We start from the raw sequence: 115,343 nt of genomic DNA, 5'->3' as shown, positions 1-115,343 counted from the left end.
GCAGGAAGAACCGCCAGGCCAGTGCGAGCATCCAGAGCCCCATGGGTCCGGCGGGCGTGCCGGCGACGACGAGGCCGGCTTCGGTGGAGTCCTCCGTGCCGGCGGCCGCCAGGACGATCAGGGCCGCCCAGCCGAGCACCAGCGCCGTGACGCGGGACGCGCGTGTGGACGGCACGGGCAGTCGGAGCGGCCGGGGGCGGGTGGTGATCAGCGCCTGTCCGTCCGGCACCGGTGTGACTCCGTCCAGCGCCCGCCCCAGCACCTCGGTGAATGCCCGCACGGCGGCGGTGTTGCCGGTGCGGACGGTGAACGCGGGCTCCGGGCCGCCGCCGGTGATCCGCAGTCCGACGGACCGCCAGTCCGCGCCCCGCTCCACCGCCTCGACGGCCCGCAGGGGGATCTCCCGAACGGTGCGTCCGCGCACCACCGTTATCGTCCGGCCGTCCAGCCGAAAGGTTCCCCCGCGCCCTTTGAGCACAACCTGTGTCTCCGGCCCCATGACCGCGGATCCTAGAGCAGGTGTTCGCGCCGGTAGCGGACTCCGGGGCGCTCGTCGATGGTGAGGTGGCCGACGGTGGTGAAGCCGTTGCGTTCGAGCACGGTCCTGGAGGCCGCGTTGTCGAGCGTGGTGACCGCGGTGAGCGCGCGGAGTCCGTACGCCGTGGCCGCCCTCTCGCACACCAGGCGCACCGCCTCCGTGGCGACGCCCCGGCCCGCCGCGCGGGCGCCCACGCGGTAGCCGAGTTCGGCCGTGCCGTCCTCGACGTCGACCAGGTTGACCCGGCCGACCAGCCGCCCGTCCTCGTCCAGTACGACGTGGAAGTGGCAGACTCCGGCGTCCTGTTCGGCGAGCAGCGCGCGGTGGCGGGCGGGGAACTCGGCGAAGTACGCGTCCCCGCGATCGGGCACCGCGCGGGCGAAGTACGCGCGGTTCTCCCGCTCGAAGGCCAGCAGGGCCTCCGCGTGGTCGGATCGCAGCCGCTCCAAGGTCACCATGAGGGCCAGAGTAGGACCGGGGCGTCCCTGGAGGCGCCCCCTTTTTCGCGGCGGCGGCTCACCTGTCCTCGCTTCTCCTCACGTCTCCGCGAGGACCGGGAACCGTCGCGGGGCCAGCACCAGCAGCGCCAGGAACGCCAGCGCCGCCGCCCCCGCCGCGCCCAGGTACACCGCGTGCACCGCGTCCGCGACCGCCCGGCGGGTCGCCTCGGAGGCGGCGCCGGTGTCCAGGCCCCGCGCGACGGAGTCGAGGTCGCCGGCACCGCCCAGGCGGGCGGCCAGCACGCCGTTGGCGATCGCGCCGAAGAGGGTCGCGCCGATCGTCTGACCGGTCTGCCGGCAGAACAGCACCGACGCGGTGGTCGTGCCGCGCTCCGCCCAGCCGACCGTCGACTGCACACCGATGATCAGCGGCAGCTGGAACAGGCCCAGGGCGGCCCCGAGCAGCAGCATCAGCAGCGTCGGCTGCCAGGCCTCGCCCGGGTACGGCAGCAGCGGGAACGCGGCCAGGATCAGCGTGGCCGTGCCGATGCCCAGCATCGCCGTGTCGCGGAAGCCGATCCTGCGGTAGACGTGCTGGCTGAGCGCCGCCGACACCGGCCAGCTGAGCGTCCACACGGAGAGCACGAACCCGGCGGCGACGGGGCCGAGGCCGAGCACCGACTGGGCGTACGTCGGCAGGAACACCGCGGGGGCCACCATGAGCAGGCCCAGGGCGCCCAGCGCCAGGTTGACGGCCGCGATCGTACGGCGCCGCCAGACCCAGCCGGGGATGATCGGCTCGGCCGCCCGGCGCTCCACCAGCACCACGACCGCCACCAGCGCGAGCCCGGTCCCGAACAGCGCCAGCGACGGCGCCGACAGCCACGGCCAGGCCACCCCGCCCTGCACCAGCGCGGTCAGCAGCACCCCGCCGCAGGCGAACACGGCCAGGGCACCCGCCCAGTCGACACGCGCGTGCGTGCCCGCCTTCTTCCGCCGCGGCTCGTGCAGATGACGGACGATCAGCCAGAGGGCGAGTCCGCCGATCGGCAGGTTGACGAGGAAGATCCAGCGCCAGTCGGCGTACGCGGCGAGCAGGCCACCCACGCCGGGGCCGGCCACCGCCGAGACGGCCCACACGGTGGACAGCTTGGACTGGATCTTCGGGCGTTCGTCGAGCGGGTAGAGGTCGGCGGCGAGGGTCTGGACCGTGCCCTGGAGGGCGCCGCCGCCCAGGCCCTGGACGACGCGGAAGGCGATGAGCGCGCCCATGTTCCAGGCCAGCGCGCACAGCAGCGAGCCGAGCAGGAAGACGGACGCGCCGACGATCAGCACCGGTTTGCGGCCGAAGGTGTCGGACAGCTTGCCGTAGACCGGGAGGCTGACCGTGACGGCGAGCAGATAGCCGGAGAACAGCCAGGAGAAGACGGAGAAGCCGCCGAGGTCGCCGACGATCTGCGGGACGGCGGTGGCGACGATGGTGGAGTCCAGCGCGGCGAGCGCCATGGAGAGCATCAGCGCGGCGACGACGGCACCGCGGCCCCGGGTGTCCCGTGGCCGGCCGGCGGTGGCCTCGCGTATGCCGGTGTCGCCCTGGCTCATCGGCTCGGTGTCCCCCTGGCCCACGAAATTCCTTCCCCTTGCACCTATCTGCCGCAGGACAGCTTCGCACTTGTCCCTGACGCAGCGGGAGGGTGCAGTCTGGGTGGGCCGAAGGGCGGACCGTGACCCCGAGAGCGGATCCGCCTGTCGGTGGACGGCCCCTAGGGGTTCCTCCGTACAACGGCTCGGGGAGGGTTCGTCCGGGCGGAGGACGAGACGGGGCGGGGCCGTCCTTAACCTGGCTTTACGCCGCTGAGGGCGCCGCGGCCACGGCGTACCTCAGCTTCGGGGGTGGGGTTTTCCCCCGCACAGGAGGGGGCCGAGCACCATCGAACCGGACCCCCTGCGCCCGCGAGACTCATCCACGTGACCACTCGGTGCGAGCCTCACCGGCTCGCCACGGACCACCTGTTGACCGACATAGGAGACATACCGTGACATCGGCTGTGACCATTCCCAGGCACGGGGGCACTGGAGGGCGTACGGCCGTTGCCGCGCGGGCGCGGCAGGTCGTCAAGGCCTACGGGGCCGGGGAGACCCGCGTCGTCGCCCTCGACCATGTCGACGTGGACATCGCCCGCGGCCAGTTCACCGCGATCATGGGCCCTTCCGGGTCCGGCAAGTCCACCCTGATGCACTGCCTCGCCGGGCTCGACACCGTGACGAGCGGTCAGATCTACCTGGACGAGACCGAGATCACCGGGCTGAAGGACAAAAAGCTCACCCAGTTGCGGCGAGACCGGATCGGGTTCATCTTCCAGGCGTTCAACCTGCTGCCGACGCTGAACGCCCTCGAGAACATCACGCTGCCCATGGACATCGCCGGCCGCAAGCCCGACAAGGAGTGGCTCGCGCGCGTGGTGGACACCGTCGGGCTCGCCGGGCGGCTCAAGCACCGGCCGACCCAGCTCTCCGGCGGCCAGCAGCAGCGCGTGGCCGTGGCCCGGGCGCTGGCCGCGCGGCCCGAGATCATCTTCGGTGACGAGCCGACCGGAAACCTCGACTCCCGCGCGGGCGCCGAAGTCCTCGGCTTCCTGCGCCGCTCGGTGGACGACCTGGGGCAGACCATCGTGATGGTCACGCACGACCCGGTGGCCGCCTCGTACGCGGACCGCGTGCTCTACCTCGCCGACGGCCGGATCGTCGACGAGATGTACAACCCGACCGCCGAGCAGGTCCTGGACCGCATGAAGGACTTCGACGCCCGGGGGCGTACGTCATGACCGTCCTGAAGACCTCGATGCGCAACTTCCTCGCGCACAAGGGGCGGATGGCCCTGTCGGCCGTGGCGGTGCTGCTGTCGGTGGCGTTCGTGTGCGGGACGCTGGTGTTCACGGACACCATGAACACGACGTTCGACAAGCTGTTCGCCGCCACCGCCTCCGACGTCACGGTCAGCGCGAAGAACTCCTCGGACACCGGCGAGACCACCTCCGGCAACGGCAAGCCGCCCGTGATGCCCGCCTCCGTCCTCGACGAGGTACGCGGCGCCGAAGGCGTGAAGTCGGCGGAGGGGACCGTCTTCTCGACCTCCGTGACCGTCGTCGACGCCGACAAGGACAACCTCTCGCCGACCAGCGGCGCGCCGACCATCGTCGGCAACTGGAACGCCAACGACGCCCGCACCATGGAGATCACCTCCGGGTCCGCCCCGGAGGGCGCCGGCCAGGTGATGGTCGACGCGGACACCGCCGACAAGCACGGGCTGAAGCTCGGCGACGAGATCGGTGTCATCACGGCCGTCGGCACGCACCAGGCGAAGATCTCCGGCATCGCGGACTTCACCGTCACCAACCCCGGTGCCGCGATGTTCTACCTGGACACCAGGACCGCCCAGCAGGCCCTGGTCGGCGAGACCGGCGTCTACACCAACGTCAACGTCACCGCCGCGACCGGTGTCACCGACGCGCAGCTGAAGAAGAACGTCTCGGCCGCGCTCGACGGCGGCTACAAGGTGCAGACCGCCAAGGAGGTCGCCGACGCCAACGCCGAGGAACTCGGCGACTTCATGGGCGTCATGAAGTACGCGATGCTCGGCTTCGCCGGGATCGCCTTCCTGGTCGGCGTCTTCCTGATCATCAACACCTTCTCGATGCTGGTCGCCCAGCGCACCCGCGAGATCGGCCTGATGCGGGCCATCGGCTCGAGCCGTACGCAGGTCAACCGGTCCGTGCTGGTCGAGGCGCTGCTGCTGGGCGTCGTCGGCTCGGTGCTCGGCGTCGGCGCCGGTGTGGGGCTGGCGATCGGGCTCATGGAACTCATGGGCCTGATGGGCATGGAGCTGTCCACGAACGACCTGACGATCGCCTGGACGACCCCGGTGCTCGGCCTGGTCCTCGGTGTCGTCGTCACCGTCCTGGCCGCCGGCCTCCCGGCCCGCCGCGCGGGCAGGGTGTCGCCGATGGCCGCCCTGCGCGAGGTGGGCGCCCCGGCCGACGCCAAGGCCGGTGCCGTACGGGCCGTGATCGGCCTGCTGCTGACCGGCGCGGGCGGCTACGCCCTCTACCTGGCCGGCTCCGCCGACAAGGCGAGCGACGGCTCGCTGTGGCTGGGCGTGGGCGTGGTGGCCACGCTGATCGGCTTCGTGGTCGTCGGACCGGTGCTCGCGAGCGGTGTCGTACGGGTGCTGGGCGTCGTCCTGCTGCGGGTCTTCGGGCCGGTCGGGCGCATGGCCGAGCGCAACGCGCTGCGCAACCCGCGCCGTACGGGTGCCACGGGCGCCGCGCTGATGATCGGGCTCGCGCTGGTGGCGTGCCTGTCGGTGGTCGGCTCCTCGATGGTCGCCTCGGCGACCGACCAGCTCGACAAGACCGTCGGCACCGACTTCATCGTCCAGCACGACCAGGGACAGCTGATCACGCCGCAGGCCGTGCAGGCCGTGAAGGCGGTGGACGGGCTGGAGCGGGTCACCGAGTACAAGGTGCTCGACGCCGATCTGATCACCCCCGACGGCAAGCGGGTGAAGAACGAGACGATCAACGCCGCCGACCCGTCGTACGCGCAGGACGTGCGGACCAAGACGGTGGCCGGCGATCTCGCCGACGCCTACCGGCCCGACTCGATGTCCGTCTTCGAGGGCTTCGCCGAGGAGCACGGCATCAGCCTCGGCTCCACGGTGAAGGTCGACTTCAGGGACGGCACGACGGCGGCCCTCACGGTCCGCGCGATCACCAGCGACGAGGTCGTCGTCGACAAGGGCGCGATGTACGCGTCCATCACGACGGTGGGCAAGTACGTGCCGGCCGACCGGATGCCGCTCGACGTGCTCGTCTTCGCCACGGCGAAGGACGGCCAGGAAGCGGCCGCCTACCAGGCCCTCAAGGACGCGCTGCACGACTACCCGCAGTTCCAGGTCCGCGACCAGACCGACTACAAGGAGGCCCTGAAGGACCAGATCGGGCAGCTCCTGAACATGATCTACGGCCTGCTGGCCCTCGCGATCATCGTCGCGATCCTGGGTGTGGTGAACACCCTGGCGCTGTCGGTGGTGGAGCGGACCCGGGAGATCGGCCTGATGCGGGCGATCGGCCTCTCGCGCCGCCAGCTGCGCCGCATGATCCGCCTGGAGTCGGTGGTGATCGCCCTGTTCGGCGCGCTGCTCGGGCTCGGGCTGGGGATCGGCTGGGGCGCCACCGCGCAGCAGCTGCTCGCCCTGGAGGGCCTGAAGGTCCTCGACATCCCGTGGCCGACGATCGGCGGGGTGTTCCTCGGCTCGGCCTTCGTGGGCCTGTTCGCGGCGCTGATCCCGGCGTTCCGCGCGGGCCGGATGAACGTCCTGAACGCCATCGCCACGGATTAGCCACCGCATACGGGGGTTGCGGAGGAGGCCCGGCGCCGGGAGTCCAAGGGGACTCTTCGGCGCCGGGCCTTTTTTCCGGCGGCCCCCTGGTACGCGACAGCAGCGCCGGACACCGGGAAGCGGACGTTATCCACAGGTCCGGCGCCGCCCAGCGCAGCGTCGTACGCTGGAGACCCCCCGGCCGTATCACGCGTCGGGCGATTCGCGTTGCCCATCACCGGAACGGATAGCCCCTCCATGAGCCTGCACGGTCTGCTCGACGCCGTCGTCAAGGACGCCGCCCTCGCGGAAGCGATCAACGCGGCCGCTGACGGCAACCGGATGCACGTCGACCTGGTCGGCCCCCCGGCGGCCCGCCCCTTCGCGATCGCCGCGCTGGCCCGTGAGTCCGGCCGCCCGGTCCTCGCGGTCACGGCGACGGGCCGCGAGGCCGAGGACCTGGCGGCGGCGCTGCGCTCGCTGCTGCCGCCGGACGGCGTGGTGGAGTACCCCTCCTGGGAGACCCTGCCGCACGAGCGGCTCTCCCCGCGCAGCGACACCGTGGGCCGCCGGCTCGCCGTGCTGCGCCGCCTGGCCCACCCCAGCCCCGACGACCCCGAGACCGGCCCGGTCTCGGTCGTCGTCGCGCCCGTACGGTCCGTGCTCCAGCCGCAGGTCAAGGGCCTCGGCGACCTGGAGCCCGTGTCCCTGAAGTCGGGCCGGACGGCCGATCTGAACGAGGTCGTGGACGCCCTCGCCGCCGCCGCGTACGCGCGCGTGGAGCTGGTCGAGAAGCGCGGCGAGTTCGCGGTCCGCGGCGGCATCCTCGACGTGTTCCCGCCCACCGAGGAACACCCCCTGCGCATCGAGTTCTGGGGTGACGACGTCGAGGAGATCCGCTACTTCAAGGTCGCCGACCAGCGCTCCCTGGAGGTCGCCGAGCACGGCCTGTGGGCCCCGCCCTGCCGCGAGCTGCTGCTCACGGAGGACGTCCGCACGCGCGCGGCCGCCCTCGCCGAACAGCACCCGGAGCTGGGCGAACTCCTCGGCAAGATCGCCGAGGGCATCGCCGTCGAGGGCATGGAGTCGCTGGCCCCGGTCCTCGTCGACGACATGGAGCTGCTGCTCGACGTGCTGCCCAAGGGCGCCATGGCCGTCGTCTGCGACCCGGAGCGGGTGCGCACGCGCGCGTCGGACCTCGTCGCCACCTCGCAGGAGTTCCTCCAGGCCTCCTGGGCGGCCACCGCCGGCGGCGGCGAGGCGCCCATCGACGTGGGCGCGGCCTCCCTGTGGTCCATCGCCGACGTCCGCGACCGCGCGCGCGAGCTGGACATGATGTGGTGGTCGGTGTCGCCGTTCGCCGCGGACGAAGAGCTGGACGCGGATACGTTGAAGCTCGGCATGCACGCCCCGGAGACCTACCGCGGCGACACCGCCAAGGCGCTCGCCGACACCAAGGGCTGGCTCGCCGACGGCTGGCGCACGGTCTACGTCACCGAGGCCCACGGCCCGGCCGCCCGTACCGTCGAGGTGCTCGGCGGCGAGGGCATCGCGGCCCGTCTGGAGGCCGACCTCGCCGAGATCTCCCCGTCGGTCGTGCACGTGGCGTGCGGCTCCATCGACAACGGCTTCGTCGACCCGCACCTCAAGCTGGCGGTGCTCACCGAGACCGACCTGTCCGGGCAGAAGGCGGCCGGCCGGGAGGGCGCCCGCATGCCCGCGCGGCGCCGTAAGACGATCGACCCGCTCACCCTGGAGCCGGGCGACTACATCGTCCACGAGCAGCACGGCGTCGGCCGCTACATCGAGATGGTGCAGCGCACCGTGCAGGGCGCCACCCGCGAGTACCTGGTGGTGGAGTACGCCCCCGCCAAGCGCGGCCAGCCCGGCGACCGGCTGTACATCCCGACCGACCAGCTGGAGCAGATCACCAAGTACGTCGGAGGCGAGGCGCCCACCCTGCACCGGCTGGGCGGCGCCGACTGGACCAAGACAAAGGCGCGCGCCAAGAAGGCGGTCAAGGAGATCGCCGCAGACCTGATCAAGCTCTACAGCGCCCGTATGGCGGCTCCTGGGCACTCCTTCGCGCCGGACACCCCGTGGCAGCGTGAGCTCGAGGACGCCTTCCCGTACGCGGAGACCCCGGACCAGCTCACGACCATCGCCGAGGTCAAGGAGGACATGGAGAAATCGGTCCCCATGGACCGCCTGATCTGCGGCGACGTCGGCTACGGCAAGACGGAGATCGCCGTCCGCGCCGCCTTCAAGGCCGTCCAGGACGGCAAGCAGGTCGCGGTGCTGGTGCCGACCACGCTGCTGGTGCAGCAGCACTTCGGGACGTTCAGCGAGCGGTACGCGCAGTTCCCGGTGAACGTGCGGGCGCTCTCCCGCTTCCAGACCGACACCGAGGCCAAGGCGGTCCTGGAGGGGCTGCGCGAAGGCTCGGTGGACGTGGTCATCGGCACGCACCGCCTCTTCTCCTCCGAGACCAAGTTCAAGGACCTCGGTCTGGTCATCGTCGACGAGGAGCAGCGCTTCGGCGTCGAGCACAAGGAGCAGCTGAAGAAGCTGCGGGCCAATGTGGACGTGCTGACGATGTCGGCGACGCCGATCCCGCGCACCCTGGAGATGGCCGTGACCGGCATCCGCGAGATGTCGACGATCACGACCCCGCCGGAGGAGCGGCACCCGGTGCTCACCTTCGTCGGTCCGTACGAGGAGAAGCAGATCGGCGCGGCGATCCGCCGTGAGCTGCTGCGCGAGGGCCAGGTCTTCTACATCCACAACCGGGTCGAGTCGATCGACCGCGCGGCGGCCCGGCTGCGGGACATCGTGCCCGAGGCGCGCATCGCGACCGCCCACGGCCAGATGTCGGAGACGGCTCTGGAACAGGTCGTCGTCGACTTCTGGGAGAAGAAGTTCGACGTACTGGTGTCGACGACGATCGTCGAGTCCGGCATCGACATCTCCAACGCGAACACGCTGATCGTGGAGCGCGGCGACACCTTCGGCCTCAGCCAGCTGCACCAGCTGCGCGGCCGCGTCGGCCGTGGCCGCGAGCGCGGCTACGCGTACTTCCTGTACCCGCCGGAGAAGCCGCTGACGGAGACCGCGCACGAGCGGCTCGCGACCATCGCCCAGCACACCGAGATGGGCGCGGGCATGTACGTGGCGATGAAGGACCTGGAGATCCGCGGCGCGGGCAACCTGCTCGGCGGCGAGCAGTCCGGCCACATCGCGGGCGTCGGCTTCGACCTGTACGTGCGGATGGTCGGCGAGGCGGTCGCGGACTACCGGCGGCAGCTGGAGACCGGGGAGATCGAGGAGGAGGCGCCGCTCGAGGTCAAGATCGAGCTGCCCGTCGACGCGCACGTCCCGCACGACTACGCGCCGGGCGAGCGGCTGCGCCTCCAGGCGTACCGCGCCATCGCCTCCGCCAACACGGAGGAGGACATCAAGGCCGTACGGGAGGAACTCGTCGACCGGTACGGCAAGTTGCCGGAGCCGGTGGAGAACCTGCTGCTGGTGGCCGGGCTGCGGATGCTCGCGCGCGCGTGCGGCGTCGGCGAGATCGTCCTCCAGGGCACCAACATCCGCTTCGCGCCGGTGGAGTTGCGCGAGTCGCAGGAGCTGCGGCTCAAGCGGCTGTACCCGGGTACGGTCATCAAGCCGGCGGTGCATCAGGTCCTGGTGCCGCGCCCCAAGACCGCGAAGGTCGGCGGGAAGCCGCTGGTCGGGCGGGAACTGCTGGCCTGGGTCGGGGAGTTCCTGACGTCGGTGCTGGGGTCGTAGCGACATGGCGCGAGCCGCCCGTGTACCCCGCGGGCGGCTCGCGGTGCCAGGGGGACGGCGGCCCTACTGCTGTTCGTCGGGCCTCTTGCGGTCCATGCCGAGCCGGCCTTCGACCTGCTGCTGGGCGTCGTCGACCTGCTGCTCGTACTTGTTGCCCGTCCTCTCGTTGACCTTGCGTTCCGCGGCGTCGGAGGCCTGCTTGGCCTTGTCCCGCGCGGCGTGGCTCTTGAACCTGTCGAAGATGCCCATCCAGAGCTCCTTCCGGGGATGACTCAAAACCGACGATACGCCCGAGATGTCCGGGATGCCGAGTTGAATAAGGGGAGGAACGCCACGTGAGGCGTCTGAGGGGCGGGACGGCGGCCGTCGCCGTGACGCTGCTGTGCACGGTGACCGGCTGCACCGGGTCGACCACGGGAGCCGGCGGCCCGGAGGAGGCCACCGGCGGGGGAGCGGCCCTCGCGGCCGCGGAGGCGCTGCCCGTCAAGGGCCGCGCACCGAAGACCGGCTACGACCGGGACCGGTTCGGCAGCCCCTGGGCCGACACCGACTCCAACCGCTGCGGCACCCGCGACGACATCCTCCGCCGGGACCTCACCGACGTCCGGTTCGGCGACGGCCGCTGCGAGGTGGCCTCCGGCACGCTGGACCCCGACCCCTACACCGGCCGGGACGTCACCTTCGTCCGCGGTCGCAGTAGGGTCGACATCGACCATGTCGTCGCCCTCTCCGACGCCTGGCAGAAGGGCGCCGGCCAGTGGGACCCGAGCAAGCGCATCGCCTTCGCCAACGACCCGCTCAACCTCCTCGCCGTCGACGCCGGCACCAACCGCGCCAAGGGCGACGGCGACACGGCGACCTGGCTGCCGCCGAACAAGGCGTACCGGTGCACGTACGTCGCCGCGCAGGTCGCGGTGAAGAAGAAGTACGGCCTGTGGGTGACCTCCGCCGAGAAGGCCGCGATGCGGCGCGTGCTCTCCCGTTGCCCGGACCAGGAGCTGCCGTCGGGCGGCAGCCCGACGAAGGCACCGCCGCGGTTCCACGCCGACTGAGCGAAAACCGGTTTTCGGTGTCCCGTGTCCGGCCTACGGTGACCCCCATGGAATGGAAGGTGTCGAGCCTGGCCGAGCGTCCCGACATGCTGCAGCGCGTCGTCGGAATGGCGGACAGCTGGCCGGAGTTCGTGCTCGAGGACCCGGTGGGCTGGGCCCACTTCCCGCGGATAGCCACCGAACTCCCGCAGTACGTGCTGTTCGCCGAGGACGAGCGGGGCGAGGTCGTCGCGAACGCCTACAGCGTGCCGTTCGCCCTCGCCGCCGACGGCCGCGGTGAACTGCCCGCCCGTGGCTGGGACGCGGTCCTCGTGTGGGCCTTCTCCGATCTGCGCCGAGGAGTCCGTCCGGACACCGTGAGCGCGATCTCCGTCTCCGTCGCCCCGCACGCCCAGGGCCGCGGCCTGTCCGCGGTGATGCTCGCGGCGATGCGCGACAACGCCCGCGCCCTCGGCTTCCGCGAGGTCGTCGCCCCCGTGCGCCCCAACGCCAAGCACCTGGAGCCGCGTACCCCCATGGAGGAGTACGCCCGCCGGGTGCGCCCCGACGGGCTTCCGCACGACCCCTGGCTGCGCGTGCACGCCCGGGCCGGTGCCACCGTCCATTCCGTGGCACCGGCCTCGATGACCGTCTCCGGCTCACTGGAGCAGTGGCGCCGGTGGACCGGGCTGCCCTTCGACACCGCGGGCGACATCGAGGTGCCCGGCGCGCTGGTGCCGGTGCGGTGCGAGCCGGAGCAGGGGTACGCGGTCTACGTGGAGCCCAATGTGTGGATGCGGCACGCCCTGTAGGCGCGCCGCATCACGGGAGCGGGATCAGCCGGCGAGCGCGTCCAGGTCGATGATCTCGCCGGCGGGCTTCTTCGCCGGGACCGGCTTGCCGTAGTCGCTGAAGAACAGCGAGTCCCGCTCACCGGCGCTCTTGCTGTCCAGCCGCAGCAGGTACGGCTTGCCCTCGGTGGCGACGTACAGCGTGTAGCGGTCCTTGCCGTCCTTCTCGTGCAGGACGATCGCCGGGGTGCCGTCGACGGTCGTGGTCTTGCCGCGCGTGGCGTCCGACTTCACGTCGTCGGTGTCGCCGAGCAGTTCGTCCAGGTCGCAGAATTCCGGCACGTCCTCGGCGTCGGCGCCCGTCACGGCCGTCTTGGTCCACTTCCCGGCCATCATGTCCACGACCGCGTCGGTCTCCGCCTCGGGCGCGCCCTTGCCCTGGGCGCGCAGGAAGGCCTCGTCGTAGCGCATGTACATCGTGTCGCCGGTCTGGATGAGGTCGACCTTGCCGCCGCCCGTGCCGAAGGTTCCGGCGCACTCGCCCTTGTCGTTCACCGCCACGTCGAAGCTGATCGTGCCCATCTCCTCGTCGGGCACCTGGCCGGCCAGCCGCAGCGACGAGGCGCCGGTCGTGGCCTTGACGGCGCGGTCGGCGATCTCGCCACCGGTCAGCCCGGCGAACGGTCCCTTCGGCTTGTCGTCCGCCGAGTCCTGGCCCGGCAGACAGCCGGTGAGGCCGACGGTGGTCGCGGCGGCGAGGCAGAGAGCGGCGAGGGTGGTACGGCGCATGGGAGTTCCTTGGTGGTGAGATGCGGTGGTGCGGGGGGGTGGGCGGCCGGCGGGGGAGGCCGGCCGCCCGGTGAGCCGCCGGCTCAGGCGGTCTTCTTCCAGTCCTGGCAGCCGGACGTCTTGAAGTAGGCGTCCGAGGCGCTGATGGTGACGACGGCCGTGCCGGACACGTTGTTGTTCGCGATGATCGAGTCGAGGGAGTGCTCGGCGTCCTTGGCGCGCTCCCAGTAGCACATGTCGTCCGTGTTGCCGGTCGACTTGTACGTGCCCGGGGCGATGTCCACACCGACTCTGAACATGCCGCCGCTGCCGGCCATCGTGTCGGCCGGGGAGCCGCCCCTGGCCTTGGTGTCGACGGCCTCCCAGTCGTTGCAGCCGCTCGACTTGAAGATCTTGTCGGTGGCCTTGATGACGACGTAACCCGTACCGCTGACGTTGTCGTTGGCCAGCAGGGAGTCCATCTCGCCGGAGGCGTCCTTGGCGCGCTCCCAATAGCACATGTCGTCGGTGTTGCCGGTGGTGCGGTAGGTGCCGGGCTTGATGTCCGAGCCGACCTGGAAGTCGCCGTCTCCCTCGAAGGCGACCTCCTTCTCGGCCTTCTCGGCGGCGGCCTCGGCACCGGAGTCCTTGCCGGCGCCGGGCTCGCGGCCCGCGGACGCCGAAGAGCCCTTGTCGCCGCCGGACGCCTCGCCGCTGCCGTCGTCGCCGCCGTTCGCCGACACGGCGCCGATGACGACGACCCCCACGACGGCACCCAGCGCGACCTTGGCCTTCATGCCCATGACTGTTCCCCTCCCCGACGTGACGACCCCCTCCGTCCGGCGGCCGCTCGTTCGCTGGGTCAATAAGAGCATGAGCTGTGAACCGAGTCAACACGATTCACAGAGTCGGCTGTGTACACGCCCGTGAATCGATGGATCTCGCGTACGTCGGTATGCTCGACGCACACACGGAACGCGGCGAGGGGAGCGGGCGGGGTGCAGGACAACGCGACAGAGGTGACCGCCGCCGGGATCGCCCGGCTCGCCGGCGTCGGCCGGGCCGCCGTGAGCAACTGGCGCCGCCGGCACGCCGACTTCCCCAAGCCGGTCGGCGGCACGGAGACCAGCCCCTCCTTCGCCCTCGCCGAGGTCGAGGCATGGCTGCGCCGCCAGGGCAAACTCGCCGAGGTCCCGCTGCGCGAACGCGTCTGGCAGCAGCTCGCCGGGCACCCGGAGGGGCCGGTCACCGCGCTCGCGCACGCGGGGTGTGTGCTGCTGCTCATCCACGACCGGCCGACGGTGTGGCTGGAGGTGAGCGCCGGGTCCGACGAGCGGCTCGCGGAGCTGCTGCCCGGGGCGCTGGAGCAGGTGATCGTGGCGCGGTTCGGCGAGGGCGCCGCTGTGAACACCCCGGGCCCTGTGAACACTCAACAGCCTGTGAAGACCCCGGGCCCTGTGAACTCTCCACAGCCTGTGAACCCGCGGCCTGTGAACCCGCGGCCTGTGAACCCGCAGCCCGTGAACCCGCGGCCCGTGAACAGCGCGCTCGCCGTTCACCTCCCCACCGGCCCGGGCCTCCTCCCCTCCGCCCCCCTCCTGCGCGGCGCCGCCGAACTGGCCGCCGAGCTGGGCGCACGGCAGACCTTCGAGTTCCTGCTCGGCCGGCACCTCGACGCCAACCCGCGCCAGTACACGCTCACCCCCGCCGAGCTGGCCCGCCTCATGGCCGACCTCGCCGGTCCCGCCCGCACCGTCCTCGACCCTGCCTGTGGCACCGGCGCCCTGCTGCGCGCCGCCGCCCGGCCCGACCGGGAGCTGTACGCCCAGGACAGCGCGGCCGACCTCGCCGCGCTCACCGCGTTCCGGCTCGCCCTGCACAGCCCGTCCACCGTCCGCGCGGCCGCCGGCGACACCCTGCGCGCGGACGCCTACCCGGAGCTGCGCGCCGACGCCGTCCTGTGCCATCCGCCGTTCAACGAGCGCAACTGGGGCCACGACGAACTGGCCTACGACCCGCGCTGGGAGTACGGCTTCCCGGCCCGCACCGAGTCCGAGCTGGCCTGGGTGCAGCACGCGCTGGCCCGCCTGCGGGACGGCGGCACGGCCGTGCTGCTCATGCCGCCCGCCGCCGCCTCCCGCCGCTCCGGCCGCCGCATCCGCGCCGACCTGCTGCGCCGCGGCGCGCTGCGGGCCGTCGTCGCGCTGCCGGTCGGCGCGGCACCGCCGTACAACATCCCCCTGCACCTGTGGGTGCTGCGGCGGCCCGGCACGACGCCCGCGCGGCCCGAGGTGCTGCTCGCGGACGCCGGGCAGTTCGCCACGGAGGGGCGTGGCGGACCCGACTGGCAGGCCGTGCGGGACGCCGTCCTCGACGCCTGGCAGGCCTTCGACCGCGTCGGCACCCTCCAGGAACGGCCGGGCCTGGCGCGCTCCGTACCGGTCATCGAACTCCTCGACGACGACGTGGACTTCGCCCCGGCCCGTCATCTCCCGCCCCCGACGGCGGCCGACGGCGCCGAACAGCTGACGGCGGTGCGCACCCGCCTCGGCGAGACCCTGCGGCTGACCGCCGACCTCACCCCGTCGCCCGCGCCGTCCGCGCAGCCCGCGCGCTGGCCGCTCACCACCGTGGGCGAACTCGCGCGCGGGGGCGCCCTGGTGATGCGGACGGGCGGACACGGCGGCCCCACGCGCGTGCCCGTCCTCACCGACCATGACGTCCTCGCCGGGACGGCACCCTCCGGGAGCCTGCCCGAGAGCGAGGAGGAGGCGGTGCTGACGGAGCCCGGCGACGTCGTCGTGCCGGTGCTCGGCGGCGGCGCAGTGGCGCGCGTGATCGACGACGCGACCGGGGGCGCCGCCCTGGGGCGCAACCTGGTGCTGCTGCGGCCCGATCCCACCGCGCTCGACCCCTGGTTCCTCGCCGGCTTCCTGCGCGGCACCGCCAACAACCGCCAGGCCAGCAGCTACGCCTCCACCGCCACCCGGCTCGACGTGCGCCGCCTGCAGCTGCCCCGGCTCCCGCTCGACGAACAACGGCGCTACGGCGCGCGTTTCCGCGCCCTCGACGAGTTCGAGCGGGCGCTGCGCCACGCGAGCCGGCTCGGGGAGCAGCTCGTGCGCGGCATGTACGACGGCTTGACGGACGGCACGGTCACGCCGGACTGAACCGGGAAGTGATCAGCGCGACAACGGTTCGGTACAACCCGGGACCGGTTGTCCGAGTCGGCCTATACGCTCGGACTCCGATATCGAACCCCCGGCCCAGGAGCAGTCATGTACGGCCACGGCGCGGCGCCGCCCACCCGCAGCGCGGGTACCGTCATCACCCTGCGCGTGCTGTTCGCGGCGGCCGGATTCCTCTCGTGCGGGATCCTCGCGTGCGTGCCGCTGTTCCGGATCGCGATTCTGCGCGGGCGGTGGTTCGACTGGGCGGCGGCCTGGCTCAGTCTGCCCCTGACCATCACCTGCTTCGCCGTCGTCGGCACGGTGAAGGAAACCGACGTCAGGGGCGACATCGCGCTGGCCGTGGTCCTGATCTTCGGCGTCGCCGCCACCGCCTGGTTCCTGGTCGCCGACATGATGTTCCACAACGCGGCGCGCCTGACCGCGGGTTACGCGCCGCCTCACGCCCAGACGGTCCCGACGCCGTACGGCTACCCGCAGCCGGCGTCGCCGTACCCGAGCGCGCCCGTGCCGCAGCCGCCGCTGCCCCAGCCCCACCCCATGACGCAGACGTACACCCCGAGCACCCCGCCGCCCCAGTCCCCGCCGCCGCAGCGCCCCGCGCCCGCCCGGATCGACCAGGTGCGCGCCGAACTCGACGAACTCAGCGAGCTCCTGCGCAGACAGGACGGCGACCACGAGGGCGGAAGGTGACCGTGGCGACAGGACGCGTCGTCGCCGGCCGGTACGAACTGGCCACGCTCATCGGGCAGGGCGGCATGGGCCAGGTCTGGACGGCCTACGACCGGCGCCTCGACCGCCGTGTGGCGGTGAAGCTGCTGCGCCCCGACAAGGTGGCCGGTCAGGAGGCCGACGAGCTGCGCCGCCGTTTCGTGCGCGAGTGCCGGGTGACCGCCCAGGTCGACCACCCCGGCCTGGTGACCGTGCACGACGCGGGCAGCGAGGGCGAGGAGCTGTTCCTCGTCATGCAGTACGTGGACGGCGCCGACCTCTCCGACCACCTCGCCGAGCACGACCCGTACCCGTGGCAGTGGGCGGTGGCGGTCGCGGCCCAACTGTGCGCCGTGCTGAGCGCCGTGCACGCCGTGCCGATCGTGCACCGCGACCTCAAGCCGCGCAACGTGATGGTCAAGCAGGACGGCACGGTCACCGTGCTCGACCTGGGCGTCGCCTCCGTCATGGACAGCGACACCACGCGGCTGACGCACACCGGCTCACCGATCGGCTCGCCCGCCTACATGGCGCCCGAGCAGGCGATGGGCGGCGCGGTCGGCCCGTACACCGACCTGTACGCGCTCGGCGTCCTGCTGCACGAACTGCTCAGCGGCGACGTGCCGTTCGCGGGCTCCACGGCGCTCGGCGTCCTGCACCGCCACCTCTACGAGCCGCCGCTGCCCGTGCGCCGGATCCGCCCCGAGGTGCCCGAGGCGCTGGAGAGCCTGGTCCTGCGGCTGCTCGCCAAGGACCCGCAGCACCGGCCCGCGTCCGCGCAGGAGGTGTACGAGGAGCTGGCGCTGCTGCTCCCCGCGCGCGGGACACCCACCGGGGCGCCCCTCGACCCCACGCGCCCCTTCGTACGCCCGCACGCGCCGTGGCCGGACCGCCCCCGCACGCCCGCGCCGCAGCCCGCCCCCGTCACGCCGGTTCCGAGCGTCGCCGAGAAGCCCGATGTCGCGGGCGCCGTCGACGAGGTCAAGCGGCTGCTCGGCGAGGGCCGCATCACCCAGGCCGTGGACATCCTCGGCGCGATCCTGCCCGCCGCCGCCGAACAGCACGGCGAGCACTCCCCGGTCGTGCGCACCCTGCGCAAGCAGTACGCCGCGACGCTCATGGACGACGGCCAGTACCGGCGCGCGCTGCCCGAACTGCGCCGGCTCGCCGAAGAACGCGCCGCCGAGGCCGGCCAGGCCGACCCGCAGTCGCTCCGCTTCCGCCACGACGCCGCGCAGTGCCTGGAGCAGCTCGGCGAACCGGCGGCGGCGCTCGCCGAGTACCGGGCGCTGCTGCCGTACTACGAGAACCAGTACGTCTCCGGCGACCCGGAACTGGCCCACGACGTCCGCCGCCGCATCGGCCACCTCCTCCTCGCCCTCGGCGACCGGGCGGCCGCCCACGACACCCTCGTCCGCCTGCTGCACGACGTCGAACGCTTCGGCGGTCCCGGACACCCGCTGGCGGCGGAGGTGCGGCGGACGTTGCAGTGGCTGGGGCAGGTGCGCTAGCCACCGGCCGCAGGCGGCGCGGCGCGGCGGTGCCGGAAGTGGCGGTGAATCGTTGGTCGAATGGGTTGGCCAGAGCCGGTCCCCTGCCTACCATCGATCACCGCAAGACTTTGTGCACCGTCGCACAATCTCCTCGGGAGGTTTCCTTGCACCGCCGCCGTCGCACCGCGCTCCTCCTGTCCGCCGCGATCGCCGCGGCACCCCTGCTCACCGCCTGCGGAAACGATGCGCATCCCGGCGCGGCGGCCGTCGTCGGGGACCAGCGGATCACCGTCGCCCAGCTGGAGAACCGGGTCGACGAGGTGCGCGCGGCCCAGCGCGCCGCGGTGGCCGACGAGGCGCAGTACGCGCAGGCCATCGCCAAGACCGGCAGCCTCACCCGCGACACCCTGCACGGCATGGTCCTCGACCGGGTGCTGCACCAGGCGGCCCAGGACGCCGGCATCACCGTGACCCGCAAGGAGGTCCAGGAGATGCGCTCCGGCCTGGAGCAGCAGGTCGGCGGGTCCAAGGCGCTGGAGACCGCCTGGCTCCAGCAGTACAGCGTGGCGCCGGAGCGGCTGGACGAGAACCTGCGCCTCCAGCTGGAGGCCCAGAAGCTCGCCTCCAAGCTCGGCACCGACACCAGCCAGCCCGCCTTCTGGAAGGCCCTCTCGGAGGCCTCCGCGAAGCTCGGCGTCGACCTCAACCCGCGCTACGGCACCTGGGACGTGGAGAAGAGCAGCCGCGTCGACGCGAAGACGCCGTGGGTGCGGGAGGTCACGACGGCGCAGACGCAGCAGACGGCGTGAGGCGGCCCGCGGCGCGGCCTGATCGCTGAGCAGGAACGGTCCGGCACCGCCGGGGAACGGCATGGCACCGCCGGCGAGTGAGGCGGATCGCCGATGATCCGATGATCGCACCGGTCCTGTGGATAACTTCTGAGGTCCGTCGGTCGGGTGGGTTACGTTCGGATCGTGAACGCAACCAGCCTCGAAGGCGCCCCGGACCCCACCGCCCCCGGCCGCGTCGTCCTGCTCACCACCAGCCACCGCGTCGCCCCCGGTCTGCTCTCCTGGCCCGCGTGGCAGGCGCTGCACACCGCCGACCGCGTCCTGTGCGCGGACGGTGCTCACCCGCAGCTGCCCTACCTGCGGGAGGCGGGCATAGCGGTCGACGAGGCCGCCCCGACCGCCGAGGAGCTGGTCGACGCGTGCGCCGGCGGACACACCGTGGTCGTGGTCGCCACCGGCGAGGGCGAGCCCGCCCTGACGGACGGCCTGGCCCGGCTCGCCGGCTCCGGCCGGGTCCGGATGCCCGAGCTGGAGCTGCTGCCCGCCTCCTACGACCTGCCCGGTGCCCGGCTCCTCGACCTCGTGCAGGTGATGGACCGCATCCGCGCGGAGTGCCCGTGGTCGTCCCAGCGGACCCACAAGGGTCTGGCGAAGTACGCCATCGAGGAGGCGTACGAACTCGTCGAGGCCATCGAGGACGGCGACCGCGACGAGCTCCGCGAGGAACTCGGCGACGTCCTGCTCCAGGTCGTCTTCCACGCCCGCATCGCCGAGGAGGACCCGGAGGCGCCGTTCTCCATCGACGACGTGGCCGGCGGCATCGTCGCCAAGCTGATCCACCGGCATCCGCACGTCTTCGGGGACGAGACGGCCTCCACCCCGGAGGAGGTCAAGGAGCACTGGATGCGCACCAAGGCCGAGGAGAAGCGGCGCACCTCGGTGACCGAGGGCGTCCCCCTGCACCAGCCCGGCCTCGCCCTCGCCGCGAAGCTGGCCTCCCGGGTGCGCACGGCGGGGCTCGACGTCCCCCTGCCGGCGTCCGAGGGCATCGGCTACGAGCTGCTGGCCCTGGCGGCACGCGCCGAGGCCGAGGGCACCGACCCGGAGGCGGCCCTGCGCGCGGCGGCGCGGGCGTACCGGGACGCGATCATCGCCCACGAGGAGCGGATACGGTCGACGACGTGACCGACCAGCCCCACCCCCAGCCCCACCCCGCGGCCCCGGCGACCCCCGCCCCCGAACTCTTCACCTGGGAGTTCGCCACCGACCCCTACCCCGCCTACGCCTGGCTCCGCGAGCACGCCCCGGTGCACCGGACACGGCTGCCCAGCGGGGTGGAGGCCTGGCTGGTCACCCGGTACGCCGACGCCAAGCAGGCGCTCGCCGACCAGCGGCTGTCGAAGAACCCCGCGCACCACGACGAGCCCGCGCACGCCAAGGGCAAGACGGGCATCCCCGGGGAGCGCAAGGCGGAGCTGATGACGCATCTGCTCAACATCGACCCGCCGGACCACACCCGGCTGCGCCGCCTGGTCTCCAAGGCGTTCACGCCGCGGCGCGTGGCGGAGTTCGCGCCGCGCGTGCAGGAGCTGACCGACCGGCTCATCGACGGGTTCGCCGCCAAGGGCTCCGCCGACCTCATCCACGAGTTCGCCTTCCCGCTGCCCATCTACGCCATCTGCGACATGCTCGGCGTACCGCGCGAGGACCAGGACGACTTCCGGGACTGGGCGGGCATGATGATCCGGCACGGCGGGGGTCCGCGCGGGGGTGTGGCGCGCTCGGTGAAGAAGATGCGCGGCTATCTCGCCGACCTCATCCACCGCAAGCGGGAGGCCCTGCCCGCCGAGCCCGCGCCCGGCGAGGACCTGATCTCGGGCCTGATCCGCGCCTCGGACCACGGTGAGCACCTGACCGAGAACGAGGCCGCGGCGATGGCGTTCATCCTGCTGTTCGCCGGTTTCGAGACCACCGTCAATCTCATCGGCAACGGCACCTATGCCCTGCTCACCCACCCGGAACAGCGCGAGCGCCTCCAGCGCTCCCTGGCGGCCGGCGAGCGCGGCCTGCTGGAGACGGGGGTCGAGGAACTCCTGCGCTACGACGGCCCGGTGGAGCTGGCCACCTGGCGCTTCGCCACCCGGCCGCTCACCATCGGCGGACAGGACATCGCCCCCGGCGACCCGGTCCTCGTCGTGCTCGCCGCCGCCGACCGCGACCCGGCCCGGTTCGCCGACCCCGACACCCTGGACCTCGCCCGCCGCGACAACCAGCACCTCGGGTACGGCCATGGCATCCACTACTGCCTGGGCGCCCCGCTCGCCCGGCTGGAGGGCCAGACCGCGCTCGCCACGCTCCTCACCCGCCTCCCGGACCTCCGCCTCGGCGCGGACCCCGCGGACCTGCGCTGGCGCGGCGGCCTCATCATGCGCGGACTGCGCACCCTGCCCGTGGAGTTCACACCCGAGCGGTGACGCGCGCGGGGGCTCGTGTGCGACGAGCGAGCCTTCCCCGCCGCAAACATGACACACCCTCACCTCTGTGATCTTCACGTGATCTGCGCGGCATTAACTTGTGACAAGTGATCGTCTGCCGATACGTTCACCCATCAGCGCGACGCCCGAGCTTCAACCGCCGCGCCGTCACTGCTGTCTCGCGAAAGGTCCCCGCATGCTCTCCGGGAACGGTCGTCACCGTCGCCCCCGCCAGGCCCCGGCCCTCATCGTCGCGGCCGGAGTGACCGGTTCCGCCATCGCCATCCCGCTCCTCGGCGCGACCAGCGCGAGCGCCGCCAGCGGGGTGACCTGGGACAGGGTCGCGGAGTGCGAGAGCGGCGGCTCCTGGAGCGCGAACAACGGCAACGGCTACTACGGCGGCCTGCAGATCTCCCAGGAGAACTGGGTGAAGTACGGCGGTCTGGACTACGCCGAGAGCCCCGACGTGGCCAGCCGTTCGCAGCAGATAGCCGTCGCCGAGAGAATCCTCGCCGCCGAGGGTGTGGCGGCCTGGCCCACCTGCGGTCTGCTCGCCGGCCTCGACGGTGACTCCGCGCCGGCCGGCGTCGACACCGGTCTGGCGGCTGACGCGGCGTCGGGTGCGGCGGCCACCCCCGAGGCGACGCCCGAGACGCCCGAGTCCGGCTTGTCCGACTCGCCGGAATCATCTCCTTCCTCGGAATCCTCCGATAGCGCCGGTTCCTCCGAAACCTCGGAAGGTGCCGAATCGTCCGGTTCTGCCACGACTTCGCCCTCTCCCGACACCTCCAACGGTGCGTCGTCGGGCGAGTCCCAGGGGGCTGAGAGCTCTCCCGCGGCCACCACCAAGAACGACGACTCGGACAAGTCGGGCCAGAACGCCCCGTCTTCGGGCGCCACCGACACCGGCTCCACCGGCACCGGCCGCCACCGCGGCGACAGCGCCGAGGAGGACGCCGCGGACAGCCGTACGGCCGAATCCTCCGGCCGTCACGCCTCCCGTGACGCCGCCGCCGCGCGCGACGCGGCCGACGGCACGTACACGGTGCGCGCCGGCGACAGCCTCTGGGGCATCGCCGACTCCCTTGAGCTGCAGGGCGGATGGTCCGCGCTCTATGCCGAGAACAAGGCGACCGTCGGCGCCGACCCCGACCTCATCATCCCCGGTCAGACCCTTGAGGTAGGGGTCGAACCGGTCGAAAAGTAGCGGGAGTTCGCGTCACGGTTCGGGCTAAATGTCCGTTATAAACGCGGTGAGAGATAGGTCTCAGAAGACCTGATCGTCTTTGAAATTCCGCGGATCGCGTGGCTACGGTCAAGGCCGCTCGTCACCGCGAGCCCCGGCTGCCGCAACGCCGAATCCTGCCAGCGGCCGCCCGGGAACAGTCGTCGCGTCAAGCGCCGCAGGCAGGAGCGGGGGACCCAAGGTAAGTGCCGGGCCCGGCAGTTGAGGAGACTCGACGCCGGAACCGGCTTGGGGTGAAGCCGCAGCCCGCGAGGGCCGCGGCCGGGCAACTCAACCGGCCCGAACCCGACAGCTCACCTCGCAGGCGTCGGTGAGGGGATCGATCCATGCTGTTTTCCGGCAAGGGCAAGCACCGTCGTCCGTCCAAGACCGCTCGCGTCATCGCCGCCGTCGGCGTCACCGGTGCCGCCGCCGTCGCCGCCCCGCTGATGGCGGCCGGCAACGCCTCCGCCGCCACCGCCTCCGAGTGGGACACCGTCGCCCAGTGCGAGTCCGGCGGCAACTGGTCCATCAACACCGGCAACGGCTACTACGGCGGTCTGCAGTTCTCCGCCTCCACCTGGGCCGCGTACGGCGGCACGCAGTACGCCGCCACCGCCGACCAGGCCACCAAGGAGCAGCAGATAGCCATCGCCGAGAAGGTCCTCGCGGGCCAGGGCAAGGGCGCCTGGCCGCACTGCGGCACCGGCCTGTCGAACACCCCGTACAACGGCGGCACCGCCTCCACCGGCGACAGCGGCAGCGCCACCGCCGACCGTGAGACCGAGGAGCAGGCCGCCTCCCGCTCCGCCGAGCGCCCGGCCGCCACCCAGAAGGCCGAGAAGACCGTCACCACCCCGACCGGCGAGAAGGTCGAGAAGGGCGACGGCGAGTACAAGGTGGTCGAGGGCGACAGCCTCAGCTCCATCGCCGAGGAGCACGGCGTCGAGGGCGGCTGGCAGAAGCTGTTCGAGCTGAACAAGGACATCGTCGACGACGCCGACGTCATCTACCCCGGCCAGCAGCTGCACCTGAAGTAAGCCGCGGAGCCCCGCAGACTCCCCGCCCCGGCGCGTGTCCCCCGTACGCGCCGGGGCGGGGGCTTTTCCGACGGCGTTTTTCCGGAACCGTCTTTGTTCCGTTCGGAAACAATTTACTCTCGGTTCCGTCCACGGGGTGGGCGTCCGGCTGGCCGATCGGCGGGAGCCGGTTAGGCTCATCTCGCAGAGCCACACCCGCGGCCTGCCAACCGCGTCACATCCACGAAGGAGATGCTCGTGCCGTCCATCGACGTCGTCGTAGCCCGGGAAATCCTGGACTCCCGAGGCAACCCCACGGTCGAGGTCGAGGTCGGCCTCGACGACGGCAGCACGGGTCGTGCCGCCGTCCCGTCCGGCGCCTCCACCGGCGCCTTCGAGGCCATCGAGCTCCGCGACGGCGACTCGAACCGCTACCTCGGCAAGGGTGTCGAGAAGGCCGTCCTGGCCGTCATCGAGCAGATCGGCCCGGAGCTGGTCGGCTACGACGCCACCGAGCAGCGCCTGATCGACCAGGCCATGTTCGACCTGGACGCCACCGACAACAAGGGCTCCCTGGGCGCCAACGCCATCCTCGGCGTCTCGCTCGCCGTCGCGCACGCCGCCTCCGAGGCCAGCGACCTGCCGCTCTTCCGCTACCTGGGCGGCCCCAACGCGCACCTGCTGCCGGTGCCGATGATGAACATCCTGAACGGCGGCTCGCACGCCGACTCCAACGTGGACATCCAGGAGTTCATGATCGCCCCGATCGGCGCGGAGTCCTTCTCCGAGGCCCTGCGCTGGGGCGCCGAGGTCTACCACACCCTCAAGAAGGTTCTGAAGAGCAAGGGTCTGGCCACCGGCCTCGGCGACGAGGGCGGCTTCGCCCCGAACCTGGGCTCCAACCGCGAGGCCCTCGACCTCATCCTCGAGGCCATCAAGGAGGCCGGCTACGCCCCCGGCGAGCAGATCGCCCTGGCGCTCGACGTCGCCGCGTCCGAGTTCTACAAGGACGGCGTGTACGTCTTCGAGGGCAAGGAGCGCTCCGCCGCCGAGATGACGGAGTACTACGCCGAGCTGGTCGACGCGTACCCGCTGGTCTCCATCGAGGACCCGCTGTTCGAGGACGACTGGGACGGCTGGAAGACCATCACCGAGAAGCTCGGTGACAAGGTCCAGCTCGTCGGCGACGACCTGTTCGTCACCAACCCGGAGCGCCTGGCCCGCGGTATCGAGGAGGGCGCCGCCAACGCCCTGCTCGTGAAGGTGAACCAGATCGGCTCGCTCACCGAGACCCTGGACGCCGTCGAGCTGGCCCAGCGCAACGGCTTCAAGTGCATGATGTCCCACCGCTCCGGCGAGACCGAGGACGTCACCATCGCCGACCTGGCCGTCGCCACCAACTGCGGCCAGATCAAGACCGGCGCCCCGGCCCGCTCCGAGCGCGTCGCCAAGTACAACCAGCTGCTGCGCATCGAGGAGATCCTCGACGACGCGGCGGTGTACGCCGGCCGCAGCGCCTTCCCGCGCTTCAAGGGCTGAGCCTCACCCCAGGTCAGCCAGTCGTACGTACGTCCCCGTACTCGGTCCCGTACCGTGTGCGGGGACGTACGCGCGTGAACGGGAGGCGGGCAACATGGCCGTGAAGGACCGGGACCGGTTCTCCACCGCGACCAGGATCAGACTGCTCGGCGAGCAGACCGCCGCCCGTGTCTACCGCTCGCAGACCCGGCGGCAGGCGCGCCGCTCCCGGCTCACCGGCCGGGCCGCGCTGCTCGTGCTGGTGGTCTGCTCGCTGATCGTGGCGCTCGCCTACCCCATAAGGCAGTACGTCGCCCAGCGCGCCGAGATCGCCGATCTGGAGCGGCAGAAGCAGCAGGCACGGCAGCGCGTCGAACAGCTGCGCGACCAGAAGGCGCGGTGGCAGGACGACGCGTACGCCGAGCAGCAGATCCGGCAGCGCCTGCACTATGTGATGCCCGGCGAGACCGGGTACGTGGTGATCGACCCGGACGCGGCCAAGCAGTCCCGCACCGACACGGGCGGGGCCGACCGCCCCTGGTACTCGAACGTCTGGGACGGCGTCGACAAGGCCGACGCCGCGGACGGCTAGCCGCCCGGCCGGCCGCCCGACCTCTCGGACAGTTGAACGGACACAGAAAGACAGGCATGGAAACGCCCCCGCCGCCCACCCCGCGCACCGAGCCCACCGACGCGGACGTCGAGGCCTTCAAGCAGCAGCTGGGCCGTCCGCCGCGCGGGCTGCGCGCGATCGCGCACCGCTGTCCCTGCGGGCAGCCGGACGTCGTGGAGACGGCCCCGCGGCTGCCCGACGGCACGCCCTTCCCGACGCTGTACTACCTGACGTGCCCCAAGGCCAACTCGGCCATCGGCACGCTGGAGGCGAACGGCGTGATGAAGGAGATGACGGCCCGGCTGGAGAGCGACCCGGACCTGGCCGCCGCCTACCGTGCCGCGCACGAGGACTACATCCGGCGCCGCGACGAGATCGAGGAGCTGAAGGGCTTCCCCAGCGCCGGCGGCATGCCGGACCGGGTCAAGTGCCTGCACGTCCTGGTCGCCCACTCGCTGGCCGCCGGTCCCGGCGTGAACCCGCTGGGCGACGAGGCCCTCGCCATGCTGCCGGAGTGGTGGCGCAAGGGCTCCTGCGTGACCCTGCCCGAGACGTCCGAGGAGGGCGAGCAGTGACCCGGGTCGCCGCCATCGACTGCGGTACGAACTCCATCCGCCTCCTGGTCGCCGACTGCGACCCGGAGACCGGCGAACTCGCCGAGCTGGACCGCCGTATGACGATCGTGCGGCTCGGCCAGGGCGTCGACCGCACCGGACGGCTGGCCCCCGAGGCGCTGGAGCGGACCTTCGCGGCCTGCCGCGAGTACGCCGCCGTCATCAAGGAGTACGGCGCCGAGCGGCTGCGCTTCGTGGCCACCTCCGCCTCCCGGGACGCCGAGAACCGGGACGAGTTCGTGCGCGGGGTCATGGACATCCTCGGCGTCGAGCCGGAGGTCATCACCGGTGACCAGGAGGCGGAGTTCTCCTTCACCGGCGCGACCAGGGAGCTGGCCGAGCACGACCACCTCGAGCGGCCCTTCCTGGTCGTGGACATCGGCGGCGGGTCGACGGAGTTCGTCGTCGGCGAGGAGCATGTGCGCGCCGCGCGCTCGGTCGACGTCGGCTGCGTCCGGATGACCGAGCGGCACCTGGTGCGCGACGGCGCGGTCACCGACTCGCCCACCGAGGAGCAGATCGCGGCGATGCGGGCCGACATCCAGGCCGCCCTCGACCTGGCGGAGCGGACGGTGCCGCTGCGCGAGGCGCGCACGCTGGTGGGGCTGGCCGGATCGGTCACGACGGTCTCGGCGATCGCCCAGGAACTGCCGGAGTACGACTCCACGGCCATCCACCACTCGCGCGTCTCCCGCGACAAGGTCCGGGAGATCACCGACTGGCTGCTGCACTCCACCCACGCGGAGCGCGCGGCCGTGCCGTCCATGCACCCGGGCCGGGTGGACGTGATCGCCGCCGGGGCCCTCGTCCTGCTGTCGATCATGGAGCGGATCGGCGCGGAGGAGGTCGTGGTGAGCGAGCACGACATCCTCGACGGCATCGCCTGGTCGGTGGCGTAGCTCTCTTTTGTTACTCGCCGGTAGTATCCGGTTGAGCAGCTTGGATACCGTATGAGCGACACCCGAGGGGCCCTCCGTGGGCCCCTCGTTGACATGCCGTCGGGAAAGTTCGTGAAGTTCTTCACAAGGAAAACGGCCCTCCCGGGGCACCGAAAGGGGCCGGTAGGCCCTTTCGGGGGTCGGAAGGCTCGTTGAACATGTTCAGAAGAACTGTTTGAAGGACCTTCGGATCACGTGCCCGCGAGGGTGTTTCGGAGGCCTCACGCCTCGGCTCACCGCCGAGAGAGGCAGCTCACGCGGCATTGACAACGGACTTGGCCGGAAGACGGTTCCCGTACTTGGACATGATCTAAGTCACGCGAGCCGGGGAGTGTAGCACAGGGCCTGTCGGAGCTTGTGAAGGGGCGCACGAGCCACCCCCTCCAACCGGGTGGATACTCGATGGCATGAGCACCACGGAGCGTCCCAGGATCCTCGTAGTAGGCGGTGGGTACGTAGGCCTGTACGCAGCTCGGCGCATCCTCAAGAAGATGCGCTACGGCGAGGCGACCGTCACGGTCGTCGACCCCCGGTCGTACATGACCTACCAGCCCTTCCTCCCCGAAACCGCCGCCGGCAACATCTCCCCGCGTCACGTCGTCGTCCCGCTGCGACGCGTGCTGCCCAAGGCGGAGGTCCTCACCGGCCGGGTCACCACCATCGACCAGGACCGCAAGGTCGCCACGATCGCCCCGCTGGTCGGCGAGGCGTACGAGCTGCCCTTCGACTACCTGGTGATCGCCCTCGGCGCCGTCTCCCGCACCTTCCCGATCCCCGGCCTCGCCGAGCAGGGCATCGGTATGAAGGGCATCGAGGAGGCCATCGGCCTGCGCAACCACGTGCTGGAGCAGCTGGACAAGGCCGACTCCACCACCGACGAGGAGATCCGCCGCAAGGCGCTCACCTTCGTCTTCATCGGCGGTGGCTTCGCCGGCGCCGAGACCATCGGCGAGGTCGAGGACATGGCCCGCGACGCGGCCAAGTACTACAAGAACGTGTCCCGTGAGGACATGCGCTTCATCCTCGTCGACGCGGCGGACAAGATCCTTCCCGAGGTGGGCCCGAAGCTGGGCGCCTACGGCAAGGAGCACCTGGAGAGCCGCGGCGTGGAGATCTACCTCTCCACCTCGATGGACTCCTGCGTCGACGGCCACGTGGTGCTGAAGAACGGCCTCGAGGTCGACTCCAACACCATCGTCTGGACGGCCGGCGTCAAGCCGAACCCGGCTCTCGCCCGCTTCGGCCTCCCCCTCGGCCCCCGCGGCCACGTCGACACCGAGGCCACCCTCCAGGTCAAGGGCACCGACTACATCTGGGCCGCGGGCGACAACGCCCAGGTCCCGGACCTCGTCGGCCGCAAGGCGGGCAACGAGAACGCCTGGTGCCCGCCGAACGCCCAGCACGCGCTGCGCCAGGCCAAGGTCCTCGGCGACAACGTGGTCTCCGGCATGCGGGGCTTCCCGCAGAAGGAGTACAGCCACGCCAACAAGGGCGCGGTCGCGGGCCTCGGCCTGCACAAGGGCGTCGCGATGATCGTCATGGGCAAGATGAAGATCAAGCTCAAGGGACGTCTCGCCTGGTACATGCACCGCGGCTACCACGGTCTGGCCATGCCGACCTGGAACCGCAAGATCCGCGTCTTCGCGGACTGGACGCTCGGCATGTTCCTCAAGCGCGAGGTCGTCGCCCTCGGCGCCCTGGAGTCCCCGCGCGAGGAGTTCTACGAGGCCGCCAAGCCGGCCCCGGCCCCCGCGGCCGCCGCGCCGAAGACGGAGGAGAAGGCGAAGGCCTCCTGACCCCCGGTCACCTCTGAACAGCCCTGAAGGGGCCGCCCGCCATCCGTGGTGCGGGCGGCCCCTTCGGCGTGTGCGCCGTCGGCGGCGCGCGCTCAGGTGGACGCGGCGTCGCCGTCCGGCAGTCGGATGCTGTCGACGAGCTGGTCGTGGTCCGCCTCCATGGTGTCCTCCGCGTCCCTGGAGCCCAGCGCCACCGTCATGATCAGGTGGTCGCCGAGATCGACCAGGCGGGTCTGCCCCACGTAGCCCTTCTCGGAGTCGAGGTCCGCTTCGAGGACAGGCCGGTCGTCGGCCGTGGTGTCCTCCCGGACGTGAGTGCTGCGGATCTTGTCGTCGGGGGAGTGGACGTCCTCATTGGCCCCGTCCACGAAGTCACGGAGCGTGCCCTTCATGTCCCACGGCAGGTCCTCGGTCCCCGCCGGGGAGTCGGAGACCATGAGGCCGACGACCCCGTAATCGGTCGGCACCATGTAGAGGCGACCGTCGAAACCGTCCTCGGCCTCGGTGAACTCCTTGATTCCGGGCTGACCGGGGAGCTTGACCTCGATACCGCTCGGGGCATCGGTGGTCACCTTCCAGTCGGCCAGGGAGGCGGCGCCGTCGGCGTCCGTGACGGAGACGACGCCCGGGTGCGGAGCCTGGGGGGCGGCGAACGCCGTGCCGGGCAGCAGCACACCTCCGGTGATCACGGTGGTCGAAGCGGCGAGCAGGGCGAGGCGATGGAAACGGGAGGGTCGGGTCATGGCGATGTCACATCCAGAGTGCGTGGGGGAAAGCGAACGAGATGTTCTGTCTCCATTACGGCCCACCCCCCTGCACGGCGTCATGGCCCGGACATTCGTGACACGGAAGCTCGGGACTTGACCGGTGGGCGCCCCTGGCTCACACTTCGCGCCCGCGACCCGGGTCCGCCGATCGGATGACATGCGGGCAACGTGTCGGCAGCGGCGTGTGGAGGGGAATCGTGCGGAGGGGAATGACGTCCCCGTGCGCGATCGTTTCCCGGGGTGACCGGACGGAGACGGATCGTGTGGGCCGATTCCTTTGACGGAGGTGTGCGCCATGGCCGACGCCGCGCAGCGGCTGAGGAGTCTTGCCGAGCAGCTGCTGGGAGCCCCGCTCCCGGTACGCCTGAAGGCCTGGGACGGATCGCAGGCGGGACCGCCGGACGCACCGGCGCTCGTCGTGCGCAACCGCCGCGCCCTGCGCCGGATGCTGTTCAAACCGGGCGAACTGGGCCTCGCCCGCGCTTGGGTCGCCGGGGATCTGGAGATCGAGGGTGATCTGTATGCCGTGCTCGAGCTGATGGCGGGGCTGGTGTGGGAGCGGGGGGAGGGCGCCCGGACGCTCCGGGAGGCGTTGCGGGATCCGGAGGTGCGGGGCGCCGTGCGGGGGCTGGTGCGGATGGCCGGGCTCGCGCTGCCGCCCGCCCCGCCGCGCGAGGAGGTCCGCCGGCGGCGCGGGCATCTGCACACCCGGCACCGGGACAAGCGCGCCATCAGCCATCACTACGACGTCGGGAACGACTTCTACGAGCTGGTTCTCGGGCCCTCCATGGTCTACTCGTGTGCCTACTGGGAGGCACCCGAGGGAGAAGGGGGGACTCTGGAGGGGGCTCAGCGGGACAAGCTCGAACTCGTCTGCAGAAAGCTGGGGCTGAGGCCGGGTCAGCGGATGCTCGACGTCGGGTGCGGGTGGGGGTCCATGGCCATGCACGCCGCCCGAGAGCACGGGGTGAGCGTCGTCGGCATCACGCTCTCGCAGGAGCAGGCCGCGTACGCCCGCAAGCGGGTCGCCGACGAGGGGCTGACCGACCGTGTGGAGATCCGGGTGCAGGACTACCGGGATGTCGCTGACGGGCCGTTCGACGCCATTTCGTCCATCGGGATGGCCGAGCACGTGGGGTCCGAGCGGTATCTGGAGTACGCCCGGACTCTGTACACCCTGCTCAAGCCGGGCGGGCGGCTGCTCAACCACCAGATCGCGCGGCGGCCGCAGCGGGATGAAACCACCTACAGCGTGGATGAGTTCATCGACTCCTACGTCTTTCCCGACGGGGAGTTGGCTCCCATCGGCACCACCGTCGGCCAGCTGGAGCGGGCCGGGTTCGAGGTGCGGGACGTGGAGTCGATCCGCGAGCACTACGCGCTCACCCTGCGCCGCTGGGTCGCCAACCTGGAGGCCGGCTGGGGGCAGGCCGTGCGGCTGACCAGTCCGGGCCGGGCGCGTGTGTGGCGGCTGTACATGGCCGCCTCCGCGCTGGCCTTCGAGCGGAACCGGATCGGTGTCAATCAGGTGCTCGCCGTCCGTACGCCCGATTCAGGGGACTCCGGGATGCCGTTGCGGGCCCGTACCTGGAACGTGTGATCGCATCACCGCGCCAGGGCCCGGCTCCCCTCGGGAACCGGGCCCTGTGCCCTCGTGGCCGCTACTCCGACTTGATCGCCGCCAGCATGTTCAGCCGGGCCGCGCGGCGGGCGGGCCACAGGGCCGCCAGGATGCCCACCGTGGCCGCCAGCAGCAGGAACACCGCCATGCGGGTCCAGGGCAGGACGAGTTCGTACGTCGCCATGCTGCTCGCCAGGAGCTCTCCGGCCGCCCAGCCGAAGAACACGCCGAGGCCGATGCCGAGCACACCGCCGAAGAGGGAGATGACCAGGGACTCCAGGCGGACCATCCGCTTGATGCCGGTGCGGTCCAGGCCGATCGCGCGGAGCATGCCGATCTCCTGGGAGCGCTCGAACACCGACATGGCCAGGGTGTTGATGACGCCGAGGACGGCCACGATCACCGCCATGGCCAGCAGGCCGTAGAGCATGTTCAGCATCATCGTGAACATCTGTGCGATCTCGTTGGAGATGTCCTTCTTGTCCTGGACCTTGATCGCCGGGTTGGAGCCGAGGGCCTTCTCCAGCTTGTCCTTCGTCGCCTCGGACGCGCCGTCGGCGGTCTTCACCATGACCTGCATGTCGGCCGGGTCGGTCTGGTGCGGGGCGAGGGTGGGCAGGTCGAGCAGGATGCCGCGCATCATGTCGTTGGGCTGGTAGACGCCGGCGACGGTCAGCTTCTCCTTCTTGCCGTCCTCGAACGACGCGGTGAAGGTGGAGCCCGCCGTCCAGCCGTGCGACGTCGCGGTGTCCTCGTCCACGACCACCCGGTCCCCGGCGACCTTGAAGGCGCCGTCCTCGACCGGCAGTTCGGTCAGGTCGCCGATGGTGGCGCCGGTGACTCCGGTCAGGAACTCGGTCTCGCCGTCGATGCGCGCGGCGGCGTTGCGCCACGGGCTGGTGGCGGTGACGCCCTCGGTCTCCTTGAGCTTCTTGTCGACCTCCGGGGAGAGGGCCCCGTTCGCCATCGAGACGACGTAGTCCGCGCGGATCGCGTCCGAGGCCATCTTGTCGATCGACTTCTGCAGGCTGCCCGCCATCACCGTCATCCCGGTGATCAGGGTCAGGCCGATCATCAGCGCGGAGGCGGTGGCGGCCGTACGGCGCGGGTTGCGCACCGAGTTCTGGCGGGCCAGCTTGCCGGAGATCCCGAAGATCCGCAGGACCGGCGCCGCGGCGGCGATCAGCGGGCGGGACAGCAGCGGCGTCAGCACGAACACGCCGATGATCAGCAGGCAGGCGCCCAGACCCATCGGCGCCTGGCCGTCCGAGCCGCTCATCGTGGTCGCCGCGAGGACGACCGCGACGCCCGCGCCGGCGAACAGCGCGCCGATCGTGTTGCGCAGCACCAGCGACTTCACCGTCGCCTTGGCGTGCACGCTGCTCATCGCGGCCACCGGCGGGATCTTCGCGGCGCGGCGGCCGGGCAGCCAGGCGGCGAGCATGGTGACGAGGACGCCGACGGCGAGCGCGGCGGCGATCGTGCCGGGGGAGACCACCAGCGGCCCGTCCGGCACCGTCTCGCCGAGCGAGCCCATCAGGGAGCGCAGACCGGCCCCGATGCCGACGCCCGCGACCAGGCCGGTCACCGCCGCGACCGTGCCCACCACGAACGCCTCGATCAGCACCGACCGGGTGACCTGGCGACGGGAGGCGCCGACCGCGCGGAGCAGCGCCAGCTCCTTGGTGCGCTGGGCGACCAGCATGGTGAAGGTGTTGGCGATGATGAAGGTGCCGACGAACAGCGCGATCCCGGCGAACACCAGCAGGCCCTGCTTCAGGCCGCTCATCTGGGAGGCGATCATTTCCGCCTGGTCGTCGGCGAGCTGCTTGCCGGTGGTGGTCTCGACGCGGTCCGCGGGCAGCGCCTTGTCCAGCTCGGCCTTGAGCGCGCTCTGAGTGACGCCCGGCTTCGCCTTGACGGCGATCTGGTCGTACGCGCCCTTCTTGCCGAACAGCTGCTGTGCGGTCGCCGTGTCGAACAGGGCGAGGCTGCCGCCGGCGGCGACATTGCCGTCGTCGGTGGTGAAGATGCCGGCGATCTTCGGCGAGAGGACCGGGCCGTCGACCGACAGGCGCAGCGTGTCACCGACCCGGTAGCCGGTGCGCTCGGCAGTCCTGGCGTCGATCAGGACTTCGCCGCGGCCCTTGGGGGCGTGGCCCTCGGTCAGCGGGTAGCGCGGGTCGTCGGTGCCCCAGTAGTTGCCGCCCTGCGACTGGAAGCCGTTGCCGACCAGCTTGCCGTCCTGATCGGCGAGGGCGGTGAAGCCGGTGACCACGCCGATGGCCGAGGCGGCGCCGGGCACCCGCGCGCTCTTGTCGAGGATCGCCTGGGTCAGCTCCGGGGTCTTGCCGAGGGTGTCGCCCTTGTCCTCCTGGTACTCGGGGTCCACGGCGACGTCGACCTGGTCGAAGCCCTTGGCGGAGCTCTTCTGGTAGGCGTCCGAGATGGTGTTGGTGAAGACCAGGGTCCCCGACACGAAGGCCACGCCGAGCATCACGGCGAGCACGGTCATCAGGAGCCGGGCCTTGTGCGCGAGCACATTGCGCAAGGCGGTACGGAACATCGTTTCTTCTCAGTCCAGAGGGGCGGGCGGGGATCGGTGTCGGTGGGTCAGCTGGTGCGGCCCTTGCCGTCGAACTGCTTCATGCGGTCCAGCACCGACTCCGCCGTCGGCCCGTACACCTCGTCCACGATCCGGCCGTCCGCCAGGAACACCACGCGGTCCGCGTACGCCGCCGCCACCGGGTCGTGGGTCACCATCACCACCGTCTGCCCCAGTTCGCGCACCGAGTTGCGCAGGAAGCCCAGCACCTCGGCGCCGGAGCGCGAGTCGAGGTTTCCGGTCGGCTCGTCGCCGAAGATGATGTCCGGCTTGGAGGCGAGCGCCCGGGCGACCGCGACGCGCTGCTGCTGGCCGCCGGAGAGCTGGGCGGGGCGGTGGCCGAGCCGCCCGGACAGGCCGACCATCTGGATCACCGTGTCGAGCCACCGCTTGTCCGGCTTGCGGCCCGCGATGTCCATCGGAAGGGTGATGTTCTCCAGCGCGGTCAGCGTCGGCAGCAGGTTGAACGCCTGGAAGATGAAGCCGATCTTGTCCCGGCGGAGCTTGGTGAGCTGCTTGTCCTTGAGCGAGCCCAGCTCCGTGTCACCGATGCGCACGGACCCGGAGGAGAAGGTGTCGAGGCCGGCCACGCAGTGCATCAGCGTGGACTTGCCGGACCCGGAGGGACCCATGATCGCGGTGAACTCGGCCTGGCGGAACTCGACGGAGACCCGGTCGAGGGCGACCACCTGGGTCTCGCCCTGTCCGTAGATCTTCGACAGCTCCGTGGCGCGGGCGGCCACCGCGGTGGTCCGGTCGGCGAGGGGAGTCGTGGTCACGGGAAGGCGCTCCTGTCGGAAGGGGATCGAGGTACTGATCCATCGTTCCGGCGGTATGGCGCCGTGTAGTCAGCCGCTGTTCCGGTTCCGGGGGGCGACTGCGGTCGGACGGGCCGGGCCCGTGTCATACCTGGGAATGACGGGCGACCCTGAGACCCGGCCAGGGGGGAGGCGGCAGGGACGCCCGAGCGGGTGATCGTGTCGAGAACAGGTGGAGTGCCCTCGTTCGGACGGTGAAATTCCGTCATTCCGCATGCGCGCGCGGGCGCCGCACGCAAGGCTATTGGCAAGTGCGGATGGCGCGTTCCGAGTGCTGATGCACCCTCAGACGTCAATAAAATAAGACAACATCGGTCCGCCCTTCCGCTGTTCGGGGGACGTGTCCCGATAGGCTCGGAATCTCGACGCGGAGCCCATGGCCTGCCCGGATGGTGGAATGCAGACACGGCGAGCTTAAACCTCGCTGCCCCTCGCGGGCGTACCGGTTCGAGTCCGGTTCCGGGCACCTCCGACGCCTTCGGAATGCGTGCAGCGTGCACCGAAGTATGCACCGAGCCGTCACCGCTCCGGCCCCACGGTGACGAGATCGTCACCGTGGGGCCACGGTTCGGTCCCTCACGTGCCGGGAATCACCCGGCCGCGTAGCGTGTTGCGCAGACGTGGGGGGAAAGATCCTCCCCAAGCACTAGGGTCATTCCTTTGCCTGTCTATTACTCTTGAGCCAAGGCTACGCAGGGTGGCCATGGAGGAGTGAAATGAGGAGCAGCAACCCGGTCTTCTCGCGACGGGGGTTCAGCCGCGACAACGGCTACGCGGGCTTCAACACCGCGCCGCAGGCCGGGGGCGCAGCTGTAGGCACGCAGGGCAACCCGTACGCCACGGGTAACCCGTACGCGCAGCCCGGCGCCGGCGGCAACCCGTACGCGCAGAACCCTTACGCCCAGAACCCGTACGCGCAGGACGTGCAGTACGGCGCCCCGCCGCAGGCCCCGGCCACCGGCAACCGGATGACGATGGACGACGTCGTCATGCGCTCGGCCATGACGCTCGGCACCGTCGTCGTCGGCGCCGTCCTCGCCTGGGCGCTGCTGCCGGTCTCGTCGTCCAGCTACGGCCTGGCGATCGGCGCCGCGCTGATCGCCTTCGTCCTGGCGATGGTCCAGTCGTTCAAGCGCACCGCGTCCCCCGCGCTGATCCTGGCGTACGCCGCCTTCGAGGGCGTCTTCCTCGGCGTGATCAGCGAGATGTTCAACAGCCGGTGGTCCGGCGCGCCCTTCCAGGCGGTGCTCGGCACCATGGCGGTCTCCGCCGCCACCCTGCTGATCTACAAGGCCGGCTGGGTCCGCGTGACCGCCCGCTACGCCCGTATCGGCATGGCGATCGCCCTGGCGTTCATCCTGGTCATGGCCGTCAACCTGCTGCTGGTCGTCTTCGGTGTCGCCGAGGACGGCGGTCTGCGCAGCATGGGCCCGCTCGGTGCCATCGTCGGCATCATCGCGATCGTGCTCGGCGCGTTCTTCCTGACCCTCGACTTCAAGCAGATCCAGGACGGCATCGCCTACGGCGCGCCGCGCGAGGAGTCCTGGCTGGCCGCCTTCGGTCTGACCATGACCCTGGTCTGGATCTACATCGAGATGCTGCGGCTGGTCGCCATCTTCTCGGGTGACGACTGATCGGTCGACGACTGATCGGCCGTAGCCGGCAGGCAGTGACATGACGAAGGGCCCCGGGTTCTCCCGGGGCCCTTGCGTCTTCGCGCTCAGAACCGGCGCGCGGCCCTCCTCAGGTCGTACTCGTGGATGAGTGCCTTGGCGTGGCCATACGCGAGGTCGTACTCGTGGCGCAGCCAGCTGACCTTCTCCTCGAAGCGGAGCGCGGGGCCTTCTTCTACGGTGCGCAGCCAGTCGGAGACTTCACGACCGGTGCAGTGGGGGATGCGGGCGAGCAGATTGCGGTGGGTCTCCTCGGAGAAGACTTGGGACATCGGCGCCTCCATACGCAAGGGGATGTAAGCCGGTCCTTCAGGTCACCGTGCCTGAGCGTTCGCCCGTTGGCAACAGTCCCGGTGCGGGGCGTAGGGTCGCGGCGTGGTTGATACGACACCTTTGACCCGTGCGGTGGATCACTTCGCCGATCGATTGAGGGCTGCGCCGCAGAGCCGTTTGCAGCGGGGCGCTGCCGCGGAGGCGCTGGCGCTGGCCAGGGAGTTGGCTCGGTGGGCGCAGGTTCTCGAGGCGCCGGGGGAGGAGCCTCGGGTGATGCCGGACGCGGGGATGTTCGCGGCGGCGGATCAGGTGAGTGTCGCCGCGCATGACCTGGCGGTCGTGTTGCGGAGTGACGCTGAGGTCGCTGAGGCGGTGCGGTTGGTGGAGGAGGCGCAGAAGAAGGCGGGGGTCTGAGGTTCGGTGGCGGGTGCGGGTCCGGGGTGGTTCTCGCGCAGTTCCCCGCGCCCCTTTTGGGAGTCACCCGCGCTGTTCCTTTGTATGGACCCAAGAGCCCTTACAGGCTCGCTATGACCCTGTCCGCCAGGATGTAGACGTTCTCCTCGCCGCACTCGAACGTGAGGGTGTACGCGCCGGAGATGCCGGAGCCGCCGAGGAGGATCGGGGTCTCGCCGGCCTGGAGGGCGGCGGCGAGGCGTTCGGCCGTCTCGCGGTGGCCCGGGGTCATGCAGAGGGTGGTGCCGTCGGCGAAGACGTAGACGTCGAGGGTGCCGAGCGGGCCCGGGCGGACGTCGGTGAGTTCCGTGCGGGCGGCGGCCAGTTCCTCCAGGGTCGCGACGGTGCGCTCGTGGTCGTTCACGACGGGTGACGCGACGGGGACGAAGTCCGGGTGGGAGGGGTGGCGGCGGCGGGCGGCGGCCAGCTCGGGGGAGTCGCCGGGGTACTCGTCGGGCTCGGCGACCGGCTCCAGGCCCACGAAATCGGCCTGGCGCGGCAGGAAGAGGTCGCTGTCGGCGAGAGAGAGCAGCGAGGGCGCGTCGGAGACGTCACGGGCCTCCTGGGCGGCCCAGAAGGCGCGGGCCTCGGCCAGCTCCCGCTCGCGCTCCTCGGCCAGGGCGTCGGCCACCGCGGCGCGTATCTCGTCCGTGTCCGCGGTGGTGCGCGCGGCGGGGACGTGGACGCGGGCCGCGCGGGCCTCGGCCAGTTCGGTGTGCAGGGCCGCGACCTGGCGGCGCAGCTGCAGGAGGGTGCGCAGGACGGCGACGCCCACGGCACCGGTGGCGGCCGTGGTGACCAGCAGGGCGATCGGCATGGCGCTCACTGACGTACTCCCGGTTCAAAGTCGACCCCCGACTTCCTACATCAGCTTGATGGGTGAACTAACCAGCTGTCAGTGCGTAACGTCACGAAACGGACAGGACTTTGGGTTCGGGGAGTCTGATGGTGCTGCTCTGACCTGCGAAGTTCCCTGTGTCGAGGGAGATAGGTCACATCCTGGGGGAGATTGGATCACAAAACGGCCCAGAACCCTGGTGGTTCTCGGGTTCCGGGCCGTCAGGTGACAGCGGGTGTCCGGGTGGTCACCCAGGGCGGGTCAGCTCAGGCGCTCGATGACCATCGCCATGCCCTGGCCGCCGCCGACGCACATGGTCTCCAGGCCGAACTGCTTGTCGTGCCACTGGAGGGAGTTGATGAGCGTGCCGGTGATGCGGGCGCCGGTCATGCCGAAGGGGTGGCCGACGGCGATGGCGCCGCCGTTGACGTTCAGCTTCTCCAGCGGGATGTTCAGGTCCCGGTAGGAGGGGATCACCTGGGCGGCGAACGCCTCGTTGATCTCGACCAGGTCGATGTCGTCGATGGTCAGGCCGGCGCGGGCCAGGGCCTGCTTGGACGCCTCGACCGGGCCGTAGCCCATGATCTCGGGGGAGAGGCCGGAGACGCCGGTGGAGACGATCCGGGCCAGCGGGGTCAGGCCGAGCTCGCGGGCCTTGGTGTCCGACATGATGATCAGGGCCGCGGCGCCGTCGTTGAGCGGGCAGCAGTTGCCGGCGGTGACCAGGCCGTCGGGGCGGAAGACCGGCTTGAGGCCGGAGACGGCCTCCATGGTGACGCCGGCGCGCGGGCCGTCGTCCTTGGAGACGACCGTGCCGTCGGGCAGCGTGACCGGGGTGATCTCGCGCTCCCAGAAGCCCGCCTTGATGGCTTCCTCGGCGAGGTTCTGCGAGCGGACGCCGAACTCGTCCATCTCCTGGCGGCTGACGCCCCAGTGGCGGGCCAGGTTCTCGGCGGTCTGGCCCATGGCGATGTACGGGTCGGGCAGCAGGCCGTCCTCGCGCGGGTCGTGCCAGGTCGCGCCCTCGGACTCGGCGACGGCGGCGGTGCGGGCCACGGCGTCGGCGAAGAGCGGGTTCTGGGTGTCGGGCAGGCCGTCGGAGGTGCCCTTGACGCTGCGGCTGACCATCTCGACGCCCGCGGAGATGAAGACGTCGCCCTCGCCGGCCTTGATGGCGTGCAGGGCCATCCGGGAGGTCTGGAGGGAGGAGGAGCAGTAGCGGGTGACGGTGCAGCCCGGCAGGTGGTCCATGCCCATCTGGACGGCGACGATCCGGCCCAGGTTGTGGCCCTGCTCGCCGCCGGGCAGACCGCAGCCGAGCATCAGGTCGTCGATGTCCTTCGGGTCCAGCTCGGGGACCTTGGCGAGCGCGGCCTGGATGATCGTGGCGGTGAGGTCGTCGGGGCGCAGGTCCTTGAGGGAGCCCTTGAAGGCGCGGCCGATGGGGGAGCGGGCGGCAGAGACGATCACGGCTTCGGGCATCACGGCTCCATGGCGGTACAGGGATGTGGGCAGGGCTGGTTGGGAAGTTACCCGTACGTATGGGGGAGGTCACGCTGTCGGCGGTGTGACATGGGCCGCAACTTTCTAAGCGCTTGCTTGGCTCTCCGAACCGGCGGCCTCCGCGGGCTCCGGCTCCGGTACCCGCCGCCGGCGTCGGCGCTTCAGCAGGGCCCAGGGCCCGCGCGGGCCGGTCGGCATCGCGGCCGTGACCTCGGTGCCCGCCTCGGAGGCCGCCTCGGCGGCGGCGCGGGCCACCGGCAGGAAGCCCTCGCGGCGGGAGACGTCCGGGCGCTCCTCCTCGGCCGGCCACAGACCCAGCGCGGCGCAGACCGTCGGCAGCACCGCCATGGCGGCGGTGGCGTACCCCTCCGCCGAGGGGTGGTAGCTGTCGGGGCCGAACAGCTCCCGAGGGTTCGCCGCGAACTCGGGGCCCAGCAGATCACCGAGCGAGACCGTACGGCCGCCCTGCTCGACCACGCCGATGGTCTGCGCCGCCGCCAGCTGGCGCGAGACCCGGCGGGCCAGCCAGCGCAGCGGCTGCTGCACCGGCTCGATGGTGCCCAGGTCGGGGCAGGTGCCGACGACCACCTCCGCGCCGGCCGTGCGCAGCCGCCGTACCGCCCCCGCCAGATGGCGCACCGAGCGGGTGGGCGGCATCCGGTTGGTGACGTCGTTCGCGCCGACCATGATCACGCACACGTCGGGCGCCGGGCCAGGACCCGAGAGGACCAGCGCCACCTGGCGGTCGAGGTCGTCCGACATCGCGCCCGGCACCGCCACGTTGCGCAGCTCCACCGGCCGTTCCGCGACCGCCGCGAGCCCGGACGCCAGCAGCGCGCCGGGGGTCTGCCCGGCCCGGTGCACGCCCTGCCCGGCCGCGGTGGAGTCGCCCAGCAGGGTCAGCCGGAGGGGTTCCTCGGCCGGGGTGGCGTAGCCGCCGCCGTACAGCCCGTCCGCCTTCGGTACGTACGGGGAGGAGCCGTTGGCCAGCACCTGGCGTCTGGCCAGCTGCGCCTCGGCCAGCAGCAGCCCGACGACCGCCGCGCCGGCCAGGCCGATGCCGCCGCCGCCGTACGCCGCGCCGGCCGCGATGCGCCGGGCCACCCTCGCCCTCGACATGCTGGTCATGCGTCGCCGCCACCTCCTCGTAGCCGTACATCCACTCCTTGCCCCGTACCGGCCGTCCGCCAATCGCAACAGTGAGTGAACGACGCCCCCGAGCCGTAGGCTGGCGGCACCACGACCACTTCTTTTGCAGCAACCGGAGACAACGGTGCAGTTCCACGACTCGATGATCAGCCTCGTCGGCAACACCCCGCTGGTGCGGCTCAACAGCGTGACCAAGGGCATCAAGGCGACCGTCCTGGCCAAGGTGGAGTACTTCAACCCGGGCGGCTCCGTGAAGGACCGCATCGCCCTGCGCATGATCGAGGCGGCCGAGCAGAGCGGCGAGCTCAAGCCCGGCGGGACGATCGTCGAGCCGACCAGTGGCAACACGGGTGTCGGGCTGGCGATCGTGGCCCAGCAGAAGGGCTACAAGTGCATCTTCGTCTGCCCGGACAAGGTGTCCACCGACAAGATCAATGTGCTGCGCGCGTACGGGGCCGAGGTGGTCGTGTGCCCGACCGCGGTGGCCCCCGAGCACCCGGACTCCTACTACAACGTCTCCGACCGCCTCGTCCGCGAGACGCCGGGCGCCTGGAAGCCGGACCAGTACTCCAACCCGAACAACCCGCTCTCCCACTACCACTCGACCGGCCCCGAGCTGTGGGAGCAGACGGAGGGGAAGATCACCCACTTCGTCGCCGGTGTCGGGACCGGCGGGACCATCTCCGGCACCGGCCGCTATCTGAAGGAGGCCAGTGACGGCAGGGTGAAGGTGATCGGTGCCGACCCGGAGGGGTCCGTGTACTCCGGTGGCTCCGGCCGGCCGTACCTCGTCGAGGGCGTCGGTGAGGACTTCTGGCCGACCGCCTACGACCGGACCGTCGCCGACGAGATCGTCGCCGTCTCCGACAAGGACTCCTTCCAGATGACCCGCCGCCTCGCCAAGGAGGAGGGCCTGCTGGTGGGCGGCTCCTGCGGCATGGCGGTGGTGGCCGCGCTGCGCGTCGCCGAGCGGCTGACCGAGGACGACGTGGTGGTCGTGCTGCTCCCGGACAGCGGCCGCGGCTACCTCAGCAAGATCTTCAACGACGAGTGGATGGCCGACTACGGCTTCCTGGAGGACGCCGGCCCGAGCGCCCGTGTCGCCGACGTGCTGGAGGACAAGGAGCACGGTGCCATGCCGTCGCTGGTCCACATGCACCCGGACGAGACGGTGGGTCAGGCCATCGAGGTGCTGCGCGAGTACGGCGTCTCGCAGATGCCGGTGGTGAAGCCGGGCGCCGGTCACCCGGACGTGATGGCCGCCGAGGTCGTCGGCTCCATCGTCGAACGGGAGCTGCTGGACGCGCTGTTCGCCAAGCGGGCCTCCCTCGACGACCCGCTGGAGAAGCACATGTCCGCGCCGCTGCCGCAGGTCGGCTCCGGGGAGCCGGTCGGCGACCTGATGAACGTGCTGGGCCAGGCGGATGCCGCGATCGTGCTCGTCGAGGGCAAGCCGACCGGTGTGGTCAGCCGTCAGGACCTGCTGGCCTTCCTCGCCAAGAACGCGAAGTAGCCGAGGGGAAGTCGCGGCGAAGCCGCGGTGAACCGCCGGTGACCGCGGCGAACTCGCGGTGACTTGAGGGGGTTTCGGCTGCGCGGAAGTGGTACGAGGGTGTCACGTTCGCGCAGCACCCGCTTAACACGGGACCGGCACAGTGGTGGGTGTCGGCAGGGGCGGGAGCGGCTCCCCGCTCCGACCGGCAACCAGCGGCGCCAAGGACCTCCGGAGCGGCTCCCGGACCTCCATGGACGCCACGGACGCGCCAGCCCGGCCTGACCCGGCCCGCGTCCCTCGCGGGGACCGCCGTCGTCCCGCCCCCCGGAAACGGGGGTGCGGCGGTCCCCGCGCACATCTCTTCCCGGGCTCCGGTCCCGGTCCTTACAGTCCTCCCAGTCCTCCCAGGCGGAGTCGTCGTCCCGCCGGGGGACAGCCCCCCTGTTGCCCGGCTGCATAGGAGCATGCAGAGTTTCCGTAACCTGAATAGACGGACCCGGTGGTGCCGGACCTGGTGACAAGGGGGAGCACGGCATGAGCCCGACCGACAGCCCTGCCGCACGACTGCAGGCGCTCTTCGAGGGGCACCGGCTCACGCCGACCCAGCGCCGGATCGCACACAGCATGGTGCGCCGCGCCGCCGACGTGCCGTTCCTGTCCAGTGTGGAACTGGCCGAGCTGGCCGGGGTCAGCCAGCCGTCCGTGACCCGCTTCGCCGTCGCCCTCGGCTTCGACGGCTATCCGGCGCTGCGCCGCCATCTGCGCGAGGTCGCGCCCGCCGAGCAGCCCGCGGACGCCGGGGCGTTCAACGAGTACCAGCAGGCCGTCGAGGCCGAGATCGAGAACCTCAGGCACCTCGCCGAGGCGCTGGCCGATCCGCGGCCGGTGCAGCGCGCGGGCCGGATCCTGGCCGCCAGCCGCCCCCTGCCGGTCCTCGGGCTGCGGGCCGCCGCCGCCCAGGCGCACGGCTTCGCCTACTTCGCCGCCAAGGTCCATCCGGACGTACGGCTGCTCAACGAGGGCGGCACGATGATCCACGACCGGATCGACGGCGCCGTCCGCGCGGGCGCCACGGCCCTGCTCTGCTTCGCGCTGCCCCGCCACCCCCGCGAGGTCGTGGACACCCTCGGCTACGCCAGGGAGGCGGGCCTGACCGTGGTGACGGTCGCCGACTCCGCGTTCGCCCCGGTCGCCAAGGTCTCCGACCTGCTGCTGCCCGCCGCCGTCGGCACCGGCCTCGCCTTCGACACCGCCTGCGCGCCGATGCTGCTCGGGCGGGTGCTGCTGGAGGCGATGTGCGACGACCTGCCCGATGCCCAGGCGCGGCTGGAGGAGTTCGACGCGCGCGCGGCGGCACGGGGGCTGTTCGTGGAGTAGGGCCGGGCCGCGAGCCGCCACGGCGCGTTCTCAGATTTGTCTCAGGTTCCGCCGCTAACCTGCCGGGCCGTCAGCACAGTGACAGTGACAGTGCCGGACGACGAGGAGGCGGAACGTGGCACGTGGAGGTCAGGGACTGGCTCGGGTGGCCGTCGTCGTACGGGCGGGCGCCGCGCCGCTGTGGTGGCTGGGCGTCTGCGCGGCCGGGATCGGCCTGCTGATCCCCGGTCTGACGGGCCGGCGGATCGGGGTGTACGCCGGTGCCGCGCTGTTCGTCGTGGGTGCCGCGGCGGTGGCCTGGTCACGCCGCCGGCGCTATGCCGCGCTCGCTCGCGGGGCGGCCCGGGCGGGGAAGTACGACGTCCTGCAGGACCGCGCCGTGACGGTCCGGACCTGGCGGCGCGGGCACCGCTGGTGGCTGCTGCTCGGGTTTCTCGCCGCGCTGGCGAGCAACGTCGCGGTACCGGTGGCCGGCGGGCTGCTGCTCGCCGGGTGCGGGGCCGGTCTGCGGCTGAAGGCGGCGTGGCTCGGCCGCCGGGAGCGGGCGCAGGAGGAGCTGCTGTGGGTGCGGGTGGACTGGCTCACCGCGCACGGCGGACGCCCGGCCGGCAAGGCGGTCAAGGCGTACCGCGGCACCGGCATCGCGGCGGGCGACGCGGCCCCGGGCGGGGCGCGCCGCCGCACCGCGGCGCTGGTCTGACCCGACCGCCCAGGGCCTGTCGTTCGGATCATCCCGGCGTGGGCCCTGTGTGGCACTTCAGGCGGTGAGCCACCCCGCGTACGTCAGCGGCGCCCCGGCTCGCGCAGGGTGGTGAGCGCGTCGGCCCGCGCCCCTCCGGACTCGGCCACGATCTCCTGGAGCGTCTGCGGCTCGCGGACGGTCGCGAAGGCCACGCCCCCGGCGCCGTCGGGCGCGAAGCCGTATATGCCGGGGCGGGCCAGCGAGTTGTAGGCGTAGTGGTGCGCGAAGTAGTAGGCGCCGGTGTCCAGGGCCGCCGCGTAGTCCCCGGGTTCGAGCAGGGGCAGGGCGCGGGCCTCGGCGAGCAGGTCGCCGGCGAAGCAGGCGGGGCCCGCGATGTCCTGCACCGTCTCGGGGCCCTCCTTCGGGCGGCCCTTCGCGTCGTAGGCGGTGATCCGCAGCGGCCACGCGGCGGGGGCGTAAACCGTACGGGTGGCCACCTGGACGCCCGCGTGCGTCACCGCCACCGGGCGCCCGCCCGCCGACTTGGTGTACTCGACCCGCGCCACCACCGTGCCGTGCTTGGCCAGCAGGGAGCGGCCGAACTCGGTGACCAGGCCGTAGCGGCCGGCGAAGAGCGCGGGGACCGCCTCGCGCAGCAGCCGTGCGTACTGCGCGTACGTCGGACTCGTCTCGTCCGAGGCGAAGTTCACCGGCAGGCCGCCGCCGATGTCGATGGTGTCGATCTGCGGGCGCCCGATCCGCCGGTTGATCTCCTCGGCGAGCGCGTGCACCTCGGCGACGCCCCGGGCCATCAGCGACAGGGGAATGCCCTGCGAGCCGGTGTGCGCGTGCAGCCGGGTGAGCCAGGGCCGGTCGGCGTACGCCTGGATCACCCAGTCCCGGGCCCCCTCGTCGCGCAGCGCCACACCGAACTTCGACGTGGCCGTCGCCGTGGACAGGGCCTCGATGGAACCGCCGCCGACCTGCGGGTTCACCCGGAGCCCCAGGGGCGAGCGGCTGGGCGCGGACGCCATCAGGGCGTCGAGGCGGGCCAGCTCCTGCGGGTTGTCCGCGTTGACGGCGATGCCCAGCGCCAGCGCCTCCCGCAGCTCCGCCGGGGTCTTGGCGGGGGAGTCCAGCACCGTCCGCTCCGGCGGCAGGCCCGCCGCCCGGGCCAGGGCCAGCTCGCCGGGGCTCGCCACCTCCGCGCCGATCCCCTCCTCGTGCAGCAGCCGCAGCACCGGCACCAGCGGGGTCGCCTTCACCGCGAAGGCGTGCAGCACCGGCGTGCCCGGCGCCGTCACCGCGTCGAACGCGGCCCGCAGCTCGGCGGCCGACTCCCGGATCCCGGTGACGTCGAGCAGCCCGACGAGGGGCGTGGCGGGGCCCAGCAGACCCTGCTCCACGGCCGCGCGGACGGCCTCGTCCCGGCGGGCCGCCCGCTCGGCGGCGCCTCGCCCGGCCCTGTCGTCGGCCCTGTCGTCACTCGTGTCGACCACAACAACCCCCGTCATGTCGTCGCCCGGCCCCTGTACCGGGCCCTGCATCCAGCCAAACATCCGCGGCGCGCCCGCGCTGGCGCACCGGTGTATTGACTAGTTCTATTCAGAGGTCCAGGATGTGAATAGCCGTAGAAACAATGATCGTCGTCCGTCAGGAGGCACGCCATGTCAGGACCCCGCCCCGTCCGAGCACCCCGTGGCACGGAACTGAGCGCCCTGGGATGGCAGCAGGAAGCCGCCCTGCGGATGCTGCAGAACAACCTGGACCCCGAGGTCGCCGAGCACCCCGACAAGCTCGTCGTCTACGGCGGCACCGGCAAGGCCGCCCGCGACTGGCGCTCCTTCGACGCGATGGTGCGCACGCTGAAGGGCCTGAAGCAGGACGAGACGATGCTCGTCCAGTCCGGCCGGCCCGTCGGCGTCATGCAGACCCACGAATGGGCGCCGCGCGTCCTCATCGCCAACTCCAACCTCGTCGGCGACTGGGCCAACTGGGAGGAGTTCCGCCGCCTGGAGGCCCTCGGCCTGACCATGTACGGCCAGATGACCGCCGGCTCCTGGATCTACATCGGCACCCAGGGCATCCTCCAGGGCACCTACGAGACCTTCGCCGCCGTCGCCGCGAAGAAGTTCGGCGGCTCGCTGGCCGGAACCATCACGTTGACGGCCGGCCTCGGCGGCATGGGCGGCGCCCAGCCGCTCGCCGTCACGATGAACGACGGCGTCGCCATCTGCGTCGACTGCGACCCCCGCGCCATCGAGCGCCGCATCGAGCACCGGTATCTCGACGTCAAGGCCGACAGCCTGGACCACGCGCTGCAGCTGGCCGTCGAGGCGCGCGACGCCCGCCGCCCGCTGTCCATCGGCGTCCTCGGCAACGCCGCCGAGCTGGTGCCGCAGCTGCTCGCCATGGGCGCGCCGATCGACATCGTCACCGACCAGACCTCCGCCCACGACCCGCTGTCCTACCTGCCGGTCGGCCTTCCCTTCGAGGAGATGGCCTCCTACGCCGCGAAGGACCCGGCAGGATTCACCACCCGGGCCCGCGAGTCCATGGCCCGGCACGTCGAGGCCATGGTCGGCTTCATGGACGCCGGCGCCGAGGTGTTCGACTACGGCAACTCCATCCGCGGCGAGGCCCAGCTCGCCGGATACGACCGGGCCTTCGCCTTCCCCGGCTTCGTCCCCGCCTACATCCGCCCGCTGTTCTGCGAGGGCAAGGGCCCGTTCCGCTGGGCGGCCCTGTCGGGTGACCCGGCCGACATCGCCAAGACCGACAAGGCGATCCTGGAGCTGTTCCCCGAGAACGAGTCCCTCGCCCGCTGGATCAAGATGGCCGGGGAGCGGGTCCACTTCCAGGGCCTGCCCGCCCGTATCTGCTGGCTCGGCTACGGCGAGCGGGACAAGGCCGGCGAGCGGTTCAACGACATGGTGGCGAGCGGTGAGCTGGCCGCGCCGGTCGTCATCGGCCGCGACCACCTCGACTGCGGATCCGTCGCCTCGCCGTACCGCGAGACCGAGGCGATGCTGGACGGGTCCGACGCGATCGCCGACTGGCCGCTGCTGAACGCCATGGTCAACGTGGCCTCGGGCGCGTCCTGGGTTTCTCTGCACCACGGTGGTGGGGTGGGCATGGGGCGGTCCATCCACGCGGGGCAGGTGACCGTCGCCGACGGTACGGCGCTCGCCGGGGAGAAGATCCGCCGGGTGCTGACGAACGACCCGGGCATGGGCGTCATCCGGCACGTGGACGCCGGGTACGACATCGCGGAGTCCGTGGCGGAGCAGCGGGGTGTGCGGGTGCCGATGCGTGAGGGTGAAACGGCGTGACGGACGGCAACTCTCCGGTGCGGGCGGGCACATCGCCGCCGGCTACTGGTGCGGCTGTGAGCAGCCGCCCACAGCCTGGGGGCGGTTCCTCCTTCCACGAGATGTGGCGCGAGCTGCTCCCCATCGGCCGGCACCCCGATTCGGGCGGCTACCGGCGGTTCGCCTGGACGGCCGCCGATGCCGAGTGCCGGGCCTGGTTCGAGGGCCAGGCCCGGGCCCGTGGGCTGGCCTACGAAGTCGACCGGAACGGCAACCAGTGGGCGTGGCTCGGGGATCCGGCCGCCGGGGACGCCGTCGTCACCGGGTCGCATCTCGACTCGGTGCCCGACGGCGGCGCCTTCGACGGGCCTCTCGGCGTCGTGTCCTCCTTCGCCGCGCTCGACGAGCTGCGCAGCCGGAACGCACGGCTGACCAAGCCGCTCGCCATCGTCAACTTCGGCGACGAGGAAGGCGCCCGCTTCGGGCTCGCCTGTGTCGGCTCCCGGCTCGCCGCCGGACAGCTCACCGTCGAGCAGGCGCACCGCCTCACCGACGGCGAGGGGGTCACCCTTCCGCAGGCCATGGAGGCCGCCGGGTACGACCCCGATGCCATCGGGCCCGACCCCGAGCGGCTGGGCCGTATCGGCGCGTTCGTCGAACTGCACGTGGAACAGGGCCGGGCGCTGGATCTGACCGGGGACGCCGTCGGCATCGCCAGCGCCATCTGGCCGCACGGCCGCTGGCGGTTCGACTTCCGCGGTGAGGCCAACCACGCGGGGACGACCCGGCTCGTCGACCGGCGTGACCCGATGCTGTCGTACGCCGAGACCGTGCTGGCGGCCCGCCGCGAGGCGCAGCTCGCCGGGGCCGTCGCCACCTTCGGGAAGATCGCCGTGGAGCCGAACGGTGTCAACGCGATCCCCTCGCTGGTGCGCGGCTGGCTGGACTCCCGCGCCGAGGACCAGGCCGGCCTCGACCGCGTGGTCGGCGGGATCGAGGGGGCGGCCCGGGAGTACGCGGCGGCCCACGGCATCGACCTCGACGTCGTTCGCGAGTCCTTCACGCCCGTCGTCGAGTTCGACCACGCCCTGCGCGACGAACTCGCCCGCATCCTCGGCAAGTACACCGACCTGAAGGTGCCCGTCCTCGGCACCGGTGCCGGACACGACGCCGGGATCCTCTCCGGGACCGTCCCGACCGCCATGCTGTTCGTGCGCAACCCCACCGGCGTCTCGCACTCCCCGGCCGAGTTCGCGGCCGAGGACGACTGCGCGGCCGGGGTGCTCGCCCTCGCCGACGTACTGGAAGGACTGGCCTGCACGTGACCAAGGCGACCTACTGGCTGGAGCACGCCTGGCTCGGCACGCATGTCGAGCCGGGCGTCGCCCTGGAGACCGGTGACGGGCGGATCACCGCCGTGCGGACCGGTGTCGACACCCCGCCGCCCCGTGCGGAGGTGCTGCGGGGCCTCACCCTCCCCGGCCTCGCCAACGCGCACAGCCACGCCTTCCACCGCGCCCTGCGCGGCACCGTCCAGGTCGGCAGCGGCACCTTCTGGACCTGGCGCGAGGTCATGTACGCCACGGCCGACCGGCTCACCCCGGAGAGCTACCACGCCCTCGCGCGCGCGGCGTACGCCGAGATGGCCCTCGCCGGCATCACCGCCGTAGGCGAGTTCCACTACCTCCACCACGCCCCCGGCGGCACCCGCTACGCCGACCCCAACGCCATGGGCGAGGCCCTGATCGAGGCCGCCGCCGAGGCCGGTATCCGCATCACCCTCCTCGACACCTGCTATCTCTCCTCCGGCTTCGGCGAGGCCCCGAACACCCACCAGCTCCGCTTCTCCGACGGCACGGCGGAGGCCTGGGCCGAACGCTGTTCAGTTCTCAAGGAACGGGATCACGCGCGGATCGGAGCGGCCATCCACTCCGTGCGGGCCGTGCCCGCGGGCGAACTCGCCACCGTGGCGCGGTGGGCCGAGGAGCGGCGGGCCCCGCTGCATGTGCACCTGTCGGAGCAGACCGCCGAGAACGACGCCTGCCAGGCCGCCCACGGGTGCACCCCGACCCGGCTGCTCGCCGACCACGGCGTGCTCGGACCGCGCACCACCGGCGTCCACAACACGCACCTCACCGACGAGGACATCGCCCTGCTCGGCGGCTCCGGCACCGGCACCTGCATGTGCCCGACGACCGAACGGGACCTCGCGGACGGCATCGGCCCCGCCGCCGCCCTCCAGCGGGCGGGCTCCCCCCTCTCCCTCGGCTCCGACAGCCACGCCGTCATCGATCTGCTGGAGGAGGCGCGGGCGATGGAGCTGAACGAGCGGCTGCGCACCCGCACCCGCGGCCACTGGACCGCCGCGGCGCTGCTGCGCGCCGCCACCGCCGACGGGCACGCCGCCCTCGGCTGGGCGGACGCCGGCACCCTGGAGCCCGGCGCGCTCGCCGACTTCACGACGATCGCGCTCGACTCGGTCAGGACGGCAGGGCCGCTTCCGCGGCTCGGGGCCGAGACGGCCGTATTCGCCGCGTCGGCAGCAGACGTGTCGCATACGGTCGTGGGAGGCCGGCACGTCGTTCGGGACGGGGTCCACACCCTCGTACCGGATGTGCCGCGAGCCCTCGCGGACGCCGTCGCAGCCCTGCGCGGATGACCCCGGGCCGCCTGCCCGCGCGGCCCGCCTCCGCCTCCGCACCCGAACCCGACCCCACCGCCGACCAGGCCACCAAGGACGCCATGAGCAACGCGACGACCGTCAGCCCCGCCCACTCCGCGAGCACCGCCAGCACGCTCATCACCAACATCGCCGCCCTGGTCACCAACGACCCCTCCCTCGGTGACAATTCCCCCCTCGGACTGATCCAGGACGCGGCCGTCGTCATCGAAGGCGACCGCGTCGCGTGGACCGGTGATCAAAGCAAAGCACCCGCCACTGACAATCGGGTCGACGTCGGCGGCCGGGCGGTCATCCCGGGCTTCGTCGACTCCCACTCCCACCTGGTCTTCGCGGGCGACCGGACGCAGGAGTTCAACGCCCGGATGTCGGGGCGGCCGTACAGCGCGGGCGGCATCCGGACCACCGTCGCCGCCACCCGCGCCGCGAGCGACGAGGAACTCGAGGCCAACCTCACCCGTTACCTCGACGAGGCACTCCGCCAGGGCACCACCACCTTCGAGACGAAGTCCGGCTACGGCCTGACCGTCGAGGACGAGGCCCGCGCCCTGCGGATCGCCGCCGCCCACACCGACGAGGTCACCTACCTCGGCGCCCACATCGTCTCCCCCGACTACGCCGACGACCCGGCCGCCTATGTCGCCCTGGTCACCGGCGAGATGCTGGACGCCTGCGCCCCGTACGCCCGTTGGATCGACGTCTTCTGCGAGAAGGGCGCCTTCGACGGCGACCAGGCCCGCGCGATCCTCACCGCGGGCAAGGCGAAGGGCCTGCACCCGCGCATCCACGCCAACCAGCTCTCGTACGGCCCGGGGGTCCAGCTCGCCGTCGAACTCGACGCCGCTTCCGCCGACCACTGCACCCACCTGACGGACGACGACGTCGACGCGCTGGCCAACAGCCGCACCGTCGCCACACTCCTGCCCGGCGCGGAGTTCTCCACCCGGGCCGAGTGGCCGAACGCCCGCCGGCTGCTGGACGCGGGCGTCACGGTCGCGCTGTCCACCGACTGCAACCCCGGCTCGTCCTTCACCTCCTCCGTCCCCTTCTGCATCGCCCTCGCGGTACGGGACATGGGGATGACACCGGACGAGGCGGTCTGGTCCGCCACGGCAGGCGGGGCCGCCGCCCTGCGCCGCACCGACATCGGCCGCCTCACCCCGGGCGCCTACGCCGACCTGGCCCTCCTCGACGCCCCGAGCCACGTCCACCTGGCCTACCGCCCGGGCGTGCCCCTGGTCACCGGCGTCTGGCGGCGCGGCACCCGAGTGGTCTGACCGGTCAGGAATCGGCGCGGCACCCGAGTGGTCTGACCGGTCAGGAACCGGCGCGCCACCGTTGGTCCGCCCGCCCCGCCTCCGGCAGCAGCGCCACGCTCCCGCCGCCGACCGGGGTGACCGCGTGACCCGGAGCGATCGCCGGGCGGATCACCCCGTGTCCGTCCACCGCGAACCGCAGGTTCCGGCCGTTGGGCCCGTCCACCGAGGAGCAGGTCCAGATGCCCACGCCCCGGTAGGTCGAGCCCCGGCTGTCCAGGCAGTACTCCGGATCGGCGGCCGACTGCACCAGCCCCCGGCCGGCGTCGACCCGCCAGATCTGGGTGGGGGAGGAGGCGCCGCACGGGACCGTGATGACGTCGGTGCCGTTCGCCATGACGCCGTCGCGGATGTCCAGGCAGAGCCCGGAGGAGGCGTTCACCACCTGGGCGTAGGAGCTGCCCGGGGGACGGACCGGGGGCGGTGTGGGCTTCGGCGTCGGTTTCGGTTTCGGCTTCGGAGTGCGCGACGGAGTCGCCCGGCGCGTGGGGGTCGGTGACGCGGTGGGGGTGGGGGTCACCGTCTGCGTCGCGGTGGCCGTGACCGTCACCGGCGGGGGAGCGGCCGGGAGGGGCGGGGTGCCCGTCTGGGTCCGGGAACTGGCCGTGTTCTCCGCACCGTTGTCGTCCGGCGACAGCAGGAGGACGAGCAGCAGCGGTGCCAGGGCCACGCCGAGGGCGGCCGAGGTCAGTGCCAGACGGCGGCGGGACGGCGGCCAGGACGGTGCCGCGGCCGGGGCGGCGGAGTCCCGCCCGCGCGTGGCGTACGCCGTCCCCGCCCAGGGCAACAGCCCCTCCGCCAGTGCCGTGGCGGGCACGTCGCGCAGGTTGGACAGTTCCTCGTAGGCCGTCGCGCAGTGCGCGCACACCGCCCGGTGGGCGTCCAGGTCGCGGCTGCGGCGGGGCACGGGCGGTCGTACGGACTCCTCGATGAGCCGCCGGAACGCCCGGCAGCGCGGGTCGTCGGAGGCGGCGAGGCGGGCGTCCAGACAGGCGCGGCCCATCTCCGTGAGGGCCGCGTCCCTGCCGTAGGTCACCTCCTGGCGGGAGACGCCGAGCAGGGTCGCGGTCGTCTCGTCGTCCTCCTGCTCGACGACCGCGTACCAGAGGATGCCCCGGGTGCGGGGCGGCAGCGAGCGGTACGCGTCGAGCAGGGGCGGGACCGGGCCGCCGGGACCCGCCATGCGCTGGACCAGCAGCAGTCCGGGGTCGAGTCCGGCGGAGCGTTCACCGGCGGCCCACTCCCCGGCCAGCCGGGCGGTCAGCAGCAGGAGCCGGTGCCGCCACGGCAGGGCGGGGCCGCTGCCGCGGGACGCCTCGCGCACGGCCACGGTGAAGGTCTGCGCGGCGAGTTGACGGGCCGTCGACTCGCCCGCAGCGCAGAGCCGGGCGTAGGCGAGGGCGGACTCCTGGTGCCGGGCGCGCAGTTCCCGGAGGGCCGGGTACGCGCTCGCGGAGTCGCCGCGCAGCAGCTCCATGAGCCGTGCGTCGGACGCCCCCGCGTGGATTCCGGGACCGTGACCGTCGTCCTGGTCGACCCGTCCCATCCCCCGCCTCCTCGCAGCCGTCCGACCCGCCGGTGTGCTGAGCTACCGGCGGGTATGACGGCTCATAGTGGAGGAAGGGGGCCCGTGGGGAAAGAGTTTCCGCGGGTAACCGGACCGCGTGGAAGAGGTGTTGGTCCCCGACCGCGCGGAAGAGGCGTTGGTCCCCGACCGCGCGGAGGAGGTGTCACTCCTCGACGGTCAGCCCCTTGCGCAACCGCCCCAGTGTTCGCGACAGCAGCCGCGACACATGCATCTGCGAGATCCCCAGTTCGTCCCCGATCTCCGACTGGGTCATGCCGACGACGAAGCGCAGGGAGAGGATCTTCCGGTCCCGGGGCGGGAGTTCGGCGATCAGCGGCTTCAACGACTCGACGTACTCGACGCCTTCGAGCCCGTGGTCCTCGTAGCCGATGCGGTCCGCGAGCGCGCCCTCGCTGTCGTCCTCCTCGGGCTGGGCGTCCAGTGAGGAGGCGGTGTACGCGTTGGACGCGGCCATGCCCTCGACGACCTCGTCGTGCGAGATGCCGAGCCGGTCGGCCAGTTCGGCGACGGTCGGGGCGCGGTCCAGCTGCTGGGCCAGCTCGTCGCCGGCCTTGGCCAGGTCGAGCCGGAGTTCCTGGAGTCGGCGCGGTACGCGGACGGACCACGAGGTGTCGCGGAAGAACCGCTTGATCTCGCCGATGATGGTCGGCATCGCGAAGGTGGGGAACTCGACGCCGCGGCTGAGTTCGAACCGGTCGATCGCCTTGATCAGGCCGATGGTGCCGACCTGGATGATGTCCTCCATGGGTTCGCTGCGGGAGCGGAACCGGGAGGCGGCGAACTTGACCAGCGCGAGGTTGAGTTCGACGAGCGTGTTGCGGACGTACGCGTATTCGTGGGTGCCTTCCTCCAGCGACTCCAGCCGCTCGAAGAGGGTCTTGGACAGGGCCCGGGCGTCCTCGGGGGCCACTTCGTCGTACGGGGGGATCTCCGGGAGTCCGGTGAGGGCGTCTGCGGCGACGCCGTCGGGTGCGATGGGATCCAGATGTTCCGGAGGGGGTGTCGACGTCGCCTGATGGGTATGCGAGGCGTCGAGCCGGGGTGACATGATGTCCTCCATCGTTCTCGGCATATGGCTGCCGAAGCCAGTTACGTGCACTGCGGTGTGCGGCGCCTCCAAAGCCGGCCGTGTCGATTACGTGTCCTTACTAGCCCTACCCGCTATCCCGAACTGACCGCAAGTGCGTTCTGTGGTAGTATGTCCGTTTTTGCGTGGATGGTCGGCTGTCGAACCGTGTGAGGAAGGCGTAGTGTTCGAGGGCGACAGTCAGCAGCCACGACCTCGGGAGAGAGACGGCATGGACCACGGGACGGTCGGCAGCGCACAGTCGGGCCGGCTTCTGGTGGAGGTGCGGGAAGCGGGCTCCAGTGCCGTTGTGACTCCGGCGGGTGAGCTCGATCACCACACCGCCGATCTGTTGCGCGAACCACTCGAGGAGTGCCTCGCCAAGGGCTTCAGCAGGCTGGTCGTGGACTGCTCACGACTGGAGTTCTGTGACTCCACCGGGCTGAACGTGCTGCTCGGCGCCCGCCTGAAGGCGGAGGCCGCGGGCGGCGGAGTGCACCTGGCCGCGATGCAGTCCGTGGTGGCGCGCGTCTTCGAGATCACCGGCGCGGAGGCGGTCTTCACCGTCCACGACACCCTCGAGGCCGCCCTGGCGGGCGAGGGCGACGCCGGCTGACGGCGCTGAACGCGTCCGGCCGGGGCCCGGGGTGTCCGGGATGTGCCGAAACGGGCGCGTGCCGAAAAGAGGGGGTGTCCCTCCGGTCCGCTCGGGCAGGAGACATTCTGGTTCGGCGCTCGTAAGGAACTCTTGAATCGTGAACTGGTGAATCGGTGAGGTGAAGCGCTGATGAGCACCACCCGGCCCTACCCGCCGGGCGACCGCGGCCCGGAGCCCAGCGGCGCTTCCGGGGCGTCAGAAGGGGGCCCGGAGGGGGACGTGCCCGTCTCGTCGCAGGGGCGTCAGGTTCGCAGGCTGAGCCTGGCCGGTGCGGCCGGGGTCGTGCCGATGGCCCGCGATTTCGCCCGCCAGGCGCTGTACGCCTGGGGCTGGCTGCCGGCCGCGAGCGCGGACCGGCGAGCCGCGGCGGAGGACGTGCTGCTCGTCGTCTCCGAGCTGGTCACCAACGCCTGCCTGCACGCCGAGGGTCCGGACGAGATGTGGATCGCCTGTGACAACAAGGTGATCCGGATCGAGGTCTCCGACCGGGGCGCGGGCCAGCCCGCGCCGCGCACCCCGCACCGCGCGGGGCGGCCCGGCGGGCACGGGATGTTCATCGTGCAGCGGCTGTGCCTGGACTGGGGGGTCGTGCGCACGCCGGGGGTCGCCGGCAAGACGGTCTGGGCGGAGCTGGGCGCACCGGCGTAGCGCGGAGGCTCGACCCCGCACATTTCTGACACACCCTCAGTCTTCCCTCCTCACGCCCCCGGGCGTACCTTGACGGCCCGATCTGATGTGCCGTCAGTCATGAGGGGACGGTGTCGACCGTGTCGTACCGGAAGCGATCCGCCGCGCTGGCGTCCGCCGCGGCCCTGGCCGGCTCGGCGGTGCTGGTGGCCGCCCCGACGGCCCGGGCCGAGGTCGTCGACGTGAACTACGCCTGCAAGACGCCCATCGGGGACAAGAGCGCCGTCTCGCCCATCGACATCAAGGGCGTCAAGAGCGGCGGCGGCTACAAGATCACCATGTCCTGGCAGAAGGGCGTCTCCTCCAGCCCCGTCGAACTCGGCAAGGGCGCGATGAACCCCAGTGCCACCATCGAGCTGGGCGGCGCCGACAGCGGCAGCCTGAAGGTCTCCGGCCCCGCCAACCAGGAAGCCATCCCCGCCGACACCCCCATCAAGATCAGCGACCTGAGCGGCACGTACACCCCGAAGGAGACCGGCAAGGTCACCTTCACCGCGGGCGTGCTCACCATCAAGGCGCTCGGTACGACGACCACCTGCACCCCCACCAACGACCCCGGCCCGTCCCTCACCCTCGACGTGACGGCGGCGGGCGGCGGCGCCCCGCAGAGCGGCGACGGATCCGGTGGCGGAAAGGGCGGGGAACTCCCGCAGACCGGGCCCGAGGACTCCGCGATCGCCCTCGCCACCCTCGGCGGCACGGTCCTGCTCGCGGGCGCGGCGGGCGCGCTGTGGCTGACCAGGCGGAACCAGACGGTCCGCGTACGCCGCTGAGGGCCCTTCGACCGCTGGAGCCGCCGATGTCCTCAGCCGTCCGCGTCCTGTGCGGCGCCCTCCTGGTCCTGCTCGGCGCCGCCCCGCCCGCGTCCGCCGCCGACGGGTGGTCCCTCGCCCCCTCCGGCGGCGGCCGGCCGTCGTTCTACGCCGAGGGCGCGCCCGGCCGTGCACTGCGGGACACGGTGTCCGTGACCAACCGCGGGTCCGGGCCGGTCACCGTACGGCTGCGCGGCCCCGGCGTCACCTTCGCGGAGCCGACCGTACGGATCCCCGCCCGCACCCGCGCGGACGTGCCCTTCACGGTGACCGTCCCGCCCCGGGACCGCGCGGCCGAGATCGTCGCGCGTGACGCGGACGGCACCGTGCGGCGGGTCGGCCTCCACCTGCGCGTCACCGTGCCGCAGTTGGCCGCGCTGACCGTCGAGCGGGTCTCCGTACGCGCCGACCGGATCACGTACGAGCTGGTCAACCGGGGTACGACCGTGCTCGTCCCGCGACTCGCGGTCCGCGCGGACGGCGTCTTCGGCCGGCTCCTGGACCGCGCCCCGCGCACCCTGCCCGTCGAGGTCCCGCCCGGCCGCCGCATCCGGCTGAGCGAACCGTGGCCCGACCGGCCGGCCCTGGACGCCGTCGACGTACGGCTGACCGTGACCGCGGCGGGCGGCGCGCGGGACACCGGCCGGGCGTCGGCGCGGTTCGTGCCGTGGGGTGTGGTGGCGGGGGTGTCGGCGGTCGGGGCGGGGGCCGTCGCTGCGGCCGTGGCGGTCGTACGACGACGCAGGTCCCGTACGTCGGGGCAGCCCGGCGGTGAGGCCGAGTCGAGCGTGAGGGGAGCGGTGGTGACGTGAAGGCGGATCGTGGCGGCGGAAGCGCCGTACGTCCGGACGGTCCCCCCGGCCGAAGCCGAGTCGAGCGGGACGGGAGCGGTGACGTGAAGAGGCGGATCGCGGCGGTGGCCGCGGTGCTCGCACTGCTGCTGGTTCCCTTCGCGGACCGGGCGGCGGCCGAGGGGCGGCCCACGGTCGAACTGTCCGCGTCGCAGGCGGGGACCGGCGGTTCGGTCACCGTCAGCGGCGAGGGCTGGCGGGCGCGGGCGCTGCTGATGCTGCTGATCTGCGGGCAGTCCGTGCCGGCCCGGGGCGTCGTCGGCGGCACCGACTCCTGCGCCAACGGCGACGGCCGGGCCGTCACCACCGACGCCGAGGGCCGGTTCCGCACCAAGCTGCCGGTCGCCGAGCCGCCGGTGCCGTGCCCGTGCGTGGTGCACGTGGCGACGGTGACCGGGCCCCGGGCGCAGGCCGACGCGGTCTTCCAGGTCGCCGGGCACGCGGTCGAGCCGCTGCCCGACGCGCCGGCGGGCGGACGCCTCGCGGTGCTCAGCGACACCCGGCTCGACGGGGCGAGCGGCCTGCTCACCTGGTTCGGGGCGCCGCCCGCGCGGACTCTCGTCTTCACCGTGGGCAATGTCGGCACCGAGCCGGTGCGCGACCCCGTCTTCCAGATCGGCACCTCGCACGGCGTGTTCGCCCCGCAGTGGGAGGAACGGCCCTGGCGCGGCACCGTCGCGCCCGGGAAGAAGGCCCGCGTCGCCCTGCCCGTCGAGCTGGCGGCCGGGGCGCACGGCGACTACACGGTCTCCCTGAAGTACGGCGGGAAGGTCCTCGCCGAACAGCCCTGGGGCGTGGGGCGGCCCTGGGGCGTGACGCTGTTCTGGGTCCTGGTCTGCCTGGTCGTGCCGGCGGCGGTGTTCCGCGCCGGGATGGCGGTCGTGGACCGGGTCAGGCCGCCGCGGCCGGGCGGCGCCGCGCCGGTCCGGGCCCGGAGCGGCCGACGGCCTCGACTTCCCCTGCGCTTGCCGGGAATGACGGATCGTCAGGCTCCCGAGCATCCGCCCCCCACCACCTCATCCCTGCCGTGGTTCACCCCGGACTCCGCTCCGGGCCCGGCCGGCCGGCTCTCCGCACCGCACGACGACAGTCCGACGAGTCCTCTCAGAAAGGGACCCACGTGAGTACGCGAAGGAGAGCAAGCAGAGTCATGGGGGCGACCGGCGCGGCCGTCCTGCTGGGCGCGGTCGCCGCCGGGCCCGCGCAGGCCGCGGAGGTGTCGTACGCGACCGAGTGCGTGCCGCCGGCGATCTCCGGGCTGCCGCCGGTGCGGGGCACCACGACGGTCGAGATCAGCGCGCCCGCCGAGGCGAAGGTCGGCGACGAGGTGGAGATCGTCTGGAAGTTCGTGCAGGCGGCGTCCAAGAACCCCGACATCCTCGACCTGGAGAAGGACACGGTCCAGCCGACCGGCGTCCTGAAGGCGGCCGGGGCGCAGACCGGGGACGTCGCGATGACCGGGCCGCGGCAGAATCCGCCCATCCCCAAGAACAGCGACATGAAGCTCTCCGACATGAAGGGGAAGCTGAAGCTGACGGCGGCGGGCGAGGTGACGCTGACGCCGGACGCGTACAACATCAACGTGAACAGGCCGATCTCGACGGACACCAAGTGCACGCCGAAGGAGACGGTGAAACCGGCGGCGACGATCAAGGTGACGGCGGGCGGAGGAGACCCCGGCACGCCGACCCCCACCCCCACCCCCACCCCCACCCCCACGCCGAGCCCCACCCCGACGGCGACCCCCACCCCGTCCCCCAGCCCCTCGGAGACAGGCGGCGGCGGACAGACCGACTTCACCGGCAAGGAGGTCCAGGTCCCCTACGCCTGCAAGACACCCATCGGCGACCGGAACGCGACCTCGCCCGTGCAGATCGACGCGAGGAAGAACGGCGGAAGCTACGACCTCACCGTCCGCTTCAAGAAGTCCGTGATGGACAGCCCGGCCGACATCCCGAAGGACTCCGTGAAGCCGTCGATGGAGGTGGTGCTCGGCGGGGCGGACCAGGGCACGGTCCATGTGGAGGGCCCCACGAACAGCGAGCCGATCAAGGCGGGCGACCCGATCGAGATCCCCGATCTGAAGGGCACGTACAAGCCGGGCGCGAGCGGCGAGTCCACGCTGTCCCCGGGCGTCCTCACGATCAAGGCCCTGGGCACCACCACGACCTGCACCCCGGAGAAGACGGAGGTCTCCCTGACCCTGGACACCACCGAACAGCCGGGCGGCGCGGCAGGCGGCTCGTCGAGCAGCGGCGGCTCCACGAGCGGGGGCGGCTCGACGACCGGCGGCACCGGTGGCACCGGCGGCGGCCTCGCCGACACCGGCTCCGACGACCACGCCACCCTCAAGGCCCTCGCCCTGGTCGCCGGCACGGTCACCCTCCTGGGCGGCGGCCTGCTGACGCTCCTGCCGGGACGCCGGACGCCCTGAGAACCGGACGCCCTGAGAAACCCGTAGGGCCACCGCATCGCGTGATGCGGTGGCCCTACGGGAGCGCGGGAGCTACGTCAGCGGACGTCGCCCATGAGCTGCTTGACGTTCTTGCGGTACATCCAGACCGCGACACCGGCGAGCACCGCGAGGGCGGCCTCGGCGGCCACGACGCCGGTCTTGTTGAGGTCGACGCCGTAGGTGGAGAGCAGACCGGTGACGGCGTCGCCCGCGGTGACCGCGAGGAACCAGACACCCATCATCTGCGAGGCGTACTTGGCCGGGGCCATCTTCGTGGTCACCGACAGACCCACCGGGGAGAGCATCAGCTCACCGGTCGTCTGGCAGAAGTAGATCAGCACGATCCACCACGGCGAGACCTTGCCGCCGTCCGCCGCCACCAGCGGCAGCAGGAAGACGAAGAAGGAGATGCCGACCAGGACCAGACCGCCCGCGAACTTGACGATCGTGCTCGGCTCCTTGCCGCTGCGGGCGAGGGCCAGCCAGATGGTGGCGAAGACCGGGGCGAGCGCCATGACCAGCACGGGGTTGACCGACTGGAACCAGGAGACCGGGAACTCCCAGCCGAAGACGTGGTTGTCGACGTGCTTGTCAGCGAAGATCGACAGGGTCGAGCCGCCCTGGTCGTAGATCATCCAGAAGACGGCCGCGGCGACGAAGAACCAGATGTAGCCGGAGACCTTGGACTGCTCGACGCCGGTCAGCTCCTTGTCGCGCTTGATGCGCGCCAGGACGGTGATCGGGACGACCAGGCCGATGACCATCAGCGGGACCATCACCCAGTTCAGGGTGTAGTGGCCGGTGGCGACGACGATCGTGTAGAAGACGGCCGCGATCAGCATCCAGATCATGGCCTTGCGCAGTGTGCTGTTGCGCTCGTCGGTGCTCAGCGGCTTCGGGACGACGCTGGAGCGGTCGGCCAGGTGGCGGCTGCCGATCAGGAACTGGGCCAGGCCCAGCGCCATGCCGAGCGCGGCCAGCGCGAAGCCGAGGTGCCAGTTGACCTTCTGGCCGACGGTGCCGATGATCAGCGGCGCGGCGAAGGCACCGAGGTTGATGCCCATGTAGAAGACCGTGAAGCCGCCGTCGCGGCGCGGGTCGTTCGGGCCGTCGTAGAGGTGGCCCACCATGGTCGAGATGTTGGACTTCAGCAGGCCGGAGCCGATGGCCACCAGCAGCAGGCCGAAGTAGAAGGTGCCCGAGGTGGGCAGCGCCAGGACCAGGTGGCCGGCCATGATGACCGAGCCCGCGATGGCGACCGTCTTGCGGGGACCCCAGACGCGGTCGCCGAACCAGCCGCCCGGCATCGCCAGCAGGTACACCGTCGAGACGTAGACGGAGTAGATGGCGATCGCCGTACCGGCGTCCAGGCCGAGCCCCGCCGGGGCGACCAGGTAGAGGGGAAGCAGTGCCCTCATGCCGTAGTAGGAGAACCGCTCCCACATCTCGGTCATGAAGAGAGTGGCCAGTCCGCGGGGGTGGCCGAAGAAGGTCTTCTCGGTGCCGGGGGTGCCCGGTCGGGCCGAGTCCTTCGTCAGGCTGGACGCCATGGTCGTTCCTTGCTGGTCGGGACGCGCGGTTGGAGCGTTGCGCGCCCGGTGGGGGACGGCCGGCACCGGCGGGTCGACACGTCCGCCCTCACGCCCACGAGGGTGTCCGCTCCGGATCACGGAGCGGTGGACGGCGTCCACCGGGATCCACGCCTCGCGTGCGTCACTGCGCGCGATGCCCGGCCACAGGTCATTCCTTCAAGGCTGGTCTAGACCAACCCGCACACAAAAGAGACCTTCAGCGTCAAGACGGCGCCGAAGGTCCCTGCGTACTACAGGCGTCCAATCACCATACGGCAGGACACTGCCTGATATGAAAGGACTTGAGACGCGGATCACAGGTGTCGCGGGAACCACAGGACCGCTTTCGAAGGTCCCTCCTAGGATCGCACCTCGCAGATGCAGGTCCGTACCAAGGTAAGAGCCAGGCGAGAGACCGGTAAGAAGCAAGGCCGCGATCACACCCCGCGGCCTGTCACGCTCGGACTACCATCAGCTCATGACCCGTGTACTGCTCGCCGAGGACGACGCGTCCATCTCGGAACCGCTGGCGCGCGCACTGCGCCGGGAGGGTTACGAGGTCGAGGTGCGTGAGGACGGACCCACCGCGCTGGACGCGGGAATGCAGGGCGGCGTCGACCTGGTCGTGCTGGACCTCGGCCTGCCCGGCATGGACGGCCTGGAGGTGGCCCGCCGGCTGCGTGCCGAGGGTCACACCGTGCCCATCCTGATCCTCACCGCGCGGGCCGACGAGGTGGACACCGTCGTCGGCCTGGACGCCGGGGCCGACGACTACGTCACCAAGCCCTTCCGGCTCGCCGAGCTGCTGGCCCGCGTCCGGGCCCTGCTGCGGCGCGGCTCCGCCGAACCCCAGCAGCCGCCCGCCACCCACGGGGTGCGCATCGACGTCGAGTCGCACCGCGCCTGGATGGGCGAGGAGGAGCTCCAGCTCACCGCGAAGGAGTTCGACCTGCTGCGGGTGCTGGTCCGGGACGCCGGGCGGGTCGTCACCCGCGACCAGCTGATGCGCGAGGTCTGGGACACCACCTGGTGGTCGTCCACCAAGACCCTCGACATGCACATCTCCTGGCTGCGCAAGAAGCTCGGCGACGACGCCGCCAACCCCCGGTACATCGCGACGGTCCGCGGCGTGGGCTTCCGCTTCGAGAAGAGCTGAGCCCAGGGCTCCCGGCAGATCCAGGGCTCCCGACAGAAGTAAGAAAAGATGCGCCGCCGACTGATCCAGTCCACGCTCGCCGTGGTGCTCGTCGTGATCGCCGTGTTCGGCGTCTCCCTCGTCATCGTCGAGACGCGGACCATCAGCGACAGCGCCCAGGAGCGGGTGGAGTCCGAGGCGGTCCGGCTGGCCAGCATCGTGGACAGCCGGATCCTCGCGGCCGAGAAGATCACCGTCGACATCCTCGGCGACCAGCTCGGCGGCGACCAGTACGCCGTCATCCGCATCCCCGGCCAGGCACCCATCGAGATCGGCGAGAAGCCGGACGGCGATGTCATCCAGGCCACCCGCACCGGCGACCAGCGCGAGACGGTCACCGTCCAGGAGCCGCGCTCGGCGGTGTTCCGGGAGGTCGGCCGGACCCTGCTGATCATCGGCGCGGTGGCGCTGCTCGCCGTGGTCGCCGCGGTGCTGCTGGCGCTGCGCCAGGCCGACCGGCTCGCCTCGCCGCTCACCGACCTCGCCGAGACCGCCGAACGCCTCGGCTCCGGCGACCCGCGGCCCAAGCGCAAGCGGTACGGCGTCCCGGAGCTGGACCGGGTCGCCGATGTGCTGGACGCCTCCGCCGAGCGCATCGCGCGGATGCTCACCGCCGAGCGCCGGCTCGCCGCCGACGCCTCCCACCAGCTGCGCACCCCGCTGACCGCGCTGTCGATGCGGCTGGAGGAGATCACCCTCACCGACGACCTGGACACGGTGAAGGAGGAGGCGACCATCGCGCTGACCCAGGTGGAACGCCTCACGGACGTGGTGGAGCGGCTGCTGACCAACTCCCGCGACCCGCGCACCGGCTCCGCCGTCACCTTCGACCTCGACGAGGTCATCCAGCAGCAGCTCGCCGAGTGGCGCCCGGCCTACCGCCAGGCGGGGCGCGCCATCGTCAGCTCCGGCAAGCGGCATCTGAAGGCGGTGGGCACACCGGGCGCGGTGGCCCAGGTGCTGGCGGCGCTGATCGAGAACTCGCTGATGCACGGCGGTGGCACGGTCGCGCTGCGCACCCGCGTCACCGGCAACCAGGCGGTCATCGAGGTCACCGACGAGGGCCCCGGCGTTCCGGCCGACCTGGGCGCCCGTATCTTCGAGCGGGCCATCAGCGGCCGCAACTCCACGGGCATCGGCCTGGCGGTCGCCCGCGACCTGGCGGAGGCGGACGGCGGCCGGCTGGAGATGCTCCAGGCGTCGCCGCCGGTCTTCGGCCTGTTCCTGTCGCGTACGGCGGTGAAGAAGCAGGAGGACGAGGAGCCCACGGTCCGCTGAGGCGCGGCTATACGCGCGGGCGCTGCGACGCGGCTATACGCGCGCCCGCTGCCGTGCGGCCCGCTCGCGGTCCCGGGCCCGCTCGGTCTCCAGGAACGATTCGGCGCGGGAGACGGGCTCGGGGCCGGGCAGCGCCCGGAACACCCACGTCCGGTAGGACCAGAAGCGGAACAGGGTCGCCACGCCGATGCCGAGGAACTTGAAGATGTTGCTCTGCAGCGGGCTGTCCCAGCCGAAGCCGTACGTCGCGGCGTACAGCACACCGTTCTCGATGACCAGGCCGGCCGCGCTGAACAGGAGGAACAGGGACATCTCGCGGGTGCGGCCGCTCTTGTCGCGGTCCCGGTAGGTGAAGTAGCGGAAACCGACGTAGTTGAAGGCGATCGCCACGATCGTCGCGATCACGCTGGCCCGCACCACCGGGAGATCGGTGACGTGGCGTACCAGGTTGAACACGCCGAGGTTGACCAGCAGACCCGCGCCGCCCACCGCGCCGAACTTGGCGGCCTCACGCGCCAGGCGGCTCAGCCGCTGCCGCAGCGCGCTCGGGGGCGCCGCGGGGAGCCCCGAGGAATCACGTCCCATGGTCGTGAAGGCCCCCGTCCGTCGGTTTCGTCAACCCCGCCATGCTAACCACCCCCCTTCCGTGATCGCTTGTGGACGAGCCGGTGCCCCGCGAGGAGGGCCCGGCAGGAGCGGAATCCGGCCGCCCTGGCGCGGCGGATACCCTGGGGGCGTGACGTTCCCGGTAGTCGGCATGGTCGGCGGGGGCCAGCTCGCTCGTATGACACACGAGGCAGGCATCCCGCTGGGCATCAAGTTCAAGCTCCTCAGTGACACCCCTCAGGATTCCGCGGCGCAGGTCGTGAGCGATGTCGTCATCGGCGACTACCGCGACCTCGACACGCTGCGCGAGTTCGCGCGCGGGTGCGATGTGATCACCTTCGACCACGAGCATGTGCCCACCGAGCACCTGCGGGCCCTGGAGGCGGACGGCATTCCCGTGCGCCCGGGACCCGACGCGCTGGTGCACGCCCAGGACAAGGGCGTGATGCGGGCGAAGCTCGACGCGATCGGCGTGCCGTGCCCGCGGCACCGGATCGTGAGCGATCCGGACGACGTGGCGAAGTTCGCCGCGGAGGGCGACGGCTTCCCCGTCGTCCTCAAGACCGTCCGCGGCGGCTACGACGGCAAGGGCGTGTGGGTGGTGGACTCCGTCGAGGAGGCCGCCGAGCCCTTCCGTGCCGGTGTGCCGGTGCTCGCCGAGGAGAAGGTCGACTTCGTCCGCGAGCTGGCCGCCAACGTGGTCCGCTCCCCGCACGGGCAGGCCGTCGCCTACCCGGTGGTCGAGTCGCGCCAGGTCAACGGTGTCTGCGACACGGTCATCGCCCCGGCCCCGGACCTCGACGAGGCCCTGGCGCTGAAGGCCGAGCAGATGGCCCTGACGATCGCCAAGGAACTCGGTGTCGTCGGCCACCTCGCCGTGGAGCTGTTCCAGACCCGCGACGGCCGCATCCTCGTCAACGAGCTGGCGATGCGCCCGCACAACTCCGGCCACTGGTCGATGGACGGCGCGATCACCAGCCAGTTCGCCAACCACGTCCGCGCGGTCCTGGACCTCCCGCTCGGCGACCCGCGCCCGCGCGCCAAGTGGACGGTCATGGTGAACGTCCTGGGCGGCGACTACCCGGACATGTACTCCGCGTACCTGCACTGCATGGCCCGCGACCCCCAGCTCAAGATCCACATGTACGGCAAGGACGTGAAGCCCGGCCGCAAGGTCGGTCACGTGAACACCTACGGCGACGACCTGGACGACGTGCTGGAGCGCGCCCGTCACGCTGCCGGCTACCTGAGAGGCACCATCACCGAATGAGCCCTGTTGTTGGCATCGTCATGGGGTCGGACTCCGACTGGCCCGTCATGGAGGCCGCCGCCAAGGCCCTCGACGAGTTCGAGATCGCCTACGAGGTCGACGTGGTCTCCGCGCACCGTATGCCGCGCGAGATGATCACATACGGCGAGCAGGCCGCGGACCGGGGGATCAAGGTGATCATCGCCGGTGCGGGCGGCGCCGCCCACCTGCCGGGCATGCTCGCCTCCGTCACCCCGCTGCCGGTCATCGGCGTGCCCGTGCCGCTGAAGTACCTGGACGGCATGGACTCCCTGCTGTCGATCGTGCAGATGCCGGCGGGCGTCCCGGTGGCGACGGTCTCGGTCGCCGGCGCCCGCAACGCCGGTCTGCTCGCGGCCCGGATCCTCGCCGCGCACGACGAGGAGCTGCTGGGCCGTATGCGCGAGTTCCAGCAGGACCTCAACGACCAGGCCACCGAGAAGGGCAAGCGGCTGCGGTCCAAGGTCGAGGGCGCGGGCAGCGGCTTCGGTTTCGGCAAGTAGCTCCCGAGGCAAGTGGCTCCCGTATCAAGTGGCTCCCGTATCAAGTGGCTCCCGTATCAAGTAGCTCCCGTACCGAGTAGCTCCCATACGGAGAAGAGAAGGGGACGGCGATGACCTCGCTGGAGGAGGCCCGGGAACTGCTGCGCGCGTTCCCGGTGGTCGACGGGCACAACGACCTGCCCTGGGCCCTGCGCGAGCAGGTCCGCTACGACCTGGACGCCCGGGACATCGCCGTCTCCCAGGACGGCCATCTGCACACCGACATCCCGCGGCTGCGGGATGGCGCTGTGGGCGCGCAGTACTGGTCGGTGTTCGTCCGCTCCGACCTGCCCGACCCGGTCACCGCGACGCTGGAACAGATCGACTGCGTACGGCAGCTGATCGACCGTCACCCGGACGCCCTGCGCCCCGCGCTGACCGCGGCGGACCTGGAGGTGGCGCGCGGCGAGGGCCGGATCGCCTCCCTGATGGGTGCTGAGGGCGGCCACTCCATCGACAACTCGCTGGGCACCCTGCGCGGCCTGTACGCGCTCGGCGTCCGCTATCTGACGCTCACCCACAACGACAACGTGGCCTGGGCGGACTCCGCGACGGACGAGCCGGGCGTCGGCGGGCTGTCGGCGTTCGGCCGCGAGGTGGTCCGGGAGATGAACCGCCTCGGCATGCTGGTCGACCTCTCGCACGTGGCCGCCACCACCATGCGGGACGCGCTGGACGCCAGTACGGCGCCGGTGATCTTCTCCCACTCCTCCAGCCGCGCGGTCTGCGACCACCCCCGCAACATCCCGGACGACGTGCTGGAACGCCTGCCCGCCAACGGCGGCGTGGCCATGGTGACGTTCGTACCGAAGTTCGTGCTCCAGGCCGCCGTCGACTGGACGGCCGCCGCCGACGAGAACATGCGCGCCCACGGCTTCCACCACCTCGACACCACCCCCGAGGCGATGAAGGTGCACCGCGCCTTCGAGGAGAGCCACCCGCGCCCCGTCGCGACCGTCGCCACGGTCGCCGATCACCTCGACCACATGCGCGAGGTCGCCGGCATCGACCACCTCGGCATCGGCGGCGACTACGACGGCACGGCCTTCACCCCCGACGGCCTGAACGACGTCTCCGGCTATCCGAACCTGATCGCCGAGCTGCTGGACCGCGGCTGGTCGAAGACCGACCTGGCCAAGCTGACCTGGCAGAACGCGGTACGGGTGCTGGGCGCGGCCGAGGACGTGGCCCGCGACCTCCAGGCCACCCGCGCCCCGTCGAACGCCACCATCGAGGAACTGGACGGGGCCTGACCGTACGCTGGAACCTGACATGGATGTCAGAGTCCAGTCCGGGAGGGGACATGCGGATCGGTGAACTGGCCCGGCGCACCGGGGTCAGCGAGCGGTCGCTGCGCTACTACGAGACCCAGGGCCTGCTGACGGCCGAGCGGACACCCGGCGGACACCGGGACTACCCCGAGACGGCCGTGGACCGGGTGATCCGGATCCAGGAGCTGTTCGCGGCCGGGCTGCACAGCAGCCGGATCGCCCAGCTGCTGCCCTGCATGCGGGACACCGACGGCGGTCCGTCCGCCGTCGCCACGCCCCGGCTGGTCGCCGATCTCACCGAGGAGCGCGCCCGTATCGACCGGATGATCGCCGACCTGATGCGGTCCCGGGAGACCCTGGACGAGGTGATCGAGGCGGCGCGGGGGCGGTGAGCGGGGTACCCCCGAACGCCCCGTCCACCGGGTAGCGCCCGGGCACCCGTGCGACGGTGACGGTAAGCGACCACCGCGCACGTCAGGAGCCGCCATGGCCGAACTCCAGGACGATCTGCACACCCCGCCCGAGGTCGGCGAGCTCGACGATCTGCCGCTGACCGCGCCCTTCCCGCCCGAGGTGTACGCCCCCGGGGACGGCCAGGACCCCGACGCCGCCCCGCTGGAGCGCGCCCACGCCCTGCTCGCCGCGCATCCCGTGGCCGACGGCTACAGCGGGCTGCCCTGGGCGCTGCGCCACCTGCCCTGGTACGACCTGGAGACGGGGGAGAGCGCCGTCGACACCGATGTGCCGCGGCTGCGGCGGGGCCATGTCGGGGCGCTGTTCTGCTCCCTGCACCTGCCCGAGGGGCTGGCCGCCGACCGGGCGGTGGCCGCGACCCTGGAGCAGCTGGACCTGGTCCGCAAGGTGATCACCGGGCACCCTGAGAGCCTGCGCCTGGCCCGCACCGCCGGGCAGGTCATCGACGCCCGCAACTGCGGCCGGGCCGCCGTGATCCTCGGCCCGGCCACCGCCGCCGCCGTCGACGACTCCGTCGGCATCCTGCGGGTGCTGCACGCCCTCGGCCTGAGGGTGCTCACCCTCGCGGGCACCTCCTGGGCGAGCAAGGCCGGGCTGACCCGGTTCGGCGAGGAGGTGGTGCGCGAGATGAACCGGCTCGGGGTGCTCGCCGACCTCTCCGGCGCCTCCGAGGAGACCATCCGCCGGATCCTCGCCGCCTCCCGGGCGCCGGTGCTGGCCACCCGCTCCGCCGCCCGCAGCCTGCGCCCGCACCCCGCCAACCTGCCCGACGAGCTGCTGGCCGGGCTGGGCGCCGCCAAGGGCCTGTGCATGGTGCCGCTGACCGCCGAGCAGACGGGCCCGTCGGTCCGGGATGTCGCCGACCATCTCGACCACGTCCGCGCCCTCGCCGGTCCCGAGTCCGTCGGCCTCTCCGGCACCTACGACGCCGGCTGCGCCCACCCCCAGGAGCTGGGCGACGCCTCCTGCTACCCGCATCTGATCGCCGAGCTGCTGCGCCGCGGCTGGAGCGAACCCGACCTGGCCCTGCTGACCTGGGGGAACGTCCAGCGGGTGCTGCGCGCCGCGGACTTCACGGCACGGGCCGCGCAGGAGCCCCGCATGGTGTCGGTGGCGAAGATCGCGGACCTGGACGGCTGAGCGCAGCGGTTTCCGCTACGGGTGCTCGATCCGGCAGAGGCAGAACGGATGTCCCGCCGGATCCGCGTAGACCCGGAAGTCCTTCGTCTCGTAGTCCTCCGCGTCCAGGACCCGGGCGCCGAGCGCCAGCACCCGTTTCTCGGCCGCGTCGACCTCCTCCCAGGTGGACCCGGCGTCCAGGTCCAGGTGGAACTGCTGGGCGTTCCGGTCGGCGCGCGGCCACTCCGGCGGGCGCAGATCCGGCGCCGACTGGAAGGCGAGGCGGGGGCCGCCGGGGACCTGGAGCACCACCCAGTCGGGGTCGGCGTCGTCCGGCTCGCCACCGACGATCTCCGCGTAGAAGCGGGCGAGGGCGCGCGGGTCGGGGCAGTCGACGACCACGTTGCGGAAGCGGGCCGCGGGGATCATGGGTACCTCCGGTTGCGACGGCTCAGCAGACGCACAGACAGAACGGGTGCCCCGCCGGATCGGCGTACACACGCCAGGGCCGCGAGCGGTCCGCCGCGTCCAGCACCGTGGCGCCCAGCGCCAGCACGTCCTTCTCCGCCGCGTCCAGGTCCTCCACGGTCAGGTCCAGGTGGAACTGCTGCGAGGCGTCCGGCGACGGCCACTTCGGCGGTACGAAGCCGGGGGCGGCCTGGAAGGCCAGGTCCTGCCCGCCGGGCACCTTCAGGTCGACCCAGTCGCCTTCGCCCTCGACGGTGCCGCCCAGCAGCCCGGCGTAGAAACCGGCGAGTGCGCGCGGATCGGGACAGTCCAGGACGACGACACGCAGTTCGGCGAGAGCCATGACTTCCTCCTCGTCGAGGTCCGGTTACCTGTAGAGCAGGGTAACCGGTAACGGTTACCGCATGCTCTCGCATAACCGGTAACGTCGCAAGCATGAGTGAGCGACTTCCCGCGCCCGGCGGACTCGCCCTGGTCGAAGCCCTGGTGAACACGGTCGATCTGGAGTCCGGTCGGGACGACCTGGACACGCCGGAGGCCCGGGCGCGGTTCGGGATCGCGGAGCGCGACCTGGACGCCGTACGGGAACTGCGCGAGTCGCTGCGCGCGACCTGTCTGGCGCACGCCGGGCACCCGCCGCACCGCCCGGTCACCCCGCTGGGCGAGCTGCTGGCCCGGGCGCCGCTGTACGTCGCGGTCGACCCGCGGGACGGCTCGGCGCGGCTCGCGCCCGCCGACGACGGGCCGCTGCTGTCCCGGGTCGCCGCGGCCGTGGCGCAGGCGCTCACCGAGGGCACCTGGGAGCGGCTGAAGGCGTGCGAGCTGCCCGACTGCCACTGGGCGTACTACGACCGCAGCCCGGCCGGACGCGGGCGCTGGTGCTCCATGCAGGTGTGCGGCGCCCGCGCGAAGATGCGCCGCTACCGGGCGAAGGGCGCGTGAGACGCGGGGAGCGCGCCTGAGACGCGGGGAAGCGTGCGTGAGACGCGGGGAAGCGTGCGTGAGGGGCGGCGAAGGGTGCGTGGAGCGGGCGGAGTTGGTGCAGAATGCGACAAGACGCCGGTTCGGCCGACTGAGCCTCGGCCGAACCGGCGTCGCCGGTAGGTCTTACGCGGTGGCGTCTTACGCGGTGATGTCCTACGCGGTCGGGCGGCCCATCGCCCGGTACGTCCAGCCCGCCCGGCGCCACAGCTCCGGGTCGAGGGCGTTGCGGCCGTCCAGGATGACCCGGGCCGTCGCCACCTCGCCGAGGGCCGCCGGGTCCAGCTCGCGGAACTCCCGCCACTCGGTCAGATGCAGGACGACGTCCGCGCCGCGCACCGCCTCCACGGCGGAGTCGGCGTAGCCGAGCGTGGGGAAGATCCGGCGGGCGTTCTCCATGCCCTTCGGGTCGTAGACGGTGACCTGGCCGCCCTGGAGGTGGATCTGCCCGGCCACGTTCAGCGCGGGCGAGTCGCGGACGTCGTCCGAGTCCGGCTTGAAGGTCGCGCCGAGCACCGCCACCCGCTTGCCCAGGAACGGGCCGCCGCCCAGCGCCTGCCGGGCCAGCTCCACCATCTGGCCGCGCTGGCGCATGTTGATCGAGTCGATCTCGCGCAGGAAGGTCAGCGCCTGGTCGGCGCCCAGCTCGCCGGCGCGCGCCATGAACGCCCGGATGTCCTTCGGCAGACAGCCGCCGCCGAAGCCGATGCCCGCGCGCAGGAACTTGGGGCCGATCCGGTCGTCGTACCCGATCGCCTCGGCCAGCTGGGCGACATCGCCGCCCGCGGCCTCGCAGACCTCCGCCATCGCGTTGATGAAGGAGATCTTGGTGGCGAGGAAGGAGTTCGCGGAGGTCTTCACCAGCTCGGCGGTCGGGAAGTCGGTGACGACGAACGGGGTGCCCTCGGCGAGCGGCGTGGCGTACACCTCGCGCAGCAGCTTCTCCGCCCGGTCGCTGCGCACGCCGACCACGATCCGGTCCGGGTGCAGGGTGTCCTTCACGGCGAAGCCCTCGCGCAGGAACTCCGGGTTCCAGGCCAGCTCGGCGTCGCCGCCGGCCGGCGCGTGCTCGGCGAGGTAGGCGGCGAGGCGGTCTGCGGTGCCGACGGGGACCGTGGACTTGCCGACGACCAGCGCGGGGCCGTTCAGGTGCGGGGCGAGCGAGGCGAAGGCGGCGTCGACATACGACATGTCGCTGGCGTACTCGCCGTGCCGCTGCGGGGTGTTCACGCAGACGAAGTGGACGTCGCCGAAGGCGCCGACCTCGGCCCAGTCGGTGGTGAAGCGCAGCCGCCCGGTGGAGCCCTCGATCCCGGCGACGTGCTTGCGCAGCAGCTCGTCGAGGCCCGGCTCGTACATCGGGGTCTCGCCCCGCCGCAGCATCTCGATCTTCTCGGGGACCACATCCAGCCCGAGCACCTCAAACCCCAGTTCGGCCATGGCCGCGGCGTGCGTGGCGCCGAGATAGCCGGTGCCGATCACGGTGATCTTGAGGGCCATGGATGCTCCTGGGGGTACGGCGGTGATGCGGAGCCCGAGCATAGTCGGGCCGCCCGACGGGCACTCTTCCCGCGTCCCTTTCGTCAGTCACTCATCTGTCGCCAAGGTCACCTACCCCTGAGCTGGCCAGGCCCCTAAAATTTGTGTTACTTAACGGTAATTAGCGTCCTTGGAGCGTGAGAGACCTTGGCCGGATCGGCTGATTTCGACCTGTACCGCCCGTCCGAGGAGCACGACATGCTCCGCGACGCCGTCCGCTCGCTGGCCGAGGCGAAGATCGCGCCGTACGCCGCCGCGGTGGACGAGGAGGCGCGGTTCCCGCAGGAGGCGCTGGACGCGCTGGTCGCCAACGACCTGCACGCCGTGCACGTCCCGGAGACCTACGGCGGCGCGGGCGCCGACGCCCTGGCGACCGTGATCGTGATCGAGGAGGTGGCCCGCGTCTGCGCGAGCTCCTCCCTCATCCCGGCCGTGAACAAGCTGGGCTCGCTCCCCGTGATCCTCTCCGGCTCCGAGGAGCTGAAGAAGAAGTACATGACCCCGCTCGCCAAGGGCGAGGCGATGTTCTCGTACTGCCTCTCCGAGCCCGACGCGGGTTCCGACGCGGCCGGCATGAAGACCCGCGCGGTCCGCGACGGCGACCACTACGTCCTCAACGGCGTGAAGCGCTGGATCACCAACGCGGGCGTCTCCGAGTACTACACGGTGATGGCCGTGACGGACCCGTCCAAGCGCTCGAAGGGCATCTCCGCCTTCGTCGTCGAGAAGTCGGACGAGGGCGTCTCCTTCGGCGCCCCCGAGAAGAAGCTCGGCATCAAGGGCTCCCCGACCCGCGAGGTCTACCTGGACAACGTCCGCATCCCCGCCGACCGCATGATCGGCGAGGAGGGCACCGGCTTCGCCACGGCGATGAAGACGCTGGACCACACCCGCATCACCATCGCCGCCCAGGCGCTGGGCATCGCCCAGGGCGCCCTCGACTACGCCAAGGGCTATGTCCAGGAGCGCAAGCAGTTCGGCAAGCCGATCGCCGACTTCCAGGGCATCCAGTTCATGCTCGCCGACATGGCCATGAAGATCTCGGCCGCCCGCGCCCTGACCTACCAGGCCGCCGCCGCCTCCGAGCGCGGCGACGCCGACCTGACCTACCTGGGCGCCGCCGCCAAGTGCTTCGCCTCCGACGTGGCCATGGAGGTCACCACGGACGCCGTCCAGCTGCTCGGCGGCTACGGCTACACCCGTGACTACCCGGTGGAGCGCATGATGCGCGACGCCAAGATCACCCAGATCTACGAGGGCACGAACCAGGTCCAGCGGATCGTCATGGCCCGCAACCTGCCGTAACCCACGGACACGCGAACGGCCCCCGGCATGCCGCCGGGGGCCGTTCGCGTGTCCGGGTCAGTCGCCGGAGACGGTCACCTTCTCGTCGTTCTTCAGCTGGTCCACCAGGGTCTTGACCTTGGTCATGTCCCACTGGAGGTTGCCGTTCGCGGCGTTGCCCGAGATCGGCATGTTCATGGACTTGCCGTCGCCGCCGCTGACGCCCTTCATCGCCCAGAACATGGTCGCCAGGTCCCACAGGCCCATGTCCTTGTCGACGATGAGGGAGTCGAGGCCCGCGCCCATGGTCGGGTACAGCTTGAACGGGTTCAGGATCGTCCCGGGGGTGGCCACCTGGCTGGCGAGGGCGTTGAGGAACTTCTGCTGGTTCTTGGTGCGGTCCAGGTCGGAGCCGGCCAGCGCGTACCGGGTGCGGACGAAGGCGAGGGCCTCCTCGCCGTTCAGGGTCTGCCGGCCCTTCTCGAAGTTCGCGCCGGACTTGGTGTCCTTGATGTCCTGCGGGATGTCCATCTCGACGCCGCCGACCGCGTCCACGATGTTCGCGAAGCCGGCGAAGCCGATCTCCACGTAGTGGTCGATGTGCAGGCCGGTGTTGTACTCGACGGTGCGCACCAGCAGCGTCGGCCCGTCTATGGAGTAGGCGGCGTTCAGCTTGTTCGCGCCCATCGCGGGGCGCCGCTTGCCGGACTCGGAGCCCTGGAACTCGGGGATCGTGACGTTGGAGTCGCGCGGCAGCGAGATGAGCGTCGGCCCGTTGTCACCGGTGTGCAGGATCATCATCGAGTCCGTGCGCTTGCCCGCGGCGGACCCGGTGTGCAGCTTCTTCTTCTCCTCGTCGGACATGCCCTCACGGCTGTCGGAGCCGACGATGAGGTAGTTCGTGCCCTCGCCCTTCGCCGGCCGGTCGATCACCGTGGACAGGTCGACCTCGCGGTTGAGCTTGGAGTCGGCCCAGAAGTAGGTGCCGACGGTCGTGACGATCAGCACGGTGGCCAGCGTGATCGCGGTCACCTTGATCCGGCGGCGCCAGTTCGGCGCGGGACGCGGCTGCCGGGGTGCGCCTCCGCCGGGGCCGTGGCCGCCGGGGGTGCCGTAGACCTGCCCGGTGTTGTAGCCGCTGTCGTACCCGCCGAAGTCGTCACCGCCGCCGTCGACGTACGACGGCTGGCGCGGCACGCCCGGCTGGTACGGCGGTGCCCCCGGGCCCGAGGCGGGCGGTACCGCCGGGCCGCCGCCCCGCACCTGGCGCATCACGCGGGCGCCTTCCGGCTGCGCGCCGGCGCTGCCGCGTCCGTAGCGCGGGCCGCGGTTGTCGTCGGACCATCCCTCGGGCCAATCGTTCATGCGCCCCAGTGTGCCGGTCCCCGCTGTGTGCTTTACAAGGGTCGGCGGAAAACAGGGGCGAGGCTGTTGCGAACCCGACACAAATTCCCCGGATGCCAGTTCGGCATAAGGTGGAGGCCATGACAGACCAGGCCAGCCCCGCGGAGCCGGTGAATCCGGACGCTTCGGGCGATCCGGATATCCCGGGCAAGCCCACCTCCGCGTCCCGGACCACGCTCAGCCACATCATGACCCACAACGACACCAACCTGCTGGGTACGGTGCACGGCGGCGTGATCATGAAGCTGGTCGACGACGCCGCGGGCGCCGTGGCGGGCCGGCACAGCGGCGGCCCCGCCGTGACCGCCTCCATGGACGAGATGGCGTTCCTGGAACCGGTCCGCGTCGGCGATCTGGTCCACGTCAAGGCCCAGGTGAACTGGACCGGCCGCACCTCCATGGAGGTCGGTGTCCGGGTCCTCGCCGAGCGCTGGAACGAGTCCGCCCCGCCCACCCAGGTCGGCTCCGCCTACCTCGTCTTCGCCGCGGTCGACGCCGACGGCAAGCCCCGCCGGGTCCCGCCGGTCATCCCCGAGACGGAACGCGACAAGCGCCGCTACCAGGAGGCCCAGATCCGCCGCACCCACCGGCTGGCCCGGCGCCGCGCGATCATGGAGCTCCGCGAGAAGCGGGCGGCGGAGGGCTTCGAGGACTGATCCGTCAGCTCTGGGAGCAGCCCGCCTCGTCGCCGCGGACCACCGCGGGCTCGCCGGGCGGGCGGGGGGCGTCGGCCTTGACCTTGGTGACGCCCTTGTAGTCCGTGCCGACGATCACCTTCAGGGTCGCCCCCTGCCCCTTGACCGGTCGTAGCTCGCTCCCGGGCAGAGCCGCGGCCAGGGACTTCGCGGAGCGGTCCCAGCGGGGGTCGTACACCACGATCGTGCGCCGCACGTCCCGCTGTGCCGCGTTCACCGGCAGCCGGGTCGTACCGAAGCCGTTCGCCGCCAGGGCCGCGTCGGCCCGCCGGGCGAGGCCGGGGGTGTCCGTGCCGTTCTCCACCTGCACGCGGATCTGCTGCGGGGGCACCTCCACCACCCGTACCCGCGGCTGCTTCGGGCGGGCCGCGGCCAGCGGGCGGTCGTCGCGCAGGGCCTGGAACAGGCGCTCCGACTTGACCGGGTCCCATTTCAGGGTCGAGCCGATGCCCTTCACGGCGTACCCCATCCGCCCGATCGGCACGGTGGTGAACTCCGACGACGAGGGCGAGAAGTTCCGCATCGCCCGTCCCAGGTCCAGCAGCTCGCCCGTGCCGAAGCCCTTGTCCGCCCGCACCGACCCGAGCACCGCCCGGGTCACGTCCCGGAACTTCATCGGGTTCAGCAGCACCCCCGAGGACGTGGCCTGGTCGATCAGCGCGGCCAGGAAGTGCTGCTGGCGCTGCATTCGGCCCAGGTCCGAGGCGCCGTCGACATGGCGGGCGCGGACGTACTGGAGGGCCTCGCCCCCGTGCAGGGTGTGCGTGCCGGGCGGCAGGTCGAGGCCGGAATAGCGGTCCTTCAGCGGGCGGGCCGTGCAGATCTTGACCCCGCCGAGGACGTCCACCGTCTTCATGAAGCTGGTGAAGTCGACCTCCAGGTAGTGGTCGATCTTCACCTTCGTCATGTGCTCGACCGTGCGCACGGTCAGCTGCGGCCCGCCCTCCGCGTACGCCGCGTTCAGCTTGACCGGATGGCCCGCGTGCCGCTCGCCGGTGGTCTCGTCGGTGTGCGGCGGCAGCTCGGCGTAGGAGTCGCGCGGCAGGCTCACCACACTCGCCCGCTCCCGGTCCTCCGAGATGTGCACGATCATGATCGTGTCCGTGCAGTGGCAGGGCGCCCCGCCCAGCCGGTACCGCTGCCGGTCCGCCTCGCTGAGCTTGTCGCGCCCGTCCGTGCCCACCAGCAGCAGGTTCATCCCATGTCCCGCCCGGGGCCGGTTCTTCATGTCCCGGAACGCGTCGACCCGGGCGATGTCCGCGTCCAGGCTGGTGACGACCGCGTGCCCGATGCCCGCGGAGGCCAGCACCACCACCGACAGCGTGGTCACCGCCCGCACGGCCCAACGCGGCCGTTTCCGCCGGACGGGCGGACGCGGTGCGCGACGGGACGGCTGCGGGCGGCGCGCGGGCCGGCCCGGGGACCGAGGCGGTGCGGGCAAGGGACACCTCCGGACGAGGCCGTACGTGGGAGCCGTGAGCACCGTAGGCCCATACGATCTGTTGCCCGGTGCAGCGCACCCGGCGGGGCGCACCGGTGTCCCCCGTTCGCGGTAACGTGAGCCCCCTATGAACGCGAAGCCCGACGTGCAGCTCCCCGCCGTGTCCGTGATCATGCCCGTCCTCAACGAGGAGCGGCATCTGCGCGGCGCCGTCCACGCGATCCTCGCCCAGGAGTACGCCGGCGAGATGGAGGTCGTGATCGCCCTCGGTCCGTCCACGGACCGCACGGACGAGATCGCCGCCGAGCTGGTGCGCGAGGACCCACGGGTGCACACCGTGCCGAACCCGACCGGCCGCACCCCCGCCGCGCTCAACGCCGCGATCAAGGCCTCCCGGCACCCGATCGTGGTCCGCGTCGACGGCCACGGCATGCTGTCGCCGAACTACATCGCCACCGCCGTACGGCTCCTGGAGGAGACCGGCGCGCAGAACGTCGGCGGCATCATGCACGCCGAGGGCGAGAACGACTGGGAGCACGCCGTCGCCGCCGCGATGACCTCGAAGATCGGCGTGGGCAACGCGGCCTTCCACACGGGTGGCCAGGCCGGCCCCGCCGAGACCGTCTACCTCGGCGTCTTCCGCCGCGAGGCGCTGGAGCAGCAGGGCGGCTACAACGAGGAGTTCATCCGCGCCCAGGACTGGGAGCTCAACTTCCGGATCAGGGAGGCGGGCGGGCTCATCTGGTTCTCGCCCGAGCTGAAGGTGTCGTACCGGCCGCGGCCGAGCGTGCGCGCCCTGGCCAAGCAGTACAAGGACTACGGCCGCTGGCGGCACGTCGTCGCCCGCTACCACTCCGGCTCGATCAACCTGCGCTATCTCGCCCCGCCGGCCGCCGTCTGCGCGATCGCGGCGGGCATCGTGGTGGGCGCCGCGCTCACCCCGTGGGGCTTCGTGGTCCCCGGCGGCTACCTCGCGGCGATCGCCGCCGGGTCCGTGCCCGCGGGCAAGGGGCTGCCGCTCAAGGCCCGGCTCCAGATCCCGGTCGCCCTCGCCACCATGCACATGTCGTGGGGCTTCGGCTTCCTGACCAGCCCGAAGTCGCTGGCCAGGAAGGTGATAGCGGCGCGGCGGCCGGCGGTGCGGGCCACCGACAGCACGGTCGGCTGACGGCGCCCGGCAGGGGCTACTCCCAGGTGTAGTCCGGGTTCACTTCCATACAGGCCGAGTCGTCCGAGGCGTTGAGGGCGTTCGCCGACTCCGGCGTCTTGTCCTCCTTCTTCGGCGCCTCGTACGCCGTCCCCTCGCGCCAGTCCGCGCCCACGACCAGCGTGACGCCGGAGACGTCCGTGGACTTCTTCACCGCGCTCAACGGGATGCCGAGGGCCTTCGCGACCCGCTGGGCGTCGCCCTCCAGGTCGGCGCTCGGATAGCGGACCACCGTGGTCTTCTCGGAGAGCAGGACCGAGGAGTCGGCCAGGGCCTGCGTGAAGCCTTCGCCGACCAGCAGCTGCGCTACCGCGCTGGCCCGGCCGCCCGCCGCCCCCAGGGTGTCCGTCTGAGTGCCGTTGCGCACCTGTACGGCGATCTCGTCGTCGGGCGCCGCCGGGTCCGAGGACTCCGTCTCCTTCTTCTCCGGCTTCTTCTTGTCCTTGCCGTCCAGCGCGATGTCCTCGCGCACCATCCGGAACACCGTCTCGGCGTCCTCGGTGGGCTCCACCCGGTTGCCGACCAGCCGGTTCGGCATGGTCGTCATGGTGATGCGGTCGGTCGGCACCTTCTTCAGCTCGTTGGCCAGGTCGTACATCTTCCCGATGTCGCCCAGGCCCTCGTCGACGACGATCGCGTCCGTCGCGGCCTCGGCGAGCTTGCGCAGCTTGTTGGGGTTGCTGAGGGTGGCGTTGGCGCGCAGCTCGCGGACCATCGAGTTCATGTACATGTGCTGCGCCTTGGCGCGGTAGAGGTCGCTGTTGTCGCCGAAGCCGTACCGGGTGCGCAGCCACTGCAGGGCCTTCTCGCCCTTGATCTTGGTGGTGCCCTCCTCCAGCCGCAGCCCGGAGCCGCGGTCCTGGCTGTCGCGGGAGTGGATGTTGGCGTCCACACAGACGGGTACGCCGCCGATGGCGTCCGCCATCGAGACCACGCCCGCGAAGTCGATCATCATGAAGTGGTCGATGTGGATGCCGGTCAGCTCCTGCCAGGTGGCCACCGAGCAGCCGGGTCCGCCGTGGCCCAGGCTCTCGTTGGTCGGTACGCGGCCGTTGCTCGCCGGGTAGACCTTCCCGTCGTCCGGGTCGGTGCACTTGGGGATCTGCACCAGGGTGTCGCGCGGCATGCTGACGACCGACATGTTGCTGCGGTCCGCCGACAGGTGGAGCAGCATCTGGACATCCGCGAGGGGCGTCCCCCCGAAGGTCTCCCTGGCGCCGCCGAGCTTCTGGTTCTCCTTGTTGTCCCGGGCGTCCGAGCCGATCAGCAGGATGTTCAGCGGCGTCTGCCCCGCCGCGTTGGGCGTCGGCGCGGCGACCTTGCCGTCGCCGAGGTTGAGCTTGTCCTTCTTGATGTTGCCGTTCAGGTGCTGGTAGTAGAGGTAGCCCGCTCCCGCGGTGCCGACTATGACCACCGCCAGCACGGTCGCCGACCAGCGCAGCACCCGGCGTCCGCGCGACCGTCCGGCGCCGCGACGGCCCCCGCGCCGCCGGCCACCGCCACCGCCCCCGCCGTGCCTGCCGCGGTCTTCGGCCGGCGCTCCGCTCTGCGGGTCCTTGCTCCGCGGATCCTCGGTCCGTGGGTCCTCGGTTCCCGCGGTGAGGGACATCGTGTCCTCCACCGCGGGCATGTCTCCCCGCACACTGCTCTGCGCCACTTGCCTGCCCTCCCCACCCTGCGCCTGACACGGGTCCGCCCCGCGTCAAGTCAGACGCACGAGGGACCCATGGGGTTACCCCCCAGTTTTGGCCGACCCTCCCCGGACCCGGCGCTGGTCTACTTGGCGCACTGGACCTTGTCTGCCGTGGACTTGTCCACATCCGGCGCCTTCGCCGGAGCGGTGAGCGGCACCCCCGCGCCCTTGAAGTCCTTGCCCAGGGTCAGCGTCATCGTCGGCAGCCCCTGACTGTTGGTCACACTCTCGCCCGGCTTCATCGCCGACCCGGACAGGCCCATGATGGCGGCCAGCCGGCGGGCCTCGTCGGCCTGCTCCGGCGCGTACTCGAGCGTCGTCTTGCTCAGTTCCGCGTCCGCGTTGCCCGCGTTCTCGGACTTGGTGACGCCCTCGTCGTTCTGGAGCCACTCGAGTGTCGTCGACGCGCTGCCCGACGGGGCGCCGCCGTTGAGGATCCGTACCCGGACCTCGGAGGGGTCGGCCTTGGTGCCCTTCAGACGGGCCGCGACCTCGGCCTTCTCCTTGGCCTTCTTCTCCTTGACGGCGGTGAAGGAGACGTCGTTCGCGATCGCGTCGAAGACCTCGGGGGCGCGCGTCTCGTCGACGACGACCGTGGCCTTGATCGTCTCGGTGGGGTTGTCCTTCACCGGGACGGTGGTGAAGCTGATGTTCTTCGGCGGCACCTTCTTCAGCTCCAGCGCCACGTCCTTGAGGGTGCTGACCTTGCCGATGCCCTTGTCGACGGTGAGCGCCTTGGTGGCGGCCTCCGCCAGCTTCATCAGCTTGGAGGGGCTGGTGAGGGTGTCGCTGGAGGACATCTTGCGCATCAGGGAGCCGAGGAACTGCTGCTGCACCTTGATGCGGTCCAGGTCGCCCTGGTTGCCGAAGCTCTTCCGGGTGCGCACGAAGGCCAGCGCTTGCTCGCCCATCAGCGTGTGCGGGCCCGCGTCGAGTTTGAGGTGCGAGTCGGGGTCGTCGACGTCCTTGGCGAGACAGACGTCCACGCCGCCCACCGCCGTCGTCAGCGTCTTCACGGCGTTGAAGTCGGCCATCATGAAGTGGTTGACGTCGATCCCGGTGGCTTCCTCGACCGTGAGCATGGTGCAGCCCGCGTTGCGGCCGTCCTGCCCGAGGCTGGTGTTGAAGCGGACGCCCTGGCTGCCCGGGATGACCGTCTCGTTGCCGTCCGAGTCCTTCGTCGGGCAGTCCGGGATGTCCACGATCAGGTCGCGCGGGATGCTCAGCACGGTCGCGTTGGTGCGGTCCTTGGCGACGTGCAGCAGCAGCGTGGTGTCGGCGTGGCCGACGCTGCCCTTGTCGCCGTAGCCCTCGTTGCCCTTGCCGGTGCGCTTGTCGGTGCCGATCAGCAGGATGTTGAAGGCCTCGTCCTTGCTGAAGCTGCTGTCGCCCGCCTTGCCGACGTCCTCGGTGGTGACGTTGCCCTCGAGGTGCTTGAGGTAGAGGTAGCCGGCCGTGCCGACGGCGAGCACGATGAAGGCCATCGTGCCGCCGGTCCACATCAGGGCTTTCTTCGCCCGGGACTTCTTGGCCTTGCCGGGCCGCCGCCCGCGCCGCCCCGGCGGCGGCTCCTCGGCCGCCCCCCGGCGTCTGCGGGGCGGGGGCACGTCACCGCCGGTCGCCGAACGCCCCGGACGGGCCCCGTCCCGGCCGTCCCGTCCCGTGGAGGCGTTACGGCCGTCCCGGTCGGCGGAGGCACCACGGCCCTCCCGGCCCGGCGCGGCGCCACGGCCTCGGGAGGCGGCTCTGCGCGGGCCGGGGACCGCCGACTGCGGTGCGGAAGGGGTCAGTCGCAGTTCGTATTCGCCGGTGTTCGGATTGAGTACCCACTGGTCTGCGGGGTCGATGTGCTCCGCCCGCCCACGGCCTTGCGCGTCCACGGTTGCCTGAATCCTCCGTCGGGGCCACGCGGCGCCTTCCCCCTCCGAGGCGCTCGGGTCTCGTACATGCAGTGCGCGACCCCTGGACGGACTTGTTGGCCGGGAGCCGGGTGCACCGGATCGCTCACACTATCCGCCCAGTTCAGCGTCAAGCGACGGCGGTGACAAATTCCACGTCCCTACAACTGGGCAATCCGGCGCATTTCCTTGAACGAGAGTTCGCCACTTGGTGAGCGCTTTACCGGCAGTCGTCGTCGGCGGCGGTGTTCCCGCGGAAGGTCGGGGCCGGGGAGACGCGGGCCGCGGACTTCTCGGAACCCTTGCCGCCACTGGAATCCGGGCTCACTTCCACGGGCTGGTCCGTGCGCAGCCGCTGGAACAGGCGCTCCGCCTCGGGCTCCACGAGCTGGTCGCGATTGGCGTTGTAGACGTACGACTCTCTCGGAACCGTCAGGAACTGCACACGTTCGGTGGGGATGTCGCGCAGCCCGCGGACGAGTTCGTACAACCCGCGCAAACTGGCCAGCCCGGGGTCGGTGGTGAGGGCGGAGGTCGCCGCGTCCAGCACGGGATAGAGCTTTACCGGATTCAGCAGGACGTCGTTGCTGCGCACCTTGTGCACCAGGGCCGCGAGGAAGCGCTGCTGGCGGTCCATGCGGTCCGTGTCGCTGCCGTTGCCGAGGGACTTGCGGGCGCGGACGTAGCCGAGGGCCTGTTCGCCGTTGAGTGTCACCGTACCGGCGGGAAGATGAAGTTTTGCCGCCTTGTCATGAATTGCCTTCTTCAGGCAGAGCTGCACCCCGTCCACGGCATCGACCATCTCCTTGAACCCGGTGAAGTCGACGACGATGTGATGGTCGATGCGAATGCCGGTCAGCTGCTCCAGAGTTCGGATCGTGCAGGCCGAACCACCGGCCTCGAAGGCGTGGTTGAACATCGCGAACATCGGCTCGGTGCGGGAGCCGTCCCGGCGCAGACAGGCGGGGATGTCCACCATCAGGTCGCGGGGTATGGAGACGGCGGTGGCGCTGCGGCGGCCGGCGGACAGATGCAGCAGGATCGTGGTGTCCGAGCGCTCGGTCCCCGGATCGCGCCCGTAGCGGCCGTTGCCCGCGCCGGAGCGGGAGTCCGAGCCGATGAGCAGGATGTTCTGCGCGTCCCGGACCAGCGACGTCGGCCGCTCCTTCTCGTACCGGGCGAGTTCCGCTGCGGCGGCCTCGTCGGGGGTGATGTTGCCGTCGAGCTTGGCGTAGATGACCGAGGCGGTCCCCGCGGCCGCCGCGACGACGGCGGTGACGCCCAGAGTCCCGACGCGTATCCAGCGCCTGCGGCGCCGGCGTATCAGCCCGACGCCGGAGGCAGACACCCCGAGCCCCGGCCCGAGGGCCCGTCCGGTGCGCCCGGTCGGCATGCCTGCGGTGTCGTTCACGACTGAGTCCACCCCTCATGGCGTACGAGCGTGACGTCCTGCTGCTCCTACGACCATGGCGTGGATGGGGTGGGGGTGGGGGGTGGGGGTGGGCCGAACGGGTGAAGGCACATGTGCTCAAGCCGCGGGCATGCGTGTCGCCTGGGGCGGCACGGGTGGGCGCGGCGGCACCCCGTCACGCCGGGCTGCGCGACGCCGGTACCTCAGCCACGACGCCGGGCACACCGAAACGCCGGGCCCAGAAACGCCGGGCCCACCGAAACGCCGGGCCCGGCGAAACACCGGTCACCGCGAAACCGCCGACACCCGCTCACTCTCGATCCGCTTGGCCAACGCCTCGTCCCCGAGCTGCTCCAGATTCCGGCACAGCACCACAGACCCCCCGACCGCGAGCGGCGCGTACAGCCCCGCGCTCAGCCCCTCCCACGTGTCGTACGGCAAGGCGGACAGAATCCGCGACCCGGGCCCGATCAGCCCCAGCCCACCCGCGTCCGCCCGAGCCCGCTCCACGACCTCGGCCGAGGTGAACTCCGCCCCGGCGACGATCAGCGCCGGCGCCTCCGGATCGACCGGCGCGTACGGCACGAACCGGTCCCCGTGGCTCGGCACGTCGACGGCGTAGTCGGCGTACCCGGCCGGCGGCGACGGAATGAACCGCCGCCCGAGCGGCTCCAACGACAGCGCGTACCGGTCCCCGTCGCACGCCAGTCCCGCGTCGAACCGCCCCGGCCCGGCCACGACGTAGTCCGCCCGCGTCGGATCGCCCTCCACATCCGCGATCACGCCCACCGACGAACACGCCAGCAGCCACACCGCCGTCTGCCAGTGCGCGGGCAGCAGCAGCGCGACCCGGTCACCGGGTTCGGCGGACAGCTCGTCCTGGAGGAGGTTCGCGGTCTTGGCCACCCAATTGGCGAAGGTGGCCACGGACAGTTCGACGCGCTCGCCGGTGGCATCGTCGTAGAAGGTCACCAGGGGCCGCGCGGGGTCCGCGGCGAGCGCGGAACGCAGCAGGTCGGCAGGGGTGCGATCGGTGGCAGTCACCCGCGCAAGCGTACGCGGGCGCACGGCCGCGCATCGAGCGACGGCACCACCGGTTCGGGCGAACGGCCCCCAACGGCCCGTCAATTCCCCGATGGACAGATTTGTATGGCTATGTCCAGGATCGGGGGCATGCGTGGATTCCTTGCTTCCTCCATCGGCGTCACTTGTGCGACCGCCCTCGCCCTCCCGCTGACCCTGCCCGTGGCACCGGCGACCGCGAGACCGGCGACCGCGAGACCGAGCGTGGTCGAGGAGGCGGGCGCGGCGGGCATACCCGGCAGCACCCAGTCGCTGCCCCTCGTCCCGCTCGGCACGGACCGTTCCTCCGGCTCCGCCGCAGTCCAGGGCCTGCCGCGCCGGGACGTACAGCACTTCTCGCTCGTCGGCGTCGTCTGGGACGACCCCGGGAGCGAACTCCACGGCCGCGTCCAGGTCCGCACCCGCGCCGCCGGCACCGGCACCTGGTCCGGCTGGCAGGACATCGAGACCCACAACGCCGACCACGCGCCCGACCTCGACACCGAGGAACGCGCCTCCGGCCGCGTCCGCGGCGCCACGGCACCGCTGTGGGTGGGCGACTCGGACGGCGTGGAGGTGCGGGTACTGGCGACGCCGGACACGGACACGTACGAGCACGGCACCGAGACGCGGCAGGGCGAGGACGAAGCCCTCGCCCCCCAGCCTCCCCTCCCCACCGGCCTCCGCCTGGAACTCGTCGACCCCGGCGGTGCCGACGACGCCCCCGCCCACGGAGCCCCCGCCGCCTCCTCCCGCCTGGGCACGCTGACCCCCGAGGCCATCGCCGCCTCCGAGCCCAACGCGGCGCTCGGCCCGCTCGGCGCCACGGAGCTGACGGAGGAACAGCAGGCGAAGCCGAAGATCGGCCCGCGCCCGCGCATCGTCACCCGCCGCGGGTGGGGCGCGGACGAGAAGCTGCGCGAGAAGAAGTTCATCTACACCAAGAAGGTGAAGGCGGCCTTCGTGCACCACACCGCCACCGGCAACGGCTACCGCTGCTCACAGGCGCCCTCCGTCATTCGCGGTATCTACCGCTACCACGTCAAGAGCATGGGCTGGCGGGACATCGGCTACAACTTCCTCGTCGACAAGTGCGGAAACATCTACGAGGGCCGGGCGGGGGGCGTGGCGAAGCCCGTCATGGGCGCGCACACCCTCGGTTTCAACACCAACAGCATGGGGATCGCCGTCCTCGGCACGTTCAACTCGTCCAAGCCGTCCAAGGCCACGGTGAAGGCACTGGGCCGGCTGACGGCGTGGAAGCTGGGCCTGCACGGGGGTAATCCGCGCGGCAAGACATATCTGAAGTCCGGCGGTGGCAATCTCTACCGAAAAGGTAAGAACGTACGACTGAATGCAATCTCCGGGCACCGCGACGGTTTCCCCACAGAGTGCCCAGGACGGCAGCTCTACGGCAAACTCGGCTCGGTCCGCGGCTACGCAGCGTACTACCAGGGCCGCGACTGAGGCGGCCCGCACGGGACCGGGGGGAACCGGGGGACGCTTCCGCGACGTCGCACGCCGTCGAAGGTGCCGGACAACGGTCTGCATACACTGGCCGGCCGAAAGACAGTTCGGCCGGTCCCGGCAGGAAGCAGAGACGACAGGTGACAGAAGCGATCCTCCTGGTCGGCGGCAAGGGCACCCGGCTGCGCCCGCTCACGGTGCACACGCCCAAGCCCATGGTCAGGGCGGCGGGGGTGCCGTTCCTCACGCACCAGTTGGCGCGGGCGCGGGCGGCGGGGGTCGAGCACATCGTGCTCGCCACGTCCTACCTGGCGGAGGTCTTCGAGCCGTACTTCGGTGACGGCTCGTCGCTGGGGCTGCACATCGAGTACGTCACGGAGGAGGAGCCGCTCGGCACGGGCGGCGCGATCCGCAACGTGGCGTCGCGACTGCACTCCGGTCCGGACGATCCGGTCCTGGTCTTCAACGGCGACATCCTGACGGGCCTGGACATCCGCGCTCTGGTCCGCACCCACGAGACGACGGGCGCGGACGTCTCCCTCCACCTCACGAAGGTGACGGACCCGAGGGCGTACGGCCTGGTCCCGACGGACGAGACCGGGCGGGTGCAGGCCTTCCTGGAGAAGCCGCAGAGCCCGGAGGAGATCGTCACCGACCAGATCAACGCGGGGGCGTACGTCTTCCGCCGCTCGGTGATCGACACCATTCCGCAGGGCCGCCCGGTCTCGGTGGAGCGCGAGACGTTCCCCGGCCTTCTGGCGGCCGGCGCCCATCTCCAGGGCATGGTCGACTCCACGTACTGGCTGGACCTGGGCACCCCGGCGGCGTTCGTCCGCGGCTCGGCGGACCTGGTCCTCGGGCGCGCCCCGTCCCCGGCGGTGCCGGGGCGCTGCGGCGACCGTCTCGTCCTCCCCACGGCGAGAGTGGCACCGGACGCGAAACTGGCGGGCGGCACGGTCGTCGGTGAAGGCGCGTTCGTGGCGGAGGGCGCACGCGTGTTCGGCTCGACGATCCTTCCCGGCGCCGTCATCGAACCCGGCGCGGTCGTCACCGACTCCCTCATCGGCACTCGAGCCCGTGTCGGCGAACGCTCCATCCTCACCGGCACGGTCATCGGCGACGGCGCGGTCATCGGCCCCGACAACGAACTCCGTGACGGCATGCGCATCTGGTGCGACGCCCAGATCCCGGCGGGGGCGGTCCGCTTCTCGTCGGACCAGTAGAGGCCAGTAGAGGCCTGCGGCGGCCTGCGCGGGTCCGGTGGGGGTTGCTGTAGCGCCCACGGTTTGTTGGGGGTCGGGGCCGCGCCGGGGGTATCCGTCCTCGGTCTGGCGCGGTTGCCGTATCCACGGCTGTGCCCCGTGCCGGACGCGCCAGCCGCTGCGGGCGGACACCCCCGCCACGTCCCCTCCTCGCCGTGGGCGGGTGCAGCCCTGTGGTTGGTGCGCGAAGCCGGGCCGCCCAAGCCGCGGGCAGCGGTCCGTCCGCCCAAGCCGCGGGCAGCGGTGCGTCCGGCGTAGCCGCGTGGCTGGTAGTCCGCTCACGCCGTGGGCCGCCGGCCAACCGGTGTGGCTGCGGCAGCTCGTCCGCCAAAGCCGCGGGCATGCGTGCCGCCTGGGGCGGCACGGGTGGGCGCGGGCGGCACCCCGTCAGCGCCGGGCTGCGCGACTCCCCCCGGCCCGCGCCAACGCCGGGCACCGGGTCAGGCGCGCCGCCTACAGCCGCCCGATATCCCACACCGGCATCTTCGGAGCCCGCCGCGGCGGCACCCTCCCGCTCAGCAGGATCAAGCGCGCCGCCCGATGCCGCTGCCCCGCGTACGGCTCCAGCAACCGCAGCATTTCGGCATCGTCCGCGTCCCGGTCCCCGGCCAACGCCCAGCCCACGATGCCCGGCAGATGCACATCCCCGACGGTCACCTCGTCCGCCGCCCCATGACTGCGCTGCACCGTCTCCGCCGACGTCCACGGCCCGACCCCCGGCACGACCTCCAGCCGCGACCGCGCCGCCACCGGGTCCATCCGCACAGCCTCCTCCAGCCGGGCAGCGACCCGTACGGCCCGCAGAATCGTCGACGCGCGCTTGTTGTCGACTCCGGCCCGATGCCACTCCCAGGAGGGGATCAAGGCCCATGTCCGGGGCGTCGGGATCACACACATCCCCCCGGGCGCGGGTCCCGGCGCCGGCTCCCCGAACCTCCGTACGAGCAACCGCCAGGCCCGATAGGCCTCATCGGTCGTGACCTTCTGCTCCAGAATCGACGGGATCAACGACTCCATCACCAGCCCGGTCCGCGTCAACCGCAATCCGGGCCGCCGATGCCGCGTCAGGGCGACGAGTCGATGCCGAGGCGTGAACGCCGCCGGATCGTCCGCCGCCCCCAGCAGCTCCGGCAACCGGTCGAGCAGCCACCGCGCTCCCGGGCCCCAGGCCTCCCCGCGTACCTCCGCGCCGCGGGCGGTGACCCGAAGAGTCCCCGGCCCGTCCGGCGTACGGCTGGTCCGCCAGACCGAGCCGTCCGGTGTCGCCCGGAACGTCGGATCACCGGGGCCGCGCCGCAGCGGCCCCAGCACCAGGCCGAGATCCAGCGGCCCGTCCGGCACATACGTCCGCACCCTCCCGGGCCCGGCCGCCGGCCGCGGCACCCCACCGGGCACCGCGACATGCCCGCCGCGCACGGTCGTACGCGTGGGCCGGGGAGCGAAGCGTCCTGCCACGGATGAGTCCTTGGGAAGGAAGAGGGGACAAGGGCGGGAAAGTGACTCTACGAGCGTACGGTCACCGCACCTCGATGAACGCCCACGCGTCCCGCTCCGGCCGCGGTCTCGGTTCCTCCGCCGGATGCCCGACCGCCACGGCCCCCATCGGATCCCAGTCCTCCGGCAGCCCCAGCACGTCCCGTACGACATCCCGGCAGAACATGGTGGACGACACCCACGCCGAGCCGAGCCGCTCCCCGGCCAGCGCGACGAGGAAGTTCTGCACACCGGCTCCGGCGGCGACGACGAACATCTCCCGCTCGGCCCCGTCCCGCCGTGCGTCCCCGTAGGTGTGCGAGCCGTCCATGACGAGGCACGGCACGACGAGATACGGCGCGTTGCGCAGCACATCGCCGCGCCGGACCCGCTTGGCGATGGACTCCTCGCTCTTGCCGTCCCGGCGCAGATCCGCGATCCAGGCCTCGCGCATCGCGTCGAGGAGCCGGGTGCGGGACTCCGGAGACTCCAGGAGGACAAAACGCCAGGGGGTGGTGTGGTGCGGCGCCGGTGCGGTCACGGCCGCGGCCACGGCCCGGCGGACCGCGCCCGGGTCGACCGGATGGTCCGTGAAGGCGCGGACCGTACGCCGCTGGGTGACCGCTTCCCGGATCGCCTCGGACGTGCCCAACCGGAACATGTCGTCGTGCGCCCGGCGCACCAGCGCCCGCGCGCCCTCGCCGTCCGCCCCGGCCACCACGTGCGGCAGCCCGCGCACCACGGCGACGGGCAGTCCGGCCGCCTTGCCCTTGACCAGGTCGCCCGCGGCGGCCAGCTCGTCGGCGGTGGCGACGACGGTGGCGCTGAGCGGATTGCCGTACGCGTCGGTGCCGCCGCGCAGATCGTCCAGCACCCGTACGCCCGCGGCGCCGATCGCGACGTCCGTGAGCCCCGAGCGCCAGGGGCGCCCGAAGGTGTCGGTGATCACGACGCCGACGGTGACGCCGAGGGCGGCGCGCAGCCCGTCGCGGATCGCGCGCGCGGAGGCGTCCGGGTCGACGGGCAGCAGCAGCACGGTCCCGGCGGGGGTGTTGGAGGCGTCGACCCCGGCGGCGGCCATCACCAGGCCCTGCCGGTTCTCGACGATGCGCAGGGTGCCGCGCCGGGCCACCACGCGGACGGTCTCCGCGTCGATCGCGGCCTCGCGGTCCGCCGCCTGGACGATCCGCCCCTCCGCCTTGGACACGATCTTGGAGGTGACCACCACCACGTCACCGTCGGCCAGCCCCGGCTCGGCGGCCGCGATCAGCTTGGCGAGGTCGTCCCCGGCCGTGACCTCGGGGATCCCGGGCACGGCCCACACACGGTAGGCGGGCGCGCCGCCGTCCACCGCGCGCTGCTCGCTGCTCACGCCCCTCGCACCTCCTCCGCCAGCGCCAGCGCCTCGCGGGCCATCCGCGCGGTCGCCTCGACGTCGGTCATCATCAGCGGGACCGCCTTGCAGCGGATGCCGGCGGCCTCCACGCGCGTGACGGAGCCCGCGTCGACGGTGTCGACCAGCCAGCCGTCGAGCAGTCCGGAGCCGTAGTACTCGGCCACCGCGGCGGCCGTGGACTCCACGCCGACCGCGGCCAGCACCTTGTCGGCCATCCCGCGCACGGGCGCGTCGCCGACGATGGGGGAGAGGCCCACCACCGGCACCCCGGCGTCGGCGATGGCCTCGCGGATGCCGGGCACGGCGAGGATGGAGCCGACCGACACGACGGGGTTGGAGGGCGGGAAGAGGACGACGTCGGCCTCGGCGATCGCCTCCAGGACACCGGGCGCCGGCTTCGCCTGCTCGGCGCCGACGGGCACGATCGCCTGGGCGGGGACGGAGGCGCGCAGCCGTACCCAGTACTCCTGGAAGTGGATCGCCTTGCGCTCGCCGTCCAGCTCGACGGCGACATGGGTCTCCACGCGGTCGTCGGTCATGGGGATGAGGCGCACCCCGGGCTTCCAGCGGTCGCACAGCGCCTCCGTCACCGCGCTGAGCGGATATCCGGCGCCGATCATCTGGGTCCGCACGATGTGCGTGGCGAAGTCCCGGTCGCCCAGCCCGAACCACTCGGGCCCGACGCCGTACGCCGCCAGCTCCTCCTTCAGATGGAAGGTCTCGTCGGCCCGCCCCCAGCCCTGTTCCTCGTTGATACCGCCGCCGAGCGTGTACATCACCGTGTCGAGGTCCGGGCAGACCTTCAGCCCGAAGAGGTGGATGTCGTCCCCGGTGTTGCCGATGACCGTGATGTCCGCGTCCGGCACGGCCCGCTTCAGACCGCGCAGGAACCGGGCACCGCCGATGCCGCCTGCCAGAACCACAATGCGCATGGGGCCAAGTCTGGCAGGCGGGTACGACAACGTGTCAGACGGTCACGGAACGCGGCCCCGCCGCCGCCTCGCAGTGGGGGGCCGCGTGCATCGGCATCTCGGTCAGGCCCGGGAAGTAGACGTGCAGGCTCACGGCCGGCTCCAGCGTGTCGTTGACGACCTCGTGCACGTACCCCGGCGCGAACACCCGCTGGGCGCCTGCCCCCAACGCGCGGGTGCCGCGCGCCGTGCGCTCGCTGAGGGAGCCGTCCAGGACGGTCAGTACGCCGGAGGAGGGGCCGTGGTCGTGCAGCCCGCTGCCCTGGCCGGGCACCCAGGACAGCAGCCAGACCTCGTAGCCGGGGCCCGTGCGCAGCCGGTGGTACCAGCGGGTGGTCGCGTCGTACTGCACGAGGTGCGCCCACTGGGCGCGCTCGGCCGCGATGGAACGGGCCAGTCCGACGAACTCGGCCACGGTGGCCGGGTGCTCGCGCGGGGCCTGGAGCAGGTGCGGGACTTCGAGGAGGTCGCCGGCGATCTGGAGGTCGCTGTCGCTGTTCATGGGTGCGGTGGTTCCTTGGCGGAAGGGCGAACAGAGGGGTCGCCCCGTGGGCTGGGGCGGAGGGAGACAACAGCGGCCGGGCCGGAAAGGCGCGGCCGGAGGCTGGAGCGAGGGGGAAGGCTCAACAGCCGGGACAGCAACAGCTACAGCGAGCGCGGGCAGCACCGAGGGACCCGGCGGTGCGGGTCGAGGTGAGCGCCAAGTTCGCGAGCATGCCCACAAGGACAGCGGTTCACACCGGCACTGTCAACTCGTCGCCCGGAATGTGGGACATGGTTCACCTCATCCGGTTCATCTCCCAGGTGAAAGGTTTGTTCAGGCGCCCACCGGGACACATGGCGCACAACCGGGCGCGCAAGCGTCGTTGCGATCCCGTGATCCGACTGTGATCCGGTTCGCTTCGGCGTGCGTGTCGGAACGAGATCGAACTCGCGGGCGTCCTTCTTCGTACAGGAGTGTGCGGGACCGGCGGCCCTCCCGAGCCCCGTCACGGTGTCAAGGTTTATGCCGATTTGAACACTTTCCGCATGGCCTTGGTTCCGCAGAGTGAATAAGGGGCCCAATAGCAGATCTCGGCTTGACTCGCCCGGAGCAGCACACTTGTAATTTCACTCGTGTCGTTCAGCCGGAATCGGTAACGGCTACATCACGGGGACGCGGAAAGACAGACGAGGGGCGCAGCACATGACCGAGCTGGTGCAGCAACTGCTGGTCGACGACGCGGACGAGGAACTCGGCTGGCAGGAGCGCGCGCTGTGCGCCCAGACCGACCCCGAGTCCTTCTTCCCCGAGAAGGGCGGCTCCACCCGCGAGGCCAAGAAGGTCTGTCTCGCCTGCGAGGTCCGCTCCGAATGCCTCGAATACGCCCTCGCCAACGACGAGCGGTTCGGCATCTGGGGCGGCCTGTCCGAGCGTGAGCGCCGCCGGCTGAAGAAGGCGGCCGTCTGACCGAACGGCCGTGCAGCCAAGCGGACAGAAGGTGCGAACGGCCCGTCCCGGGTGGGTTGTCCACAGGCGGCGGGCCGTCGTCATGCCCAGCCGATAGTGTGGTCGCTCGTCCGAGACGCCCCACTGCCCCCACGGGCACAGGCGTCCACCGCAGTCCACCGAACCGGGGCCCGTACCTCGATGTCCGTGCACAGCCACACGGCAGCAGGCCAAGACCTCACTGCCGCTCCTGAGTTTCCGCGTCACGTGGTGACCGCGGTCCTCGTCTCCCACGACGGCGCCCGCTGGCTGCCCGACGCGCTCGCCGGGCTGCTCGGCCAGGAGCGCCCCGTGCAGTTCGTCATGGCCGCCGACACCGGCAGCGCCGACGACTCCGCCCAGCTGGTCACCGACGCCCTCGGCCCCGACCGGGTCCTGCATCTCGCCCGGCGCACCGGCTTCGGCCAGGCCGTCGAGGAGGCCCACCGCACCGCCCCGTACCTCACCCCCGAGGACCTGCCGTATCTGAAGCGGCCCAGCGGCTGGGACCCCGTCACCCGCACCTGGCGCGACGACGCCTACGACCTGCCCGAGCTGCCGCACGGCGAGCCCGTCCAGTGGCTGTGGCTGCTGCACGACGACTGCGCCCCGGAACCCGACGCCCTCGCCCAGCTGCTGCGCGTCGTGGAGAACGAACTGGAGCTGGGCCGCGACGACGTGGCCGTCGTCGGCCCCAAGCTGCGCGGCTGGTACGACAAACGGCAGCTCCTGGAGGTCGGCGTCTCCATCGCCAACTCCGGGCGCCGCTGGACCGGCCTGGACCGCCGCGAACAGGACCAGGGCCAGCACGACCACGTCCGGACCGTGCTCTCCGTGTCCACCGCCGGCATGCTGATCCGCCGCGACGTCTTCGAACAACTCGGCGGATTCGACCGGCGGCTGCCCCTCATGCGCGACGACGTCGACCTGTGCTGGCGCGCCCACGCCGCCGGCCACCGCGTCCTCGTCGCCCCCGACGCGGTCGTACGACACGCCGAGGCCGCCTCCCGCGAGCGCCGCACCGTCGACTGCGCGGGCCGTACCAGCGCTTCGCCGCACAAGGTCGACAAGGCCGGCGCCGTCTACACCCTGCTCGTCAACACCCGCACGGCCGCGCTGCCCTGGGTGCTGCTGCGGCTGGTGTTCGGCACGGTCCTGAGGACCCTCGCCTATCTCGTCGGCAAGGTGCCCGGACAGGCCGTCGACGAGATCCGGGGCCTGCTGAGCGTGCTGCTGCGGCCCGAGCGGATCGTCGCCGGCCGCCGCGGGCGCGGCAAGCCACAGATCGACAAGGGCGAACTGCGGGCTCTGTTCCCGCCGCCCGGCGCGACCGTGCGGGCCACCGTCGAACAGGTCGCGAGCAATGTCGTCGGCCGCTCCGACCCCGAGACCGCCTCCGGCGCGGGCCGGCACGGCGGCGCCATCGAGTCCGGCCCCGGCGGCGACGACGCCGACTTCATGGAGATCGAGCAGTTCGCCCGCCTCAAGCGCATCGCCCGCAACCCGGGCCCGATGCTCTTCCTGGTGCTGCTGCTCGTCTCCCTGATCGCCTGCCGTGCCCTCCTCGGCGGCGGCGCCCTCGCGGGCGGCGCCCTGCTGCCCGCCCCCGCCGACTCCGGCGAGCTGTGGTCGCGGTATGTCGACGCCTGGCACCCGGTCGGCGCCGGCGGCACTCCCGACGCGCCGCCCTACCTGGCGCTCGTCGCCCTGCTGGCATCCGTGCTGTTCGGGTCCACGGGACTCGCGGTCACCGTCCTGCTGGTCTGCTCGGTACCGCTGGCCGGCCTCACCGCGTACTTCGCTTCCCGGCCGCTCGTCGAGTCCCGGCTGCTGCGCGCCTGGGCGGCCGTCGTCTACGCCTTCCTGCCCGCCGCCACCGGCGCCCTCGCCGGCGGCCGGCTCGGCACCGCTGTCCTCGCCGTACTGCTGCCGCTGCTCGCCCGCGCGGGCATCGCCGCCAGCGGCCTCGCCCACACCTCCGGCGCCCGCGGCAGCTGGCGCGCCACCTGGGCGTACGCCCTGCTGCTGACCGTCACCACCGCGTTCACCCCGGTCGTCTGGCCCGTCGCCCTGGTCCTCGGCCTGGCCCTGCTGGCCGTCCGCCGCGCCGACCTCACCGCCTACGGCCTGCGCTTCCTGGCCCAGCTCGGCACGCCCCTGCTGGTGCTCGCCCCGTGGTCGCTGTCGCTGCTGCCGTTCGGCTTCTTCCAGGAGGCCGGCCTGGACCACGGCGCCTCCACCGCCTCCGCGCTCGACCTGCTCGGCGCCAGCCCCGGCGGATCCGGCACGGTCAGCGGGCTGATGCTGATCGGCATCGTGCTCGCCGCACTGGCCGCCCTGCTGCGCGCCGAGCGCCGGTTCGGGATCTGGACGGCCTGGGCGGTCGCCCTGGTCGCCCTCGTCTTCGCGGTGCTGGCCAACCGCTCCGCGTGGGCCGGACCCGCCACCCTCGTCTACGGCCTCGCCCTCCTCGCCGCCGCCGTCCTCGGTGCCGACGGGGCACGCGCGCGCGTGGCCGAGCAGAGCTTCGGCTGGCGCCAGCCCGTCGCCGCGCTGATCGCCTTCGCCTCCGCCGCGGGCCCGCTGCTCGTCGCCGCCGGCTGGATGATCCGCGGCGCCGACGGACCGCTGGAGCGGCGCGACCCCACCCAGGTGCCCGCGTTCGTCGCCGAGGACAGCGGCACCCGCGACCGGGCCCGCACCCTCGTCCTCGACAGCGACTCCACCGCCCACGTCCGCTACACCCTGGTCCGCGGCTCCGGCGCCCGCCTCGGCGACGCCGAACTCGCCGCCGCCCAGGGTGCCAACGAGCGGCTGGACAAGGTCGTCGCCAACCTCGTCGCCGGTTCCGGCGCCGACCAGGCCGACCAGCTCGGCGCCTTCGCGGTGCGGTACATCCTGGTCCACAAGGGCGCCCCGCGCGAGGTCAGCCGCGTGCTGGACACCACGCCCGGCCTGATGCGGCTCAGCGAGCAGAACGGCAGCGCGCTGTGGCGGGTGATCCGCGAGGTCTCGCGCGCGGCGATCGTCCCGGCCTCCGGCTCCGGCGAGCCGCAGCCCGTCGCCGCCGGGCCCGTCGAGATCCACACGACGATCCCGGCGGGCGCCGAGGGCCGCGTGCTGCGCCTCGCCGACTCCGCCGCCGAGGGCTGGACCGCCACCCTCGACGGCAAGCCGCTCACCCGCACCACGGTCGACGGCTGGGCCCAGGGCTTCGAACTCCCCGCCTCCGGCGGCAGGCTGGACGTCACCTACGACGACCCGGTCACCCACACCGCGTGGCTGTGGGCCCAGGCCGCCCTCGCCGTCGTCCTCGTGGTCCTCGCCCTCCCCGGCCGCCGCCGCGACATCGACGACGACCTCCCCGAGGAGCCCGCCGTCCCCGCGCAGGCCATCGCGGGTGAGGGCCGCCGCGCCCGCCGACTGCGCGCCCAGGCCGAGGCCGAGGGGACCGCCCCCGACGCCGTCCCGTCTCCTCCGCAGGAGGAGACGCCGGTGCCGGTGCCGCAGCAGCAGTCCTACGGCATGGGGGTGCCCCCGGGCGAGGACGCTCGAGCCTGGGGGAGGGACGCCGCGGCCCCCGCGCAGGCGCCTGCCGAGTACGGGCAGCAGTACCAGGGCTACGGACAGCCGTACGCCACCGACGCCTACCAGGGCGGCCAGTACGACCCGTACGCGTACGGCGGCCCGGCCCAGCCCGGCACCTACGACCCGGCGTACGAGCAGCAGGCCTACGACCAGACGTACCAGGCGGGTTACGACGCGCCGTACGACCCGGCGCAGCAGCCGCACGGCAGTGAGCGTTCCGACGGGAGCCAGCAGTGAACCGCACCACCCTGTCCCTGATCGCCGGGGCGAGCGCGCTCGCCGCCGTCACCGCGGTCGCCTCGTTCACCGCCCCCGACGCGTCCGGCCCCGACACCGCCCGCGCGGCGGCGCAACTCCCCGTCGAGCGCACCAGCCTGGCGTGCCCGGCGCCCAGCTCCTCCGACCTCGCCGAGACGTCGTACGCGTCCTTCACCCCCGTCACGAAGGGCGCGGGGAGCGAGGGCAAGGCCGAACTGCGGGTCGCCGAGCGGAAGTCGGCGGACGACGCCGAGGGCGGCGAGGAGGAGAGCGGCAAGGTCGAGAGCGGCAAGGACGACAGCGGCACGGCGGAGAAGGCCCCGTTGAAGGCCGGTAAGCCCGGTACGCCGACCGCGGGCGAGGCCTCCGGCGCCGAGTCCCCCGCGCTGATCGGCACCGCCGAGGGCATGTACGCGCCGGGCTGGACCCTGCAGCAGACCACCGACGTCACGGCCGGGACCGGGCGCGGCCTCCTGGGCATCAGCTGCACCGCCCCGGACACCGAGTTCTGGATCCCGGGCGCGAGCACGGGGGAGGGCCGCACGGACTACCTCCACCTCACCAACCCCGACGACTCCGCCGCCGTCGTGGACATCGAGCTGTACGGCAAGGACGGTGCGCTGGAGTCCGCGGTGGGCGAGGGCATGACGGTCCCGCCGCACTCCACCGAGCCGATCATGCTGTCGACGCTGATCGCCGAGCAGCAGACCAACCTCACCGTGCACGTGACCGTGCGCAGTGGCCGGGTCGGGGCGGCGGTCCAGGCACTCGACGACAAGCTGGGCGGCGACTGGCTGACGGCCGCAGCGGATCCGGCGGGCAGCCTGGTGGTGCCCGGCATCCCCGAGGACGCCACCGCCGTACGGCTCGTGGCCTTCTCCCCCGGGGACGCGGACGCCGACCTCAAGGTGCGGCTCGCCTCACCGTCGGGGGAGATCACCCCGGCCGGGAACGAGACGTTGCACGTCAAGGCGGGCATGACGACCGCGATCGACCTGGGCGACGTCACGCGCGGCGAGGCGGGCTCCCTGGTGCTCACCCCGACGGACGGGGCGGTGCCCGTGGTGGCGGCCGTACGGGTCGTGCGCGGCAAGGGGGCCGCCCAGGAGACGGCCTTCATCCCGGCGACCCGCGCGGTCGAGACGCGCGCGAGCGCGGCCGGCAACGCGGCCAAGGGCACCACCCTCTCCCTGACCGCACCCGGCGAGACCGCGAAGGTCAAGGTCACGGCGTCGGCGGGCAGCGAGGGCGGTACGCCGGTGACCCGGACGTACACAATCAAGGCGGGCACGACCCAGAACGTCGAGGTCCCGGTCCCGGCCGGCCTGAAGGGCACGTACGCCCTGACGGTGGAGCCGCTGTCGGGCGGTCCCGTCCACGCGTCCCGCACCCTCACCACCAACCAGGACGGTGTCCCGGCCTTCACCATCCAGCCCCTCCCGGACGACCGGGGGACGGTGGCGGTACCGGAGGCGGAGGAGGATCTGTCGGTACTCCAGGAGTAAGGGCCCGGGGAGCCTGCGGGCACGCGTGCCGCCTGGGGCGGCACGCGTGGGGTTCAGTCCTCCCCGTACCGGGGATCCACAGTCTCCGGCGTCAGCCCCAGCAACTCCGCGACCTGTTCGACCACGACCTCGTGCACGAGCGCGGCCCGCTCATCGCGTCCCTTGGTCCGAATCTCCACCGGCCGCCGGTACACGACCACCCGCGCCCGCCGCCCCTCCCGCGCCGGAATGATCCCCCCGAGAGGCACCGCCTCGTCGTTCCACCCCTGCCCAGGCCCGTCCAACCGCGGTACCTCGAGCACGAGGAAGTCGATGTCGGCCAGCTGCGGCCACCGCCGTTCCAGCCGCTCCACGGAGTCCTGCACCAGATCCGCGAACACATCGGCGCGGCTCGCGGCGAGCGGAACCTGCGGCGGCGCGATCGGGCCGCGCATGCCCCGGCCGTGACGATCACGACGGCGGGGCCCGGGTGCGGCGGCACGGGGCGGTACTCGGTTGTCCATCACTGGTGAAGGGTAGTCCTCGGGGACGGCGTGTCGCCGGATGACCATTCCAGCCAAGGTCGGGCTCGATTTCATATCTCTCCCGGACCGATGATCGCGAGGCAATTGACGGTGTTTGTACCGACTGGTGACCGCTTCCCGTCCGGTCCGAGCGTCGGTACGTGCATGTCTGTGCAGGTCAGCGGGGTATGCCAGAGGGGGTGTGTGGGACGTTTCACAGCACGACACGGTGGAGTGACCTGGTGGAGAGTCGTCGCGGCCCGCTCAAGAGTGCGGTACCGTCCAACGTCGTGAGCCCTGTACGTCGCTGTTCGCGCACCGCCTGCGGCCGACCCGCCGTCGCGACGCTGACGTACGTCTACGCCGACTCGACCGCGGTCCTCGGCCCGCTCGCCACCTACGCCGAACCCCACTGCTACGACCTGTGCGCCGAGCACTCCGAGCGTCTCACCGCCCCGCGCGGCTGGGAGGTCGTCCGGCTGCTCGACGGTTCGGCACCCGCCCGTCCGAGCGGCGACGACCTGGAAGCGCTTGCGAACGCGGTGCGCGAGGCGGCCCGTCCCCAGGAGCGCGCGGCCCAGGCCGGCGGCGCGGGGCGTGCGGCGGACCCGATGGAGGTCGCACGCCGTGGCCACCTGCGGGTTCTGCGCTCGCCGGACAACTGAGCGGGCCTCCGCCAGGGTCGTACACCCATCCCCTCTGTGAGTGAGTGACGCACGGGCATTGACGTGCCGTTGTCGCGGACACGACGATTCCGTTTACCCGTGAGAAATCGCTTTCCGCATCGCGGAATCCGGGGAGGCGTCCGTGTACGTCCAGGAACTGGAACCCGTCGCCCACTCGCTCGCCCTGTCCGCCCTCGTCGCGGCTCTGCCCCTGGTGATCGTCCTCGTCCTGCTCGGAGGCGTGCGGATGAAGGCCCACCGGGCGGGTCTGATCGGCCTTCTCGCGGCCGTTCTCGTCGCCTGGCTCGTGTACGGCATGCCGCTCGGGCAAACCCTCTCCAGCGCCGCTCAGGGCGCCGCCTTCGGGCTCTTCCCCATCCTGTGGATCGTCGTCAACGCCCTGTGGGTGTACCGGATGACCGTCCGCACCCGCCACTTCGACATCCTGCGCCGCTCCTTCGGCCGCCTGTCCGGCGACCCGCGCATCCAGGCGCTCGTCGTCGCCTTCTGCTTCGGCGCTCTGCTGGAGGCCCTCGCCGGATTCGGCGCGCCCGTCGCGATCTCCGCCGTCATGCTCGTGGCGCTCGGCTTCGAACCGGTACGCGCGGCGGTGGTCGCGCTGGTCGCCAACACCGCGCCCGTGGCGTTCGGCGCCATGGGCACGCCCGTCGTGACACTGGCCCAGGTGACCGGGCTGCCGTTGGACGAGGTCGCGTCCGTGGTGGGCCGTCAGACGCCGTTGCTCGCCCTGGTGGTGCCTCTGGTGCTGGTCTGGCTCGTGGACGGGCGGCGCGGCCTGCGCGAGACCTGGCTGCCCGCGCTCGCCTGCGGCGCGGCCTTCGCCGTCGCCCAGTTCGCCGCGTCGAACCACGTCTCCGCACAACTGGCCGACATCGGCGCCGCCTTGGCGGGCGCGGGCGCTTTGGTGGCCGTACCGCGGGCGCGCAGGCCCGCCGCCGAGCCCGTACGCGCGCGCGTGCTGACGGGCGTACGGAGCGAGGAGCTGGACGAGGACGACCCGCGCGGAGAGGTGCTGCGGGCCTACGCGCCGTACGCCCTCATCGTCGCGGTGTTCTCGGCGGCGCAGATCCCGGCGGTCAAAGACTGGCTGGCGAGGGCGACGCAGACGTACGACTGGCCCTTCCTGGATGTGACGGGACCGGGCGGGGAGCCGGTCGGCGGCAACGTCTTCACCTGGCCGATCGTCTCGACGGGCGGCACCCTCGTCCTGCTCGCGGGGGTGTGCACGGCGGCGGTGATCGGGGTTCACGCGCGCGTGGCGGTCAGGGAATGGGCCGCCACGGTCCACGAGTTGAGGTTCGCGATCCTGACCGTGACGTCCGTCCTGGCGCTCGCGTACGTCATGAACCTCTCCGGGCAGGCGGCCACCATCGGTCACTTCGTAGCGGCCGCCGGCGCGGGCCTTGCCTTCCTCTCTCCGGTACTCGGCTGGTTCGGGGTGGCCGTCACCGGCTCCGACACCTCCGCCAACGCCCTCTTCGGCGCCCTTCAGGTGACCGCGGCCCGCGAGTCGGGGCTCTCGCCGGAACTCCTGGCCGCCGCGAACAGTTCGGGCGGCGTCCTCGGCAAGATGATCTCGCCGCAGAACCTCACCATCGCCTGCGCCGCCGTCGGACTCGCGGGCCGCGAGGGCGACCTGCTGCGCAGGGTGCTGCCGTGGAGCCTGGCGCTGCTGCTGGTGATGTGCCTGATCGTGGTCGGCCAGAGTGCGCCGGTACTGGCCTGGATGCTGCCCTGACCTGAGATTACGTTGTGCGTCCGCTCGCCGGACCACCCAGCGCGATGTCGGTGCGGGCGGGTAGTTTGTGGTGACCGACAGGACTTTCAGGAGGGTTGGCCGTGGCTGCTGATCTGTCACAGATCGTGAAGGCGTACGACGTGCGCGGGGTCGTACCCGACCAGTGGGACGAGTCGCTGGCCGAGCTCTTCGGGGCGGCCTTCGCCCAGGTGACCGGCGCGGACGCGATCGTGATCGGTCACGACATGCGCCCGTCGTCGCCGGGCCTGTCCCGCGCCTTCGCGCGCGGCGCGGCGGCACGGGGCGTCGACGTCACCGAGATCGGCCTGTGCTCCACCGACCAGCTGTACTACGCCTCGGGCGCGCTGAACCTGCCCGGCGCGATGTTCACCGCCTCGCACAACCCGGCCCAGTACAACGGCATCAAGATGTGCCGCGCGGGCGCGGCCCCGGTGGGCCAGGACACGGGCCTGGCGGAGATCCGCGAACTGGTCGAGCGCTGGACGGAGTCGGGCGCCCCGGAAGCGGCGGCGACCCGGGGAACGATCACGCAGCGGGACACGTTGGAGGACTACGCGGCCCACCTCCGCTCGCTCGTCGACCTGACCTCCATCCGCCCCCTGAAGGTCGTCGTCGACGCGGGCAACGGCATGGGCGGCCACACGGTCCCCACGGTCTTCGCGGGCCTGCCCCTGACCCTCGTCCCCATGTACTTCGAACTGGACGGCACGTTCCCCAACCACGAGGCGAACCCGCTGGACCCGGCGAACATCGTGGACCTCCAGCAGCGGGTCCGCGAGGAGGGCGCCGACCTCGGCATCGCCTTCGACGGCGACGCCGACCGCTGCTTCGTGGTCGACGAGCACGGCGACCCGGTCTCCCCGTCCGCCATCACCGCCCTGGTCGCCTCCCGCGAACTCGCCAAGAACGGCGGTGAGGGCACGATCATCCACAACCTGATCACGTCCTGGTCCGTCCCGGAGGTCGTGCGCGAGAACGGGGGCACGCCGGTCCGCACCCGCGTGGGCCACTCCTTCATCAAGGCGGAAATGGCGCGCACGGGCGCGATCTTCGGCGGCGAACACTCCGCGCACTACTACTTCCGCGACTTCTGGAACGCCGACACGGGCATGCTGGCCGCCCTGCACGTCCTGGCGGCGCTGGGCGGCCAGGAGGGCCCCCTGTCCGGCCTGGTCGCCCAGTACGACCGCTACGCCGGCTCGGGCGAGATCAACTCCACGGTCGACGACCAGTCGGCCCGCCTCGCCGCGCTGAAGACGGCGTTCGAGTCCCGCGAGGGCGTCACCCTCGACGAACTCGACGGCCTCACCGTCACCGCCGCCGACTGGTGGTTCAACGTCCGCCCCTCCAACACCGAGCCCCTCCTCCGCCTCAACGCCGAGGCCCGCGACGAGGCGACGATGGCCAAGATCCGCGACGAGGTCCTGACGATCATCCGCGCCTGACCCACCCACCTGCCCGCAGCCGACCTGCGCCCCGGGGCGTCCGACTCCGTGCGCAGCGCCACACGCCCGCCCCGGGCACGCCGGCCTATCGCGGCGTGTCCCGGGCTGACTGCGCGTCGGGGTCCCGGCTGCGCCTCGGCGAGCCCTGGATCGCCTGTCCCGGGGGGCGGTGCTCCAGGCCCTGAACCAGCCCAGGTCCAGCCGTGGCCCCGCCCGGGCCGGGGGAGCCCCCGCCCAGCTCCGACCGCCGTGGGGGCGCCGGGCTCCGGCCCTCGCCCCGCCACCGCGGCACACAGCAGCGAAGCCCCGCCCCTGCCCGGACCCGAACCGCCGCTTCTGGGAGTGCAGGGTGCGAGGCCCCCGCCCGGGCCCGGGGCGGAGCCTCTGGCGGGGTCGAGGGGGCAGAGCAGCGCAGCCCCTGCCCCGGATCCGAGCCCCGACATTCTGGGGGTGCAGGGGGCGATGCCCCGCCGGGGTTCGGGGGCGGAGCCCCGGCAGCGAAGCCCGCAGCCGGATCCGAGCCCTGCCAGCCGTGGGGGGGGGGTAGGGGCGAAGCCTCCGCCCGGAGTTAGGGGCTAAGCCTTTGGCGGGGTCGAGGGGGGCAGAGCAGCGCAGCCGCAGCCCGGACCCGAGCCCCGCCACGCCGGGGGGCGAGGCCCCCGCCGGGGACCGGGGCGGAGGCTTTGGCGGGGGCGAAGGGGCACAGCAGCCGCAGCCGCAGCCCGGGGACCCGAACCGCCGGGGTGCAGGGGGCGAAGCCCCCGTCAGGGTTCAGGGGCGGAGCCCCAGCAGCAAAGCTCGCAGTCGGATCTGAGCCGCGCCGTCCCTGGGGTGTAGGGGACGATGCCCCGCCGGAGTTCAGGGCCGGAGCCCAGCAGCAAAGCTCGCAGTCGGATCCGAGCCCCGCCACCCCTGGGGGTGCAGGGGGCGAAGCCCCCGCCGGGATCGGAGTGCGAAGTCCCTCATGGGTTCCAGGAGCCGAGCCCCCCGCCGGGATCGGAGGGCGGAGGCCCTTATAGGTTCCAGGAGCCGAGCCCCCGCCGGGGTCGAAGGGGCGGAGCCCCTGGGGAAGGGAATGGGTGAGGGCGGCGGGGGCGAATTCCCTCGACGCCCGCCCCCACCCACCCCCGCCCAACCCCGGCACACCACCCCCCACGGCGGTACGCTGACCAGGCACATCCGCACACGGAGCCGTACAGCACCACGACCGCGCCCACAGCCACCCCACCCCGAAGGGAACCCCATGCCGCTCGAAGCCGGCCTCCTGGAGATCCTCGCCTGCCCGGCCTGCCACGCCCCCCTCAAGGAGCAGGACACCGAGCTGATCTGCACCGGCCAGGACTGCGGCCTGGCGTACCCCGTCCGCGACGGCATCCCCGTCCTCCTCGTCGACGAGGCCCGCCGCCCGGCGTAACCCGCCCCGGCGCCGGACAGACTCCCGCCCAGAGGCGACCCACGCACAAGAGCACCCGCACCACAGGCAACAGGCGACCCGCACAGACGACCCGGCGTTCGGAGGCTGCCGCCCATGCTCGACGAATCGCTGCTCGACACCCCCGAGGCCCTGGCCCAGGCCGACCACCGCGGCCTGCTGCGCGGCGCCGCCGAGGCCGGCGCCCGCGTCCGTACCGCGGCCCGGCACGCCGCCGAGGCCGGCATCGGCGACCTGAAGCCCGACGGCCGCCCCCGCGCGGTCCTGATCGCCGGCCCGGGCGCCGCCGCGACCCACGCCGCCGACCTCCTCGGCACCCTCGCCGGCCCCGGCAGCCCGGTCACCCGCCTCGCCCCGACCGGCGTCGCCCCGGCGGCCGGAGCCCTGCGCTGGGAGCTCCCCGGCTGGGCCGGCTCCGTCGACCTGCTGCTGATCGCCACCCCGGACGGCACCGAACCGGGCCTCGCCCTGCTCGCCGAGCAGGCCTACCGCCGCGGCTGCGCGGTCGTCGCCGTCGCCCCCGCCGGCACCCCGGTCGCCGAGGCCGCCGCCGGCGCCCACGGTCTCTTCGTACCGATGGCCACGGCCCCGTACGAGCAGGACGAGCCCCTGGCCGCCTCCGCGCCCGGCGTCCTGTGGGCCCTTCTCACGCCCCTCCTGGCGCTCCTGGACCGCATCGGCCTGCTGGGCGCCTCCACCGACGCCCTGGACAAGGTCGCCGACCGCCTCGACCACATCGCCGAGCGCTGCGGCCCGGCCATCGCCACGTACAGCAACCCGGCGAAAACCCTCGCCGCCGAGCTGGCCGACGCGCTCCCGCTGATCTGGACCGAGGGCACTTCCGCGGGCCCCGCGGGCCGCCGTTTCGCCGCGGCCCTCGCGGAGCTGTCCGGCACCCCCGCCGTCGTCGCCGAACTGCCCGAGGCGCTCGCCGCGCACAGCGCCCTGCTCGCCGGCCCGCTCGCCGCCCGCGCCAACCCGGAAGACTTCTTCCGCGACCGCGTCGAGGAGCCACCCGCGCTCCACGCGCGCGTGGTCCTGCTGCGCGACCGCCCGATCGCCGGCCTCACCGCGGCCCCCGCCGCCCGTGACCTGGCCCTCAGCCACGACACGCCGATCAGCGAACTGGAGCCGGACCCGGGCGGCGAACTGGAGACCCTGGCGGAACTGATCGCCATCACGGATTTCGCCGCCGTTTACCTGGCGCTCGCCTCGAGGGCCTGATCTTTCCCAGGACCCCCTGACCGCCGTAGGCCCGCAGGCCCGCGCCGTCAGCGTCGTACGCGCCCCGCAGGACGCCGTACGCACCGACAACCGGCAGAAAGAACCCAGAGATCGCCATGGACCGCCTCGACAACACCATCCGCCCCTACGCTTGGGGCTCCACGACCGCGATCCCGCAGCTGCTCGGTGTCGAGCCGACCGGCGAACCCCAGGCGGAGATGTGGATGGGCGCCCACCCGGGCGCGCCCTCGCGCACCCCGCGCGGCACGCTGGTCGAGGTCATCGACGCGAACCCGGAACAGGAGCTGGGCCAGTCGGCTGTCGCCAAGTTCGGCCCCCGGCTGCCCTTCCTCCTCAAGATCCTCGCCGCCGGCGCCCCCCTCTCCCTCCAGGTGCACCCCGACCTGGCCCAGGCCAAGGAGGGCTACGAGGACGAGGAGCGCCGCGGCATCCCCGTGGACGCCCCGCACCGCAACTACAAGGACGCCAACCACAAGCCCGAACTGATCTGCGCGCTCACCGAGTTCGACGGCCTGTGCGGCTTCCGCGACCCGGTCCAGGCCGCCGACCTCCTCGACGGCCTCGGCGTCGACTCCCTCAAGCCGTACGTCGACCTGCTGCACGCCCACCCCGAGGACGCGGCCCTGCGCGAGATGCTGACCGCCGTCCTCACCGCCGACCGCGAGGAGATGGCCCACACGGTCGCCGAGGCCACCGCCGCCGCCACCCGCCTCGGCGGCGCCTACGCCCCGTACGCCGACATCGCCCACCACTACCCGGGCGACCCGGGCGTCATCGCCGCCATGCTGCTCAACCGCGTCCGGCTCCAGCCCGGCGAGGCCCTCTTCCTCGGCGCCGGCATCCCGCACGCGTATCTGAACGGCCTCGGCGTCGAGATCATGGCCAACTCCGACAACGTCCTGCGCTGCGGCCTGACCCCCAAGCACGTCGACGTCCCCGAACTCCTGCGCGTCGTCCGCTTCGAGCCGACCGACCCGGGCGTGCTGCGCCCGGAGGCCTCCCCGGACGGCGAGGAGGTCTACGAGACCCCGATCGACGAGTTCCGGCTCTCCCGGTACGTCCTCCCGGAGGGCGGCGCCGGCCACGACCTCACCCGTCCCACCCCGCAGATCCTGCTGTGCACGGCCGGCGCGGTCCAGGCCGGCGAGCACCGGCTCCGCCCCGGGCAGTCCGTCTTCGTGCCGGCGGGAGAGAAGGCCGAAGTGTCCGGCTCCGGCACGCTCTTCAGGGCCACGGTCGTCGCCTGACGGCCCGAAAAGGGCGGGTATGGTCGCCCTAAGGGCGCCGTAAGGGCAGCCCTGCGCGGCCTCCGCGCGCGTGCTGCAACAATGGCCCACCGTCAAGGACGGGCAAAGCCCCGCAGCGGCGTACGTACGAAGGGACAACGCGACCACATGAGCGCGTCAGGCGGTACCAAGGCGATCGTGGCGGCATTGCTCGCCAACCTCTCGATCGCGGCAGCGAAGTTCGTGGCGTTCCTCTTCAGTGGCTCGTCCTCGATGCTCGCCGAGTCGGTGCACTCCCTCGCCGACTCCGGCAACCAGGGCCTGCTGCTTCTCGGCGGCAAGAAGGCCCAGCGCGAGGCGACCCCGCAGCACCCCTTCGGCTACGGCCGCGAGCGGTACATCTACGCCTTCCTCGTCTCGATCGTCCTCTTCTCCGTCGGCGGCATGTTCGCCATCTACGAGGGCTACGAGAAGATCAAGCACCCGCACGAGATCGAGCACTGGTACTGGCCGGTCGGCGTCCTGGTCTTCGCGATCATCGCCGAGGCGTTCTCCTTCCGTACGGCCATCAAGGAGTCCAACGTCGTGCGCGGCAAGAAGTCCTGGAAGGAGTTCGTCCGCCACGCCAAGGCTCCTGAGCTGCCGGTCGTCCTCCTGGAGGACCTCGGCGCGCTCGTCGGTCTGATCCTCGCCCTCGGCGGCGTGGGCCTCGCGCTCATCACCGGCGACGGCGTCTGGGACGGCATCGGCACCCTCTGCATCGGTGTGCTGCTCATCCTGATCGCGCTCGTCCTGGCCGCCGAGACCAAGTCGCTGCTCCTCGGCGAGGCCGCGGGCCTGGAAGAGGTCCAGAAGATCGAGGCCGCGCTCGTCGACGGCGCCACCGTCACCCGCGTCATCCACATGCGTACGCTCCACCTCGGCCCGGAGGAGCTGCTGGTCGCCGCCAAGATCGCCGTCCGGCACGAGGACACGGCCACCGAGATCGCCACCGCCATCGACGCCGCCGAGGTCCGTATCCGCGAGGCCGTCCCGATCGCCCGCGTCATCTACCTCGAACCGGACATCTACAGCGAGGCCGAGGCCGCCAGGGGCGCCGACCCGGAGGCCACCCCGGGCGGCCCGACGCAGCACGGCGCCGGCCACTGACCTGAACGAAGCCTGAACGAAGCCCGAACGAAGCCTGAGACGCACAAGGGGCCCTGCCACTCACCCGAGCGGCAGGGCCCTTGTCGTAGGCGTCACAGATGTTCCGGCCACCACCGCGTGAGCACCGACGGCCGCCGCCGCACGTTCCGCGCCGCGATCGCCAGGATCACCGCGCCGACCAGCAGCACGAGCCCGAGCAGCAGAAGCAGGGCGAGCAGCACCGGGCAGGAACAGCCGCCCGTCCGGGACCCGCACGTCGTACGGCTTGTGCATCCCGTCCCCGACGCCGTCCCGGACGTACGGCTCCACGAGCGCCGTCCCGTTGCGCACGATCCGCTCCTCGGCCGTCCCCGCGGCCCTCACGCAGCACACCACCCGGTCGCCGCCCACACCGATCACCCGTTGCACGACGTTCGCGTCCCGATAGCGCTCCGGCGCCCCGTACAGCACCACATCGCCCCGCCGCACCTCGTCCGCGCCGATGCGCTCGACGATCACGGGATCCCCGACGTCGTACGTGGGCGTCATGCTCTCGCCCCCCACGGTGGCCAGCTTGTAGCCCTTGCTCAGGCTCACCAGGGACGTGGCCATCAGCGCCACACCCAGGAACCCCACCAGCCACGCCACCACCGTGACACGGCGTATCTCGTCCACCCCGGCTCTCCCTCCCCATGCGGCACATCCGCGGACGCAGAGGCTAGCGGCCGCCCCGCAGCGAGTCGTACGCACGGGGCGGCCCACGGCCCTACCGCACCTCGCGCAACCCCTCCAGCACCGCCGTCTCGTCCGGTGCGCCCAGCAGCCGCTCCCGGAACGCGGAGTCCATCAGCTTCCGCGACAGCAGCGCCAGAATCCGCAGATGCTCGTCACCCGCCGCCGCCTCCGGTACGGCGATCATGAACACCAGCCTCGCCTTCGTACCGTCCAGCGAGTCCCACTCGACGCCCTCCGCGGAGCGCGCGAAGCCGACCACCGGCGCGGTCACGGCGTCCGTCTTGGCGTGCGGTATCGCGATCTCCTCGCCGAGCCCGGTCGTGCCCTGCTCCTCCCGCCGCAGCGCCGTCCGCACCAGCTCGTCCACGTCCGCGACCCTGCCGCTGCGCGCCAGCAGCCCGGCCATCTCCCGGATCGCGGACTCCTTGTCCCGGGCGTCGAGACGCACCCGCACCGTCCGCCGGGTCAGATGACCGGAGAGCACCTCGTCGTCCTCGCCGTACTCGTTGTCCGCAGGGCCCGCAGGGTCCACAGGGTCCGCGGGGTCCGCGGGGTCCGCTTGCGAGGCGGCGACGGCCGACCGCCCCCTCGCCGCAGTCGGGTCGCCACTCACAGCGCGCTCCGCTACGACACTCCCCACGCCCGGCGCCGCACCCGCCCCGGCACTCGCGCCCACGCCGACCAGCGCGGCCTCGGCACCGGCGGTCACCCCGCCGCTCCCGGAGTCACCGAGCCCCCGCCTGCGCTCGCCGAGGCCGATCAGCGCCACGGTCGCCACCCCGGTCACCGCCGAGCCGATCAGCACGGCCACGAAGAACATCGGCACCCCGCTCACCGCGCCCAGCACCGCCACGATCGGCCCGCCGTGCGGCACCGCGTCCTCCACTCCGGCGAGCCCGGCGATCGCGCCGGCCACCGCGCCGCCCAGCATGTTGGCCGGGATGACCTGCGCGGGCCGTGCCGCCGCGAACGGGATCGCGCCCTCGGAGATACCGAAGCAGCCCATGAAGAGCGCCGCCAGCCCGGTCTCCCGCTCCTGCTCGGTGTACAGCCGTCGCCGTATCAGCGTGGCCAGGCCCTGCCCCAGCGGCATCACCGGGATCGCGGCCGCGCACATGCCCATGACCGTCTGGTTGCCGGTCGCGATGAGCCCGGCACCGAACAGGAACGCCGTCTTGTTCACCGGCCCGCCCATGTCGAACGCGATCATGAGCCCGAGGACCGCCCCGAGCAGCACCGCGCTCGTCCCGGTCATCCCGCTCAGCCAGCTGGTCAGATGCTCGAACACCCAGGAGATCGGCTGCCCGACGACGTAGATGAAGAACAGCCCCAGCGCGGTCGTCGCCACGATCGGGATCACGATGATCGGCATGATCGGCTGCACGAACTTCGGCACCCGGACCTTCTTGATCCCGACTACCAGATACCCGGCGAGGAACCCGGTCACGATCGCCCCGATGAAGCCCGCCCCCGCCTCGGAGTCGTACAGCTCACCGGTGTTGGCGATCCACCCGCCGATCATGCCCGGCACCAGCGCGGGCCGGTCGCCGATCGCGTAGGCGATGTAGCCGGAGAGGATCGGCACCATCAGCGTGAAGCCGATGACGCCGACGTTGTTCACGTCCATCCAGAAGGAGTCCTTCGGGATGACCAGACCGCCGGACGGGTCGGTGTGGCCGCCGAGCGACAGCGAGATCGCGATGAGCAGCCCGCCGACCACGACGAACGGGATCATGTAACTGACCCCGTTCATCAGCGCCTTGTACGCGACGCTCCGCTCCCTGCCGCCGCCACCACTGGCGGGGCCCGGCGCCGCGGCGCCCTCCGGCGTGTGCACCGGCGCCGACAGCACCTGCTCGATCAGCCGCTCGGGGTGGTGGATGCCCTCCGCGACCCCGACCGCGAGCACCCGCTTGCCCGCGAAACGACTCAGGTCCACATCCTTGTCCGCGGCGACGATGACGCCGTCGGCGTATCTGACATCGTTGTCATGAAGTACATTTTCGGCCCCGATCGAGCCTTGGGTCTCCACCTTCATCTCGATACCGCGGCGCTCCGCGGCCTGCGCGAGCTTCTCCGCCGCCATGTACGTGTGCGCGATGCCGGTCGGGCACGCGGTCACGGCGAGCAGCTTCAACCGCCTGCCCTCGCCACCGCCGCCGGTGGGGGGAGGTCCGGCCGGACTGGTCACGTCGTTCTCCTTACGTCGTCACAGGGGACCCCCGCATCCTGCAACACCCGTCCCGTCCCGGGAACGGCGTGATGTGTTCGACTGCGGACTGGGGACGGGCGGGCCGTCCGGTGTAGCTTGGGACGGAGCCAGACGTCGCTGCTGATGGCGGTCGGGCGATCCCACCGCGGATCGACCGAGGGAGAGAGGGCCTCCGACGGACTGCGCTGCGCGTACGCGGGCATGCCTGTGTCCTCTTCGGGCACCCCGGTGTCCGCCGCCGCGCAGACCAGCCGTACCCACCTCGACCCGATCCCGAGGAGCAGCTCGTAATGACGACTGTCGAGAACCGACAGGACTTCAAGGTCGCCGACCTTTCCCTGGCCGAGTTCGGCCGCAAGGAGATCACCCTCGCCGAGCACGAGATGCCCGGCCTGATGGCGATCCGCAAGGAGTACGCCGAGGCGCAGCCGCTGGCGGGCGCCCGCATCACCGGCTCCCTGCACATGACCGTGCAGACCGCCGTCCTCATCGAGACCCTCGTCGCCCTGGGCGCGCGGGTCCGCTGGGCCTCCTGCAACATCTTCTCCACCCAGGACCACGCCGCCGCCGCGATCGCCGTCGGCCCGAACGGCACGCCCGACAACCCGCAGGGCGTCCCGGTCTTCGCCTGGAAGGGCGAGACCCTGGAGGAGTACTGGTGGTGCACCGAGCAGGCTCTGACCTGGCCGGACAGCCCCACCGGCGGCCCGAACATGATCCTGGACGACGGTGGTGACGCCACCCTCCTCGTCCACAAGGGCGTCGAGTACGAGAAGGACGGCAAGGTCCCCTCGCCCGACACCGCCGAGTCCGAGGAGCACCGCGTCATCCTCGAACTGCTGACCCGCACCCTGGGCGAGAACCCCCAGAAGTGGACCCACCTGGCGTCCGAGATCCGCGGCGTCACGGAGGAGACCACGACCGGTGTCCACCGCCTGTACGAGATGCAGCGCGAAGGCACCCTCCTGTTCCCGGCGATCAACGTCAACGACGCCGTCACCAAGTCGAAGTTCGACAACAAGTACGGCTGCCGCCACTCCCTGGTCGACGGCATCAACCGCGCCACCGACACCCTGATCGGCGGCAAGACCGCGGTCGTGTGCGGCTACGGCGACGTGGGCAAGGGCTGCGCCGAGTCCCTGCGCGGCCAGGGCGCCCGCGTGATCGTCACCGAGATCGACCCGATCTGCGCGCTCCAGGCGGCGATGGACGGCTACCAGGTCACGACCCTCGACGAGGTCGTCGACAAGGCCGACATCTTCATCACCACGACCGGCAACAAGGACATCATCATGGCCGCCGACATGGCCAAGATGAAGCACCAGGCCATCGTCGGCAACATCGGTCACTTCGACAACGAGATCGACATGGCCGGCCTGGCCAAGGTGCCCGGCATCGTCAAGGACGAGATCAAGCCGCAGGTCCACACCTGGACGTTCCCCGACGGCAAGAAGATCATCGTGCTGTCCGAGGGCCGTCTGCTGAACCTGGGCAACGCCACCGGTCACCCGTCGTTCGTGATGTCCAACTCCTTCGCGGACCAGACCCTGGCCCAGATCGAGCTGTTCACCAAGCCCGACGCGTACCCGACCGGTGTCTACGTGCTGCCCAAGCACCTCGACGAGAAGGTCGCCCGCCTCCACCTGGACGCGCTCGGCGTGAAGCTGACCACGCTCCGCCCCGAGCAGGCCGAGTACATCGGCGTGAAGGTCGAGGGCCCGTACAAGCCGGACCACTACCGCTACTGAGTCCCGTCACTGAGTCGCGGCCCCGCCCGCCGGACGGCGCGCCCGTGCACTGGCGCGCCGCCCGGCAGCAGGTCCTCCGAGGCAGGCCCCCGCACCCCCGTGCCGGGGGCCTGCCCCTTTGGCCGGACCGGACCACCCGTCACACCCCAGGACCCCCATGCCCCGCGGCCGTTATTCGCTCCTCGATCCGCACGATCACACCCCCTTCGCAGAAGAGCACTTCCACTGCGCCCCCGGCCCCTCCGGCTGGCGCTACGTCTCCCAGCTGACGACCCCCTCCGGCGACCACCGCGGCTCCGTCGACCTCGCCCTCGACGAACTGGGCCGCCCCATCCGCCTCGAACTCCACGCAGGCGGCTGGCAGGTGCGCGGTGCCGCCCTGGACGGCGTCACCTGGGTCCGCACGGACCCCACCGGCAATCACGCCACGGAAGGCAACGTCCGCGCCCACGCCTTCACCGGCACATCCCCCGCGTTTCTCATCGCCACCGCCCGTCTCCTGCGTCTCACCCCCTCCGGCTCGGCCACCCGCGTACGCCTCGTCGCCTTCACGGACCCGGTCCTCGCCCCACGCACCGTCGACCAGTCCTGGGCCCTGGTGAACAGAGAAACACACGCCACTGACAACGGCCCTCTGACCGTGGACGAATACCAGGTCACAGCCCTGGACACGGGCGAGCAGCACGCCGTGCACATCGCCGGCGACGTGGTGCTCGCCGCCCCCGGTATCGAGCTGGAGGACCTGGAGTCACCGCCGTCCGTGTTCGACTGAGCCGACGCGACGACAGCCGGTGACTCACGCCGGCGGTACGAACCCGGTGGCGGGTGGCTCTGTCGGCGCGCCTTCTCCTCGCACAGGCGCTGGCTGCGAAGACGCGGCGTGCGGGGAGGCACTCCCGTCGCGAGAGGGAGCCGCCGCCTCTACCGGACCGGCGTAGGGAGCGCCTGCTGTACCACCTGAGACGGAGGAGAAAGGCGGGGCAAACGTTCCAGGCCCCGCAGGCGCACCGTAAGCACCGTATGCACCGGTCGCCGAACCCCCGGCCGGCTGCCCGGCACCGGCGACCGCCGAACCGTTCCCGTACGCCCGCCGCACCTCCCGGGCCTGCCGTTCCTGCAACACCGCCGCCAGATAAGCGGCCGGAGGTATCCCCGGCGGCACCGGAGCACCCGTCCGAGCCGAGAGGTCGGCGGCGAGACGTTCCGCCATGGCCGACCCCACCTGCGGATCGAGCTGCTGCATCCGCGACAGGTACTGGCGCACGGCCAGCCACAGCCCGTCCGGTACGGCGGAGAGATCCAGCCCCGAGAACCGTCCGGCGAGCCAGGGCGGAGGCGGCGCCACGAACCCCGTCCGCGCCACGGGCACCCGCTCCCGCACCACCAAGGTCCCCGCGAACACGTCCCCGAGCCGCCGACCCCGCGCCGAGACCAGCGAGGCGATACAGGCGACGACCCCGAAGGTCACCAGAATCTCGATAACCCCGATCGCCCCGCGCACCAGCGCGTGCCGGAACCGGATCGGCCCGCCGTCATCCCGCACCACGCGCAGTCCGCACACCAGCTTCCCCAGCGAACGCCCGTGGCTCAGCGTCTCGACCGCGATCGGGATACCCACCAGCACCAGCACGAACGTCGCGATAGACACCGCCCGCCGCGCCGCCTCGTCCAGCGAAGCCGTCGCCGTGAGCAGCAGTATGGACACGGCGAGGTAGACCACCACGACCACGATCAGATCGATCAGCACGGCCAGCGCCCTGCTGGGCAGCCTCGCGGGGCGCAGCTCCAGCGCCACCGCCTCGCCCGTCACCAGCTCACTCACGCCCGCCGTCCTTCCCCTGGCCCGCCCCGCGAACGGCCAGTCTGCCAAGCTGAGCGCACATCGCGCCCCAGTACGACAAGCTGACATCCAAGACGTGACATCCACGACGAGTCCCCGACGAGCAGCCGAGGAGCAGACACACGATGGACCTCGACGTCTTCGTCTCCGCCCACCGCGCGGAGTGGGACCGTCTGGACGCCCTGCTCCGCCGCCAGCGTCGGCTCACCGGCCCCGAGGTCGACGAACTCGTCGCCCTCTACCAGCGCACGGCAACCCACCTCTCCCTGATCCAGTCGAGCGCGCCCGACCCCCAGCTGACCGGCCGGCTGAGCCAACTGGTGGCACGCGCGCGTGGAGCCGTCACAGGCACCCGCCGCGCCTCCTGGCGTGACGTCACCCGCTTCCTCACATACGGGTTCCCCGCCGCCGTCTACCGATCCCGCCACTGGTGGGTCCCCACCGCACTGCTCTCCACCCTCGTAGCGGTCCTCCTGGGCTGGTGGATCGGCACTCACCCGGACGTCCAGGCGACGATCGCGGCCCCGAGTGAACTACGCCAGCTGACCCGACCCGGCGGGGAGTACGAGGCCTACTACTCCACTCACCCCGCGGCCTCCTTCGCCGCGCAGGTCTGGACGAACAACGCCCAGGCTGCCGCTCTCTGCCTGGTCCTGGGTGTCTTCCTAGGCCTCCCGGTCATCTGGATCCTCTTCCTGAACATGCTCAACCTGGGCATCGGCTTCGGCCTGATGTCCTCGGCCGGCCGCCTCGACACCTTCCTCGGCCTCGTCCTGCCGCACGGCCTGCTGGAACTCACTGCCGTCTTCGTCGCCGCCGGCACCGGCCTCCGTCTCGGCTGGACTCTCATCGACCCGGGCCCTCGCACCCGCCGCACGGCACTCGCCGAGGAGGGCCGGGCAGCCGTGGGCATGGCCATCGGCCTCGCCCTCGTCCTCTTCGTCTCCGGCGCCATCGAAGGCTTCGTCACCCCCTCGGGCCTGCCGACCTGGGCCCGCATCACCATCGGCGTCGCGGCTGAGCTGGCCTTTCTGGCGTACGTCTACGTCCTCGGCGGCCGCGCGGCCCGTGCCGGCGAGACCGGCGACGTTGAGCCGACCGAACGCAGCGCCAGCGTGCCGACCGCCGCCTGATGTGCGGGCACGCCCGCTGAGCTGCTAGTCTCCTCTTCGCCCCGCAAGAGCCGTTGACACGGAGCGCGCGGGGAGGTAGATTCGAACAGTTGCCTGGGACTGGACCTGATCCGGTCGGTGACCCTTTGAGAACCTATCCGCTTCTCGGAATACGATTTCGGATTCCGACGAAGCCCCTCCCGATGAAATCGGAAACGGATGGCCGGTCTGACCGGCCCGGAAGTTCTGATAAAGTCGGAACCGCCGGAAAGGGAAACGCGAGAGCGGGAACCTGGAAAGCACCGAGGAAATCGGATCGAGAAAAGATCTGATAGAGTCGGAAACGCAAGACCGAAGGGAAGCGCCCGGAGGAAAGCCCGAGAGGGTGAGTACAAAGGAAGCGTCCGTTCCTTGAGAACTCAACAGCGTGCCAAAAGTCAACGCCAGATATGTTGATACCCCGTCCATCGGACATCCGATGGTCGAGGTTCCTTTGAAAAACACAGCGAGGACGCTGTGAACGGTCGGACTATTCCTCCGACTGTTCCGCTCTCGTGATGTGTCACCGGATTACCGGTAAACATTCACGGAGAGTTTGATCCTGGCTCAGGACGAACGCTGGCGGCGTGCTTAACACATGCAAGTCGAACGATGAACCT

At 71.8% G+C, this 115,343-nt stretch carries 95 protein-coding genes, 1 tRNA gene, 1 rRNA gene and 1 riboswitch (1 of these 98 running past the window's edge); of the genes, 62 read left to right on the top strand and 35 right to left on the bottom strand.

Annotated features, from left to right (window positions below):
• From ACZ42A_RS10985 to ACZ42A_RS10975, 3 genes are all read right to left on the bottom strand, one after another.
• On the bottom strand, nt 1–424 hold the 5' portion of the coding sequence (locus tag ACZ42A_RS10985) for a DUF3592 domain-containing protein (protein ID WP_468526867.1). 329 nt of this gene lie to the left of the window's left edge; the window shows 424 of its 753 coding nt (coding positions 1–424); it begins with the start codon at nt 422–424; the stop codon falls past the left edge of the window.
• Between the two features lie 86 nt (nt 425–510).
• Nucleotides 511–996 carry a GNAT family N-acetyltransferase gene (locus ACZ42A_RS10980; RefSeq protein WP_468526866.1) on the bottom strand — a complete coding sequence of 162 codons (486 nt, stop codon included), beginning with the start codon at nt 994–996 and terminating at the stop codon, nt 511–513.
• A 78-nt stretch (nt 997–1,074) separates the two neighbouring features.
• Nucleotides 1,075–2,580 carry an MFS transporter gene (locus ACZ42A_RS10975; protein ID WP_468527281.1) on the bottom strand — a complete coding sequence of 502 codons (1,506 nt, stop codon included), beginning with the start codon at nt 2,578–2,580 and terminating at the stop codon, nt 1,075–1,077.
• Nucleotides 2,581–3,014: 434 nt separating this feature from the next.
• Here ACZ42A_RS10975 and ACZ42A_RS10970 point away from each other — a divergent pair, with 434 nt between their 5' ends.
• From ACZ42A_RS10970 to mfd, 3 genes are all read left to right on the top strand, one after another.
• On the top strand, nt 3,015–3,803 hold the full coding sequence (locus tag ACZ42A_RS10970; protein ID WP_468526865.1) for an ABC transporter ATP-binding protein: 789 nt from the start codon (nt 3,015–3,017) through the stop codon (nt 3,801–3,803).
• Nucleotides 3,800–6,379, top strand: a complete 2,580-nt coding sequence (locus ACZ42A_RS10965; RefSeq protein WP_468526864.1) for an ABC transporter permease — start codon at nt 3,800–3,802, stop codon at nt 6,377–6,379. The genes ACZ42A_RS10970 and ACZ42A_RS10965 overlap by 4 nt, the downstream gene beginning before the upstream one ends.
• A 237-nt stretch (nt 6,380–6,616) precedes the next feature.
• Entirely contained in the window at nt 6,617–10,150 is a 3,534-nt protein-coding gene (gene mfd, locus ACZ42A_RS10960; protein WP_468526863.1) for a transcription-repair coupling factor, read from the top strand.
• Nucleotides 10,151–10,213: 63 nt separating this feature from the next.
• Here the strand turns inward: mfd and ACZ42A_RS10955 are convergent, their stop codons facing one another.
• On the bottom strand, nt 10,214–10,399 hold the full coding sequence (locus ACZ42A_RS10955; protein ID WP_468526862.1) for an Rv0909 family putative TA system antitoxin: 186 nt from the start codon (nt 10,397–10,399) through the stop codon (nt 10,214–10,216).
• An 86-nt stretch (nt 10,400–10,485) separates the two neighbouring features.
• On the opposite strand from ACZ42A_RS10955, the gene ACZ42A_RS10950 reads away from it, so the two are divergent.
• Nucleotides 10,486–11,202, top strand: coding sequence for an HNH endonuclease family protein (locus tag ACZ42A_RS10950; RefSeq protein WP_468526861.1), 717 nt, complete (start codon nt 10,486–10,488; stop codon nt 11,200–11,202).
• Between the two features lie 47 nt (nt 11,203–11,249).
• The gene (locus tag ACZ42A_RS10945; protein ID WP_468526860.1) at nt 11,250–11,993 is read left to right on the top strand and encodes a GNAT family N-acetyltransferase; all 744 of its coding nucleotides are present in this window, start codon (nt 11,250–11,252) and stop codon (nt 11,991–11,993) included.
• A gap of 24 nt (nt 11,994–12,017) precedes the next feature.
• Here ACZ42A_RS10945 and ACZ42A_RS10940 read toward each other — a convergent pair whose 3' ends face one another.
• Together ACZ42A_RS10940 and ACZ42A_RS10935 are read right to left on the bottom strand one after the other, a co-directional pair.
• Nucleotides 12,018–12,761: a hypothetical protein gene (locus ACZ42A_RS10940; RefSeq protein WP_468526859.1), complete on the bottom strand. Its 744-nt coding sequence runs from the start codon at nt 12,759–12,761 to the stop codon at nt 12,018–12,020.
• 83 nt (nt 12,762–12,844) lie between these two features.
• Nucleotides 12,845–13,543 (bottom strand): hypothetical protein, encoded by a 699-nt coding sequence (locus ACZ42A_RS10935; RefSeq protein WP_468526858.1) that lies wholly within the window; start codon nt 13,541–13,543, stop codon nt 12,845–12,847.
• 195 nt (nt 13,544–13,738) lie between these two features.
• On the opposite strand from ACZ42A_RS10935, the gene ACZ42A_RS10930 reads away from it, so the two are divergent.
• The 13 genes from ACZ42A_RS10930 (at nt 13,739) to ACZ42A_RS10870 (ending at nt 29,120) form a co-directional block, all read left to right on the top strand.
• Nucleotides 13,739–15,910, top strand: a complete 2,172-nt coding sequence (locus ACZ42A_RS10930; RefSeq protein ID WP_468526857.1) for an N-6 DNA methylase — start codon at nt 13,739–13,741, stop codon at nt 15,908–15,910.
• Between the two features lie 108 nt (nt 15,911–16,018).
• The gene (locus ACZ42A_RS10925) at nt 16,019–16,621 is read left to right on the top strand and encodes a hypothetical protein (RefSeq protein ID WP_468526856.1); all 603 of its coding nucleotides are present in this window, start codon (nt 16,019–16,021) and stop codon (nt 16,619–16,621) included.
• A 38-nt stretch (nt 16,622–16,659) separates the two neighbouring features.
• A complete protein-coding gene (locus ACZ42A_RS10920) occupies nt 16,660–18,150 on the top strand; it encodes a protein kinase domain-containing protein (protein WP_468527280.1) in 1,491 nt (496 codons plus the stop codon).
• 146 nt (nt 18,151–18,296) lie between these two features.
• Nucleotides 18,297–18,941: a SurA N-terminal domain-containing protein gene (locus ACZ42A_RS10915; RefSeq protein ID WP_468526855.1), complete on the top strand. Its 645-nt coding sequence runs from the start codon at nt 18,297–18,299 to the stop codon at nt 18,939–18,941.
• A 165-nt stretch (nt 18,942–19,106) separates the two neighbouring features.
• Nucleotides 19,107–20,108, top strand: coding sequence for a nucleoside triphosphate pyrophosphohydrolase (locus tag ACZ42A_RS10910; RefSeq protein WP_468526854.1), 1,002 nt, complete (start codon nt 19,107–19,109; stop codon nt 20,106–20,108).
• Entirely contained in the window at nt 20,105–21,397 is a 1,293-nt protein-coding gene (locus ACZ42A_RS10905; protein WP_468526853.1) for a cytochrome P450 family protein, read from the top strand. The genes ACZ42A_RS10910 and ACZ42A_RS10905 overlap by 4 nt, the downstream gene beginning before the upstream one ends.
• Nucleotides 21,398–21,593: 196 nt before the next feature.
• A complete protein-coding gene (locus ACZ42A_RS10900) occupies nt 21,594–22,604 on the top strand; it encodes a LysM peptidoglycan-binding domain-containing protein (RefSeq protein ID WP_468526852.1) in 1,011 nt (336 codons plus the stop codon).
• 182 nt (nt 22,605–22,786) lie between these two features.
• Nucleotides 22,787–22,965, top strand: a riboswitch (cyclic di-AMP (ydaO/yuaA leader).
• A 4-nt stretch (nt 22,966–22,969) separates the two neighbouring features.
• Nucleotides 22,970–23,662: a transglycosylase family protein gene (locus ACZ42A_RS10895; protein WP_468526851.1), complete on the top strand. Its 693-nt coding sequence runs from the start codon at nt 22,970–22,972 to the stop codon at nt 23,660–23,662.
• Nucleotides 23,663–23,899: 237 nt separating this feature from the next.
• Nucleotides 23,900–25,180 (top strand): phosphopyruvate hydratase, encoded by a 1,281-nt coding sequence (gene eno / locus ACZ42A_RS10890; RefSeq protein WP_468526850.1) that lies wholly within the window; start codon nt 23,900–23,902, stop codon nt 25,178–25,180.
• Nucleotides 25,181–25,274: 94 nt separating this feature from the next.
• The gene (locus tag ACZ42A_RS10885; protein WP_468526849.1) at nt 25,275–25,751 is read left to right on the top strand and encodes an FtsB family cell division protein; all 477 of its coding nucleotides are present in this window, start codon (nt 25,275–25,277) and stop codon (nt 25,749–25,751) included.
• A 56-nt stretch (nt 25,752–25,807) separates the two neighbouring features.
• Nucleotides 25,808–26,347 carry a DUF501 domain-containing protein gene (locus ACZ42A_RS10880; RefSeq protein ID WP_468526848.1) on the top strand — a complete coding sequence of 180 codons (540 nt, stop codon included), beginning with the start codon at nt 25,808–25,810 and terminating at the stop codon, nt 26,345–26,347.
• A complete protein-coding gene (locus ACZ42A_RS10875; protein WP_468526847.1) occupies nt 26,344–27,285 on the top strand; it encodes a Ppx/GppA phosphatase family protein in 942 nt (313 codons plus the stop codon). The genes ACZ42A_RS10880 and ACZ42A_RS10875 overlap by 4 nt, the downstream gene beginning before the upstream one ends.
• A 446-nt stretch (nt 27,286–27,731) precedes the next feature.
• On the top strand, nt 27,732–29,120 hold the full coding sequence (locus tag ACZ42A_RS10870) for an NAD(P)/FAD-dependent oxidoreductase (RefSeq protein WP_468526846.1): 1,389 nt from the start codon (nt 27,732–27,734) through the stop codon (nt 29,118–29,120).
• Nucleotides 29,121–29,212: 92 nt separating this feature from the next.
• Here the strand turns inward: ACZ42A_RS10870 and ACZ42A_RS10865 are convergent, their stop codons facing one another.
• A complete protein-coding gene (locus ACZ42A_RS10865; RefSeq protein WP_468526845.1) occupies nt 29,213–29,863 on the bottom strand; it encodes a hypothetical protein in 651 nt (216 codons plus the stop codon).
• Nucleotides 29,864–30,182: 319 nt separating this feature from the next.
• On the opposite strand from ACZ42A_RS10865, the gene ACZ42A_RS10860 reads away from it, so the two are divergent.
• Entirely contained in the window at nt 30,183–31,487 is a 1,305-nt protein-coding gene (locus ACZ42A_RS10860) for a class I SAM-dependent methyltransferase (RefSeq protein ID WP_468526844.1), read from the top strand.
• 61 nt (nt 31,488–31,548) lie between these two features.
• On the opposite strand, the gene ACZ42A_RS10855 is transcribed toward ACZ42A_RS10860, so the two are convergent.
• Both ACZ42A_RS10855 and ACZ42A_RS10850 read right to left on the bottom strand, forming a co-directional pair.
• Nucleotides 31,549–34,074, bottom strand: coding sequence for an ABC transporter permease (locus ACZ42A_RS10855; RefSeq protein ID WP_468526843.1), 2,526 nt, complete (start codon nt 34,072–34,074; stop codon nt 31,549–31,551).
• A 47-nt stretch (nt 34,075–34,121) separates the two neighbouring features.
• Nucleotides 34,122–34,892 carry an ABC transporter ATP-binding protein gene (locus ACZ42A_RS10850; RefSeq protein ID WP_468526842.1) on the bottom strand — a complete coding sequence of 257 codons (771 nt, stop codon included), beginning with the start codon at nt 34,890–34,892 and terminating at the stop codon, nt 34,122–34,124.
• 422 nt (nt 34,893–35,314) lie between these two features.
• Here ACZ42A_RS10850 and ACZ42A_RS10845 point away from each other — a divergent pair.
• Both ACZ42A_RS10845 and ACZ42A_RS10840 read left to right on the top strand, forming a co-directional pair.
• Nucleotides 35,315–35,397, top strand: a tRNA-Leu gene (locus tag ACZ42A_RS10845).
• 250 nt (nt 35,398–35,647) lie between these two features.
• Nucleotides 35,648–36,565, top strand: coding sequence for a Bax inhibitor-1/YccA family protein (locus ACZ42A_RS10840; RefSeq protein WP_468526841.1), 918 nt, complete (start codon nt 35,648–35,650; stop codon nt 36,563–36,565).
• 86 nt (nt 36,566–36,651) lie between these two features.
• Here the strand turns inward: ACZ42A_RS10840 and ACZ42A_RS10835 are convergent, their stop codons facing one another.
• Nucleotides 36,652–36,876, bottom strand: a complete 225-nt coding sequence (locus tag ACZ42A_RS10835; RefSeq protein WP_468526840.1) for a DUF4287 domain-containing protein — start codon at nt 36,874–36,876, stop codon at nt 36,652–36,654.
• A 103-nt stretch (nt 36,877–36,979) separates the two neighbouring features.
• Here ACZ42A_RS10835 and ACZ42A_RS10830 point away from each other — a divergent pair, with 103 nt between their 5' ends.
• Complete coding sequence (locus ACZ42A_RS10830) at nt 36,980–37,291, top strand: hypothetical protein (RefSeq protein ID WP_468526839.1); 312 nt, start codon at nt 36,980–36,982, stop codon at nt 37,289–37,291.
• Between the two features lie 100 nt (nt 37,292–37,391).
• On the opposite strand, the gene ACZ42A_RS10825 is transcribed toward ACZ42A_RS10830, so the two are convergent.
• From ACZ42A_RS10825 to ACZ42A_RS10815, 3 genes are all read right to left on the bottom strand, one after another.
• Entirely contained in the window at nt 37,392–38,156 is a 765-nt protein-coding gene (locus ACZ42A_RS10825; protein WP_468526838.1) for a hypothetical protein, read from the bottom strand.
• 273 nt (nt 38,157–38,429) lie between these two features.
• Entirely contained in the window at nt 38,430–39,650 is a 1,221-nt protein-coding gene (locus tag ACZ42A_RS10820) for an acetyl-CoA C-acetyltransferase (protein ID WP_468526837.1), read from the bottom strand.
• A 105-nt stretch (nt 39,651–39,755) separates the two neighbouring features.
• Nucleotides 39,756–40,799, bottom strand: coding sequence for an SGNH/GDSL hydrolase family protein (locus ACZ42A_RS10815; protein ID WP_468526836.1), 1,044 nt, complete (start codon nt 40,797–40,799; stop codon nt 39,756–39,758).
• Nucleotides 40,800–40,944: 145 nt separating this feature from the next.
• Here ACZ42A_RS10815 and ACZ42A_RS10810 point away from each other — a divergent pair, with 145 nt between their 5' ends.
• The 3 genes from ACZ42A_RS10810 to ACZ42A_RS10800 all read left to right on the top strand — a co-directional run bounded on the left by ACZ42A_RS10810 (nt 40,945) and on the right by ACZ42A_RS10800 (nt 44,392).
• Complete coding sequence (locus ACZ42A_RS10810) at nt 40,945–42,333, top strand: cystathionine beta-synthase (RefSeq protein ID WP_468526835.1); 1,389 nt, start codon at nt 40,945–40,947, stop codon at nt 42,331–42,333.
• 516 nt (nt 42,334–42,849) lie between these two features.
• Complete coding sequence (locus ACZ42A_RS10805) at nt 42,850–43,692, top strand: MurR/RpiR family transcriptional regulator (protein ID WP_468526834.1); 843 nt, start codon at nt 42,850–42,852, stop codon at nt 43,690–43,692.
• 115 nt (nt 43,693–43,807) lie between these two features.
• Entirely contained in the window at nt 43,808–44,392 is a 585-nt protein-coding gene (locus tag ACZ42A_RS10800; RefSeq protein WP_468526833.1) for a hypothetical protein, read from the top strand.
• 83 nt (nt 44,393–44,475) lie between these two features.
• Here the strand turns inward: ACZ42A_RS10800 and ACZ42A_RS10795 are convergent, their stop codons facing one another.
• Nucleotides 44,476–45,921, bottom strand: a complete 1,446-nt coding sequence (locus ACZ42A_RS10795; RefSeq protein WP_468526832.1) for a diaminopimelate decarboxylase — start codon at nt 45,919–45,921, stop codon at nt 44,476–44,478.
• Between the two features lie 120 nt (nt 45,922–46,041).
• Between ACZ42A_RS10795 and hutU the strand changes: the two genes are divergently transcribed.
• The 4 genes from hutU to hutI all read left to right on the top strand — a co-directional run bounded on the left by hutU (nt 46,042) and on the right by hutI (nt 51,642).
• Nucleotides 46,042–47,706 (top strand): urocanate hydratase, encoded by a 1,665-nt coding sequence (gene hutU / locus ACZ42A_RS10790; protein WP_468526831.1) that lies wholly within the window; start codon nt 46,042–46,044, stop codon nt 47,704–47,706.
• Between the two features lie 101 nt (nt 47,707–47,807).
• On the top strand, nt 47,808–49,010 hold the full coding sequence (locus ACZ42A_RS10785; protein WP_468527279.1) for an allantoate amidohydrolase: 1,203 nt from the start codon (nt 47,808–47,810) through the stop codon (nt 49,008–49,010).
• Nucleotides 49,007–50,344, top strand: a complete 1,338-nt coding sequence (locus ACZ42A_RS10780) for a formimidoylglutamate deiminase (protein WP_468526830.1) — start codon at nt 49,007–49,009, stop codon at nt 50,342–50,344. Before ACZ42A_RS10785 ends, ACZ42A_RS10780 begins: the two co-directional genes overlap by 4 nt.
• Nucleotides 50,341–51,642 (top strand): imidazolonepropionase, encoded by a 1,302-nt coding sequence (gene hutI, locus ACZ42A_RS10775; protein ID WP_468526829.1) that lies wholly within the window; start codon nt 50,341–50,343, stop codon nt 51,640–51,642. The genes ACZ42A_RS10780 and hutI overlap by 4 nt, the downstream gene beginning before the upstream one ends.
• A gap of 40 nt (nt 51,643–51,682) precedes the next feature.
• Here hutI and ACZ42A_RS10770 read toward each other — a convergent pair whose 3' ends face one another.
• Both ACZ42A_RS10770 and ACZ42A_RS10765 read right to left on the bottom strand, forming a co-directional pair.
• Nucleotides 51,683–53,227 carry a ricin-type beta-trefoil lectin domain protein gene (locus tag ACZ42A_RS10770; RefSeq protein WP_468526828.1) on the bottom strand — a complete coding sequence of 515 codons (1,545 nt, stop codon included), beginning with the start codon at nt 53,225–53,227 and terminating at the stop codon, nt 51,683–51,685.
• Nucleotides 53,228–53,411: 184 nt separating this feature from the next.
• Nucleotides 53,412–54,329, bottom strand: coding sequence for an RNA polymerase sigma factor SigF (locus ACZ42A_RS10765; RefSeq protein ID WP_468526827.1), 918 nt, complete (start codon nt 54,327–54,329; stop codon nt 53,412–53,414).
• A 238-nt stretch (nt 54,330–54,567) separates the two neighbouring features.
• On the opposite strand from ACZ42A_RS10765, the gene ACZ42A_RS10760 reads away from it, so the two are divergent.
• The 6 genes from ACZ42A_RS10760 to ACZ42A_RS10735 all read left to right on the top strand — a co-directional run bounded on the left by ACZ42A_RS10760 (nt 54,568) and on the right by ACZ42A_RS10735 (nt 59,777).
• Nucleotides 54,568–54,951 carry an STAS domain-containing protein gene (locus tag ACZ42A_RS10760; protein WP_468526826.1) on the top strand — a complete coding sequence of 128 codons (384 nt, stop codon included), beginning with the start codon at nt 54,568–54,570 and terminating at the stop codon, nt 54,949–54,951.
• 171 nt (nt 54,952–55,122) lie between these two features.
• Complete coding sequence (locus ACZ42A_RS10755) at nt 55,123–55,641, top strand: ATP-binding protein (RefSeq protein WP_468526825.1); 519 nt, start codon at nt 55,123–55,125, stop codon at nt 55,639–55,641.
• Between the two features lie 119 nt (nt 55,642–55,760).
• Nucleotides 55,761–56,453, top strand: coding sequence for an LPXTG cell wall anchor domain-containing protein (locus tag ACZ42A_RS10750; RefSeq protein WP_468526824.1), 693 nt, complete (start codon nt 55,761–55,763; stop codon nt 56,451–56,453).
• 26 nt (nt 56,454–56,479) lie between these two features.
• Entirely contained in the window at nt 56,480–57,304 is an 825-nt protein-coding gene (locus ACZ42A_RS10745; RefSeq protein ID WP_468526823.1) for a hypothetical protein, read from the top strand.
• Nucleotides 57,305–57,387: 83 nt separating this feature from the next.
• Nucleotides 57,388–58,467, top strand: coding sequence for a hypothetical protein (locus tag ACZ42A_RS10740; protein WP_468526822.1), 1,080 nt, complete (start codon nt 57,388–57,390; stop codon nt 58,465–58,467).
• 26 nt (nt 58,468–58,493) lie between these two features.
• Nucleotides 58,494–59,777, top strand: coding sequence for a hypothetical protein (locus ACZ42A_RS10735; RefSeq protein ID WP_468526821.1), 1,284 nt, complete (start codon nt 58,494–58,496; stop codon nt 59,775–59,777).
• 77 nt (nt 59,778–59,854) lie between these two features.
• Here ACZ42A_RS10735 and ACZ42A_RS10730 read toward each other — a convergent pair whose 3' ends face one another.
• On the bottom strand, nt 59,855–61,348 hold the full coding sequence (locus tag ACZ42A_RS10730; RefSeq protein WP_468526820.1) for an oligopeptide:H+ symporter: 1,494 nt from the start codon (nt 61,346–61,348) through the stop codon (nt 59,855–59,857).
• A 499-nt stretch (nt 61,349–61,847) separates the two neighbouring features.
• On the opposite strand from ACZ42A_RS10730, the gene ACZ42A_RS10725 reads away from it, so the two are divergent.
• Together ACZ42A_RS10725 and ACZ42A_RS10720 are read left to right on the top strand one after the other, a co-directional pair.
• Nucleotides 61,848–62,525 (top strand): response regulator transcription factor, encoded by a 678-nt coding sequence (locus tag ACZ42A_RS10725; RefSeq protein WP_468526819.1) that lies wholly within the window; start codon nt 61,848–61,850, stop codon nt 62,523–62,525.
• A 48-nt stretch (nt 62,526–62,573) separates the two neighbouring features.
• Nucleotides 62,574–63,842, top strand: coding sequence for an ATP-binding protein (locus ACZ42A_RS10720; RefSeq protein WP_468526818.1), 1,269 nt, complete (start codon nt 62,574–62,576; stop codon nt 63,840–63,842).
• 33 nt (nt 63,843–63,875) lie between these two features.
• Here ACZ42A_RS10720 and ACZ42A_RS10715 read toward each other — a convergent pair whose 3' ends face one another.
• On the bottom strand, nt 63,876–64,427 hold the full coding sequence (locus tag ACZ42A_RS10715) for a GtrA family protein (RefSeq protein ID WP_468526817.1): 552 nt from the start codon (nt 64,425–64,427) through the stop codon (nt 63,876–63,878).
• Between the two features lie 151 nt (nt 64,428–64,578).
• On the opposite strand from ACZ42A_RS10715, the gene ACZ42A_RS10710 reads away from it, so the two are divergent.
• The 5 genes from ACZ42A_RS10710 (at nt 64,579) to ACZ42A_RS10690 (ending at nt 69,163) form a co-directional block, all read left to right on the top strand.
• Complete coding sequence (locus ACZ42A_RS10710; RefSeq protein ID WP_468526816.1) at nt 64,579–65,718, top strand: 5-(carboxyamino)imidazole ribonucleotide synthase; 1,140 nt, start codon at nt 64,579–64,581, stop codon at nt 65,716–65,718.
• Nucleotides 65,715–66,239, top strand: coding sequence for a 5-(carboxyamino)imidazole ribonucleotide mutase (purE, locus tag ACZ42A_RS10705; protein ID WP_468526815.1), 525 nt, complete (start codon nt 65,715–65,717; stop codon nt 66,237–66,239). The genes ACZ42A_RS10710 and purE overlap by 4 nt, the downstream gene beginning before the upstream one ends.
• 110 nt (nt 66,240–66,349) lie before the next feature.
• Nucleotides 66,350–67,531, top strand: a complete 1,182-nt coding sequence (locus tag ACZ42A_RS10700; RefSeq protein WP_468526814.1) for a dipeptidase — start codon at nt 66,350–66,352, stop codon at nt 67,529–67,531.
• A 50-nt stretch (nt 67,532–67,581) separates the two neighbouring features.
• Nucleotides 67,582–67,941, top strand: a complete 360-nt coding sequence (locus ACZ42A_RS10695) for a MerR family transcriptional regulator (protein WP_468527278.1) — start codon at nt 67,582–67,584, stop codon at nt 67,939–67,941.
• A gap of 94 nt (nt 67,942–68,035) precedes the next feature.
• Nucleotides 68,036–69,163: a dipeptidase gene (locus tag ACZ42A_RS10690; RefSeq protein ID WP_468526813.1), complete on the top strand. Its 1,128-nt coding sequence runs from the start codon at nt 68,036–68,038 to the stop codon at nt 69,161–69,163.
• A gap of 15 nt (nt 69,164–69,178) precedes the next feature.
• On the opposite strand, the gene ACZ42A_RS10685 is transcribed toward ACZ42A_RS10690, so the two are convergent.
• Together ACZ42A_RS10685 and ACZ42A_RS10680 are read right to left on the bottom strand one after the other, a co-directional pair.
• Nucleotides 69,179–69,571 carry a VOC family protein gene (locus tag ACZ42A_RS10685; RefSeq protein WP_468526812.1) on the bottom strand — a complete coding sequence of 131 codons (393 nt, stop codon included), beginning with the start codon at nt 69,569–69,571 and terminating at the stop codon, nt 69,179–69,181.
• 22 nt (nt 69,572–69,593) lie between these two features.
• Nucleotides 69,594–69,953 (bottom strand): VOC family protein, encoded by a 360-nt coding sequence (locus ACZ42A_RS10680; RefSeq protein ID WP_468526811.1) that lies wholly within the window; start codon nt 69,951–69,953, stop codon nt 69,594–69,596.
• 92 nt (nt 69,954–70,045) lie between these two features.
• Between ACZ42A_RS10680 and ACZ42A_RS10675 the strand changes: the two genes are divergently transcribed.
• Nucleotides 70,046–70,552, top strand: a complete 507-nt coding sequence (locus ACZ42A_RS10675; protein ID WP_468526810.1) for a CGNR zinc finger domain-containing protein — start codon at nt 70,046–70,048, stop codon at nt 70,550–70,552.
• Nucleotides 70,553–70,747: 195 nt separating this feature from the next.
• Here ACZ42A_RS10675 and ACZ42A_RS10670 read toward each other — a convergent pair whose 3' ends face one another.
• A complete protein-coding gene (locus ACZ42A_RS10670; RefSeq protein ID WP_468526809.1) occupies nt 70,748–72,091 on the bottom strand; it encodes a UDP-glucose dehydrogenase family protein in 1,344 nt (447 codons plus the stop codon).
• A gap of 186 nt (nt 72,092–72,277) precedes the next feature.
• Between ACZ42A_RS10670 and ACZ42A_RS10665 the strand changes: the two genes are divergently transcribed.
• Nucleotides 72,278–73,435, top strand: coding sequence for an acyl-CoA dehydrogenase (locus ACZ42A_RS10665; RefSeq protein WP_468526808.1), 1,158 nt, complete (start codon nt 72,278–72,280; stop codon nt 73,433–73,435).
• Nucleotides 73,436–73,492: 57 nt separating this feature from the next.
• On the opposite strand, the gene ACZ42A_RS10660 is transcribed toward ACZ42A_RS10665, so the two are convergent.
• A complete protein-coding gene (locus ACZ42A_RS10660) occupies nt 73,493–74,779 on the bottom strand; it encodes an LCP family protein (protein WP_468526807.1) in 1,287 nt (428 codons plus the stop codon).
• A 119-nt stretch (nt 74,780–74,898) separates the two neighbouring features.
• Here ACZ42A_RS10660 and ACZ42A_RS10655 point away from each other — a divergent pair, with 119 nt between their 5' ends.
• On the top strand, nt 74,899–75,474 hold the full coding sequence (locus ACZ42A_RS10655; protein ID WP_468526806.1) for an acyl-CoA thioesterase: 576 nt from the start codon (nt 74,899–74,901) through the stop codon (nt 75,472–75,474).
• Between the two features lie 4 nt (nt 75,475–75,478).
• Here the strand turns inward: ACZ42A_RS10655 and ACZ42A_RS10650 are convergent, their stop codons facing one another.
• Nucleotides 75,479–76,954, bottom strand: a complete 1,476-nt coding sequence (locus tag ACZ42A_RS10650) for an LCP family protein (RefSeq protein WP_468526805.1) — start codon at nt 76,952–76,954, stop codon at nt 75,479–75,481.
• Between the two features lie 127 nt (nt 76,955–77,081).
• Between ACZ42A_RS10650 and ACZ42A_RS10645 the strand changes: the two genes are divergently transcribed.
• Nucleotides 77,082–78,122 (top strand): glycosyltransferase family 2 protein, encoded by a 1,041-nt coding sequence (locus ACZ42A_RS10645; RefSeq protein ID WP_468526804.1) that lies wholly within the window; start codon nt 77,082–77,084, stop codon nt 78,120–78,122.
• Between the two features lie 16 nt (nt 78,123–78,138).
• Here the strand turns inward: ACZ42A_RS10645 and ACZ42A_RS10640 are convergent, their stop codons facing one another.
• The 4 genes from ACZ42A_RS10640 to ACZ42A_RS10625 form a co-directional block, all read right to left on the bottom strand.
• On the bottom strand, nt 78,139–79,770 hold the full coding sequence (locus ACZ42A_RS10640; RefSeq protein ID WP_468527277.1) for an LCP family protein: 1,632 nt from the start codon (nt 79,768–79,770) through the stop codon (nt 78,139–78,141).
• Nucleotides 79,771–79,937: 167 nt separating this feature from the next.
• Complete coding sequence (locus tag ACZ42A_RS10635) at nt 79,938–81,734, bottom strand: LCP family protein (protein ID WP_468526803.1); 1,797 nt, start codon at nt 81,732–81,734, stop codon at nt 79,938–79,940.
• A gap of 238 nt (nt 81,735–81,972) precedes the next feature.
• The gene (locus ACZ42A_RS10630; protein ID WP_468527276.1) at nt 81,973–83,145 is read right to left on the bottom strand and encodes an LCP family protein; all 1,173 of its coding nucleotides are present in this window, start codon (nt 83,143–83,145) and stop codon (nt 81,973–81,975) included.
• Nucleotides 83,146–83,448: 303 nt separating this feature from the next.
• Nucleotides 83,449–84,207: a TIGR03089 family protein gene (locus ACZ42A_RS10625; RefSeq protein ID WP_468526802.1), complete on the bottom strand. Its 759-nt coding sequence runs from the start codon at nt 84,205–84,207 to the stop codon at nt 83,449–83,451.
• Between the two features lie 111 nt (nt 84,208–84,318).
• Here ACZ42A_RS10625 and ACZ42A_RS10620 point away from each other — a divergent pair, with 111 nt between their 5' ends.
• Together ACZ42A_RS10620 and manB are read left to right on the top strand one after the other, a co-directional pair.
• Nucleotides 84,319–85,692, top strand: a complete 1,374-nt coding sequence (locus tag ACZ42A_RS10620) for a peptidoglycan recognition protein family protein (protein ID WP_468526801.1) — start codon at nt 84,319–84,321, stop codon at nt 85,690–85,692.
• Between the two features lie 140 nt (nt 85,693–85,832).
• Entirely contained in the window at nt 85,833–86,915 is a 1,083-nt protein-coding gene (gene manB, locus ACZ42A_RS10615) for a mannose-1-phosphate guanylyltransferase (protein ID WP_468526800.1), read from the top strand.
• A 492-nt stretch (nt 86,916–87,407) separates the two neighbouring features.
• Here manB and ACZ42A_RS10610 read toward each other — a convergent pair whose 3' ends face one another.
• From ACZ42A_RS10610 to ACZ42A_RS10595, 4 genes are all read right to left on the bottom strand, one after another.
• Nucleotides 87,408–88,409 (bottom strand): DNA-3-methyladenine glycosylase family protein, encoded by a 1,002-nt coding sequence (locus ACZ42A_RS10610; protein ID WP_468526799.1) that lies wholly within the window; start codon nt 88,407–88,409, stop codon nt 87,408–87,410.
• 61 nt (nt 88,410–88,470) lie between these two features.
• Nucleotides 88,471–89,799: a coenzyme F420-0:L-glutamate ligase gene (locus ACZ42A_RS10605; protein WP_468526798.1), complete on the bottom strand. Its 1,329-nt coding sequence runs from the start codon at nt 89,797–89,799 to the stop codon at nt 88,471–88,473.
• Nucleotides 89,796–90,755 carry a 2-phospho-L-lactate transferase gene (cofD, locus tag ACZ42A_RS10600; RefSeq protein WP_468526797.1) on the bottom strand — a complete coding sequence of 320 codons (960 nt, stop codon included), beginning with the start codon at nt 90,753–90,755 and terminating at the stop codon, nt 89,796–89,798. Before cofD ends, ACZ42A_RS10605 begins: the two co-directional genes overlap by 4 nt.
• Before the next feature lie 34 nt (nt 90,756–90,789).
• Nucleotides 90,790–91,296 (bottom strand): cysteine dioxygenase, encoded by a 507-nt coding sequence (locus ACZ42A_RS10595; protein WP_468526796.1) that lies wholly within the window; start codon nt 91,294–91,296, stop codon nt 90,790–90,792.
• A gap of 684 nt (nt 91,297–91,980) precedes the next feature.
• On the opposite strand from ACZ42A_RS10595, the gene ACZ42A_RS10590 reads away from it, so the two are divergent.
• The 3 genes from ACZ42A_RS10590 to ACZ42A_RS10580 all read left to right on the top strand — a co-directional run bounded on the left by ACZ42A_RS10590 (nt 91,981) and on the right by ACZ42A_RS10580 (nt 97,613).
• Nucleotides 91,981–92,244, top strand: a complete 264-nt coding sequence (locus tag ACZ42A_RS10590; protein ID WP_003975777.1) for a WhiB family transcriptional regulator — start codon at nt 91,981–91,983, stop codon at nt 92,242–92,244.
• A 180-nt stretch (nt 92,245–92,424) separates the two neighbouring features.
• Nucleotides 92,425–96,087, top strand: coding sequence for a glycosyltransferase (locus ACZ42A_RS10585; RefSeq protein WP_468526795.1), 3,663 nt, complete (start codon nt 92,425–92,427; stop codon nt 96,085–96,087).
• The gene (locus tag ACZ42A_RS10580) at nt 96,084–97,613 is read left to right on the top strand and encodes a DUF5719 family protein (RefSeq protein WP_468526794.1); all 1,530 of its coding nucleotides are present in this window, start codon (nt 96,084–96,086) and stop codon (nt 97,611–97,613) included. The genes ACZ42A_RS10585 and ACZ42A_RS10580 overlap by 4 nt, the downstream gene beginning before the upstream one ends.
• Before the next feature lie 53 nt (nt 97,614–97,666).
• On the opposite strand, the gene ACZ42A_RS10575 is transcribed toward ACZ42A_RS10580, so the two are convergent.
• A complete protein-coding gene (locus tag ACZ42A_RS10575) occupies nt 97,667–98,116 on the bottom strand; it encodes a metallopeptidase family protein (RefSeq protein WP_468527275.1) in 450 nt (149 codons plus the stop codon).
• Between the two features lie 242 nt (nt 98,117–98,358).
• Here ACZ42A_RS10575 and ACZ42A_RS10570 point away from each other — a divergent pair, with 242 nt between their 5' ends.
• The 7 genes from ACZ42A_RS10570 (at nt 98,359) to ACZ42A_RS10540 (ending at nt 107,058) form a co-directional block, all read left to right on the top strand.
• Nucleotides 98,359–98,781, top strand: a complete 423-nt coding sequence (locus tag ACZ42A_RS10570; RefSeq protein WP_365766452.1) for a DUF3499 domain-containing protein — start codon at nt 98,359–98,361, stop codon at nt 98,779–98,781.
• 142 nt (nt 98,782–98,923) lie between these two features.
• A complete protein-coding gene (locus ACZ42A_RS10565) occupies nt 98,924–100,540 on the top strand; it encodes an L-lactate permease (protein WP_468526793.1) in 1,617 nt (538 codons plus the stop codon).
• A 101-nt stretch (nt 100,541–100,641) separates the two neighbouring features.
• A complete protein-coding gene (locus ACZ42A_RS10560) occupies nt 100,642–102,006 on the top strand; it encodes a phosphomannomutase/phosphoglucomutase (protein WP_468526792.1) in 1,365 nt (454 codons plus the stop codon).
• Nucleotides 102,007–103,249: 1,243 nt separating this feature from the next.
• Nucleotides 103,250–103,420, top strand: coding sequence for a Trm112 family protein (locus tag ACZ42A_RS10555; RefSeq protein WP_007382472.1), 171 nt, complete (start codon nt 103,250–103,252; stop codon nt 103,418–103,420).
• A gap of 114 nt (nt 103,421–103,534) precedes the next feature.
• Nucleotides 103,535–104,662: an SIS domain-containing protein gene (locus tag ACZ42A_RS10550; RefSeq protein WP_468526791.1), complete on the top strand. Its 1,128-nt coding sequence runs from the start codon at nt 103,535–103,537 to the stop codon at nt 104,660–104,662.
• A 116-nt stretch (nt 104,663–104,778) separates the two neighbouring features.
• On the top strand, nt 104,779–105,930 hold the full coding sequence (gene manA, locus ACZ42A_RS10545) for a mannose-6-phosphate isomerase, class I (protein WP_468526790.1): 1,152 nt from the start codon (nt 104,779–104,781) through the stop codon (nt 105,928–105,930).
• A 147-nt stretch (nt 105,931–106,077) separates the two neighbouring features.
• Nucleotides 106,078–107,058 carry a cation diffusion facilitator family transporter gene (locus tag ACZ42A_RS10540; RefSeq protein ID WP_468526789.1) on the top strand — a complete coding sequence of 327 codons (981 nt, stop codon included), beginning with the start codon at nt 106,078–106,080 and terminating at the stop codon, nt 107,056–107,058.
• A 60-nt stretch (nt 107,059–107,118) separates the two neighbouring features.
• Here ACZ42A_RS10540 and lepB read toward each other — a convergent pair whose 3' ends face one another.
• Nucleotides 107,119–107,712, bottom strand: a complete 594-nt coding sequence (lepB, locus tag ACZ42A_RS10535; protein ID WP_468526788.1) for a signal peptidase I — start codon at nt 107,710–107,712, stop codon at nt 107,119–107,121.
• Nucleotides 107,713–107,803: 91 nt separating this feature from the next.
• Nucleotides 107,804–109,963 carry a fructose-specific PTS transporter subunit EIIC gene (locus ACZ42A_RS10530; protein WP_468526787.1) on the bottom strand — a complete coding sequence of 720 codons (2,160 nt, stop codon included), beginning with the start codon at nt 109,961–109,963 and terminating at the stop codon, nt 107,804–107,806.
• 311 nt (nt 109,964–110,274) lie between these two features.
• Here ACZ42A_RS10530 and ahcY point away from each other — a divergent pair, with 311 nt between their 5' ends.
• The gene (ahcY, locus tag ACZ42A_RS10525; RefSeq protein WP_468526786.1) at nt 110,275–111,732 is read left to right on the top strand and encodes an adenosylhomocysteinase; all 1,458 of its coding nucleotides are present in this window, start codon (nt 110,275–110,277) and stop codon (nt 111,730–111,732) included.
• Nucleotides 111,733–111,889: 157 nt separating this feature from the next.
• A complete protein-coding gene (locus ACZ42A_RS10520) occupies nt 111,890–112,504 on the top strand; it encodes a hypothetical protein (RefSeq protein ID WP_468526785.1) in 615 nt (204 codons plus the stop codon).
• A gap of 24 nt (nt 112,505–112,528) precedes the next feature.
• Here ACZ42A_RS10520 and ACZ42A_RS10515 read toward each other — a convergent pair whose 3' ends face one another.
• Nucleotides 112,529–113,554 (bottom strand): RDD family protein, encoded by a 1,026-nt coding sequence (locus ACZ42A_RS10515; protein WP_468526784.1) that lies wholly within the window; start codon nt 113,552–113,554, stop codon nt 112,529–112,531.
• Between the two features lie 143 nt (nt 113,555–113,697).
• On the opposite strand from ACZ42A_RS10515, the gene ACZ42A_RS10510 reads away from it, so the two are divergent.
• Together ACZ42A_RS10510 and ACZ42A_RS10505 are read left to right on the top strand one after the other, a co-directional pair.
• Nucleotides 113,698–114,705, top strand: a complete 1,008-nt coding sequence (locus ACZ42A_RS10510; RefSeq protein ID WP_468526783.1) for a stage II sporulation protein M — start codon at nt 113,698–113,700, stop codon at nt 114,703–114,705.
• Nucleotides 114,706–115,267: 562 nt separating this feature from the next.
• Nucleotides 115,268–115,343 (top strand): 16S ribosomal RNA (locus tag ACZ42A_RS10505); the annotation flags it as partial.

This window comes from Streptomyces sp. NPDC030838, assembly GCF_055572035.1.
The sequence above is the reverse complement of the archived record's forward strand: the minus strand, read 5'-3'. Positions and strand labels throughout refer to the sequence as shown.

Bases quoted from the DNA above. Each gene is read 5' to 3' on its own strand.
- ACZ42A_RS10980 (WP_468526866.1), bottom strand. From the start codon at position 996: ATGGTGACCTTGGAGCGGCTGCGATCCGACCACGCGGAGGCCCTGCTG.
- ACZ42A_RS10975 (WP_468527281.1), bottom strand. From the start codon at position 2,580: ATGAGCCAGGGCGACACCGGCATACGCGAGGCCACCGCCGGCCGGCCA.
- ACZ42A_RS10965 (WP_468526864.1), top strand. From the start codon at position 3,800: ATGACCGTCCTGAAGACCTCGATGCGCAACTTCCTCGCGCACAAGGGG.
- mfd (WP_468526863.1), top strand. From the start codon at position 6,617: ATGAGCCTGCACGGTCTGCTCGACGCCGTCGTCAAGGACGCCGCCCTC.
- ACZ42A_RS10955 (WP_468526862.1), bottom strand. From the start codon at position 10,399: ATGGGCATCTTCGACAGGTTCAAGAGCCACGCCGCGCGGGACAAGGCC.
- ACZ42A_RS10945 (WP_468526860.1), top strand. From the start codon at position 11,250: ATGGAATGGAAGGTGTCGAGCCTGGCCGAGCGTCCCGACATGCTGCAG.
- ACZ42A_RS10940 (WP_468526859.1), bottom strand. From the start codon at position 12,761: ATGCGCCGTACCACCCTCGCCGCTCTCTGCCTCGCCGCCGCGACCACC.
- ACZ42A_RS10935 (WP_468526858.1), bottom strand. From the start codon at position 13,543: ATGGGCATGAAGGCCAAGGTCGCGCTGGGTGCCGTCGTGGGGGTCGTC.
- ACZ42A_RS10925 (WP_468526856.1), top strand. From the start codon at position 16,019: ATGTACGGCCACGGCGCGGCGCCGCCCACCCGCAGCGCGGGTACCGTC.
- ACZ42A_RS10900 (WP_468526852.1), top strand. From the start codon at position 21,594: ATGCTCTCCGGGAACGGTCGTCACCGTCGCCCCCGCCAGGCCCCGGCC.
- ACZ42A_RS10895 (WP_468526851.1), top strand. From the start codon at position 22,970: ATGCTGTTTTCCGGCAAGGGCAAGCACCGTCGTCCGTCCAAGACCGCT.
- ACZ42A_RS10885 (WP_468526849.1), top strand. From the start codon at position 25,275: ATGGCCGTGAAGGACCGGGACCGGTTCTCCACCGCGACCAGGATCAGA.
- ACZ42A_RS10880 (WP_468526848.1), top strand. From the start codon at position 25,808: ATGGAAACGCCCCCGCCGCCCACCCCGCGCACCGAGCCCACCGACGCG.
- ACZ42A_RS10870 (WP_468526846.1), top strand. From the start codon at position 27,732: ATGAGCACCACGGAGCGTCCCAGGATCCTCGTAGTAGGCGGTGGGTAC.
- ACZ42A_RS10865 (WP_468526845.1), bottom strand. From the start codon at position 29,863: ATGACCCGACCCTCCCGTTTCCATCGCCTCGCCCTGCTCGCCGCTTCG.
- ACZ42A_RS10860 (WP_468526844.1), top strand. From the start codon at position 30,183: ATGGCCGACGCCGCGCAGCGGCTGAGGAGTCTTGCCGAGCAGCTGCTG.
- ACZ42A_RS10855 (WP_468526843.1), bottom strand. From the start codon at position 34,074: ATGTTCCGTACCGCCTTGCGCAATGTGCTCGCGCACAAGGCCCGGCTC.
- ACZ42A_RS10840 (WP_468526841.1), top strand. From the start codon at position 35,648: ATGAGGAGCAGCAACCCGGTCTTCTCGCGACGGGGGTTCAGCCGCGAC.
- ACZ42A_RS10835 (WP_468526840.1), bottom strand. From the start codon at position 36,876: ATGTCCCAAGTCTTCTCCGAGGAGACCCACCGCAATCTGCTCGCCCGC.
- ACZ42A_RS10820 (WP_468526837.1), bottom strand. From the start codon at position 39,650: ATGCCCGAAGCCGTGATCGTCTCTGCCGCCCGCTCCCCCATCGGCCGC.
- ACZ42A_RS10815 (WP_468526836.1), bottom strand. From the start codon at position 40,799: ATGACCAGCATGTCGAGGGCGAGGGTGGCCCGGCGCATCGCGGCCGGC.
- ACZ42A_RS10805 (WP_468526834.1), top strand. From the start codon at position 42,850: ATGAGCCCGACCGACAGCCCTGCCGCACGACTGCAGGCGCTCTTCGAG.
- ACZ42A_RS10795 (WP_468526832.1), bottom strand. From the start codon at position 45,921: ATGCAGGGCCCGGTACAGGGGCCGGGCGACGACATGACGGGGGTTGTT.
- hutU (WP_468526831.1), top strand. From the start codon at position 46,042: ATGTCAGGACCCCGCCCCGTCCGAGCACCCCGTGGCACGGAACTGAGC.
- ACZ42A_RS10785 (WP_468527279.1), top strand. From the start codon at position 47,808: ATGTGGCGCGAGCTGCTCCCCATCGGCCGGCACCCCGATTCGGGCGGC.
- hutI (WP_468526829.1), top strand. From the start codon at position 50,341: ATGACCCCGGGCCGCCTGCCCGCGCGGCCCGCCTCCGCCTCCGCACCC.
- ACZ42A_RS10770 (WP_468526828.1), bottom strand. From the start codon at position 53,227: ATGGGACGGGTCGACCAGGACGACGGTCACGGTCCCGGAATCCACGCG.
- ACZ42A_RS10765 (WP_468526827.1), bottom strand. From the start codon at position 54,329: ATGGAGGACATCATGTCACCCCGGCTCGACGCCTCGCATACCCATCAG.
- ACZ42A_RS10760 (WP_468526826.1), top strand. From the start codon at position 54,568: ATGGACCACGGGACGGTCGGCAGCGCACAGTCGGGCCGGCTTCTGGTG.
- ACZ42A_RS10755 (WP_468526825.1), top strand. From the start codon at position 55,123: ATGAGCACCACCCGGCCCTACCCGCCGGGCGACCGCGGCCCGGAGCCC.
- ACZ42A_RS10745 (WP_468526823.1), top strand. From the start codon at position 56,480: ATGTCCTCAGCCGTCCGCGTCCTGTGCGGCGCCCTCCTGGTCCTGCTC.
- ACZ42A_RS10735 (WP_468526821.1), top strand. From the start codon at position 58,494: ATGGGGGCGACCGGCGCGGCCGTCCTGCTGGGCGCGGTCGCCGCCGGG.
- ACZ42A_RS10730 (WP_468526820.1), bottom strand. From the start codon at position 61,348: ATGGCGTCCAGCCTGACGAAGGACTCGGCCCGACCGGGCACCCCCGGC.
- ACZ42A_RS10725 (WP_468526819.1), top strand. From the start codon at position 61,848: ATGACCCGTGTACTGCTCGCCGAGGACGACGCGTCCATCTCGGAACCG.
- ACZ42A_RS10720 (WP_468526818.1), top strand. From the start codon at position 62,574: ATGCGCCGCCGACTGATCCAGTCCACGCTCGCCGTGGTGCTCGTCGTG.
- ACZ42A_RS10715 (WP_468526817.1), bottom strand. From the start codon at position 64,427: ATGGGACGTGATTCCTCGGGGCTCCCCGCGGCGCCCCCGAGCGCGCTG.
- purE (WP_468526815.1), top strand. From the start codon at position 65,715: ATGAGCCCTGTTGTTGGCATCGTCATGGGGTCGGACTCCGACTGGCCC.
- ACZ42A_RS10700 (WP_468526814.1), top strand. From the start codon at position 66,350: ATGACCTCGCTGGAGGAGGCCCGGGAACTGCTGCGCGCGTTCCCGGTG.
- ACZ42A_RS10695 (WP_468527278.1), top strand. From the start codon at position 67,582: ATGCGGATCGGTGAACTGGCCCGGCGCACCGGGGTCAGCGAGCGGTCG.
- ACZ42A_RS10690 (WP_468526813.1), top strand. From the start codon at position 68,036: ATGGCCGAACTCCAGGACGATCTGCACACCCCGCCCGAGGTCGGCGAG.
- ACZ42A_RS10685 (WP_468526812.1), bottom strand. From the start codon at position 69,571: ATGATCCCCGCGGCCCGCTTCCGCAACGTGGTCGTCGACTGCCCCGAC.
- ACZ42A_RS10680 (WP_468526811.1), bottom strand. From the start codon at position 69,953: ATGGCTCTCGCCGAACTGCGTGTCGTCGTCCTGGACTGTCCCGATCCG.
- ACZ42A_RS10675 (WP_468526810.1), top strand. From the start codon at position 70,046: ATGAGTGAGCGACTTCCCGCGCCCGGCGGACTCGCCCTGGTCGAAGCC.
- ACZ42A_RS10670 (WP_468526809.1), bottom strand. From the start codon at position 72,091: ATGGCCCTCAAGATCACCGTGATCGGCACCGGCTATCTCGGCGCCACG.
- ACZ42A_RS10660 (WP_468526807.1), bottom strand. From the start codon at position 74,779: ATGAACGATTGGCCCGAGGGATGGTCCGACGACAACCGCGGCCCGCGC.
- ACZ42A_RS10655 (WP_468526806.1), top strand. From the start codon at position 74,899: ATGACAGACCAGGCCAGCCCCGCGGAGCCGGTGAATCCGGACGCTTCG.
- ACZ42A_RS10645 (WP_468526804.1), top strand. From the start codon at position 77,082: ATGAACGCGAAGCCCGACGTGCAGCTCCCCGCCGTGTCCGTGATCATG.
- ACZ42A_RS10640 (WP_468527277.1), bottom strand. From the start codon at position 79,770: ATGTCCCTCACCGCGGGAACCGAGGACCCACGGACCGAGGATCCGCGG.
- ACZ42A_RS10630 (WP_468527276.1), bottom strand. From the start codon at position 83,145: ATGCCGACCGGGCGCACCGGACGGGCCCTCGGGCCGGGGCTCGGGGTG.
- ACZ42A_RS10620 (WP_468526801.1), top strand. From the start codon at position 84,319: ATGTCCAGGATCGGGGGCATGCGTGGATTCCTTGCTTCCTCCATCGGC.
- cofD (WP_468526797.1), bottom strand. From the start codon at position 90,755: ATGCGCATTGTGGTTCTGGCAGGCGGCATCGGCGGTGCCCGGTTCCTG.
- ACZ42A_RS10595 (WP_468526796.1), bottom strand. From the start codon at position 91,296: ATGAACAGCGACAGCGACCTCCAGATCGCCGGCGACCTCCTCGAAGTC.
- ACZ42A_RS10590 (WP_003975777.1), top strand. From the start codon at position 91,981: ATGACCGAGCTGGTGCAGCAACTGCTGGTCGACGACGCGGACGAGGAA.
- ACZ42A_RS10585 (WP_468526795.1), top strand. From the start codon at position 92,425: ATGTCCGTGCACAGCCACACGGCAGCAGGCCAAGACCTCACTGCCGCT.
- ACZ42A_RS10575 (WP_468527275.1), bottom strand. From the start codon at position 98,116: ATGGACAACCGAGTACCGCCCCGTGCCGCCGCACCCGGGCCCCGCCGT.
- ACZ42A_RS10555 (WP_007382472.1), top strand. From the start codon at position 103,250: ATGCCGCTCGAAGCCGGCCTCCTGGAGATCCTCGCCTGCCCGGCCTGC.
- ACZ42A_RS10550 (WP_468526791.1), top strand. From the start codon at position 103,535: ATGCTCGACGAATCGCTGCTCGACACCCCCGAGGCCCTGGCCCAGGCC.
- manA (WP_468526790.1), top strand. From the start codon at position 104,779: ATGGACCGCCTCGACAACACCATCCGCCCCTACGCTTGGGGCTCCACG.
- ACZ42A_RS10540 (WP_468526789.1), top strand. From the start codon at position 106,078: ATGAGCGCGTCAGGCGGTACCAAGGCGATCGTGGCGGCATTGCTCGCC.
- ahcY (WP_468526786.1), top strand. From the start codon at position 110,275: ATGACGACTGTCGAGAACCGACAGGACTTCAAGGTCGCCGACCTTTCC.
- ACZ42A_RS10520 (WP_468526785.1), top strand. From the start codon at position 111,890: ATGCCCCGCGGCCGTTATTCGCTCCTCGATCCGCACGATCACACCCCC.
- ACZ42A_RS10510 (WP_468526783.1), top strand. From the start codon at position 113,698: ATGGACCTCGACGTCTTCGTCTCCGCCCACCGCGCGGAGTGGGACCGT.